118 protein-coding genes (2 of these 118 cut by a window edge) are annotated in these 112,436 nt (G+C 69.2%); 87 read left to right on the top strand and 31 right to left on the bottom strand.

The features are described from left to right. The 34 genes from rplC to truA all read left to right on the top strand — a co-directional run. Positions 1 to 152, top strand: partial view of a 50S ribosomal protein L3 gene (gene rplC, locus SD37_RS37880; RefSeq protein ID WP_020633317.1) — the 3' portion only. Its footprint begins 499 nt before the window's first position; 152 of the gene's 651 nt are visible here — the last part of the coding sequence; its start codon lies beyond the left edge, outside the window; its stop codon occupies positions 150 to 152. 2 nt (positions 153 to 154) lie between these two features. Then, positions 155 to 841, top strand: coding sequence for a 50S ribosomal protein L4 (gene rplD / locus SD37_RS37875; protein ID WP_037314655.1), 687 nt, complete (start codon positions 155 to 157; stop codon positions 839 to 841). After that, positions 838 to 1,149: a 50S ribosomal protein L23 gene (rplW, locus tag SD37_RS37870; protein WP_005166778.1), complete on the top strand. Its 312-nt coding sequence runs from the start codon at positions 838 to 840 to the stop codon at positions 1,147 to 1,149. The genes rplD and rplW overlap by 4 nt, the downstream gene beginning before the upstream one ends. Positions 1,150 to 1,163: 14 nt before the next feature. Next, positions 1,164 to 1,997: a 50S ribosomal protein L2 gene (rplB, locus tag SD37_RS37865; protein WP_005166779.1), complete on the top strand. Its 834-nt coding sequence runs from the start codon at positions 1,164 to 1,166 to the stop codon at positions 1,995 to 1,997. An 18-nt stretch (positions 1,998 to 2,015) separates the two neighbouring features. Then, positions 2,016 to 2,297 carry a 30S ribosomal protein S19 gene (gene rpsS / locus SD37_RS37860; RefSeq protein ID WP_026468892.1) on the top strand — a complete coding sequence of 94 codons (282 nt, stop codon included), beginning with the start codon at positions 2,016 to 2,018 and terminating at the stop codon, positions 2,295 to 2,297. Positions 2,298 to 2,326: 29 nt separating this feature from the next. Then, entirely contained in the window at positions 2,327 to 2,743 is a 417-nt protein-coding gene (rplV, locus tag SD37_RS37855; RefSeq protein ID WP_007031038.1) for a 50S ribosomal protein L22, read from the top strand. After that, on the top strand, positions 2,743 to 3,594 hold the full coding sequence (gene rpsC, locus SD37_RS37850; RefSeq protein ID WP_037314663.1) for a 30S ribosomal protein S3: 852 nt from the start codon (positions 2,743 to 2,745) through the stop codon (positions 3,592 to 3,594). Before rplV ends, rpsC begins: the two co-directional genes overlap by 1 nt. A 3-nt stretch (positions 3,595 to 3,597) precedes the next feature. Beyond that, a complete protein-coding gene (gene rplP, locus SD37_RS37845) occupies positions 3,598 to 4,017 on the top strand; it encodes a 50S ribosomal protein L16 (RefSeq protein ID WP_005166782.1) in 420 nt (139 codons plus the stop codon). Continuing rightward, a complete protein-coding gene (gene rpmC / locus SD37_RS37840) occupies positions 4,017 to 4,265 on the top strand; it encodes a 50S ribosomal protein L29 (protein WP_007031040.1) in 249 nt (82 codons plus the stop codon). The genes rplP and rpmC overlap by 1 nt, the downstream gene beginning before the upstream one ends. Then, positions 4,262 to 4,543, top strand: coding sequence for a 30S ribosomal protein S17 (gene rpsQ, locus SD37_RS37835; protein WP_007031041.1), 282 nt, complete (start codon positions 4,262 to 4,264; stop codon positions 4,541 to 4,543). The genes rpmC and rpsQ overlap by 4 nt, the downstream gene beginning before the upstream one ends. Before the next feature lie 77 nt (positions 4,544 to 4,620). Next, positions 4,621 to 4,989: a 50S ribosomal protein L14 gene (rplN, locus tag SD37_RS37830; protein WP_005166785.1), complete on the top strand. Its 369-nt coding sequence runs from the start codon at positions 4,621 to 4,623 to the stop codon at positions 4,987 to 4,989. Positions 4,990 to 4,992: 3 nt separating this feature from the next. Next, positions 4,993 to 5,307 (top strand): 50S ribosomal protein L24, encoded by a 315-nt coding sequence (rplX, locus tag SD37_RS37825; protein WP_037314671.1) that lies wholly within the window; start codon positions 4,993 to 4,995, stop codon positions 5,305 to 5,307. A 2-nt stretch (positions 5,308 to 5,309) separates the two neighbouring features. Then, entirely contained in the window at positions 5,310 to 5,873 is a 564-nt protein-coding gene (rplE, locus tag SD37_RS37820; RefSeq protein ID WP_037314673.1) for a 50S ribosomal protein L5, read from the top strand. A gap of 4 nt (positions 5,874 to 5,877) precedes the next feature. Continuing rightward, a complete protein-coding gene (locus tag SD37_RS37815) occupies positions 5,878 to 6,063 on the top strand; it encodes a type Z 30S ribosomal protein S14 (RefSeq protein WP_005166789.1) in 186 nt (61 codons plus the stop codon). A gap of 79 nt (positions 6,064 to 6,142) precedes the next feature. Further along, positions 6,143 to 6,541 (top strand): 30S ribosomal protein S8, encoded by a 399-nt coding sequence (gene rpsH / locus SD37_RS37810; RefSeq protein WP_005166791.1) that lies wholly within the window; start codon positions 6,143 to 6,145, stop codon positions 6,539 to 6,541. Positions 6,542 to 6,557: 16 nt separating this feature from the next. Next, positions 6,558 to 7,097 carry a 50S ribosomal protein L6 gene (gene rplF / locus SD37_RS37805; protein WP_065913053.1) on the top strand — a complete coding sequence of 180 codons (540 nt, stop codon included), beginning with the start codon at positions 6,558 to 6,560 and terminating at the stop codon, positions 7,095 to 7,097. 2 nt (positions 7,098 to 7,099) lie between these two features. Continuing rightward, a complete protein-coding gene (rplR, locus tag SD37_RS37800) occupies positions 7,100 to 7,498 on the top strand; it encodes a 50S ribosomal protein L18 (RefSeq protein WP_037314970.1) in 399 nt (132 codons plus the stop codon). A gap of 31 nt (positions 7,499 to 7,529) precedes the next feature. Beyond that, a complete protein-coding gene (rpsE, locus tag SD37_RS37795) occupies positions 7,530 to 8,174 on the top strand; it encodes a 30S ribosomal protein S5 (protein WP_005166795.1) in 645 nt (214 codons plus the stop codon). 1 nt (position 8,175) lies between these two features. Beyond that, the gene (rpmD, locus tag SD37_RS37790; RefSeq protein WP_005166796.1) at positions 8,176 to 8,361 is read left to right on the top strand and encodes a 50S ribosomal protein L30; all 186 of its coding nucleotides are present in this window, start codon (positions 8,176 to 8,178) and stop codon (positions 8,359 to 8,361) included. Next, positions 8,358 to 8,804, top strand: a complete 447-nt coding sequence (gene rplO / locus SD37_RS37785; protein ID WP_037314680.1) for a 50S ribosomal protein L15 — start codon at positions 8,358 to 8,360, stop codon at positions 8,802 to 8,804. Before rpmD ends, rplO begins: the two co-directional genes overlap by 4 nt. Positions 8,805 to 9,320: 516 nt before the next feature. Further along, entirely contained in the window at positions 9,321 to 9,926 is a 606-nt protein-coding gene (locus tag SD37_RS37780; RefSeq protein ID WP_236725208.1) for a hypothetical protein, read from the top strand. A gap of 50 nt (positions 9,927 to 9,976) precedes the next feature. After that, positions 9,977 to 10,609, top strand: a complete 633-nt coding sequence (locus tag SD37_RS37775; RefSeq protein WP_044855729.1) for a LysE family translocator — start codon at positions 9,977 to 9,979, stop codon at positions 10,607 to 10,609. A 321-nt stretch (positions 10,610 to 10,930) separates the two neighbouring features. Continuing rightward, positions 10,931 to 12,238, top strand: a complete 1,308-nt coding sequence (gene secY / locus SD37_RS37770) for a preprotein translocase subunit SecY (protein ID WP_044855728.1) — start codon at positions 10,931 to 10,933, stop codon at positions 12,236 to 12,238. After that, positions 12,235 to 12,789, top strand: coding sequence for an adenylate kinase (locus SD37_RS37765; RefSeq protein ID WP_044855727.1), 555 nt, complete (start codon positions 12,235 to 12,237; stop codon positions 12,787 to 12,789). The genes secY and SD37_RS37765 overlap by 4 nt, the downstream gene beginning before the upstream one ends. Before the next feature lie 44 nt (positions 12,790 to 12,833). Next, the gene (map, locus tag SD37_RS37760) at positions 12,834 to 13,610 is read left to right on the top strand and encodes a type I methionyl aminopeptidase (RefSeq protein ID WP_044855726.1); all 777 of its coding nucleotides are present in this window, start codon (positions 12,834 to 12,836) and stop codon (positions 13,608 to 13,610) included. Positions 13,611 to 14,143: 533 nt separating this feature from the next. Further along, positions 14,144 to 14,365: a translation initiation factor IF-1 gene (gene infA / locus SD37_RS37755; RefSeq protein WP_005166804.1), complete on the top strand. Its 222-nt coding sequence runs from the start codon at positions 14,144 to 14,146 to the stop codon at positions 14,363 to 14,365. A 36-nt stretch (positions 14,366 to 14,401) separates the two neighbouring features. After that, positions 14,402 to 14,515, top strand: coding sequence for a 50S ribosomal protein L36 (rpmJ, locus tag SD37_RS37750; RefSeq protein WP_004558882.1), 114 nt, complete (start codon positions 14,402 to 14,404; stop codon positions 14,513 to 14,515). A gap of 205 nt (positions 14,516 to 14,720) precedes the next feature. Beyond that, complete coding sequence (rpsM, locus tag SD37_RS37745) at positions 14,721 to 15,101, top strand: 30S ribosomal protein S13 (protein WP_005166805.1); 381 nt, start codon at positions 14,721 to 14,723, stop codon at positions 15,099 to 15,101. Further along, positions 15,098 to 15,283, top strand: coding sequence for a hypothetical protein (locus tag SD37_RS37740; protein ID WP_004558884.1), 186 nt, complete (start codon positions 15,098 to 15,100; stop codon positions 15,281 to 15,283). Before rpsM ends, SD37_RS37740 begins: the two co-directional genes overlap by 4 nt. An 18-nt stretch (positions 15,284 to 15,301) precedes the next feature. After that, positions 15,302 to 15,709 carry a 30S ribosomal protein S11 gene (gene rpsK / locus SD37_RS37735; RefSeq protein ID WP_004558885.1) on the top strand — a complete coding sequence of 136 codons (408 nt, stop codon included), beginning with the start codon at positions 15,302 to 15,304 and terminating at the stop codon, positions 15,707 to 15,709. A gap of 23 nt (positions 15,710 to 15,732) precedes the next feature. After that, the gene (rpsD, locus tag SD37_RS37730) at positions 15,733 to 16,338 is read left to right on the top strand and encodes a 30S ribosomal protein S4 (protein WP_037314696.1); all 606 of its coding nucleotides are present in this window, start codon (positions 15,733 to 15,735) and stop codon (positions 16,336 to 16,338) included. Between the two features lie 127 nt (positions 16,339 to 16,465). Next, positions 16,466 to 17,539 (top strand): DNA-directed RNA polymerase subunit alpha, encoded by a 1,074-nt coding sequence (locus SD37_RS37725; RefSeq protein WP_005166811.1) that lies wholly within the window; start codon positions 16,466 to 16,468, stop codon positions 17,537 to 17,539. A 77-nt stretch (positions 17,540 to 17,616) separates the two neighbouring features. Beyond that, positions 17,617 to 18,180 carry a 50S ribosomal protein L17 gene (gene rplQ / locus SD37_RS37720; protein ID WP_044855725.1) on the top strand — a complete coding sequence of 188 codons (564 nt, stop codon included), beginning with the start codon at positions 17,617 to 17,619 and terminating at the stop codon, positions 18,178 to 18,180. Positions 18,181 to 18,253: 73 nt separating this feature from the next. Next, the gene (gene truA, locus SD37_RS37715; protein WP_083255352.1) at positions 18,254 to 19,087 is read left to right on the top strand and encodes a tRNA pseudouridine(38-40) synthase TruA; all 834 of its coding nucleotides are present in this window, start codon (positions 18,254 to 18,256) and stop codon (positions 19,085 to 19,087) included. On the opposite strand, the gene SD37_RS37710 is transcribed toward truA, so the two are convergent. The 3 genes from SD37_RS37710 to eccE form a co-directional block, all read right to left on the bottom strand. Next, entirely contained in the window at positions 19,057 to 20,016 is a 960-nt protein-coding gene (locus SD37_RS37710) for a hypothetical protein (protein ID WP_044855723.1), read from the bottom strand. The genes truA and SD37_RS37710 overlap by 31 nt on opposite strands. Before the next feature lie 244 nt (positions 20,017 to 20,260). Beyond that, positions 20,261 to 20,983: a hypothetical protein gene (locus SD37_RS37705; RefSeq protein ID WP_037314709.1), complete on the bottom strand. Its 723-nt coding sequence runs from the start codon at positions 20,981 to 20,983 to the stop codon at positions 20,261 to 20,263. Next, positions 20,980 to 22,161 carry a type VII secretion protein EccE gene (gene eccE / locus SD37_RS37700; protein WP_044855722.1) on the bottom strand — a complete coding sequence of 394 codons (1,182 nt, stop codon included), beginning with the start codon at positions 22,159 to 22,161 and terminating at the stop codon, positions 20,980 to 20,982. Before eccE ends, SD37_RS37705 begins: the two co-directional genes overlap by 4 nt. 537 nt (positions 22,162 to 22,698) lie before the next feature. Between eccE and eccB the strand changes: the two genes are divergently transcribed. Genes eccB through SD37_RS37685 form a run of 3 tightly spaced genes read left to right on the top strand, consistent with a single transcriptional unit; the run spans position 22,699 to position 25,870 of the window. Next, a complete protein-coding gene (gene eccB, locus SD37_RS37695) occupies positions 22,699 to 24,324 on the top strand; it encodes a type VII secretion protein EccB (RefSeq protein WP_083255189.1) in 1,626 nt (541 codons plus the stop codon). 56 nt (positions 24,325 to 24,380) lie between these two features. After that, entirely contained in the window at positions 24,381 to 24,707 is a 327-nt protein-coding gene (locus SD37_RS37690; protein ID WP_235783667.1) for a hypothetical protein, read from the top strand. Positions 24,708 to 24,712: 5 nt separating this feature from the next. After that, positions 24,713 to 25,870 (top strand): WXG100 family type VII secretion target, encoded by a 1,158-nt coding sequence (locus tag SD37_RS37685; RefSeq protein ID WP_044855720.1) that lies wholly within the window; start codon positions 24,713 to 24,715, stop codon positions 25,868 to 25,870. Positions 25,871 to 26,002: 132 nt separating this feature from the next. Here the strand turns inward: SD37_RS37685 and SD37_RS37680 are convergent, their stop codons facing one another. Both SD37_RS37680 and eccD read right to left on the bottom strand, forming a co-directional pair. Next, entirely contained in the window at positions 26,003 to 27,664 is a 1,662-nt protein-coding gene (locus tag SD37_RS37680) for a S8 family serine peptidase (RefSeq protein ID WP_044855719.1), read from the bottom strand. Between the two features lie 23 nt (positions 27,665 to 27,687). Then, positions 27,688 to 29,052: a type VII secretion integral membrane protein EccD gene (gene eccD / locus SD37_RS37675; protein ID WP_083255188.1), complete on the bottom strand. Its 1,365-nt coding sequence runs from the start codon at positions 29,050 to 29,052 to the stop codon at positions 27,688 to 27,690. 462 nt (positions 29,053 to 29,514) lie between these two features. On the opposite strand from eccD, the gene SD37_RS37670 reads away from it, so the two are divergent. From SD37_RS37670 to SD37_RS37650, 4 genes are all read left to right on the top strand, one after another. Further along, positions 29,515 to 33,522 carry a type VII secretion protein EccC gene (locus SD37_RS37670; RefSeq protein WP_044855717.1) on the top strand — a complete coding sequence of 1,336 codons (4,008 nt, stop codon included), beginning with the start codon at positions 29,515 to 29,517 and terminating at the stop codon, positions 33,520 to 33,522. Positions 33,523 to 33,590: 68 nt separating this feature from the next. After that, positions 33,591 to 35,534: a type VII secretion-associated protein gene (locus SD37_RS37665; protein ID WP_044855716.1), complete on the top strand. Its 1,944-nt coding sequence runs from the start codon at positions 33,591 to 33,593 to the stop codon at positions 35,532 to 35,534. A gap of 611 nt (positions 35,535 to 36,145) precedes the next feature. Next, on the top strand, positions 36,146 to 36,466 hold the full coding sequence (locus SD37_RS37655) for a WXG100 family type VII secretion target (RefSeq protein ID WP_044855714.1): 321 nt from the start codon (positions 36,146 to 36,148) through the stop codon (positions 36,464 to 36,466). A 53-nt stretch (positions 36,467 to 36,519) separates the two neighbouring features. Further along, complete coding sequence (locus tag SD37_RS37650; RefSeq protein ID WP_044855713.1) at positions 36,520 to 36,804, top strand: WXG100 family type VII secretion target; 285 nt, start codon at positions 36,520 to 36,522, stop codon at positions 36,802 to 36,804. 126 nt (positions 36,805 to 36,930) lie between these two features. Here SD37_RS37650 and SD37_RS37645 read toward each other — a convergent pair whose 3' ends face one another. Both SD37_RS37645 and SD37_RS37640 read right to left on the bottom strand, forming a co-directional pair. Next, positions 36,931 to 37,665, bottom strand: coding sequence for a DUF4333 domain-containing protein (locus tag SD37_RS37645; protein ID WP_044855712.1), 735 nt, complete (start codon positions 37,663 to 37,665; stop codon positions 36,931 to 36,933). Positions 37,666 to 37,727: 62 nt separating this feature from the next. Beyond that, positions 37,728 to 38,618, bottom strand: coding sequence for a hypothetical protein (locus SD37_RS37640; protein WP_044855711.1), 891 nt, complete (start codon positions 38,616 to 38,618; stop codon positions 37,728 to 37,730). 276 nt (positions 38,619 to 38,894) lie between these two features. On the opposite strand from SD37_RS37640, the gene rplM reads away from it, so the two are divergent. The 6 genes from rplM to SD37_RS37610 all read left to right on the top strand — a co-directional run bounded on the left by rplM (position 38,895) and on the right by SD37_RS37610 (position 44,816). Beyond that, a complete protein-coding gene (rplM, locus tag SD37_RS37635) occupies positions 38,895 to 39,347 on the top strand; it encodes a 50S ribosomal protein L13 (protein WP_037314750.1) in 453 nt (150 codons plus the stop codon). Between the two features lie 14 nt (positions 39,348 to 39,361). Beyond that, positions 39,362 to 39,874, top strand: a complete 513-nt coding sequence (gene rpsI, locus SD37_RS37630) for a 30S ribosomal protein S9 (RefSeq protein ID WP_037314753.1) — start codon at positions 39,362 to 39,364, stop codon at positions 39,872 to 39,874. Positions 39,875 to 40,124: 250 nt separating this feature from the next. Further along, entirely contained in the window at positions 40,125 to 41,459 is a 1,335-nt protein-coding gene (gene glmM / locus SD37_RS37625; RefSeq protein WP_037314756.1) for a phosphoglucosamine mutase, read from the top strand. Between the two features lie 84 nt (positions 41,460 to 41,543). After that, on the top strand, positions 41,544 to 41,852 hold the full coding sequence (locus SD37_RS37620) for a type VII secretion target (RefSeq protein ID WP_044855710.1): 309 nt from the start codon (positions 41,544 to 41,546) through the stop codon (positions 41,850 to 41,852). Continuing rightward, positions 41,852 to 44,317 (top strand): hypothetical protein, encoded by a 2,466-nt coding sequence (locus SD37_RS37615; RefSeq protein WP_044855709.1) that lies wholly within the window; start codon positions 41,852 to 41,854, stop codon positions 44,315 to 44,317. Before SD37_RS37620 ends, SD37_RS37615 begins: the two co-directional genes overlap by 1 nt. Before the next feature lie 19 nt (positions 44,318 to 44,336). Continuing rightward, the gene (locus tag SD37_RS37610) at positions 44,337 to 44,816 is read left to right on the top strand and encodes a hypothetical protein (RefSeq protein WP_044855708.1); all 480 of its coding nucleotides are present in this window, start codon (positions 44,337 to 44,339) and stop codon (positions 44,814 to 44,816) included. A 4-nt stretch (positions 44,817 to 44,820) separates the two neighbouring features. On the opposite strand, the gene SD37_RS37605 is transcribed toward SD37_RS37610, so the two are convergent. Continuing rightward, positions 44,821 to 45,753 (bottom strand): cytochrome P450 family protein, encoded by a 933-nt coding sequence (locus SD37_RS37605; protein WP_044855707.1) that lies wholly within the window; start codon positions 45,751 to 45,753, stop codon positions 44,821 to 44,823. Positions 45,754 to 45,768: 15 nt separating this feature from the next. Here SD37_RS37605 and SD37_RS37600 point away from each other — a divergent pair, with 15 nt between their 5' ends. The 5 genes from SD37_RS37600 to SD37_RS37580 all read left to right on the top strand — a co-directional run bounded on the left by SD37_RS37600 (position 45,769) and on the right by SD37_RS37580 (position 51,188). Next, complete coding sequence (locus tag SD37_RS37600) at positions 45,769 to 47,478, top strand: fatty acyl-AMP ligase (protein ID WP_044855820.1); 1,710 nt, start codon at positions 45,769 to 45,771, stop codon at positions 47,476 to 47,478. Further along, entirely contained in the window at positions 47,468 to 47,773 is a 306-nt protein-coding gene (locus SD37_RS37595; RefSeq protein ID WP_020633351.1) for an acyl carrier protein, read from the top strand. Before SD37_RS37600 ends, SD37_RS37595 begins: the two co-directional genes overlap by 11 nt. A 139-nt stretch (positions 47,774 to 47,912) precedes the next feature. Beyond that, positions 47,913 to 48,227 carry a hypothetical protein gene (locus SD37_RS37590; protein WP_044855706.1) on the top strand — a complete coding sequence of 105 codons (315 nt, stop codon included), beginning with the start codon at positions 47,913 to 47,915 and terminating at the stop codon, positions 48,225 to 48,227. After that, positions 48,227 to 50,602: a WXG100 family type VII secretion target gene (locus SD37_RS44030; protein WP_044855705.1), complete on the top strand. Its 2,376-nt coding sequence runs from the start codon at positions 48,227 to 48,229 to the stop codon at positions 50,600 to 50,602. The genes SD37_RS37590 and SD37_RS44030 overlap by 1 nt, the downstream gene beginning before the upstream one ends. A 28-nt stretch (positions 50,603 to 50,630) precedes the next feature. After that, entirely contained in the window at positions 50,631 to 51,188 is a 558-nt protein-coding gene (locus tag SD37_RS37580; RefSeq protein WP_044855704.1) for a hypothetical protein, read from the top strand. A gap of 239 nt (positions 51,189 to 51,427) precedes the next feature. Here SD37_RS37580 and SD37_RS37575 read toward each other — a convergent pair whose 3' ends face one another. After that, entirely contained in the window at positions 51,428 to 52,255 is an 828-nt protein-coding gene (locus SD37_RS37575; protein ID WP_044855703.1) for a dienelactone hydrolase family protein, read from the bottom strand. 171 nt (positions 52,256 to 52,426) lie between these two features. Between SD37_RS37575 and glmS the strand changes: the two genes are divergently transcribed. From glmS to tsaE, 8 genes are all read left to right on the top strand, one after another. Beyond that, positions 52,427 to 54,289: a glutamine--fructose-6-phosphate transaminase (isomerizing) gene (glmS, locus tag SD37_RS37570; RefSeq protein ID WP_044855819.1), complete on the top strand. Its 1,863-nt coding sequence runs from the start codon at positions 52,427 to 52,429 to the stop codon at positions 54,287 to 54,289. A 14-nt stretch (positions 54,290 to 54,303) separates the two neighbouring features. Further along, positions 54,304 to 55,749 (top strand): bifunctional ADP-dependent NAD(P)H-hydrate dehydratase/NAD(P)H-hydrate epimerase, encoded by a 1,446-nt coding sequence (locus tag SD37_RS37565; protein WP_044855702.1) that lies wholly within the window; start codon positions 54,304 to 54,306, stop codon positions 55,747 to 55,749. 234 nt (positions 55,750 to 55,983) lie between these two features. Next, the gene (locus SD37_RS37560) at positions 55,984 to 56,799 is read left to right on the top strand and encodes a DeoR/GlpR family DNA-binding transcription regulator (protein WP_044855701.1); all 816 of its coding nucleotides are present in this window, start codon (positions 55,984 to 55,986) and stop codon (positions 56,797 to 56,799) included. After that, on the top strand, positions 56,789 to 58,225 hold the full coding sequence (gene xylB, locus SD37_RS37555) for a xylulokinase (protein ID WP_044855700.1): 1,437 nt from the start codon (positions 56,789 to 56,791) through the stop codon (positions 58,223 to 58,225). The genes SD37_RS37560 and xylB overlap by 11 nt, the downstream gene beginning before the upstream one ends. 4 nt (positions 58,226 to 58,229) lie before the next feature. After that, positions 58,230 to 59,321 carry an ABC transporter ATP-binding protein gene (locus SD37_RS37550; RefSeq protein ID WP_044855699.1) on the top strand — a complete coding sequence of 364 codons (1,092 nt, stop codon included), beginning with the start codon at positions 58,230 to 58,232 and terminating at the stop codon, positions 59,319 to 59,321. A 29-nt stretch (positions 59,322 to 59,350) separates the two neighbouring features. Beyond that, positions 59,351 to 60,490, top strand: a complete 1,140-nt coding sequence (alr, locus tag SD37_RS37545; RefSeq protein WP_044855698.1) for an alanine racemase — start codon at positions 59,351 to 59,353, stop codon at positions 60,488 to 60,490. Continuing rightward, positions 60,487 to 61,584 carry an alpha/beta fold hydrolase gene (locus tag SD37_RS37540; protein ID WP_044855697.1) on the top strand — a complete coding sequence of 366 codons (1,098 nt, stop codon included), beginning with the start codon at positions 60,487 to 60,489 and terminating at the stop codon, positions 61,582 to 61,584. Before alr ends, SD37_RS37540 begins: the two co-directional genes overlap by 4 nt. Then, positions 61,584 to 62,048: a tRNA (adenosine(37)-N6)-threonylcarbamoyltransferase complex ATPase subunit type 1 TsaE gene (gene tsaE, locus SD37_RS37535; RefSeq protein ID WP_044855818.1), complete on the top strand. Its 465-nt coding sequence runs from the start codon at positions 61,584 to 61,586 to the stop codon at positions 62,046 to 62,048. The genes SD37_RS37540 and tsaE overlap by 1 nt, the downstream gene beginning before the upstream one ends. A 153-nt stretch (positions 62,049 to 62,201) precedes the next feature. Here the strand turns inward: tsaE and SD37_RS37530 are convergent, their stop codons facing one another. Beyond that, positions 62,202 to 63,533 carry a carboxyl transferase domain-containing protein gene (locus SD37_RS37530; protein ID WP_044855696.1) on the bottom strand — a complete coding sequence of 444 codons (1,332 nt, stop codon included), beginning with the start codon at positions 63,531 to 63,533 and terminating at the stop codon, positions 62,202 to 62,204. Continuing rightward, complete coding sequence (locus SD37_RS37525) at positions 63,530 to 64,954, bottom strand: acyl-CoA synthetase (RefSeq protein ID WP_044855695.1); 1,425 nt, start codon at positions 64,952 to 64,954, stop codon at positions 63,530 to 63,532. Before SD37_RS37525 ends, SD37_RS37530 begins: the two co-directional genes overlap by 4 nt. 275 nt (positions 64,955 to 65,229) lie before the next feature. Here SD37_RS37525 and tsaB point away from each other — a divergent pair, with 275 nt between their 5' ends. From tsaB to tsaD, 3 genes are read left to right on the top strand one after another with little or no spacing between them, the layout of a single operon-like run. After that, positions 65,230 to 65,889, top strand: coding sequence for a tRNA (adenosine(37)-N6)-threonylcarbamoyltransferase complex dimerization subunit type 1 TsaB (gene tsaB / locus SD37_RS37520; protein WP_044855694.1), 660 nt, complete (start codon positions 65,230 to 65,232; stop codon positions 65,887 to 65,889). Then, complete coding sequence (gene rimI / locus SD37_RS37515) at positions 65,886 to 66,365, top strand: ribosomal protein S18-alanine N-acetyltransferase (RefSeq protein WP_044855693.1); 480 nt, start codon at positions 65,886 to 65,888, stop codon at positions 66,363 to 66,365. The genes tsaB and rimI overlap by 4 nt, the downstream gene beginning before the upstream one ends. Beyond that, a complete protein-coding gene (gene tsaD / locus SD37_RS37510) occupies positions 66,365 to 67,411 on the top strand; it encodes a tRNA (adenosine(37)-N6)-threonylcarbamoyltransferase complex transferase subunit TsaD (protein WP_044855692.1) in 1,047 nt (348 codons plus the stop codon). The genes rimI and tsaD overlap by 1 nt, the downstream gene beginning before the upstream one ends. Here the strand turns inward: tsaD and wecB are convergent. The 3 genes from wecB to SD37_RS37495 all read right to left on the bottom strand — a co-directional run bounded on the left by wecB (position 67,408) and on the right by SD37_RS37495 (position 69,644). Then, the gene (wecB, locus tag SD37_RS37505; RefSeq protein WP_044855817.1) at positions 67,408 to 68,559 is read right to left on the bottom strand and encodes a non-hydrolyzing UDP-N-acetylglucosamine 2-epimerase; all 1,152 of its coding nucleotides are present in this window, start codon (positions 68,557 to 68,559) and stop codon (positions 67,408 to 67,410) included. The two genes, tsaD and wecB, sit on opposite strands and share 4 nt — an antisense overlap. Positions 68,560 to 68,666: 107 nt before the next feature. Beyond that, positions 68,667 to 68,846: an LPXTG cell wall anchor domain-containing protein gene (locus SD37_RS37500; RefSeq protein ID WP_044855691.1), complete on the bottom strand. Its 180-nt coding sequence runs from the start codon at positions 68,844 to 68,846 to the stop codon at positions 68,667 to 68,669. 21 nt (positions 68,847 to 68,867) lie between these two features. Beyond that, complete coding sequence (locus SD37_RS37495) at positions 68,868 to 69,644, bottom strand: choice-of-anchor P family protein (protein WP_044855690.1); 777 nt, start codon at positions 69,642 to 69,644, stop codon at positions 68,868 to 68,870. Positions 69,645 to 70,071: 427 nt separating this feature from the next. Here SD37_RS37495 and xrtP point away from each other — a divergent pair, with 427 nt between their 5' ends. Both xrtP and SD37_RS37485 read left to right on the top strand, forming a co-directional pair. Continuing rightward, complete coding sequence (gene xrtP / locus SD37_RS37490) at positions 70,072 to 70,575, top strand: exosortase P (protein WP_044855689.1); 504 nt, start codon at positions 70,072 to 70,074, stop codon at positions 70,573 to 70,575. Next, on the top strand, positions 70,575 to 71,963 hold the full coding sequence (locus SD37_RS37485) for a glycosyltransferase family 2 protein (protein WP_044855688.1): 1,389 nt from the start codon (positions 70,575 to 70,577) through the stop codon (positions 71,961 to 71,963). The genes xrtP and SD37_RS37485 overlap by 1 nt, the downstream gene beginning before the upstream one ends. 64 nt (positions 71,964 to 72,027) lie before the next feature. Here SD37_RS37485 and SD37_RS37480 read toward each other — a convergent pair whose 3' ends face one another. After that, entirely contained in the window at positions 72,028 to 73,929 is a 1,902-nt protein-coding gene (locus SD37_RS37480; protein ID WP_044855687.1) for an N-acetylmuramoyl-L-alanine amidase, read from the bottom strand. Between the two features lie 603 nt (positions 73,930 to 74,532). On the opposite strand from SD37_RS37480, the gene groES reads away from it, so the two are divergent. Both groES and groL read left to right on the top strand, forming a co-directional pair. Further along, a complete protein-coding gene (gene groES, locus SD37_RS37475) occupies positions 74,533 to 74,826 on the top strand; it encodes a co-chaperone GroES (protein WP_009072407.1) in 294 nt (97 codons plus the stop codon). 100 nt (positions 74,827 to 74,926) lie between these two features. After that, positions 74,927 to 76,540 (top strand): chaperonin GroEL, encoded by a 1,614-nt coding sequence (gene groL / locus SD37_RS37470; protein WP_037314820.1) that lies wholly within the window; start codon positions 74,927 to 74,929, stop codon positions 76,538 to 76,540. Positions 76,541 to 76,867: 327 nt separating this feature from the next. Here the strand turns inward: groL and SD37_RS37465 are convergent, their stop codons facing one another. Next, positions 76,868 to 77,188 carry a WhiB family transcriptional regulator gene (locus SD37_RS37465; RefSeq protein WP_081736491.1) on the bottom strand — a complete coding sequence of 107 codons (321 nt, stop codon included), beginning with the start codon at positions 77,186 to 77,188 and terminating at the stop codon, positions 76,868 to 76,870. A gap of 230 nt (positions 77,189 to 77,418) precedes the next feature. Here SD37_RS37465 and SD37_RS37460 point away from each other — a divergent pair, with 230 nt between their 5' ends. The 5 genes from SD37_RS37460 to SD37_RS37440 all read left to right on the top strand — a co-directional run bounded on the left by SD37_RS37460 (position 77,419) and on the right by SD37_RS37440 (position 81,822). Continuing rightward, complete coding sequence (locus SD37_RS37460) at positions 77,419 to 78,333, top strand: MerR family transcriptional regulator (protein ID WP_174567932.1); 915 nt, start codon at positions 77,419 to 77,421, stop codon at positions 78,331 to 78,333. A gap of 9 nt (positions 78,334 to 78,342) precedes the next feature. Next, complete coding sequence (locus SD37_RS37455) at positions 78,343 to 79,191, top strand: hypothetical protein (protein ID WP_044855685.1); 849 nt, start codon at positions 78,343 to 78,345, stop codon at positions 79,189 to 79,191. Between the two features lie 130 nt (positions 79,192 to 79,321). Next, positions 79,322 to 79,918, top strand: coding sequence for a response regulator transcription factor (locus SD37_RS37450; protein WP_003073605.1), 597 nt, complete (start codon positions 79,322 to 79,324; stop codon positions 79,916 to 79,918). Positions 79,919 to 80,304: 386 nt separating this feature from the next. Beyond that, the gene (locus SD37_RS37445) at positions 80,305 to 80,877 is read left to right on the top strand and encodes a sigma-70 family RNA polymerase sigma factor (RefSeq protein WP_037314832.1); all 573 of its coding nucleotides are present in this window, start codon (positions 80,305 to 80,307) and stop codon (positions 80,875 to 80,877) included. After that, positions 80,878 to 81,822 carry an anti-sigma-D factor RsdA gene (locus SD37_RS37440; protein ID WP_044855684.1) on the top strand — a complete coding sequence of 315 codons (945 nt, stop codon included), beginning with the start codon at positions 80,878 to 80,880 and terminating at the stop codon, positions 81,820 to 81,822. A gap of 114 nt (positions 81,823 to 81,936) precedes the next feature. Here SD37_RS37440 and SD37_RS37435 read toward each other — a convergent pair whose 3' ends face one another. Beyond that, positions 81,937 to 82,323, bottom strand: coding sequence for a DUF5319 domain-containing protein (locus SD37_RS37435; RefSeq protein WP_044855683.1), 387 nt, complete (start codon positions 82,321 to 82,323; stop codon positions 81,937 to 81,939). Positions 82,324 to 82,458: 135 nt separating this feature from the next. Between SD37_RS37435 and guaB the strand changes: the two genes are divergently transcribed. The 5 genes from guaB (at position 82,459) to SD37_RS37410 (ending at position 88,594) form a co-directional block, all read left to right on the top strand. Further along, entirely contained in the window at positions 82,459 to 83,970 is a 1,512-nt protein-coding gene (gene guaB, locus SD37_RS37430) for an IMP dehydrogenase (protein ID WP_037314842.1), read from the top strand. 81 nt (positions 83,971 to 84,051) lie between these two features. Then, positions 84,052 to 84,510 (top strand): DUF3574 domain-containing protein, encoded by a 459-nt coding sequence (locus tag SD37_RS37425; protein ID WP_044855682.1) that lies wholly within the window; start codon positions 84,052 to 84,054, stop codon positions 84,508 to 84,510. Positions 84,511 to 84,682: 172 nt separating this feature from the next. Beyond that, on the top strand, positions 84,683 to 85,816 hold the full coding sequence (locus SD37_RS37420) for a GuaB3 family IMP dehydrogenase-related protein (protein WP_037314848.1): 1,134 nt from the start codon (positions 84,683 to 84,685) through the stop codon (positions 85,814 to 85,816). Positions 85,817 to 86,155: 339 nt separating this feature from the next. After that, the gene (locus SD37_RS37415; protein ID WP_044855681.1) at positions 86,156 to 87,862 is read left to right on the top strand and encodes a GMC oxidoreductase; all 1,707 of its coding nucleotides are present in this window, start codon (positions 86,156 to 86,158) and stop codon (positions 87,860 to 87,862) included. Positions 87,863 to 87,871: 9 nt separating this feature from the next. After that, entirely contained in the window at positions 87,872 to 88,594 is a 723-nt protein-coding gene (locus SD37_RS37410; protein WP_044855680.1) for a maleylpyruvate isomerase N-terminal domain-containing protein, read from the top strand. A gap of 24 nt (positions 88,595 to 88,618) precedes the next feature. Here SD37_RS37410 and SD37_RS37405 read toward each other — a convergent pair whose 3' ends face one another. Next, on the bottom strand, positions 88,619 to 89,602 hold the full coding sequence (locus SD37_RS37405) for an ABC transporter substrate-binding protein (protein ID WP_174567887.1): 984 nt from the start codon (positions 89,600 to 89,602) through the stop codon (positions 88,619 to 88,621). 53 nt (positions 89,603 to 89,655) lie between these two features. Here SD37_RS37405 and SD37_RS37400 point away from each other — a divergent pair, with 53 nt between their 5' ends. Genes SD37_RS37400 through SD37_RS37385 form a run of 4 tightly spaced genes read left to right on the top strand, consistent with a single transcriptional unit; the run spans position 89,656 to position 94,001 of the window. After that, positions 89,656 to 90,663 (top strand): FecCD family ABC transporter permease, encoded by a 1,008-nt coding sequence (locus SD37_RS37400; protein ID WP_044855679.1) that lies wholly within the window; start codon positions 89,656 to 89,658, stop codon positions 90,661 to 90,663. Further along, positions 90,660 to 91,718, top strand: a complete 1,059-nt coding sequence (locus SD37_RS37395; RefSeq protein WP_044855678.1) for a FecCD family ABC transporter permease — start codon at positions 90,660 to 90,662, stop codon at positions 91,716 to 91,718. The genes SD37_RS37400 and SD37_RS37395 overlap by 4 nt, the downstream gene beginning before the upstream one ends. Further along, positions 91,715 to 92,509, top strand: a complete 795-nt coding sequence (locus tag SD37_RS37390; protein ID WP_044855677.1) for an ABC transporter ATP-binding protein — start codon at positions 91,715 to 91,717, stop codon at positions 92,507 to 92,509. The genes SD37_RS37395 and SD37_RS37390 overlap by 4 nt, the downstream gene beginning before the upstream one ends. Positions 92,510 to 92,546: 37 nt before the next feature. Continuing rightward, a complete protein-coding gene (locus SD37_RS37385) occupies positions 92,547 to 94,001 on the top strand; it encodes an FAD-binding oxidoreductase (RefSeq protein ID WP_044855676.1) in 1,455 nt (484 codons plus the stop codon). On the opposite strand, the gene SD37_RS37380 is transcribed toward SD37_RS37385, so the two are convergent. The 3 genes from SD37_RS37380 to SD37_RS37370 all read right to left on the bottom strand — a co-directional run bounded on the left by SD37_RS37380 (position 93,998) and on the right by SD37_RS37370 (position 97,192). Then, complete coding sequence (locus tag SD37_RS37380) at positions 93,998 to 95,443, bottom strand: aldehyde dehydrogenase family protein (RefSeq protein ID WP_044855675.1); 1,446 nt, start codon at positions 95,441 to 95,443, stop codon at positions 93,998 to 94,000. The genes SD37_RS37385 and SD37_RS37380 overlap by 4 nt on opposite strands. A 19-nt stretch (positions 95,444 to 95,462) precedes the next feature. Then, positions 95,463 to 96,497: a zinc-dependent alcohol dehydrogenase family protein gene (locus SD37_RS37375; protein ID WP_044855674.1), complete on the bottom strand. Its 1,035-nt coding sequence runs from the start codon at positions 96,495 to 96,497 to the stop codon at positions 95,463 to 95,465. Positions 96,498 to 96,616: 119 nt separating this feature from the next. After that, on the bottom strand, positions 96,617 to 97,192 hold the full coding sequence (locus SD37_RS37370) for a DinB family protein (protein ID WP_044855673.1): 576 nt from the start codon (positions 97,190 to 97,192) through the stop codon (positions 96,617 to 96,619). A gap of 127 nt (positions 97,193 to 97,319) precedes the next feature. On the opposite strand from SD37_RS37370, the gene guaA reads away from it, so the two are divergent. Further along, positions 97,320 to 98,876, top strand: a complete 1,557-nt coding sequence (guaA, locus tag SD37_RS37365) for a glutamine-hydrolyzing GMP synthase (protein ID WP_044855672.1) — start codon at positions 97,320 to 97,322, stop codon at positions 98,874 to 98,876. Positions 98,877 to 99,156: 280 nt separating this feature from the next. Here guaA and SD37_RS37360 read toward each other — a convergent pair whose 3' ends face one another. Together SD37_RS37360 and SD37_RS37355 are read right to left on the bottom strand one after the other, a co-directional pair. After that, positions 99,157 to 99,399, bottom strand: coding sequence for a hypothetical protein (locus SD37_RS37360; protein WP_044855671.1), 243 nt, complete (start codon positions 99,397 to 99,399; stop codon positions 99,157 to 99,159). Further along, positions 99,392 to 100,681, bottom strand: coding sequence for a PspC domain-containing protein (locus SD37_RS37355; RefSeq protein WP_044855670.1), 1,290 nt, complete (start codon positions 100,679 to 100,681; stop codon positions 99,392 to 99,394). The genes SD37_RS37360 and SD37_RS37355 overlap by 8 nt, the downstream gene beginning before the upstream one ends. A 109-nt stretch (positions 100,682 to 100,790) precedes the next feature. Between SD37_RS37355 and SD37_RS37350 the strand changes: the two genes are divergently transcribed. The 3 genes from SD37_RS37350 to SD37_RS37340 are packed head-to-tail and all read left to right on the top strand — an operon-like array spanning position 100,791 to position 103,236. Further along, positions 100,791 to 102,152, top strand: coding sequence for an ATP-binding protein (locus SD37_RS37350; protein WP_083255187.1), 1,362 nt, complete (start codon positions 100,791 to 100,793; stop codon positions 102,150 to 102,152). 7 nt (positions 102,153 to 102,159) lie between these two features. Continuing rightward, positions 102,160 to 102,867, top strand: a complete 708-nt coding sequence (locus tag SD37_RS37345; protein ID WP_145926822.1) for a response regulator — start codon at positions 102,160 to 102,162, stop codon at positions 102,865 to 102,867. Then, positions 102,868 to 103,236, top strand: coding sequence for a DUF4345 family protein (locus tag SD37_RS37340; RefSeq protein WP_044855668.1), 369 nt, complete (start codon positions 102,868 to 102,870; stop codon positions 103,234 to 103,236). 77 nt (positions 103,237 to 103,313) lie between these two features. On the opposite strand, the gene SD37_RS37335 is transcribed toward SD37_RS37340, so the two are convergent. Both SD37_RS37335 and SD37_RS37330 read right to left on the bottom strand, forming a co-directional pair. After that, the gene (locus SD37_RS37335) at positions 103,314 to 103,670 is read right to left on the bottom strand and encodes a hypothetical protein (RefSeq protein ID WP_044855667.1); all 357 of its coding nucleotides are present in this window, start codon (positions 103,668 to 103,670) and stop codon (positions 103,314 to 103,316) included. Beyond that, positions 103,667 to 104,608, bottom strand: coding sequence for a DMT family transporter (locus SD37_RS37330; protein ID WP_044855666.1), 942 nt, complete (start codon positions 104,606 to 104,608; stop codon positions 103,667 to 103,669). The genes SD37_RS37335 and SD37_RS37330 overlap by 4 nt, the downstream gene beginning before the upstream one ends. Positions 104,609 to 104,709: 101 nt before the next feature. Between SD37_RS37330 and SD37_RS37325 the strand changes: the two genes are divergently transcribed. After that, complete coding sequence (locus tag SD37_RS37325; protein WP_044855665.1) at positions 104,710 to 105,648, top strand: LysR family transcriptional regulator; 939 nt, start codon at positions 104,710 to 104,712, stop codon at positions 105,646 to 105,648. Positions 105,649 to 105,720: 72 nt separating this feature from the next. Next, complete coding sequence (locus SD37_RS37320) at positions 105,721 to 106,389, top strand: alpha/beta hydrolase (protein ID WP_044855664.1); 669 nt, start codon at positions 105,721 to 105,723, stop codon at positions 106,387 to 106,389. Here SD37_RS37320 and SD37_RS37315 read toward each other — a convergent pair whose 3' ends face one another. The 6 genes from SD37_RS37315 to SD37_RS37290 form a co-directional block, all read right to left on the bottom strand. Then, positions 106,390 to 107,436 carry a serine/threonine-protein kinase gene (locus tag SD37_RS37315; RefSeq protein ID WP_044855663.1) on the bottom strand — a complete coding sequence of 349 codons (1,047 nt, stop codon included), beginning with the start codon at positions 107,434 to 107,436 and terminating at the stop codon, positions 106,390 to 106,392. 13 nt (positions 107,437 to 107,449) lie between these two features. Further along, positions 107,450 to 109,057 carry a serine/threonine-protein kinase gene (locus SD37_RS37310; RefSeq protein ID WP_044855662.1) on the bottom strand — a complete coding sequence of 536 codons (1,608 nt, stop codon included), beginning with the start codon at positions 109,055 to 109,057 and terminating at the stop codon, positions 107,450 to 107,452. Between the two features lie 219 nt (positions 109,058 to 109,276). After that, on the bottom strand, positions 109,277 to 110,119 hold the full coding sequence (locus tag SD37_RS37305) for a hypothetical protein (protein ID WP_044855661.1): 843 nt from the start codon (positions 110,117 to 110,119) through the stop codon (positions 109,277 to 109,279). Between the two features lie 255 nt (positions 110,120 to 110,374). Continuing rightward, the gene (locus SD37_RS37300) at positions 110,375 to 111,610 is read right to left on the bottom strand and encodes a hypothetical protein (protein ID WP_236725207.1); all 1,236 of its coding nucleotides are present in this window, start codon (positions 111,608 to 111,610) and stop codon (positions 110,375 to 110,377) included. Between the two features lie 338 nt (positions 111,611 to 111,948). Continuing rightward, positions 111,949 to 112,254 carry a hypothetical protein gene (locus SD37_RS37295; RefSeq protein ID WP_037314903.1) on the bottom strand — a complete coding sequence of 102 codons (306 nt, stop codon included), beginning with the start codon at positions 112,252 to 112,254 and terminating at the stop codon, positions 111,949 to 111,951. 173 nt (positions 112,255 to 112,427) lie between these two features. After that, a protein-coding gene (locus SD37_RS37290; RefSeq protein ID WP_037314906.1) for a chorismate mutase crosses the window boundary here: on the bottom strand, positions 112,428 to 112,436 show its final stretch. It continues 279 nt past the right edge of the window; 9 of the gene's 288 nt are visible here — the last part of the coding sequence; the start codon falls outside the window, past its right edge; the stop codon is at positions 112,428 to 112,430.

The raw sequence follows: 112,436 nt of genomic DNA, 5'->3' as shown, positions 1-112,436 counted from the left end.
CGGGCCGGATGGGCAACGACCGGGTCACCACGCAGAACCTGACCGTGCACGCGGTGCGTGCCGAGGACGGCCTGCTGCTGATCAAGGGCGCCGTGCCCGGTCCCAAGGGCGGCCTGCTGTTCGTTCGCAGCGCCGCGAAGGGTGGTAACTGAACATGACCAGCGTCGAGCTGAAGACCCCGGCCGGTAAAGCCGACGGCACGGTCGAGCTCCCCTCGGAGATCTTCGACGTGCAGGCCAACGTGCCCCTCATGCACCAGGTCGTGGTGGCCCAGCTGGCCGCCGCCCGCCAGGGCACGCATGACACCAAGACCCGCGGTGAAGTCCGCGGTGGTGGCAAGAAGCCGTACCGCCAGAAGGGCACCGGCCGCGCCCGCCAGGGTTCGACCCGTGCGCCGCAGTTCACCGGTGGTGGCGTCGTCCACGGCCCCACGCCGCGTGACTACACCCAGCGGACCCCGAAGAAGATGAAGGCCGCCGCCCTCCGTGGCGCCCTCTCCGACCGGGCCCGTGCCGGACAGCTGCACGTCGTCACCGAACTGGTGACCGGCGAGAAGCCGTCCACCAAAGCCGCCAAGGCCGCCATCGCCGCGGTGACCCAGGCCAAGCGCGTTCTCGTGGTGCTGCACCGCGACGACGAGCTGAGCTGGAACTCCGTGCGGAACCTGGCCGAGGTCCACATCATCACGCCCGACCAGCTCAACACCTACGACGTGTTGGTCAACGACGACGTGGTGTTCACCAAGGCCGCTTACGACGTGTTCGTCGCCGGTCCCGTCAGGGGCAAGGGCGCGAAGGCTTCGGCTCGGTCGAGCGAGGTTGAAGGGAGTGACGAGCAGTGAGTGCGATCGCCATCCCCGATCCCCGCGACATCTTGCTCGCGCCGGTGATCTCCGAGAAGTCCTACGGGCTGCTCGAGGACCACAAGTACACGTTCATCGTCCGCCCGGACGCCAACAAGACCCAGATCAAGATCGCGGTCGAGAAGGTGTTCGGCGTCAAGGTGGTCAGCGTCAACACGGCCAACCGCCAGGGCAAGCGTAAGCGGACTCGCGCCGGCTTCGGCAAGCGCAAGGACACCAAGCGCGCCATCGTGACTCTTTCGGCTGAAAGCAAGCCGATCGAGATCTTCGGCGGACCCACCGCGTAAAGGACTGAGCTGACATGGGCATCCGCAAGTACAAGCCGACGACCCCGGGTCGTCGCGGTTCCAGCGTCTCCGACTTCGCCGAGATCACTCGGTCGACCCCGGAGAAGTCGCTGCTGCGTCCGCTGAGCAAGTCCGGCGGCCGTAACTCCAGCGGCAAGATCACCACCCGGCACAAGGGCGGTGGCCACAAGCGTGCGTACCGGCTGATCGACTTCCGCCGGAACGACAAGGACGGCGTTCCCGCCAAGGTCGCGCACATCGAGTACGACCCCAACCGGTCCGCTCGTATCGCGCTCCTGCACTACGCCGACGGCGAGAAGCGCTACATCATCGCCCCGGAGAAGCTCAAGCAGGGTGACACGGTCGAGAACGGCCCCCGCGCCGACATCAAGCCGGGTAACAACCTGCCGCTGCGCAACATCCCGGTCGGCACCGTGATCCACGCGATCGAGCTCCGCCCCGGTGGCGGCGCGAAGATGGCGCGGTCCGCCGGTGCCAAGGTGCAGCTGGTGGCGAAGGACGGGCCTTACGCCCAGCTTCGTCTCCCGTCGGGCGAGATCCGCAACGTCGACGTGCGCAACCGCGCCACCATCGGCGAGGTCGGCAACTCGGAGCACTCCAACATCAACTGGGGCAAGGCGGGCCGTAACCGCTGGCGCGGCAAGCGCCCCACCGTCCGTGGTGTCGTCATGAACCCGGTCGACCACCCGCACGGTGGTGGTGAGGGTAAGACCTCCGGTGGTCGCCACCCGGTGAACCCGAACGGTAAGCCCGAAGGCCGCACCCGCCGCCGCAAGGCTTCCGACGCCATGATCGTCCGCCGCCGGCGTACCGGCAAGAAGCGCTGAGCAGGGAGGTAGAAGAACATGCCACGTAGCCTCAAAAAGGGCCCCTTCGTGGACGACCACCTGCTCAAGAAGGTGGACGTTCTCAACGAGTCGGGCAAGAAGACCGTCATCAAGACCTGGTCGCGACGCTCCACGATCATCCCGGACTTCCTGGGCCACACGATCGCGGTGCACGACGGTCGCAAGCACGTCCCGGTGTTCGTCACCGAGGCGATGGTGGGTCACAAGTTGGGCGAATTCGCGCCGACTCGGACCTTCAAGGGCCACATCAAGGACGACCGCAAGTCGCGCCGCCGCTGAGCGGGCACGAGAGAACAAGGAAGCTAGCGATGAACGCCCAGAACGACGTGGCCGAGGCTCTGCCGACGGCTTACGCGCGGGCTCGCTTCGTCCGGGACTCGCCTACCAAGGTGCGCCGGGTGATCGAGCTGATCAAGGGACGTAGCGCCGCCGACGCCTTGGCCGTGCTCCAGTTCGCCCCGCAGGCGGCAAGCGAGCCGGTCGCGAAGGTGCTCGCCAGCGCCATGGCCAACGCCGAGAACAACCTCGATCTCGACCCGGACACCCTCTGGGTCAAGAACGCCTACGCCGACGAGGGCCCGACCCTCAAGCGCATCCGTCCGCGGGCCCAGGGCCGCGCGTACCGGATCCGCAAGCGGACCAGCCACATCACCGTCGAGGTGGAGTCGCGTCCGAAGGCCGAGGCCAAGAAGGCACAGGGCAAGAAGAAGGCAGGTGGCCGGTAGTGGGCCAGAAGATCAACCCGCACGGCTTCCGCCTGGGTATCACCACGGACTGGAAGTCGCGTTGGTACGCCGACAAGCAGTACGCGGAGTACGTGGCCGAGGACGTCAAGATCCGGAAGCTGCTGTCCACGGGCATGGAGCGCGCCGGGATCTCCAAGGTCGAGATCGAGCGCACCCGTGACCGGGTCCGCGTCGACATCCACACCGCCCGGCCGGGCATCGTCATCGGCCGTCGTGGTGCGGAGGCCGACCGCATCCGCGGCGCGCTGGAGAAGCTGACCGCCAAGCAGGTCCAGCTGAACATCCTCGAGGTCAAGAACCCCGAGGCCGACGCCCAGCTCGTCGCCCAGGGTGTCGCGGAGCAGCTGAGCAACCGTGTGGCGTTCCGCCGCGCGATGCGCAAGGCGATCCAGACCTCCATGCGTTCGCCGCAGGTCAAGGGCATCCGCGTGCAGTGCGGCGGTCGTCTCGGCGGTGCCGAGATGTCCCGCTCCGAGCACTACCGCGATGGCCGTGTCCCGCTGCACACGCTGCGCGCCGACATCGACTACGGCTTCTTCGAGGCCAAGACGACGTTCGGTCGCATCGGCGTGAAGGTGTGGATCTACAAGGGCGAGCTCGTGGGTGGTCTCAAGGCCAAGGAGGCGCGTGACGCCGCCGCGGCCGCCGAGCGTGCCCCGCGCCGTGACCGTGGTGACCGTCCGTCCCGCCCGCGCCGTTCCGGTGCGTCGGGCACGACGCCGACCTCGACCGAAGCCGGCCGGGCTGCTGCCGCCGCCAAGAGCGACGACACCGCCCCCGCGGCCACCGAGGCCCCGGCTGCTGAGACTGCAGAAAAGACGGAGGGCTGACACGTGCTCATCCCGCGCAGGGTCAAGCACCGGAAGCAGCACTCCCCGAAGCGCCACGGTGCCGCCAAGGGCGGTACGAAGGTGAACTTCGGCGAGTACGGCATCCAGGCGCTTGAGCACAGCTACGTGACCAACCGGCAGATCGAGTCCGCTCGTATCGCCATGACGCGTCACATCAAGCGTGGTGGCAAGGTGTGGACGACCATCTACCCGGACCGCCCGCTGACCAAGAAGCCGGCGGAAACCCGCATGGGTTCCGGTAAGGGTTCGCCCGAGTGGTGGATCGCCAACGTGAAGCCGGGCCGCGTGATGTTCGAGATCTCGTTCCCGAACGAGGAGACCGCCCGTGAGGCGCTCCGTCGCGCGATCCACAAGCTGCCCATGAAGTGCCGCATCGTAACCCGTGAAGGTGGTGAGTTCTGATGGCGAAGGCAGGTGCTGCCCAGGCATCGGAGCTGCGTGAGCTCACCGCGGAAGAGCTCGTTCTGCGTCTGAAGGAATACAAGGAGGAGCTCTTCAACCTCCGTTTCCAGATGGCGACCGGACAGCTCGACAACAACCGCCGTCTGCGCACCGTCCGTACGGACATCGCGCGGATCTACACGGTCATGCGCGAGCGTGAACTCGGCCTGTCCGTTTCCCCTGACGCCGAGAGTGAAGGTGCCGCATGAGCGAGCAGCCCAACGCTGAGGCGGCCCCCCGCAACGACCGCAAGGTCCGTGAGGGTTACGTCGTCTCGGACAAGATGAACAAGACGATCGTGGTCGAGCTCGAAGACCGCAAGAAGCACCGTCGTTACGCCAAGGTTCTCCGCAGCACCAGCAAGGTCAAGGTGCACGACGAGAACAACGAGGCGGGCGTGGGGGACCGGGTCACCCTGATGGAGACCCGCCCGCTGTCGGCGACCAAGCGCTGGCGTCTGGTGCAGATCGTGGAGAAGGCCAAGTAAGTAGGGCTCTTTGAGTCCCTTAGTTCCGCAAGGCTCGCGTCTCAACGCGAGAACCAGCGCGACATACAGGAGTTGACGTGATCCAGCAGGAGTCGCGGCTACGGGTTGCCGACAACACGGGCGCGAAGGAAATCCTTTGCATCCGCGTTCTCGGTGGTTCGGGGCGGCGCTACGCGGGCATCGGCGACATCATCGTCGCCACCGTGAAGGACGCCATGCCGGCCGCCGGCGTGAAGAAGGGTGACGTCGTCAAGGCCGTCATCGTTCGCACGCGCAAGGAGCGCCGTCGTCCGGACGGTTCTTACATCCGCTTCGACGAGAACGCTGCTGTGCTCATCAAGAACGACAATGAGCCCCGCGGCACCCGCATCTTCGGCCCGGTGGGCCGCGAGCTGCGCGACCGAAAGTTCATGAAGATCATTTCGCTCGCGCCGGAGGTGTTGTAGAGCATGAAGGTGAAGAAGGGCGACACGGTCGTCGTCATCGCCGGCAAGGACAAGGGTGCCAAGGGCAAGGTCATCCAGGCCTACCCCGAGCGCGAGCGCGTTCTGGTCGAGGGCGTGAACCGGATCAAGAAGCACACCCGGATCTCCCAGACCCAGCGCGGTGCGCAGTCCGGCGGCATCGTCACCCAGGAGGCGCCCATCCACGTCTCGAACGTGATGGTCGTCGACTCCGACGGCAAGCCGACTCGCATCGGCTACCGCATCGGCGAGGACGGCAAGAAGGTCCGGGTCTCGCGCCGGAACGGTAAGGACATCTGATCATGACCACCGCAGAGAAGATCGCCCCGCGCCTCAAGGTGCGGTACCGCGAGGAGATCAAGGGACAGCTCCAGGAGGAGTTCTCCTTCGAGAACGTCCACCAGATCCCGGGCGTCGTCAAGGTCGTCGTGAACATGGGTGTCGGTGACGCCGCCCGTGACAGCAAGCTGATCGAAGGCGCCATCCGCGACCTGGCCGCGATCACCGGGCAGAAGCCCGAGGTTCGCAAGGCTCGCAAGTCCATCGCGCAGTTCAAGCTGCGTGAGGGCCAGCCGATCGGCGCGCGCGTCACGCTGCGCGGCGACCGGATGTGGGAGTTCCTCGACCGGCTGCTGACCATCGCGCTGCCGCGTATCCGTGACTTCCGCGGGCTTTCGCCGAAGCAGTTCGACGGCAACGGCAACTACACGTTCGGTCTCAACGAGCAGTCGATGTTCCACGAGATCGACCCGGACGCCATCGACCGCCCGCGCGGTATGGACGTCACTGTCGTCACCACCGCCAACAGCGACGACGAGGGCCGCGCACTGCTTCGCAAGCTCGGCTTCCCGTTCAAGGAGAACTGAGTCGATGGCCAAGAAAGCACTGGTCCACAAGGCCGCGAAGACGCCGAAGTTCAAGGTTCGCGGTTACACGCGCTGCCAGCGGTGCGGTCGCCCGCACTCGGTGTTCCGCAAGTTCGGGCTCTGCCGGATCTGCCTTCGCGAGATGGCACACGCGGGCGAGCTGCCCGGCGTCCGCAAGTCCAGCTGGTAAGAGTCTTTTTTAACTCCCACTTCGCCACAGGCCCCGCAGTGATGCAGGGAACCAGGGCGAGAAAGGTTGACAGGTCACCATGACGATGACCGACCCCATCGCAGACTTCTTGACCCGTCTGCGTAACGCGAACTCGGCTTACCACGACGAGGTCGTGCTTCCCCACTCGAAGATCAAGGCGAACATCGCCGAGATCCTCAAGCGCGAGGGCTACATCTCGGGCTACCGCGACGAGCCGGGCGAGAAGCACAAGAACCTCATCGTGGAGCTGAAGTACGGCCCCAACCGTGAGCGCAGCATCGCCGGCCTCCGCCGCGTGTCCAAGCCCGGCCTGCGGGTCTACGCAAAATCGACCGAACTGCCGTCGGTTCTCGGTGGCCTCGGCGTCGCGATCATCTCGACGTCGTCCGGCCTCCAGACCGACCGTCAGGCCAAGCGAAACAGCGTGGGCGGCGAAGTCCTCGCCTACGTCTGGTAAGGAAGGGGGCACAGACATGTCACGCATTGGAAAGCTGCCGGTCGCCGTCCCCTCCGGGGTCGAGGTGACCATCGATGGTCAGCACATTCAGGTCAAGGGGCCCAAGGGCACCCTTGAGCACACCATCGCCGAGCCGATCACCGTGGAGCGCGCCGAGGACGGCACGCTGCAGGTGAAGCGGCCCGACGAGGAGCGCCCCAGCCGTGCCCTGCACGGTCTCACCCGGACGCTGGTCAACAACCTCGTCGTCGGTGTGACCGAGGGTTACGAGAAGAAGCTTGAGATCCACGGTGTCGGTTACCGCGTGCAGGCCAAGGGCTCGGACCTCGAGTTCGCCCTCGGCTACAGCCACCCGGTGAAGATCGAGGCCCCGGAAGGCATCACCTTCAAGGTCGAGACCCCCACCCGGTTCTCGGTCTCGGGCATCGACAAGCAGAAGGTCGGCCAGATCGCCGCGGTCATCCGCAAGCTGCGCCGCCCGGACCCGTACAAGGGCAAGGGCCTGCGCTACGAGGGTGAGAAGATCCGCCGCAAGGTCGGAAAGACGGGTAAGTGATCATGAGCGACACGACTACGAAGCGCAAGCCGGTCGGCAAGGACATCTCGACCCGCCGCCGCGTCGCGAAGGCCCGTCGGCACTTCCGGCTCCGCAAGAAGATCAACGGCACGGACCAGCGTCCGCGTCTGGTCGTCAAGCGTTCGTCGCGGCACATCGCCGTGCAGCTGATCGACGACCTCGCCGGCAAGACCCTGGCGTCGGCGTCCACCCTCGAGGCGGACGTGCGCGCGCTGGACGGCGACAAGAAGGCCAAGGCCGCCAAGGTCGGGGAGCTCGTCGCCAACCGCGCCAAGAACGCCGGTGTCTCGACCGTGGTGTTCGACCGGGGCGGCAACGCCTACCACGGTCGCATCGCGGCGCTCGCCGACGCTGCCCGTGAGGCGGGGTTGGAGTTCTGATGCAGATGCTCGTGAATGGAAGGACAGCCTGATGCCGGGACGTACACGGCAATTCGGCGGCGGCCAGGGTGGACCCGGCGGACAGGGCGGCAACGACCGCAATGACCGTCGCGACCGCCGGGACCGGCGCGACAGCGGCCGTGGCGGGGCCGGCCAGGAAAAGACCCCGCACCTCGAGAAGGTCGTGACGATCAACCGCGTCGCCAAGGTCGTCAAGGGTGGTCGTCGCTTCAGCTTCACCGCCCTGGTGGTCGTCGGTGACGGCGACGGTCAGGTCGGCGTCGGCTACGGCAAGGCCAAGGAAGTTCCCGCGGCCATCGCCAAGGGCGTCGAGGAAGCGAAGAAGAACTTCTTCCGCGTTCCCCGCGTCGGCGGCACCATTCCCCACCCGATCCAGGGTGAGGAAGCGGCCGGTGTCGTGCTGCTGCGTCCGGCTTCCGCCGGTACCGGTGTCATCGCCGGTGGCCCGGTCCGCGCGGTCCTGGAGTGCGCGGGTGTCCACGACGTGCTGTCGAAGTCGCTCGGCTCCGACAACGCGATCAACATCGTGCACGCCACCGTGGCGGCCCTGAAGGGTCTGCAGCGTCCGGAGGAGGTCGCGGCTCGTCGCGGCCTGCCGCTCGAGGACGTCGCGCCTGCTCGGATGCTGCGTCAGCGTGCGGGTCAGGGGGTCTGACATGACTCAGCTCAAGGTGACCCAGGTCAAGAGCAAGATCGGCACGAAGCACGCTCACCGCGAGTCGCTGCGCACCCTCGGGCTGCGCAAGATCCGCCAGAGCGTCGTGCGTGAAGACACTCCCCAGGTTCGCGGCCTCATCCACACGGTCCGCCACCTGGTGGAGGTCGAGGAGGTCAAGGCATGACTGCCATCAAGATCCACCACCTTCGCCCGGCTCCGGGCGCGAAGCGCGACAAGATCCGCGTCGGCCGTGGTGAGGGCTCGAAGGGCAAGACCGCCGGTCGCGGTACCAAGGGCACCAAGGCCCGGAAGAACGTGCCCGCCGGTTTCGAGGGTGGGCAGATGCCCATCCACATGCGGCTCCCGAAGCTTCGCGGCTTCAAGAACCGCTTCCGTACCGAGTACCAGCCGGTGAACCTGGGCGACATCGCCCGCGTTTTCCCGGAGGGTGGCAAGGTCGGCAACGAGGAGCTCGTCGCGAAGGGCCTTGTTCGCAAGAACAAGCTCGTGAAGGTGCTCGGCAACGGTGACCTGAACGGCGTCAAGCTGGACGTCACCGCCGATGCCTTCTCCGGCTCCGCCAAGGAGAAGCTCTCCGCCGCCGGTGGCTCCGCCACCACGCTCTGAGCTCTCTTCGCTCGCTTCACCGAAAGGCCCGCCTGGCTCCGCCACGGCGGGCCTTTCGCTTGCGCTCGCTGCGCTCTCCCGCCTTCGCTCCGCTCGGCTCCACCGTGTCGACTTTCGCGGGCTAACTGTCATCCGGTCGCGTGCCCCGGTCGACTTGCGTTTCGCCCCCTGATCGCGATCTCGGGGCGGGGAGCCTCACCGGAGGCGGATCACGATTAGGGGGCTAAACGCAAGTCCGCCGGTCGCCCAGGTGCCCGCCGCCCGGATGACAGTTAGCCCGCGAAAGTCGACCAGCCGACCAGGGCAGCGAGCATGGCGCACGGGCATTTGGGCTGGAAGGATCGGGAGGTGGCCACACCTCCCGGGCAGGATCCGCAGCCCTTTCAGCAGCAGCCGGATGCCCCGCCGATGGTCGTATCGATTTCAGGTCCCACGGATCCCGCAGAGGAGCAGGCGCGACCCGGCCGACCGGAGCCCCGCAGACTCGTAGCGGCGGGGCTGGCCACCCTGGCCCTCGTGTTGACCCTCATGGGCTGCTTCTTCCCGATCTTCAGTACTGAGCATCGGCTGGGCTTCGAGGGCAGCGACGCGTTCATGATCGTGGTCGTCCAAGGCGCGTGGGACACGAAGGTCGTTCAGCCCAACGAGCCATCAACGACCATGTCGGCGTCGCCCGTCGGCATCCCGCTCCTGGTCGCCGCGGCGATCTTCCTGGCGGCCGTGATCGTCAGTGCCCGCGCCTCCCGGCTGCGGCAGCCGGGTGTCCTGGACCGATGGCTCACCACCATCGCGGCTGTGTTTCTGGCAGGGGCCGTCTCCACCACCGCGATGGCGGGATTCGGACGTCCGCTCGGGGAACCCACCAAAGCGACAGTGACCTTCGAAGCGGGAATGTGGGCTCTCTTCGCCGCGCTCGTCGCCGCAGCCGGCGCGGCGGTCCTGAGTCACCGTGTCGCCGAGGCTGAGGTCCCGCCGGCCGGGGATCCGAGTCTCGCGGACATGCCCACCCCGAAGGACGGCATTTCCATCACGGTCCTCCCGCCGGAGCCACAGCCCGCGCCGCCGCCGGACTACTCGGCCTTCGCGCCGCCACCGGATCCCGGCCCCAAGGAGCGCGGTTAGCCCGCTAAACGCGCTCGCGCCGGTCGATACGGTGGGGGAGGAGGTGGCCGATGACTTGGGTGGTGGTCTTTTTCGGTGCGGCGGTGCTCGTGGCTTTTACGCCAGGGGCGAACAACCTGCTTGGTCTGCACCACGGCATGACACAGGGCGTCTGGAAGGGGCTTGCCGGCCTGTTAGGCCGATTGGCCGCGTTCACCGTGCTGATCGCCGCTGTCGCCGGAGGGCTGGGACAGCTCCTCGCAGCCTCCGAATTTGCACTCACGGTGATCAAGTGGGCCGGTGTCGCCTATCTGGTCTGGCTCGGCGGCCGGCTGTTGTGGTCGACCTTCCGCGGCGAACGGACGACGCTGGTACCGGGATCGCGAGGCGCCGGGTCCATACCGGCACTGCGGATCGCGAGGAAGGAGTTCGTCGTCGCGATCACCAACCCGAAGGCGATCCTCATCTTCACCGCGTTCGTCCCCCAGTTCATCGACGCAGCTCACGGCTCTTTTCCCGCCCAGATCGCGATTCTCGGCGCCGTCTATCTGGTCGCCGAATTCGTCGCGGGCGCCACGTACATCGGTGTCGGCACGCTCGTGAAGTCGCTCCGGCTGTCCCGTCGCGCCACCCGCAACGTCGACCGCGGCACCGGCGTCGTGCTCCTCGGCATGGCCGGTGCCATCGCCGCGTCGAACTCCTGAACCCCGCGCCTGATCACAGTGCGTTCAGCGGGCTAATCGTGCTCCGCGCGGTCCGGAAAGCGGGGAACGACAGCGTGTTCTGTCAAGGTTCCGGAGCGAGAAGCGGAAGTCGATCAACCTGACGGACCAACCTTCGTTCGGAAAACCCACACGCACTGCGAACACGCCCTGTGAAGCTGTTAGAGTCGGCGACACGCTTCGGGACGAGTGTGCCCCGAAGCGTTCCTGGCTTGTGCCAGAAAGCTGTGTGTTCCTGCCGGTCTCAGGCCGGCCAAGCCGATCGTCGGTAAGACAGCCGACGACGCCGAGGAGGTCCCCCGCGTGCTCAGCGCCTTCCGCTCGGCTCTCGCGACGCCGGATCTACGTAAAAAGATCCTGTTCACGCTAGCCATCGTCGCGGTCTACCGAATCGGTGCCACCATCCCGGCCCCGGGCATCTCTTACTCAGCCGTGCAGCAATGCACGGAGACGGGGTCGCAGGAGGGCGTCTATCAGCTGCTGAACTTGTTCAGCGGTGGTGCGCTGCTGCAGCTGTCGCTGTTCTCGACCGGCATCATGCCGTACATCACGGCGAGCATCATCGTCCAGCTTCTCACCGTGGTCATCCCGCGGTTCGAGGAGCTGAAGAAGGAAGGCCAGGCCGGCCAGGGCAAGCTGACCCAGTACACCCGGTACCTGACGATCGCTCTCGCGGTCCTGCAGGCGACCGGTGTGGTGGCACTCGCCGACCGCAAGCAGCTCTTCCCGCAGTGCGACACCGCGATCATCCCGGACAACAGCGTCTACACGCTGGCCATCATCGTCGTCACGATGACCGCCGGTACCGCCGTCATGATGTGGCTGGGTGAGCTGATCACCGAGCGCGGTGTCGGCAACGGCATGTCCGTCCTGATCTTCCTGAACATCGCGGCCCGCATCCCGATCGAGGGTGGCAACATCCTCAGCAGCGCCGGCCCGGTGGTCTTCACCCTGATCTGTGTGTTCGGCCTGGTGATCATCGCCAGCGTCATCTTCGTCGAGCAGGGCCAGCGCCGGATCCCGGTGCAGTACGCCAAGCGCATGATCGGCCGCCGCATGTACGGCGGAACCTCGACCTATCTGCCGATCAAGGTGAACCAGGCCGGTGTCATCCCGGTCATCTTCGCCTCGTCGCTGCTCTACCTGCCGGACCTGATCGCCCGCCTTGTCGGGGACCCCAACAGCAACGCCGGGTGGCAGGTCTTCATCCAGAACTACATCGTCAACCAGTCCAGCTGGGCGCACGTCCTGCTGTACTTCGCGTTGATCATCTTCTTCACGTACTTCTACATCACGATCACGTTCAACGTGGACGAGCGTGCGGAAGAAATGAAGAAGTTCGGTGGCTTCATCCCGGGTATTCGCCCGGGCCGTCCCACCGCGGAGTACCTCAGCTACGTCCTCGGCCGGATCACCCTGCCGGGCTCGCTGTACCTGGGCATCATCGCGATCCTTCCGAACTTCTTCCTGTCCGTCACCGGCAGCGGGAACAACCAGAACTTCCCGTTCGGTGGCACGGCTGTGCTGATCATGGTCGGCGTCGGGCTCGACACCGTGAAGCAGATCGAAAGCCAGCTGATGCAACGTAACTACGAAGGGTTCTTGAAGTGACGCGCCTGGTTCTCGTTGGCCCTCCTGGCGCGGGCAAAGGTACTCAGGCGGTAGCACTGTCGGAGAAGCTCCGGATCCCGCACATCTCGACCGGCGATCTGTTCCGCGCCCACGTGGGCGAGCAGACGCCGCTGGGCCAGGAGGCCAAGCGCTACCTGGATTCCGGCGAACTCGTGCCCGACTCGGTCACGAACGAGATGGTGCGCGAACGTCTGGCCGAGCCGGATGCCAAGGCCGGCTTCCTGCTGGACGGTTTCCCGCGCAACACGAAGCAGGCCGAGGTCCTCGGCGAGATCCTCGGCGAGGCAGACGCCTCGCTCAACGCGGTCATCCAGCTCCAGGTTTCGGAAGACGTCGTCGTCGAGCGGCTGCTTTCGCGCGGCCGCTCGGACGACACCGAAGAGGTCATCCGTCGTCGCCAGCAGATCTACGTGTCCGAGACGGCTCCGCTGCTCGAGTACTACGCGGACATCCTGGTCACGGTCGACGGCGTCGGCACGGTCGACGAGATCTCCGCTCGCGTGCTGGAAGCGCTGCGCGACCGCACGTGAATCTCGGAGGACTGCGTGTACTGCAACGACTTCGTCGTGGGCGCATGATCGAGCTCAAGACCCCCGGTGAGCTCCAGGCGATGCGGGCCGCCGGACTGGTCGTCTGGCGCACCCTCACCGCGGTGCGCGAGATCGCCAAGCCTGGGGCGACCACGGCCGATCTGGACGAGCTCGCCGAGCAGACGATCCGCGACGCTGGCGCGGTGCCCTCGTTCAAGGGGTACCACGGCTTCCCGGCGTCGATCTGTGCCTCGGTGAACGAGCAGATCGTCCACGGCATCCCGTCGAAGACGCAGGTACTGAACGAGGGCGACATCATCTCCGTCGACTGCGGCGCGATCCTCGACGGCTGGCATGGCGACTCCGCCGTCACTCTCGCGATCGGAGAGGTGTCGAAGGCCGATTTGGCGCTTTCGGCGGCCACCGAGGCGGCGATGTGGGCGGGGATCGCCGCGGTGTCGGCAGGCGGGCGGCTTACGGACATCTCGCACGCCGTGCAGACCGCGGCCGAGAAGGCGGGCCGGGAAGACGGCATCGAGTACGGGATGATCGTCGAATACGGCGGTCACGGTATCGGCCGTCAGATGCACATGGACCCGTTCCTGCCGAACCTGGGCAAACCGGGCAAGGGCCCGCGGCTCAAGACCGGCATGGCGCTCGCGATCGAGCCCATGCTGACCGGTGGCGGGGGCGAGACCGTCGAGCTCGACGACGGGTGGACCGTCGTGACCGCGGACGGCTCGCGGGCCGCGCACTGGGAGCACACCGTCGCCATCACGGACGACGGCCCCTGGGTCCTGACAGCCCCCGAAGACGCCTGACCCCTCCTTGCCCCTCCAGATCGCCTTTAGCCTGCTGATCGCAAGTGCCCCGACGTGCGTTTAGCCCCCTAATCGCGCTCCGGGGAGCGCGATTAGGGGGCTAAAGTCGAGGCCGTGGGCGCCGGAGCGCAGTCAGGCCGCTAAACGCGGGGCGCCCAGCGCGGCGCTCAAGGCCGCCGACGAAGCGTTCGAGCCTTGCTCATCGGGTGGCACCTCGCCCGCCCCGCGCGCCAGGTCGCGGCCCCGCCGGAGCACGGTTAGCCCGCGAAACGCAGGTCGGCGCAGGCGTACGATGGAGGCGGCTGCCATCGACGGGCTCAGGGGTCATCTAACACAGTTACCCCCCGTTTGGGGCTCACGACACGGGTTGCGTACACTGTCAAGTCGGTGTACTCATCGCGCCCGGATCCAGCGTGCTCGTGATTTCTCGCGAACGGACATTGGACTCGGGGAGGAGTGTGCCGATGCACCACCCAGCCAAGCACTCAAGGCTCAATTGATCACACTGCGTAGCGACAGGAAATGCGGAGGACATGGGCAAGAAAGACGGGGCCATCGAGGTCGAAGGCCGCGTAGTCGAGCCGCTCCCCAACGCGATGTTCCGCGTCGAGTTGGAGAACGGCCACAAGGTCCTTGCACACATCAGCGGCAAGATGCGGCAGCACTACATCCGCATCCTGCCCGAGGACAGGGTTGTCGTGGAGCTCTCGCCCTACGACTTGTCTCGTGGTCGCATCGTCTACCGCTACAAGTGATCACGACGAGTTAGCACAAGCAGGAGAGCAGGAGACGTGAAGGTCCAGCCGAGCGTCAAGAAGATCTGCGACAAGTGCAAGGTGATCCGCCGCCACGGCCGGATCATGGTGATCTGCGAGAACCTGCGGCACAAGCAGCGGCAGGGCTGATCACTCGCACTCGTTCAGAGTGGATTGACGGCTACACAATCTCCCCGCACCTGCCGGGCCGTGCGAACGGCCCGGTTCACCCCCGGACTTCAGGCCGGGGCCGGGACACCCGAAGCGCAAGCCAAGGGCACGACAGGCGAGTCGGTCCCGGGACCGGACGGGGAGCAGACCTGAAGATGAATTCTATGAAGGAGCATCAACGCCAATGGCACGACTCGCTGGCGTAGACCTCCCCCGCGAAAAGCGGTTGGAGATCGCGCTGACCTACATCTACGGCATCGGCCGTACCCGCTCGAAGCAGCTCATCGCGGCTGCCGAGCTCAACGCGGACACCCGCGTCAAGGATCTGAGCGATGACGACCTCGCCAAGCTGCGGGTCTACATCGAGGAGAACTTCAAGGTCGAGGGTGACCTTCGCCGTGAGGTGAACGCCGACATCCGTCGGAAGATCGAGATCGGGTGCTACGAGGGCCTTCGCTGGCGTCGCGGACTTCCCGTCCGTGGTCAGCGCACCAAGACCAACGCCCGCACCCGTAAGGGTCCGAAGAAGACGGTCGCTGGCAAGAAGAAGGCTGGCAAGAAGTGAGCGTCCAGGGCAAGAAGGTCGTGCAGATGGGCGGCGTTCACCGCCGCGGCTCGGCATGTGTCTCGCCCAAGGCGCTCTACGCCCGCCCGATGGCGCTCCGCAACCTGTACACCGACGCCGGTTCGATCATCCGGCGCGGCCAGGCCGAAGCGGTCGCCGCTCACCAAGAGAACGCGCGCTAACAGGAGAACCCTCAGAACATGCCACCGAAGTCTCGTACTGCGGCGGGGGCCAAGAAGGTCCGCCGCAAGGAAAAGAAGAATGTCGCGCACGGCCACGCGCACATCAAGAGCACCTTCAACAACACCATCGTCTCGATCACGGACCCGACCGGTGCCGTGATCGCGTGGGCGTCGAGTGGTCACGTGGGCTTCAAGGGCTCGCGTAAGTCCACCCCGTTCGCCGCGCAGATGGCCGCCGAGAACGCCGCCCGCAAGGCTGCCGAGCACGGCATGAAGAAGGTCGACGTTTTCGTGAAGGGCCCGGGTTCGGGCCGCGAGACGGCGATCCGCTCGCTGCAGGCGGCCGGCCTCGAGGTCGGCACCATCCAGGACGTGACCCCGCAGCCTCACAACGGCTGCCGCCCGCCCAAGCGGCGCCGGGTCTGAGGAACGGGGAGGAGTAAGAAGAAATGGCTCGTTACACCGGCCCCGCGACGCGTATTTCGCGTCGCCTCAAGGTTGACCTCATCGGCGGCGACCAGGCTTTCGAGCGTCGCCCCTATCCGCCCGGCCAGCACGGCCGTGGCCGGATCAAGGAGTCCGAGTACCTCCTGCAGTCGCAGGAGAAGCAGAAGGCTCGTTACACCTACGGCGTTCTCGAGCGTCAGTTCGTCCGGTACTACAAGGAAGCCGTCCGGCGTCCCGGTAAGACCGGTGAGAACCTGCTGCAGATCCTCGAGTCCCGTCTCGACAACGTGATTTACCGCGCCGGCATCGCCCGCACCCGCCGTCAGGCGCGTCAGCTGGTGAGCCACGGCCACTTCGTGGTCAACGGCGTCAAGGTCAACGTGCCCTCGTACCAGGTCAGCAAGTGGGACATCATCGACGTGCGGCCGAAGTCGTTCGCGATGCTGCCCTTCGTCGCTGCCAAGGAGTCGTTCGGCGAGCGTCCCGTTCCCGCGTGGCTCCAGGTTGTTCCGTCCAACCTCCGTGTGCTGGTCCACCAGCTCCCGGAGCGCGCTCAGATCGACGTTCCGGTTCAGGAACAGCTGATCGTCGAGCTCTACTCGAAGTGATCCATCACCGGGCCGGGGAAACCCCGGCCCGGTGTGGGCACGGGCGGCGGCGCCCGGAGTGCGCCGCCGTTTCGCCATCCCTTTCGGTGTCATATGGCGGGCGCCGTTTGGAAAGGAATTAGGAAAGATGCTGATTTCCCAGCGGCCGGCTCTCGGCGAAGAGACGGTCAACGAGACCCGCTCCCGGTTCACCATCGAACCGCTGGAGCCCGGCTTCGGCTACACGCTCGGCAACTCGCTGCGGCGCACGCTGCTGTCGTCCATTCCGGGCGCGGCCGTGACGAGCATCCGCATCGACGGCGTGCTGCACGAGTTCACCACCGTTCCCGGGGTGAAGGAAGACGTCACCGACATCATCCTGAACCTCAAGGAGCTCGTGGTCTCCTCGGAAGAGGACGAGCCGGTCACCATGTACCTGCGCAAGCAGGGCCCCGGTGAGGTCACGGCCGCCGACATCGTGCCCCCGGCCGGTGTCACCGTGCACAACCCGGATCTGCACATCGCGTCGCTGAACGGCAAGGGCAAGCTCGAGATCGAGCTCGTCGTCGAGCGCGGCCGCGGTTACGTTCCGGCCCTGCAGAACAAGCAGGCGGGCGCGGAGATCGGCCGGATCCCGGTCGACTCCATCTACTCCCCGGTGCTGAAGGTGACCTACAAGGTCGAGGCGACCCGTGTCGAGCAGCGCACCGACTTCGACAAGCTGATCCTGGACGTGGAGACGAAGCCGTCGATCACGCCGCGGGACGCCGTCGCGTCGGCCGGTAAGACGCTGGTGGAGCTGTTCGGTCTCGCGCGCGAGCTGAACGTCGACGCCGAGGGCATCGAGATCGGCCCGTCGCCGCAGGAGGCGGACACCATCGCCGCCTACGCGATGCCGATCGAGGACCTGGACCTCACCGTCCGGTCGTACAACTGCCTCAAGCGCGAGGGCATCCACACCGTCGGCGAACTGGTCTCGCGCAGCGAGGCCGACCTGCTGGACATCCGCAACTTCGGCGCGAAGTCGATCGACGAGGTCAAGCTCAAGCTCGTCGGTCTCGGCCTCGCGCTGAAGGACAGCCCGCCCGGGTTCGACCCGACCGCGGCCGCGGCCAGCTACGACGGTGAAGGCTGGTCCGAGGGCGTCGACAGCATCACGGACGGAATTTCGGACAATGGCCACGACGATGGCCAGGACTACGCAGAGACGGAGCAGCTGTAAGGCCAGCTACGGCTCCCTCACACCAGTAGGGGTGGGGGAGCGACGGCCTCCAGCTGTGAGCTGAACGAGGAGAACCGATGCCCACCCCCACAAAGGGACCCCGTCTCGGCGGGTCGCCCGCGCACGAGCGGCTGATTCTGGCCAACCTGGCCACCCAGCTGTTCGAGCACGGCAAGATCACGACGACCGAGGCGAAGGCCCGGCGGGTGCGCCCGCTGGCCGAGAAGCTGATCACGAAGGCGAAGCGGGGCGACCTGCACAACCGTCGTCAGATCCAGCGCATCGTGCGCGACAAGGATGTCGTGCACAAGCTGATCGCCGAGATCGGCCCGTTCTTCGCGGAGCGTCCGGGTGGCTACACCCGGATCACCAAGACGATGGCGCGCAAGGGCGATAACGCCCCCATGGCGGTCATCGAACTGGTGGCCGAGAAGACCGTCACCGCCGAGGCCGAGGCCGCGCGCAAGACGAAGTTCGCCAAGGACGAGCCGAAGGCTGCCGCCCCGGCCGCCGAGGAGACCACCGACGCCCCTGAGGCTGCCGACACGGCCGCCACCGAGGCTCCGGAGACCACCGAGGCTCCCGCCGCCGACGAGGCCGCTGAGGCCCCCGCCGCGGACGCGGACAGCAAGAAGGACTGACGTCCTGACAGCACCGAACACCCCGGACGAGCCCGCCACTCCCACCACGGAGGGCGGGCTCGTTCGTCTGCGTCTGGATGTCTCCTACGACGGGACCGATTTCTCCGGTTGGGCGCGACAGCCCGGGCGGCGCACGGTTCAGGGTGTCCTCGAAGAGGCCCTCGCGAAGCAGCCTCCAGGAGCCTCGGTCGCTAAGTCCGTCGTCGTCGCCGGCCGCACCGATGCCGGTGTGCACGCGGCCGGCCAGGTGGTCCACGTCGACGTGTCGCCTTTAGCGGGCGAAACGCGATCCGGTCGCCTGGAGGTCGACGCGCAGGGCATTCCTGACCTGCGCCGGATGTGCCATCGATGGAACCGGTACCTGCCGGGTGACGTGCGGGTGCTGAGCGCCAAGGTGGCCGCCCCCGGGTTCGACGCGCGGTTCTCCGCCGTGCGGCGGCACTATCGCTACCGCGTCTCCGACGCGCCATGGGGCGTGGATCCGTTGAGGCGCCACGACACCCTGGCCTGGGGAAGGCCGCTCTCGGTCGACGCGATGAACGAGGCGTCGGCTTCTCTTTTGGGACTGCAGGACTTCGCGGCCTTCTGCAAACAGCGCGAAGGCGGGACGACCATCCGAGAGCTGCAGCGGCTCGTCTGGCGGCGGACCGGACCGCACGCGGTCGAGGTCGACGTTTCCGCCGACGCTTTCTGCCACTCGATGGTGCGCAGCCTGGTCGGGGCGCTGCTTCTGGTCGGCGATGGCCGCCGCTCGCAGGATTGGCCCGGCGACGTCCTGGAGAGCCGCACGCGCGATAGCGCTGTCGCTCCCGCACACGGCCTCACGCTGATGGCCGTCGACTACCCTCCGGACACGGAACTCGCCGCCCGTGCCGATCAAACGCGCGCCATGCGCACCCCCTCCTGACCCGGGCGCGGGAGAGTCACCGGGCTGATGGCGCCGCGTCGAGCGCGCAAGACGGCCTCGACGATGCCTTCGAAGTCGGTCGCCAGGTCTTCCGCGGTGACGATGACGAAGCGCCAGCCCTCGGCCTCCACCCGTCTTCGGCGTTCGCGGTCAAGGGCGCGTTGCTTCCGGGTGTTGTGCCATCGGCCGTCGTATTCGATCGCGACCTGGGCCTCGTCGTCCGCGAGGTCCAGGCGAGCGAGGAATTCACCTGTCCGGGAGTAGACCTCGACCTGAGGCGTCGTCTTGATGCCCCCGGCTGCCAGCACGATCCGGACTTCCGATTCCCGGGGTGACTCCGCACGGGGATCGGAGAGTCGCAAAGCATGCCTGGCCAGGCGGATTCCCCGATTGCGGCGGCCGTAGAACTCCCTGTTGAGATGCAGATCGGTCAGCTTCTCGGCCCTCATGAACTGGTCCAGATCCGGGACGCCGATGCGAAGCCTTCGCACCCAACCGGATTTGCGGGGTGAAAGCCGGAGAAGCAGGTCGACCGCGATCCGGCTTTTCCGCGCGATGCGGATACCGTTCCACGGCTTTGATTCCTCGGGCTTGATCTCGGTGCGACGAACCTTGATACCGACTATCGGGCCGAAACGGTGCTTCTCCGGCACGACCATCTCGACAGGATCGTTGGGCTGGGCCAGATCGACGCCGTGAACGGTCGCGGCCGACCGGCCGGTCAGCACGGCTTCCGGTGGAGCCAGCAACGCGGCGCCCCGGCAGCGCAGCTCGTGCGTGACCTCCACGTCAGCGCGTGTGTAGACGTCCTGAAACAGCCTCCGGACGCTGGGACCGCGCAGGCGGCTCGCCGTGATGAGGCCCGCTTTGCGTGCCTCGGAACCGCGGAAGACGTCGGGGAGATGGGATGAATCGAAGGGTTTGGTCATGCCTCCACGGTGATCGACAAGACCGACAAGGAATCGTCCTTACCACCTCAGAAGGCCGATTCATCCACAACCCCCCGCTTATCCACAGCCGGGACAATTGCCCCTTGACGTCCCCTTTTCCTGCCCCAGGTCGACTTTCGCGGGCTAACCGCGATCCGGGCCGGGACGCAAAACGGGGGCACCGTCCGATATGGACAGTGCCCCCGCAGAGCACGGTTAGCCCGCGGAAGTCGACGTGCCGGGGTTAGTCGCCGCGCCGGACCGGGCCCAGGATCTGCTGTTCTTTGGCGGTGGTGACCAGGCGAAGGGGACGCCAAAGGTTGCGTCCCAGCGCGACGACCTGGTCGTCCTTCAGCGTCGTGAGCTGCTTCATCATCTGCGGCGGGAGCCGCCAGATCCGCGCGGCCAGTTCGGCCTGACCCGGCGGGAGCCGCTGCATCAGCACCAGGTCGGCCGCGTTCGCGGTCGCCCCGGCCTGCGGGTGCAGGTACGGCAGCACGTAGACCGTCGTCTGCCACGGCGACCGCGGCGGGAACAGGTCCTGCGGCGTCGGGCCGCCGTCGGTCACTACCAGCAGCGGCGCGTCCTCCGACGGGCGCGGCAGGTCCACCGGCGACAGCCGCCGGATCTGGACCAGCGGCGACGGCCTGCCATTGGGCTGGTTACCCGCCGCCTGGGGGAGAACCTGCCACGCGGCCGGCCGTCCGGTCGCCACGACGACCCACGCTCCGACGGCCATCGCCCGCAGCGCCACCTGGCGGGCCAGGTACAGGCCGCCGACCAGCACGATCCGGGTCGGCGTCGAGCGCAGCGCGGAGATCGTCAGCGGCTCGCCCTTGAGCCCGGACCCGAGGACGATGCCGCCCCGGTCGCCGGACGGGCTGATCGCGTCGAGCATCGCCGGGTCGACGGTGAATTCCGGGGCGACACCGGCGTTCTGGCCGGCGTCACGCATACGGGTACTCATGCCGTGCCTCCGATCGGCAGCGTCGCGGAGAACCCGGAGATCTGCAGGCCGCGCAGCGGCGTCAGCGCCACACCGAGCCGGTCCGAGATGCCCTGCAGCCGCTGGTCCGCCGCGTCCAGTTCACGCGGGTTCCGCGCGCTCAAGCGCACGATGCCCCGCAGGCCGATCTTGCCTTCGTCAGCGGACGGCGAGATCGACATCGCCACCGTCGCCGACAGCGCGCGAACACTGGTCAGCGCGTTCAGGCTGCCGCTGATCTTGCCCTTCGGCCAGCTGGTGATCGCGTAGCTCGCGTGTCCGATGCCCGCCGCGGTGACGCCGGTCCAGCGCTCCTGCAGACCGACTTTCGCGGGCGAACCGGCGACCGCGGTCAGTTCCGCGGCCGAGATGCTGGACCGCAGCAGCTCGTCGGGGTCGAGCGGCCGGGTGGGCACGCCCTGCGATTCCAAGGCGTTGCGCACCCGCGACAGCGCACCGATCAGCGCGCGATGGGCACCGACGACGCCGCCGCCGCGTTCGCGGATGGCGGCCGGGCACCGGCGCGGGTCGAGCCGGATGGCCACCCACGTCGTCCGCCGCGCCGCCGCGGGCAGCGGGCCGAGCACCTCCATATAGGAGCTGAGCGCCGGCGAATCCGACGGAAGAGCCGCGCTGCCCGGGTAGCAGTGCCAGATCATCTGGATCGAGTCGAGGACCACGCCGCGGTCTTCGAGACACGGCGCGAGCGCGGACAGCGGCAGGCTCGGCGCGCCACCGGCCTGGGTGATCAGCGCGGGGGCGGGCTCGACGAGCAGGACCGCGGTCCACGTCCCGTCGTGCCACGCGAGGCCGACCTGCTGGCGTTCGTGGTCGACGCCGTGCGCGACGACGAGATCGGGTACGGCGAGGCGGAGCAGGTTCACCCGCGCGTCGTCGGGACCGGTGACGGCGTCCTCTTCGGCGGCGAGCGTCTCGATGCTGCTCGGCGGAAGCGGGTTCGCCACGCGATCATGCGAACGGAACATGTACCGCAGGGTGAGTCCAGCCCATTGGGTGAACCATCGGCCGCCCCAGCGCAGGAACGCGATGATGATCGCGACCCCGAGCACGCCGATCGCGACGTACTTCAGCTTCATGTCGATCGCGAGCAGGACGAGGCCGACCGCGAGCCCGAGTTCGAGGACGACCAGGTTCGCCACGGGCAGCGGACCGAGGTTGATCCCGCCGGTCCGGCGTCGCGCGGGCGCGGAGATCCGTACCGCCGGGGTGGGCGGAGGGCCGGACTGCGGGCTGGGGCCGCCAGGCGGAGGACCGCCCGGGCCGCCGGGCCCACCAGGGCCTCCCGGACCACCAGGTCCACCGGGCCCACCAGGGCCTCCGGGACCGGGGCCACCGGGACCCTGCGGTCCGCCAGGGCCTCCCGGGCCACCGGGTCCGCGAGGAACACCGGGGCCTCCTGGGCCCCCGGCCGGGCCGCCCGGACCACCCGGCCTGCCGGGCCTTGGCGGCGGCCCCGGGGGGCGGCCTGGAGGTTGAGACCCCGGGGGGCCAGGCGGACGTGGAGGAGTGGTGACGGACATCCGCGCTTTCTCTTCCCCTCGTGCGTGCTGCGTACCCGGAAAGCCGGTCCCGAGCGACTCGACCCTAGCTGGAGTTGGTAGAAACCCCACACCAGACGGTCCCCGTACGGCTATCCTGCGGAACCGTACCGCGACGGGGAGGACTGTAGGTCGAGAATGCCATCAACGCCGACTACTAAGTCTCAAGTTCAGGCTTATCAGTTCGTTCTGCGCCGGATGCAATCCGCGCTGGTCCGTCGCGACGCCGTCATGCTCCACGACCCGATGCGCACCCACACGCGCGCCACCATCGTGGGCGTCGTGCTGGCCGCGCTGGGCGTCCTCGTCTTCGTGATCTGGGGCCTCCTGAGCCCGAAGCCCTCCGTGCCGGACGCGGGCAACATCGTCATCGGGGAACAGTCCGGAACGGTGTACGTCGTGGCGGGGAACCCGAAGAAACTGATTCCGACCTTCAATCTCGCTTCCGCGCGGCTGCTGATCATCGCGCAGTCGAAGCAAGGGGCACAGCAGGCGGGGAACAAACCTTCCGGGCCCACGCAGGCTTCCGAAGTGAAGAACCCCACAGTCGTTTCCGACGAACAGCTGAAGAACATTCCCCGCGGTCAGCTCATGGGCATTCCCAACGGCCCGCAGCTGATGCCGACGGAAGGCCAGCGCGTCGCCCCGGACTGGGGCGTGTGCGACGAGGTCATGTACGACCCGACAGTGCCCCGGCCGGATCTCACGAAAACGGAGACGACCGTCTACGCCGGTGTGAAGCAGCTGGGGAACCGTGAGCTGGGCCAGAACGAGGCCTTGCTGGCGAAGGGCGCCAACGGCAGGACCTACCTGATCTACCGGCTGGCGTCGAATCCCAACCTCCCGAACGCGAACGCCGTCAAGGCCGAGATCAAGCCCGACGCCAGTGCCGTGCTGTCCGCGTTGAAGCTGCCGGATCAGCCTCGCGGTATGTCCCAGGGCCTTTTGGATGCGATCCCCGAGGTTCCCGAGCTGAAGCTGCCGGACGTCGCAGGCAAGGGCGAAACCCCCAACTTCGACATCGACGGCCTCAAGGTCGGGGACGTCTTCTCCACCGAGCAGGCCGGCGGGCAGCTGGACTTCCACCTCATCACGCGGGAAGGCATCCAGGCCGTTTCCCCGGCCGTCGCGGACATCGTGCAGACCGGGAAGAACGACGGCAGCACTTCGGTCATGTCCGTGGCGCTGGGCAAGATCCGCAACGTCACGCGGGTGGCCAAGGGGCAGCCGGGCTTCGTCGAGGTCGACGCCTACCCCCAGAGCGTGCCGACGGTGCTCAACGCGACCCAGGGCTCCCGGGTCTCCTGCCTCAGCTGGTCCATCGTCGGTGAAGGCAGCAACCGGGACGGCCACACCGCGGTGTTCGTCGACGACAAGCTGCCGAAGGGCAGGAACGCCGACGGTTCCGCGCCCGGGGTCAAGATCGGTACTCCCGGCCCGGTCGGCGCGCCGATCAACAGCTTCTTCATGGAGCCCGGTTTCGCCGCCGTCGTCCAGTCCGCGACCGGCAAGGAGACCTTCGACAAGGGACCGATCCAGCTGATCTCCGATCGCGGGATCCGCTACGGCGTGCCCGACGCGGTCACGGCGGACTCGATCGGGCTCAACAAGCGGGTGCCCGCCCCGGAGTCGATCGTCAGGATCCTGCCGGTCGGCGCGTCGCTGAACACGCAGGACGTACTCCGCACCTTCGACACGGTGCCGATCGACGACAGGGCGGGTTCGGTCGCGACCCAGTCGCAGCAGGCCCCGGCGGGGAACTGAACGCGGGAACCCCTGGGCAGGCGCGCGCGTCTCAACGCCCAAGCACGATCGGGTGAGTGGAGGGTGCAGTGGCCGGCCTGAAGATCGACGGCGCCGCCGTCGGTGACTATGCGAAGCGGGTGGACGCGGCCGCCGGAGAACTCGAGCTGGCGGCCGCCGAGGTGACCGGGGACGGCGTCACCGTCGAGTCCTACGGCACGCTCGGAGAGGAACTCGGGCTCGGCACGTCTTACGGAAGCGCGGCCGAGGCCATCCGGCGTCAGCTGGTGGAGGGCGCGGCCGCGCTGCGTTCGGCGTCGGAGGCCCTGCACACGGTGACCGCGCGGCACGCCGGGCACGACGACGAGGCCGCCCAGATGATCAAGCGCGCCGTGGAGCTCTGAGCAGCATGATCGCCGAGTCGGAACACCCGACCGATTCCATCCCGCACCCGATGGCGTCGGCGCGCCCTGCCGTTCCCGAGGCGGTCCCGAGTGCGTTTAGCCCCCTAAACGCGACCGGCGCGGGCGAGGATGACCTGGTCGCGGCCGCGGCGCCGCATCTCGCGTTCCTCACCGAGTTGTCCGGCCATCTGGGGCTGATCGATCCGGTCGAGGCCTACCTGACCCCGCTCGCGGGGCGCTGGGAGGACTTGAAGGACGAGGCGGACAGGCTTCGGAAAGCGGCGAAGGCCGCGGGCACCGTTTCGAAGGAACTGGCCGAGGACCTCGGCCGCCTCGACGCCGGATGGTCGGGCAAGGACGCCGATGCGTTCGTCGCGTACATCGGCGACATAAAGGTCGCAGGTTCTGACGTCGAGGACGCCCTCACCGCGTTGGCGGGTTCACTCGACGAGCTGGTGCTGTCGATCCGGCGCATCCTGACCGACCTCGTCGAGGTTCTGGTCGATACGGCCGAGCTGACGTCCGAGACCGCGATGCTGCCGGTCGGCGGTGTCCGGCGGGCGCGGACCCAGCTGGAGGAGGCGCAGGAGTCGGCCAAGGCGCTCTACGAGGCGGCCCGCGACGTGCTTGAGGGCTTCGTGAGGCTTTGCGACGGCGTCGACGATCCTGATGCGGCTTCGCGAAGCATCGAGATCACTCACCGATTCCCGCAGGACGAGTTCAAACTGCACGACAATTCCGCGGTGGCCGGGGCGCCGGTGCCGGAGAAGAACGCCGGTGGCGGAGCGGAAACCGCTGAGCCTGATTCCGAGGAGCAGTCGACGTCGCCGTCCGCGGCCGATCCCGCCGACGGCCGGAAGACCGGATCGCAGGAACCGCTGATCGAGCAAGGGCAGGCGCCGATCCCGGAGGTCGCGCCCGTGCAGGCCTCGCCTTCCGCCGGCCACGCGGGCGCCGGGGCGGGGACCGCGATGATGCCGATGGGGATGGCGCCGATGGGGATGGGCATGGGCGGGGGAGGCGGGACGGCTCACCAGTCGAAGACGCGGCCCGCCTCGAAGCCCTCCGACGTGGTCGGTCAGCCCGGCCAGGTCGTCCCGCCCGTGATCGGCGAGGACGACGCCCCCGCGAAACCGAGCCCGAAGCCCAAGCCCGCCAAGTAGGTGCCCACGGCCGGAGCGACTTTCGCGGGCTAAGCGCGACCCGGCGCGGCAGAGCGACTTTCGCGGGCTAACCGCGATCCGGGGCGGGCAGGGGCGCGCCCCAGATCACGGTTAGCCCGCGAAACGCAAGTGCTACGGGGTCTTGCGGCCAGGTGAGGTGGCCGGCCGGTTGCGCCGGACCGAGTGCACCACGAACAGCGTGATGAGCAGCGCCACCAGGCCCCCGCCCGTTCCGGCGAGCGCGACGATCATCGGAGCGGAGTCGCGGTCGTTCGCGGGCGGCAGGTTCGCGGGCAGCTGGACCGGCTTGGCCTTGTCCGCTTCCGACGGCACGATCGCCGTCAGCGCCGCGATCGGGTCGATGACCCCGAATCCGACGAAGTTGTCGCGCCCGCCCGGCGCCGCGGGGTGTTGCGCCGTCGCCTTGATCCGGTTCATCACCTCGCGAGCCGTCAGCCCCGGGAACTTGGCGCGCACCAGAGCGGCCACGCCCGCGACGTACGGCGCGGCGAAACTGGTCCCTTGGATGGCGCCGGGTTCCCCGTTGCCCTCGATGGTCAGGTTGGCCAGGCTGCTCGACCCTTCAGCCGGGTCCAGCGAAATGATCTTGGTGCCCGGGGCGGCGACGCTGACCCACGGCCCGTTGACGCTGAATTCCGCGACACCGCCGGTGTCGTCGATCGCCGCGACGGACAGGACGTCGTCGGCGAACCACGGCGGCGTGACGATCATCTTGGGGGACTTGGGATCGGGCTGATCGTTCTGCGGGCACTTGTCACCGACGTTGCCCGCCGCCGCGACGACGACCACGTTGTGCTCGACGGCGTAGTTCACCGCGGCCTGCAGCTGCTGCTCGCCCTCGGTGATGCCGCCGTCCGCCCGACGGCAGTTGTCGACGGACATGTTGATCACTTGGGAGCCCTTGTCGACGGCGCGGACCACGGCCTGCGCGAGCGTCTTCAGCGTCCCGGCGGTCTTGCCCTGCTCCTGCTGCCGTCCGCCCTTGTTCTGGCCCGGCGCCGTGCCGTCCGCCGCACCGCCGACGGCGCTGTTTCCCTGCGAGGACGGCGGAAGCTGCGATCCCGGGTTGTTGGAAGAGGCCGGAGGTGCCGCGTTCGACGACGAGGGCGGCGGGGGCGGCGGCTCGGCCTTCTTCTCCGCCTCCTCGTAGTTCTGACTCGACTGCCGGATCGAAAGGATGGTGGCGTCGGGTGCGACCCCGCGGAACCCGATACTCGCGTCGGGCGGGTTCGCGGCGATGATCCCCGCCACTTCGGTGCCGTGGCCGTCGCAGTCCTCGAGCCCCGGCTGCTTGCCGCCGTTGGGATTCGCGACGTAGTCGCCTCCCGATTGGACGCGGCCGTTGAAGTACGGGTGCTGGGTGACGCCGGTGTCGATCACGGCGACCTTGACGTCTTTACCGACCGAACCGGTGGCGCCGCGCATCAACTGGTGCACCTTTTCGATTTGCAGGTACTCCTGGCCCCACGGGCGGTTCTTGATGTCGACCTGATCGCCGCCGAGCTTGCTGCGCTGCACGCACTGCGTCTTCTGCTCGTAGTTCTTGTCCGGCTTGCCCTCGTCGTTCGGCCTCTTGGACTTGTCCACCGGAGGCGGCGTCGCGTAATAGCCACCCGCGTCCGGCGCGGTGCTGCTTTGCTGCGCCCACGCCGGAAGTGCCACCGACGCCGGCGAGAGAACACCGATACCGGCCGCGAGGAGCATCGTTCCGGTGCGCCCGGCGAGGCCGAGGTGGCGGACGCGCGTCCCCCTGGACTTCCGCGCTACGGCCATCAGAGCATCATCCGATCGGGTCGTCACTTGAAGTTGAGGTGGCGCAGCGTCGTGTAGAGATCCATGACGCCGAGCGCCAGCGGGAGCACCGTCGCGATGAAGACGGCCTCGAAGATCTCCACGGTCCGCCGCAGCGGCGGCGAGAAACGCTGGTTCGGGAAGATCACGCCGACCACGAGCGCGCCCGCGCCGATCAGCAGCAGCGCGCCGAACACGAACAGGACGCGGTTCAGCGGGCTCGCCGACCACATCCAGCCGAGCAGGATGCCGGCACCGGACACCATGCCGGTGGTCAGCAGCGCGATGGCCTGCGCGCCGTTCGCGTACGCCCGCGCACGCAGGAGCAAGACCAGCGTGGCGACCACCCCGAGGATCGGGCCGAAGATCGACGACGACGTCGAGGCGATGATCGCGAACAGCGCCGTGGCCGCGCCGCAGCCGGTCAGCAGGCCGGTCATGTACTCGTGGGCGACCGCGGTGCGGCGTTCGATGGCGCGGTAGTCCGGGAAGCCGGAGTCTTCCTTGAGTTCTTCGGCGCTGCCGGGAACGTGCGGCGTCGGCAGGGCGGCGAGTTTGATGGTTGCGCGCGGCAGGATCGAGATGCAGGCAAGCGCGAACGCGGTCGCGCCGGCGGCGATGCCGGGGATCGGGGTGTCGATGAGCGTCGCGGCCAGGAACGTCAGCGCGGAGATCGTGGCCGTCGTCGCGGCGGCGATGAAGGTGGTGATCCCGTGGCCGATGACGAGGATGCAGACCGCCGCCACGATGATCACCAGGGTGCTCGCGAGCAGCAGGTTCGCCCACAGGGACAGCCCCGGCACGATGTAGAACCCGCTGACGAAGGCCAGCGGCAGACCACCGGTCGCGGCGATCAGGACACCGGTCGCCTCGGCCTTGTAGGCCTTGGCGAGCGTCGCGCCGATCGCGACGCACGCGATCGCGCCGACGCCGCCGGCGATCGCGGCGGCGAGGGCGTTGCCGCCGTAGAACGAGCCACTGGTGAAGAGGGCGAGGGCCGCGAAGAACAGGGCCAGGCCGCCCGCGATGTGCCCGAAGCGGCGGGCAGTCTCCTTGGTCCAGGGGCGGAAGCTGTCGGGGGAGGACTCCGCGATCGCGTCGACGACGTCGTCGTACAGCGGCGGAGGCGGGTTCTCGTTGCGCTTGCGCAGCTGCAGCAGTTCGCCGTCGACGACGCCGAGGGACGCGAGGGTCCGGCTCGGGTCGAGCGGTGCGTCGCCCAGCTTCGCCAGCGCCCAGCCGCCATGGCGGGCGCCGCCGTCCGGCGTCGCCTCCTTCGCCATCTCCAACAGCATGGGCAGCAGGTCCGCCACCGCGACGTCAGCCGGCAAAGCCACGTCGATCCGGGTGCGTGGTGCGACCACCGTCACCCTGCTGAATACCGTCGTGCCCGTTGCCACTGCCTTCCCCCTGCCCTGAGAGTCTGCTCCCGGGGGAACTTATACCGAACCCGGGTGCCCACATCATCGACTGTCGGAAAAAGACCGGCAAAAGTAAGGGAGACGACCCGTGGGCCCCCCGCTGCCTTCGCGGCCGGCACGTCGACTTTCGCGGGCTAAAGGTGACGCTTAGCAGTCCTAAGCATCCTGGAGGGCCCGTGGCACCGGAGCACGGTTAGCCCGCGAAAGTCGACGTCGGCCGACCGGGGGCCTGCGGGTTCGTTGGGTCTTGTCGGTCCGGAGCCCTACACTCCCCGGCATGCGTATGGCCCCGGTCGGGGCCGTTCTCGGCGTTGTCCGGATTTTCCCCGGCCACGTTCGATAGGTTGTCTCGCGCACCAGTACGCGCACCAACGGTGGCCGCCATCGTCGAGTTTGAAGAGGGGTCCTTCGATGAGCACGCTGCAGTTCAAGAAGTCACCGCGGCTGGCGGCGCCGCGCCCGCCGGGTGGCGAGGTGCATCTCGAACCGCCACCGGAGGTGCCGCGCACCATCCCGGGCAACATCGTCATGAAGCTGCTTCCCGCGGTGATGATCGTCGCCTCCCTCGGGATGATGGTCTTCATGTTCACCACGGGTGGACGCAACCCCATGATGATGATGATGGGCGGCATGATGGTGCTGAGCACCGTCGGCATGATGGCCGGTGGTGCGGGCAAGGGCGGCGGCGCCAAAAAGGCCGAGATGGACGAGGACCGCAAGGACTACCTGCGCTACCTCGGCCAGATGCGTGACAGGGCCCGCGAGGCCATGGTCGACCAGCGTGCCGCGCTCGAATGGGTCCACCCCGACCCGCAGACGCTGTGGTCGCTGGCCGCGAGCCGCCGCATGTGGGAACGCCGCCAGAACGACCAGGACTTCCTCCACCTCCGTGTCGGCCGCAGTTCGCACCGCCTCGCGACGCGGCTCGTGCCGCCGCAGACCGGCCCGGTCGACGAGCTGGAGCCGATCGCGACGCTGGCCCTGCGCCGGTTCGTCCGCGCGCACTCGATCGTCCCGGACCTCCCGACCCAGATCACCCTCCGCGGGTTCGCCGCGGTCAGCATGCAGGGCGACCGCGGCCTGACCCGCGGCCTCACCCGCGCGATGCTGGCCCAGCTGGTCACCTTCCACAGCCCCGACGACGTCCTCATCGCGGTCGCGACGGCGGGCCGCGCCAAGGAGGAATGGGAATGGGCGAAGTGGCTGCCGCACGCCCAGCACCCCGCGCTCGCCGACGGCATCGGCCAGCTGCGGATGATGGCGGGCTCCCTCGCGCAGATCGAGCAGTGGCTCGACGAAGAACTCCGTGACCGCCAGCGGTTCTCCCGGAACGCGACGCCCGCTCCGGACCAGCCGCACGTCGTCATCGTCATCGACGACGCCGAGGTCACCCGCGAGGAACAGATCATCCTCGAAGAGGGTCTCGTCGGCGTCACCCTCATCGACCTTTCCGACTCCATCGGCAACCTCGCGGCCCGTCGTGGTCTGCGGCTGGTCGTCGAGGAAGACCGCCTCGGCGCGCGCAGCGCCGGCGGCGTCGAGTGGTTCGGCCGTCCGGACACGCTCAGCGTGGTCGAGGCCGAAGCGCTGGCTCGGCTCCTCGCGCCCTACCGCGTCGGCACGGCCGCGCAGGACGCCGCCGAAGAAGAGCCGCTGCTGTCGAACCCCGGTCTGCTCGAACTGCTGGGCATCCCCGGCGACCCGATGACCTTCGACGTCCAGCAGGCCTGGCGGCCGCGCCCGGTGCGGGACCGCTACCGCGTCCCGTTCGGCGTCGGCGAGTACGGCCAGCCGGTCGAGCTGGACATCAAGGAAGCCGCGATGGAGGGCATGGGCCCGCACGGCCTGTGCATCGGGGCGACCGGTTCCGGTAAGTCCGAGTTCCTCCGCACCCTGGTGCTGGGCATGCTGGCGACGCATTCGTCGAGCACGTTGAACTTCGTCCTCGTCGACTTCAAGGGTGGTGCGACGTTCCTCGGTCTGGACGCCGCGCCGCACGTTTCCGCGGTCATCACCAACCTCGCGGACGAGGTCACGCTGGTCGACCGGATGAAGGACGCGCTGGCCGGGGAGATGAACCGGCGCCAGGAGGCGCTGAAAAACGGCGGTAACTTCAAGAACGTCTGGGAGTACGAGAAGGCCCGCGAGAACGGCGCCGACCTCGACCCGCTGCCCGCGCTCTTCATCGTCTGTGACGAGTTCTCCGAGCTGCTGGCCGCGAAGCCGGACTTCATCGACCTGTTCGTCGCCATCGGACGGCTGGGCCGGTCGCTGCAGATGCACATGCTCCTCGCGTCGCAGCGGCTGGAAGAGGGCAAGCTGCGCGGTCTCGACTCGCACCTTTCCTACCGCATCGGTCTCAAGACCTTCTCCGCCGCGGAATCCCGTGCCGCGATCGGCGTGCCCGACGCGTTCGAACTGCCGTCCGTCCCCGGTGGCGGTTACCTGAAGTACGACACCTCGACGCTGGTCCGCTTCAAGGCTTCGTACGTCTCGGGCCCGTACCGGCCCGCCGGTATCAAGGCGGCGGGCCCGGTCGCGACCGTGGTCCGCGCCGACAAGCGCCCGCAGCTGTTCGTCCCGGACTTCGTCGAACTGCCGAAGGAGCCGGAGCCGCAGCAGATCGAGGCCGCGCCGGTGGAGCAGGCCAAGTCGGAAGAGGCCGTCGAACCCAGCGAACTCGACGTGATCGTGTCCCGGCTGATCGGCCAGGGCCCGCCGGCACACGAGGTCTGGCTGCCGCCGCTCAAGGAACCGAACTCGCTCGACACCCTGCTGCCGAACCTGAACCCCACCGACGACCGCGGTCTCTCCCCGGTCGGGTTCTTCGGGAACGGACGGCTTCAGGTGCCGCTCGGCATCGTCGACCGGCCCTACGAACAGCGCCGTGACCTGCTCTGGGCGGACTTCTCCGGTGGTGCCGGGCACGGTGTGATCGTCGGCGGCCCGCAGTCGGGCAAGTCGACCATGCTCCGGACGCTGATCATGTCGATGGCGCTGACCCACACCCCCGAAGAGGCGCAGTTCTACGCGCTCGACCTCGGTGGCGGTACCTTGGCCGGTCTCCAGGGCCTGCCGCATGTCGGTGGCGTCGCCGTCGCCCGGCGTGAGCCGGACAAGGCCCGCCGGATCGTCGCCGAGCTGACCACCCTGCTCACCGAGCGGGAAGGCAAGTTCGGCGCACTGGGCATCGACTCGATGAACGAGTTCCGCAACCGGAAACGGCGCGGCGAGATCAAACCCGAAGACGATGCCTTCGGCGACGCCTTCCTGATCGTCGACAACTGGAAGGCCCTGCGGGACGACTTCGACGAGCTGGAAACCTCGATCACCAAGCTCGCCACCCAGGGTCTTTCCTACGGCGTGCACGTCATCATCGCGGCGAACCGGTGGGCGGACATCCGCCCGGCCATCAAGGACATGATCGGTACCCGGTTCGAGCTCCGCCTCGGTGACCCGAGCGAGTCCGACATCGACCGCCGCGTCGCGGTCAACGTCCCGGCCGGTCGTCCCGGCCGTGGTCTGACCAGGGACAAGCTGCACCTGCTGACCGGTCTGCCGCGGATCGACGGATCGAGCAACCCCGACGACGTCGCCGCCGGTGTCGCCGACGCCGTGGCGAAGATCAAGGGCGCGTGGCGTGGCCGCCCGGCGCCGCAGGTCCGCCTGCTGCCCGAGATGGTCACCTACGACGAGGTCCTCAGCATCGACTCCAAGCGCAACACGAAGCTGGTGCCGATCGGTGTCAACGAGGAAGACCTCCAGCCGATCTACCTCGACTTCATGGCCGATTCGCACTTCTACGCGTTCGCGGACGGCGAGTCGGGCAAGACGAACCTGCTGCGGCAGATCACCCGGGGTATCACCGAGCGGTACACGACGCAGGACGCGGTCATCATCCTCGTCGACTACCGGCGCACGATGCTCGGCTTCATCGGCGGCGACCAGCTGCTCGGCTACGCGGTGTCCGCCGCGCAGCTGGAGAGCATGGTCAAGGACGTCCACGGGTCGATGACCCGGCGGCTCCCCGGTCCGGACGTGACGCAGGAACAGCTGAAGACCCGGTCCTGGTGGACCGGTCCGGAGCTGTTCATCATCGTCGACGACTACGACCTGGTCGCCACGCAGACGAGCAACCCGCTGAAGCCGCTCGCCGAGTTCCTCGCCCAGGCGAAGGACGTCGGCCTGCACATCGTCGTGGTGCGCCGGAGCGGTGGCGCGGCCCGGGCGATGTTCGATCCGATCCTCGGCAAGCTCAGGGAGATCGCGGCGCCCGGTATGGTCATGAACGGCTCGCGGGACGAGGGCAACCTCATCGCCAACGTGAAGCCGAGCCAGATGCCGCCGGGACGGGGAAACCTCGTCACGCGGAAGCACGGCAAGCAGCTCATGCAGGTCTCGTGGATCCAGCCGGACTGACCTCCCGCGGAACCAGGTGAGGTACCGGCCGGGCGTGGGGTGACGACGACGATCTGCGGGAGTGGCTTGTGACAGTGCGGGTAGCGGTGGACTTCGGGACATCGAGCACCTGCGTAGTCGCTTCGATCAACGGCCGCGAGCCGCAGGTCGTCGTGGTGGACGGGCAGCCCTTGATGTCGTCGGCGGTCTACGCCGCGCCGGACGGGACGCTGTTCGTCGGCCAGGAGGCCGAACGGCAGGCGGCGGTGGACCCGTCGCGGTACGAGCCGAACCCGAAGCGCCGGATCGACGAAGGCGACCTGCTGCTGGGCGACAACGTCCTCCGCGTGACGGACGTCGTGCACGCCGTGCTGAAGCGCGCGGTGACAGAGGCGCGCCGGCTCGCCGGTGACGCCGAGGTCGAGTTGCTGGTCCTGACCCACCCCGCCGATTGGGGCGCGACCCGGACCCGCCTGCTCCGGCAGGCAGCCGGACGGCTGGCGCGCCAGGTCGCCCTCGTCCCGGAGCCGGTCGCCGCGGCGGTCTATCACGCGGCGACGTTCGCCCCGGCCGAGCTGAACTCCGAGCGCACCGTCGAGTTCAGCGGCCGGCCCGGGGACGCCCTCGCGGTACTCGACCTCGGTGGCGGCACCGTCGACGTCTCCGTGGTCCAGCGGATGCCCGGCAGCCCGGCGGATCGCAGTTCGCCCGCTAAACGCGCCGGGTTCCAGGTGCTGGCCACCCGAGGGGACCCGAGCTTCGGCGGGGCGGACGTCGACCAGGCGCTCCTGGAGCACGTCGGCTCGCTGGTGTCGTCCGTGGATCCGCCGGAATGGCGGAAGCTGGTCGAGGGCCGCGAACTCACCGACCGGCGACGCCGCCGTGTACTGCGGCAGGACGTGCGCGGTGCGAAGGAAACGCTCTCGCGGCACGCGTACACCGACGTCCCGATGCCGCCGCCGTTCGCCGACGCCCATGTGACCCGGGAGGACCTCGAACGGCTCATCGCGGGCCCGCTGGGGCGCGCGGTCGAGCTGACGGTCGCCGCGATCGCCGACTCCGGGCTGCGGCCGAAGCAGCTGACGGCGATCTTCCTGGTGGGCGGGTCCAGCCGGATCCCGATGGTGTCGCGGCTCGTGCACGAGCGGACCGGTGTCGTGCCCACCACCCTCGACCAGCCGGAGACCGTGGTCGCACGGGGCGCCCTGCGCGCCGTGCTGATCGATCCGGACCGGACGGGCTCGCTGGCGGGCTCCGCGGTCTCCCGCGTCGGCGCCGCTCCCGCGCCGTCCCCCGCCGACCGCCGCCCCGAGGCCCCGCGCCCCCAGTTCCAGCCCGCCCCACCCCCGCAGGTCGCCTTTAGCCCGCTAAACGCGACGCGGCAGGGGCCGCCGTCCCCGCCGATGGGGCAACAGCAGCTGGGGATGGCGCCGCCGCCGTGGCGGCCGGGCGAGCCCTCCCGCGAGCCCAAAGCGGCCGAGCGACGCGGGAAGGGCAAAAAGACGCCCTGGATCATCGCCGCGGCCGTGGTCGCCGTGGCCGCTGTCGTCGGGGGCGTCCTCTTCGCGGTCAACAGTGGGGACGACGAACCGGCGGGCAGGCCGCTCGCCCAGTACGACTACCGCTTCATCGCGCCCATGGACTGGACCCAGACCGACGACAGGGTCGCCCAGCGCCAGGTGGTGATCCATCCGAGCGACTCCCTCACCGGGGACGACCTCGTGGTCGCCCAGGAGTACGTGATGAACTACGACGCGACGGCGGACAGACAGAAGCTCGTCGACGAACTCGGCGCGGAAGCGGCGGCCAAGCCGGAGCAATACAGCGGCTTCAACGGTTCCGCGGGGTACGCCGGGAAGACCGTCATCTACTACCGCGAGACCAAACCGAAGGCACGCGTCGACTGGTACGTCGTCGCTCAGGGAAAGATCCGCGTCCACATCGGCTGCCAGTACGGCACCGGCTCACCGCTCGTACAGCGGGTGAGCGCGGCCTGCGAGCAGGTCGTCAAAACGATGGCGGTCGTCAACTGAAGGGAGGTGGACGACTGATGCCACCCGAACCCGAGACAGCCGCCGAGCATTTCGCGCGCACAGGGCGCGACGCGGTCACTTACGCCCGTCAGGTCGCCCGCACGGCGAAGGCACGGTACGAACGCCTGCGGGGCGAGAACGCCGAACTGGCGAAGCAATTCGGCAGAGGACGGCTCGCGGGCGGGGAGACCGCCCCGACTCCCAGCGACGTCCGGAACGCCGCGAAACGGTTCCGCGCGGGCGCCGGTCTTCCGGTTCCCGCTTTGCCCTCGGCGGCAGAGTTGGTTCCCCTTCGGCCAGAATCGGCGTCCCGTCGGCCACGTGTGAGTGACGACGACGAAGACTTTTCGCAGTCGCGAATCATGATCCGCGGTGAATGATCGAACGCTGTGCACTTGCGAAATCCCGTGGTGAAAGGCCATTTCTTCACGCGATTCGCGCCAGGTGGACGCCTTGCCGCCGACCGGTTCCCCTGGCGAGCGTTCACGCAAGCAACTACTTGAAACCAAACGGCGACAAGGGGGAACCAGACATGGCAGGGTCTCCGTCGTAGGTCCGTACGAAACGAACACACCAAGTGCGGATAACCACGAACGAAGGGGGTTCTTCCCATGGCTGGCGGTTTTCAGGGAGATGTCGAGCAGTTCACCCAGGCCGAGAAGCGGGTGACCGAGGTCCGCGTTTCGATGGACCAGAACTTGGGCACGCTCCGCAGCAACATCGAAGCCACCCAGGCCGGCTGGACCGGCGACGCGGCGATCGCGTTCAACAACGTGATGAAGCGCTTCGACGAAGCGGGCCGGGGACTCAACCAGGCCCTCCAGAACATCGGCGAACTGCTCGAGCAGGCCGGTTCGAAGTACAACGCTTCCGAGCAGCAGCAGCAGGAACTCATCAAGTCGGTCAACGCCGGCTTCGGCGTCCTCGGCTGATCTCGGCTCACCCGCACCAACCCCGCAGACTTTCTTAACCACTGGAGGAAACCATGTCCGACATGAAGGTCGATTACCAGACGATCCACACCGCGGCCGACGACTGCAAGAAGACCGGTGGGGAGCTCGAGTCGCTGTTCGGTCAGCTGAAGAGCGACCTCGCTCCGCTGGTCAACACCTGGCAGGGTGACGCGCAGACCGCGTACCTGGCTGCGCAGCAGGAGTGGGACAACAAGTTCGAGGAGCTCAAGCAGCTCCTCGCGCAGGTCGCCGGCGTTCTGCCGCAGCTGGCCGACGGCTACCAGGCCACGGAGCAGGGCGTCACCGGCCTGTTCTGAGTCTCACGCTCGGAACGAGCAACGGCGGGCAGGCATCTTCGGATGCCGAGCCCGCCGTTTCGTTCTTGCGAAAGAAAAAGCCGCGACGGAGAACTCCATCGCGGCTTTCGGTGTATCGGGCGAAGATCAGTGCGGCGCGCCGACCTCGAATTCCGGCGTGGTGTTCAGCACCCGGACGGTGACCTTCTTCTGCTGCCCCGAAAGGTCGATCGAGCAGTCGAACGTGGTGCCGTTCTCCACCGGTTGGCCGGAAGGGCAGGCCACGTTCTTCACGTCCGGTTCCCCGTAATGCTCGTTGAGCACGCGGACGACACCGTCCTGGACCGACTTCTGATCGAGACTGTCGCCCGCGAACGCGCCGAGCAGCCAAGCGCCGACCCCGCCGGCGACCACGACGGCCGCGGCGATTCCGCCGATCAACAACGTTTTCTTCGAAACCTTCGGCTTCTTCTGCGACTCACCGAAGGCGCCGAGTCCGCCGTATTGCGACGACGACTGCGCGGGCTGGAACCCTCCGCCGTACTGCCCCTGCGGTGGAGTCTGTTGCGGCGCCTGCCAATTCTGCTGCGGCGCGGGCTGCTGCGGCGGTTGCTGCTGCCACGCCGCTCCCGGCGCCGGAGCGCTGCTTTGCTGCCACGGCCCGGAAAACGAGCCGGTGACGCCGGGCTGGCCGGGCTGCTGCCACTGCCCGGTATAGGAGCCGGTGGTCGCGGCATTCGCGTCGTTCTGCTGCCACTGCCCGGAATGCGGGCCGGTGGCCTGACCTTCCTGCTGCCAGCCCTGTTGCTGGTTCGCGGGATTCGCCGGTGGCTGCCACCACTGTTGCGGCTGTTGCGGCTGCTGTTCGGGCGGCTGGCTCATCGGTGGTCACCTCGGGGCGTCGAGAACTTCACAGCGTCGGGATGAAGGCGTTCGGTCATGCGTCAGACGCCTTTCAGCTCGGCGAACCGGCGATTGAAGTCGTCCTTCGCCGCCTTGTCCGGCAGCACGGTGATCTGCGACGCGTCCGGCAGCTTCGGCAGGTCCTGCGCGGTCGCCTTGCCGGTGAAGCGGAAGTCGTAGCGCAGTTCGATCTTGTGGCCGCCGCCTTCGATCTTGGCCTCCATCACGATCTGGTTCAGCGTCCCGTCCGCGTTGAGCGAGACCGTGGTCTGGACCGGCGCCTTCTTCATCTCGTCCGTGATGGCCCCGCTGATCGACGCGGGCAGGACCTCTACCCGCCGCTCGATGAACTTCCCGAACGGGACGTCGGCGGCCAGCTCGATCCGCTTCTCCGGAAGGCTTTTGGCGCCCTTCACGACCTTCCTGTCCGCGTTGTAGGCCACGGCGATGGCGTCGGCCATCTTGCAGGCGGTGATGATCCCGCTCCAAGCGCACGGAATGGTCAGCCCGGCCTCGGACTTCGGCATCGAGACCCAGGGTGTCGGGGCGAGACTCTTGTAGGCGGGGCCGAGGTACGCGTATTCGACGGCCCCTTCGGCCGGGGTGTACCAGTCGACGCTGTCGTCCGGGTTCTTCTGCGAGCGGTGACGGCTGACCCGGCCTTCCGGGGAACCGGTGCGCGCCGAGGAGATCGTGCTGCGGATGTACTTCTCGTCGAAGCGGAAGTAGGCGCCCGATTCGCTGGTGACGTCGCGCTGGTCGCCGATGGTTTCCTGCAGCTTGTTCATCGCCGTTTCGAACTTCGTGCCGACGTAGGTCGCCGCGTCGTCGCCCTTCGGCACGGCGGTGCCCGCACGTCCCTGGCCGCAGGCGGTGGTGAGCGCCAGCACGGCGCCCAGCACGCACAAGATGATCGTTGGCCGTTTGTTCATCGCCGTTCCCCTGAATCGAGTCCCCGCGCGCGGTGCGCGTCCGGATCGTCTCATCCTCTCCCGCCGAAGGTGATGCCGTGGGCGGTTCCGCCACACCGGCGGGGTACGATTGCCGGGCGCCCGCCGGGCGCCGGTCCTAGTATGGGACCCCGGACCGACCCCCGCTTCGCAGTAGGGTCGGGCGTGGGGGTATCTTCATATGTCGTTGTGCGCTGCGGCGCGTAAGCGCTAGGCCCGCACAGAACCCACACGCAATGTTGACGACGAGGTAGACCCTTGCCCACGTACAGCCCCAAGCCCGGCGACGTCACTCGTGCCTGGCACGTGATCGACGCCGAGGATGTCGTGCTCGGCCGGCTCGCGACCGAGGTCGCCACGCTGCTGCGCGGCAAGCACAAGCCGACCTACGCCCCGCACGTGGACACCGGTGACTTCGTCATCATCGTCAACGCCGAGAAGGTCGCGCTCACCGGTAACAAGCGCGAGCAGAAGTTCGCGTACCGGCACAGCGGTTACCCCGGTGGTCTGCGCAAGCGCTCCTTCGGCGAGCTGCTCGACACCAAGCCCGAGCACCTGCTCGAGAAGGTCGTCAAGGGCATGCTCCCGAAGAACAAGCTCGGCCGCGCCCAGGCGAAGAAGCTCAAGGTCTACGCCGGCCCCGGGCACCCGCACGCCGCGCAGCAGCCGCAGGCGCGCGAGATCACCAAGATCGCGCAGGTCGCGCAGTGAGTGAGGAACAGTCTGTGACCAGCACCGAGGAGACCGCGACCGAAGCCGTCGAGGCCGTCGCGACCACGGAGACCCCCGCTGTCGGCGACGCCGTCGCCACCAGCGAGACCCCGGCCGCCGCGCGCCCGTCGCGTGCCGCCGGTGGCAACGCCCAGACCGTCGGCCGCCGCAAGGAGGCCGTCGTCCGGGTGCGCGTCGTTCCCGGTACCGGTGAGTTCAAGCTCAACGGCCGCACGCTCGAGGAGTACTTCCCGAACAAGGTGCACCAGCAGCTCATCCGTGAGCCGCTGGTGACGGTCGACAAGCCCGACTCGTTCGACATCTTCGCCAACCTGCACGGTGGCGGGATCTCGGGCCAGGCCGGTGCGCTCCGTCTCGCGATCGCCCGTGCGCTCGTCGAGGTCGACGCCGACGACCGCCCGGCCCTGAAGAAGGCCGGCTTCCTGACCCGTGACGCCCGCGCCACGGAGCGGAAGAAGTACGGCCTCAAGAAGGCCCGTAAGGCTCCGCAGTACAGCAAGCGCTGATCGCGCCTCTGGCGCAACCCGCGGAAGCGCCCATCCGTCTCTCGGATGGGCGCTTCCGTGTTTCCAGGGTCCGTCGTACCCGCGGACCCCTTTGTCACAGCAGTCCCGCGTGCCCCACCCGTTCGCCTTTCGCGGGCTAACCGCGCTCCGCGCGTCGCGATTAGCCCGCGAAAGGCGACATCGGGGGTGCGGGGAGGCGGGGCTGGGCACTCGCTAGGTTGTCGTGGTGGTTTTTCAAGGAGGTCGACAGATGGCACGTCTATTCGGTACCGACGGCGTACGTGGCCTCGCCAACGAGGAGCTGACCCCGGAGCTGGCCCTTTCGCTCGCCGCCAGCGCGGCCCGCGTCCTCGCCGCGCACGACCGTTCGCACCGTCCGGTCGCGGTCGTCGGCCGTGACCCGCGTGCCAGCGGCGAGATGCTCGAGGCCGCCGTCGTGGCGGGTCTCACGTCCGCCGGTGCCGACGTGCTCCGCCTCGGCGTCCTCCCGACCCCCGCCGTCGCCTACCTGGTCGGCTCGCTCGAAGCGGACCTCGGCGTGATGATCTCCGCCTCCCACAACCCGATGCCCGACAACGGCATCAAGCTGTTCGCGGCAGGCGGCCACAAGCTTCCCGACGGGATCGAGGACGAGATCGAGGCCGGTCTCGCCGCTCCCGTCACCCGCCCGACCGGCATCGGCGTCGGCCGCGTCAAGGACGTCCCCGACGCGGGTGAGCGCTACATCCAGCACCTGCTCTCGGCCACCCCGCACCCCCTCGCGGGCCTGCGCGTCGTCGTCGACTGCGCCAACGGCGCATCGTCCTTCGCCGCCCCCGAGGTCTACCGCAAGGCCGGCGCCGAGGTCATCGCGATCCACGCCGACCCGGACGGCGTGAACATCAACGAGCACTGTGGTTCGAATCACCCGGACGCGCTGCGTGCGGCCGTCGTCGAGCACGGCGCCGACCTCGGGATCGCCCACGACGGTGACGCAGACCGCTGTGTCGCCGTCGACGCCGCGGGCGAGCTCATCGACGGCGACCAGATCATGGCCGTCCTCGCCCTCGCCCTCGCCGAGACCGGCGAGCTGACCAAGAACACCCTGGTCGCGACCGTGATGAGCAACCTCGGCCTGCACCTGGCCATGCGGGCGCACGACATCAACCTCGTCACCACCGCCGTCGGTGACCGCTACGTCCTCGAAGAGCTCCGCGCGAGCGGGTTCGCGCTCGGTGGCGAGCAGTCGGGCCACGTCGTCCTCCCGGCGTACGCGACCACCGGCGACGGCCTGCTCACCGCGCTGCGGGTGATGAGCCGCATGGCCTCCACCGGCAAGTCGCTCGCCGAGCTCGCCGGCGTCATGAACCGCCTGCCGCAGGTGCTGGTGAACGTCCCCGTGGCGGACAAGGCCGCGGTCGCCGTCTCGGAGGCCGTCCGTGACGCCGTCGGTGCCGTCGAGGCCGAACTCGGCGAAGAGGGCCGCGTCCTGCTGCGCCCGTCGGGCACCGAACAGCTGGTCCGCGTCATGGTCGAGGCCCCCGCGCACGACACCGCACAGGCGGCCGCCGACAGGCTCGCGGGCGTCGTCTCCTCGGCCTCGTAAGCCCCCTCACGATCTCCCCAAGTCGCTGCGCACGGGTTACCGGCCCGGTACATTCCGTGTGCGGATACCTAGGGGAGGGTGACGGTGGCGGGTAAAGGGCACAAGGTCGATCCGGCGCAGCTGAACGAGGCCGCCAAGGTGTTGCAGGACCTGCCCAAGCAGGCCTGTGAAGGACCGATCGCGGCGGTCGAGCAGATCAACCTGAGCGCGGCGAGTTTCGGGCCCGCGCACGGGGACTGCTTCAGTGGCTATTCCGCGAGCATCCAACGCATGGCCAAGTGCGCGCGCAGCTATCTCGCGGCGTCGGACGAGTTCGGCCGCAAGCTCGCGGCGTCCAAGGACCTTTACCAGTCCAATGAGGACGCCAACGCGGCCGAGATGAGGAAGCACTGATGGGCCTCGCGGACGTCGGTGGTGACACCGGGCACGACATTCCCAGCCGCGCCGAAGTCGAGAAGATCCTCAACGACCCGAACATCGATCGCGACACCAAACGCGAACTCGCCCTCAACTACATCGACTACATCGAGGACGAGTCCCCGGAAAGCTGCGGCTTCGCCAGCGAAGAGGAGCGGAACCGGTTCCGGGACCACATCAAGTCCATGAACGGTGACTGGATCACCGAGGGCGACATCAATTTCAACGACGGTTCGCTCGACGAAGTCCAAAAGGCATACAAGACCGCGCACGAGAAGTACGACGCGAACCAGGCCGCCGGTCGGCAGGGCGATCGTGACGCGCTGAACAAGGACGCGGCGAAAACGCAGGAGATCGCGGGACGCGCCACCGAGACCGACCCGGGCTGCGCGAATTCGAACGACATCATGGTCCCCGGCCTGTCGGGGTTCAAGGTCTACGAGATCTTCCACCCGCTCTACGTCCGGGCGCTGGGCCTCGCCGGTGGCGGGGCGGCCGTCTCCCTCGACGAACTCCGGCGGCTGTACCACGAACAGGACAACATCCCGTTCAACCTTTTCAAGGCGAGCGCGGACGAGCTGACCGCGGTCGGCACGGCCGTCGCCGGGTCGGCTCAGGACGTCTCCGGGAAGCTGGGGAACTCGCTCGGCACCTGGGAGGGCCCCGCGGCCGATCAGGCGCGCGCCTACCAGAAGGCCTACTCGGACAAGACCGGCAAGGTCGCCGAGGCCTTCAAGGCGGCCGGTGACGGGCTGCTGCGGACCAACGCCTCCGTGGGCAGGTTCTGCCGCGAGAAGGTCGAGTGGCTGCAGAAGTGGTACACCGACAACATCGACGGCGCCACGGCGCAGGACATCGAGCGGATCATTCGCATCGCCGACGGTTCCTGCAGCCAGAACGACATCATCCACTGCATCAAGTTCCTGAGCATCGAGGCCAAGGACGCCTTCAACGACGACGCGGGCGACATCGACCAGAGCACCATCGACGAGGTCCTCAAACCGCAGGCGGTGGCCTGGCTCAAGGGCGTCTTCCTCGGGTGGTTCGGCAAGCACATCGAGAACTTCCAGCTGGTGTGCAAGAACACGCGCGACGCGATCAACGGCGCGTGGAAGGCGTACTTCGATTCGCTCGGTCAGGTGGTCGAAAACCCGTTCGCGGATTTGGGCAAGACCCCGGAGACCGGTGGCGAAAAGCCCGTCGAAAAGGGCGGTGGCGGCAAGGACACCGGCGGTGGCGCCGGCCCCTCCACGGGCGGGGGCGGCGGGAAATCGAGTGGCGGCGGGCAGATGCCGCCGCCCAGCGCCGTCGAATACAAGCAGCCGGAGAAGCCCGAAGTTCCGGAAGTGCCGGGCCAGGAGAAGAACCCGGTCACGGACAAGCCGCTCGACGTCGACCCGGCGACCGGGGAGCCGTATCCGATCGATCCCCGCACGGGCGAGGCGATCAAGGACGGCACCCGGCCCGAGACGATGACGGTCGAGCAGGGCGATCGCAAGATCTCCCTGGCCGAGCCCGGCGCCGACGGCAAGATGGGCATCTCCGTCCAGGACGGCACCGGCCAGGCCAAGGACTACAACCTCGATTTCGGCGACGGCAAGGCCACGCCCGGCACCGGCGACGCGGCGGGCGGGGCCGTGCACCGGGACACCGCCGAGCGGCTGGACCAGCAGGCGGCCTCGCGTCCTGTCGCGAGTCCTGGGCAGGTCCATCAGCCGGGCCCCGACGGCAAGATCCACATCGAGGACGGTGGCCTCAAGATCACCGCGGAACGGCCCGGCGGACCCGGCGGGCCGACGCTGGTGACCGTCGACGACGGATCGGGGCATCCGGCGAAGTACACCCTGGGCGAGGACGAGCCCGCGGCCGGTCGGCACGCGAGCCCGGACCCCGCGTCCCAGGCGGCGAGCAGGCCTGTCGCGGAAGGCGCCGCGGCCCGGCCGGTCGAGGACGTCGCACGTCAGCAGGCCGAGCAGGGCGTTCGTCAGCACGACGTGACGTCCGGCGGTGTCGGTGGCGGAGCACCCGTGGCGACGCCCGAACACCAGGCCGAACCGGTGGCGGCGGCCGCGGACGGGAGTTCCGAATCGACGACCGCCCAGTCGTTGAGCAACCCGTTCGACGGGGACGACAACGGCCTCGGCGACACGTCGGATCCCGCCGGAACCGGTGGCGGCGCGTCCGCGCCCTCGGCGCCGGCGGGACTCGGTTCCGCCCCGGGCGGGGGAGCCCAGGACCCGGCCGCGGCCGGGGCGGGAATGATGGGCGGCATGGGCATGATGGGCGGCGGAGCGGCAGGCGGCGGGCAGGGGTCCGGCGAAGACCAGCAGCGCACATCCAGCGGATACCGCGTCGACGGCGGCCTGTTCGACACCGCGACGACGACGGGCAGCCGGATCAGCGGGTCGCTCGACGACGACGGCGTCATCGGCTTCCGCTAGCGGTCAGGGGAGGGGATCAGTGAATCCTGAGGAGGATCTCGCCAGACTCCGGCACAAGCTGGCCGGGCTGGAACGCGAGAACGGCGACCGGATGTACCTGGTCGACAACCGGGCGAGCAAAGCGCTGGAGGAGACCAAGGCGGCGGGCGACAAGCTCAAGCAGGAGACGAGCGCGGCGTTGTCCGCGCGGCTCGAGCAGAAGCGGCGCGCACAGGCTGCGGGCGGCTGGGCGACCGAGTCGACCCTCGGCGACAAGGTCGAAGACGACGGCGACTTCGGGTTCGAAGAGGACGAGACGGAGAACGAGCGCCGGGCCGGGTACCGGACGGCCGACGAGCCGCCGATCTCCTTCCGGCCGCCGGTGCCCGCGCCGCAGGCGCCCCCTCCTCCTCCGCCCCCGCCCCCGGTCGCCGAGGAACGCCCGGCCGGGCGGCATCGCCGGGCGGCCGCGCGGGGTGACGACGACGATTTCGCCAACACCGACTGGCTGGCGACCTGAGCCGTCAGGTTCGCAGCGTCACGATGGCCCACTCGACGCCGTGGAAGACGGCGTGCGTCTTGTATCGCACGTCTTCCACGACGTGGTCGGGAGTCAGGATCTCGGCGAGGGCGTGCAACGCCACTTCACCCTCGGCGACCGCGACTCGCGAGCCGGGGCAGGTGTGCCGGCCGAGGCCGAACGCGAGTTCGGCGCCCGGGCCGAGGGGGATGGCGAGTTTGTCCCCGGTCGTGAAATCCTTGCCCGCCAAGGAAAAAGGCGCGATCACGCGGCGGGCGGCGAAGCGGGTCGGCGCGATCTCGTGGATCAGGCCGCGGACGTCGTCGAGGGCGTCCGGGCGGCGTAGGAGTTCGAGGCCGGCGAGGGCGAGGAAGTTCATGGAGTTCTCGTACGCCGCGTGGGCGAGCATCACCGGCGTGATCATCAGTTCGTCTTCGGTGATCCGGCCCGCTTCGTGCGCTTCGCGGAGCAGCGCCAGCCCGCCGCCTTCGACGGCTGTCGCCTTGAGGAAGAACATCGCGACCCTGAGCGCCGCGGTGTCGGCTCCGGCCGGGCCGCCCGACCAGACGTCCAGGTTCGCGGCAGTCTCGGACAGGTTCGTCAGCAGCTTCTCGCCGAGCGGCTCGACCGTGCCGAGTACCGCCTCGGTCACCCTGGCCGCCGCCGGCCTGGCGAAATCGGCCACCAGGTCGAACCGGCCGCGCGACTTTAGCCCCCTAATCGTGACGCGGAGGTCGGTGAGCACCTCGTCCGGCAGGGGCTCCACCAGGGCGATGACCTCCTTGACGACCGCGCGCAGCCGACGGTGGTCCGCGCCGTCCATCAGCAGGAGGTTCGGGGTCTCGGCGGCGGCCCCACCGGGGTTCGAGCTGAGCTCGCGGTCGCGCAGGGCCTTGACGCGGTCCGCCGGATCGTCCAGCACGAAGAAGTCGTCCACGTTCGTATGATGCCCATGCCGCGGCTGGAGAAGGTGCCAGTGTCCACAAAAGAAGTGCCCGAGGAAGTGCTGCGGACCCCGCTCGTTCGGCGTCTGCTCGAACGCGCCGACGTCGAGCGCCCGGCCTACACGCACCTCGACTGCTCGAACCGGCACGAGCTCGTCGAAGACACGCTGACCTGGGCCGAACTCCTCGTCCACGTCCGCGCGGTCGCGGCGAAGCTGCGCGAGCTGATCCGGCCTGGAGACCGTGTCGCGATCACCGCGCGGCAGGATCTCTCGTACATCGTCGCGTTCTTCGGCGCGCTGTACGCCGGAGCCGTCGCGGTGCCGTTGTCCGCACCGGACGTCCGCGCGCACCGCGAACGGCTCGTCGGGGTCCTCAACGATTGCGACGCCGACATCTGGCTCACCTCGGAAGCGCTGGTCGAGCGGCTCGGGGAGTTCGTCGCGGCCGAGGCGGTTCCGGCGCCGCGCGAGATCGTCGCCGTCGACACCCTGCCGCTGGATCCCGCGGACCGCTCCCAGCCCGCGCCGGTTTCGCCCGAAGACCCCGCCTACCTGCAGTACACGTCCGGTACGACGCGCTCACCGGCCGGTGTGATCATCACGCATCGGGCCCTTTCGGCGTCGTGCTGGCAGATCTGCGACGCCTACGACGTCGGCGAGCACACCACGTGCGTCGGCTGGATCCCGTTCTTCCACGACATGGGGCTGGCGCAGCTGATCGCGGGGACGATGCACTCCGGCGGCCGGACGGTGTTCATCGCGCCGCTGGAGTTCATCCGGCGCCCGGAGCGCTGGCTGCTGCTGATGTCGGCGTATCCGAACACGCTCACGGCAGCCCCGAACTTCGCGTACGACCTGGTGACCGAGGCCGTGCCCGAGCCGGTGCGCGCCGAGTACGACCTCTCGACGGTGTCGATCGCGCTCAGCGGCAGCGAACCGGTGCGGGCGGCGACCGTCCGGGGCTTCCTCGCCGCCTACGAACCCCACGGCTTCCCGCGGGGCGCGTTCCGGCCGTCCTACGGTCTGGCCGAGGCGACGGTCTACGTCGCCAGCGGCGATTCCGGCGGCCCGGTGGTGACCGAGGTGGACGGCCGGGAGGTCGTCGAGATCGGCTGGCCACGGGGGCAGCGGGTCCGCGTCGTCGCCCCGTCGGATCACGGTTTGCCCGCTAAAGTCGACCTGGGCGGGACGGGCGAGATCTGGGTCAAGGGGCCCAACGTGGGGGCCGGGTACTGGCGGCGCCCGGAGCTGACCGCCGAGGTCTTCGACGCCGAACTCGACGGGGAACGCGGCTGGCTCCGCACCGGCGACCTGGGGACGATCCGGGACGGCAGGCTCTCCGTGACCGGGCGCCTGAAGGATCTGATCATCATCGACGGCCGGAACCACAGCCCGCACGACATCGAAGAGACCGTCGCCGCCGCTCACCCCCTTCTCGGGCCCGAGCGGGTCGCCGCGTTTTCGGTCGACCTGGACGACGGCGAGGGTGTCGTCGTGGTCGCCGAGCGTGCGCGGAAGGCGCCCGACTTCGATGAAAGCGAGATCGCGCGGGCGGCCACCCGTGCGGTCGCTGAACGGCACGACGTCCGGCTCAAGGCCTTCTTCCTGGTGAAACCCGGCGGGTTGCCACGGACTTCCAGCGGCAAGGTCGCCCGTTCCGCGGCCAGAACGCGGTATTGGTCCGCGGATGGGACAGAATCCCCCCATGGCAGCTGACGGGAGCGAGTACGTCGACGAGATCAAGGCCCTCGTCTGCGAGACCTTCGACGTCGATCCGGACACCATCGACGAGAACACACCCTTCGCCGAGATGGGCGTCGACTCCCGGCGCCGGGTCCGGCTCCTGGCGACGGTCGAGGTGGAGTTCGGGATCGACATCGACCTCGACGAGCTGGACCGCCTGGTCGACATCCGGGGCGCGGCGACCGTTCTCGCCGAGGCCGTCGAAGCGGGCGCTAAACCACGAAAACGCGGTCTACCAGGCTTCTTGCGCCGAAATCGTTTGAGTTAGCAAAGGTGTGAATGTCCCTGCGGCCGGGATGACCGGTGGGTACATTCTTGTGTGCATATGCGATGGCACCTGATGCCGCCGGCGTGCGTCGTAGGTAGGACAACGAGGCGGATACAGCGGGACGAAGGGGGCACCGGTCATGCCGGACGGGGGCTACAAAGCCGATTCAGAGGCGATGCTCACGGCATCGACGTCGTTGGATCGCGCGGCCGAGAACACGACGTCCGAGGCGGGGAAAGTAGGGCCGACCCAGGTACAGCCCGCTGACTTCGGCCGGGTGCACAAGGACTACCAAAAGGGCTACGCCACCGGGATCCTCGCCATCTCCGACGCGATGAAGGGCTACGCGGGACAGCTCACCCAGCTCGCCGGCGGGGTCAGTACCGCGTCGACCCGCTACACCTCATCCGACCAGGCGAACGCCGCCGCCGCCAACAAGGCAGGTACCCAGTAATGGCACGGCCCACGCCGCAGCAGATCGCGGAGCTGCAGAAGGATCCGTACATCACCCAGGGGACCAAGGACGCCCTCTGGTTCGGCGGGGAAGAGGCATACAAGAAGGCCATCGCCGAACGCGACGCGAACGCGGCCGGGGACAAGAAGCAGAAGGCCGCCGCCGAAAAGGCGGACAAGGACCTCGACTCGATGGCCCGGCCCGCCGCGGGCGGCTCCACCACCAAATCCGACCAGGTGCTCGACCTCGGGAACCCGGCGCTGGACTTCTTCTCCGAGTGGGCGGATCAAGTCTGGAACAAGATGCCGGACAAGCCGTCCGACATCAATTACAAGACCGACATCTGGGACCGGTTCCACGAGAACCGGGAGATCAATTTCCAGAAAATGTTCGACGAGGTCGAAGATCTCGCTGATGCCAAGAAGGCCGTCGAGCAGACCCGGACCGACGCGACTTCGGCGCTGACCACCCTCTTCCACGACTGGAAGGGGGAGGGCGCGACGGCCGCGAAGGTCAAGTACGAGCAGCGGATCCAGCCTGACGCGCAGGAACTCATCGCGCAGATGGACGGTGTCGTCAAGCTGGTGCCGTCGACCATCGACAAGATCTACAGCGCGCTGAAGCTGAAGGTCGACGAAACGCTGAAACTGCGTGTCGACAAGGTCGCCACCGCTCCGCTGTACATCGCGAAGCAGGTCGTCGACATCGCGAACGGCAAGGTCGGTTCCAAAGAAAAGCTCATGGACGTCGCGTACTGGCTCGATTCCGCGTGTCCTGGCAACAACCTCGCCGAACGGCTGCGTCACGACGACTGCAAGCTGAACGACGAGAACAAGGAATACGCGATCGGCGCCGCGAAGCAGTGGCTGAAGGGTTCTTTCGCCACCGAGTTCGGTGAGCGGTACGAGAACTTCAAAAAGCTCTGCAAGAACGCCACCGACACGATCAACACGCAGTACCACGAACTTTCGCGGTTCATGGAGGACTACACGAACCCGTTCCCGGCCCCGGGCGCGGCGAAGCCGCCGGCTGAGAAGCCGCCCGGCGAGAAGACGCCAGGCGGGAACCAAACCCCGCCCGGTGGCGGGGGCGGGACGCCGCCCGGTGGCGGCGGTGGCACTCCGCCCGGCGGAGGTGGCGGTACACCGCCGGCGGCGGAAGTCCCGAAGCCCGAGGACAAGCCAGCCGAAGGCACGAACCCGGTCACCGGGAAGCCGCTCGAGCTCGACCCTGAGACCGGCAAGCCGTACCCGATCGACCCGGCGACGGGTGAAGCGATCAAGGACGGCCTGGACGGTCAGGACACCATGACCGTCCAAAAGGGCGACAACAAGATCGAGATGACCGAGCCGGATAAAGACGGCAAAATGGACATCAAGGTCGACGACGGCAAGGGCCACGAGAAGGACTACAAGCTCGACTTCGACGACCCGAAGGGCGAGGGCGGCAAGCCCGGCGAAGAGGGCAAGGACGGCAAGGACGGCGACTTCGGCCCGAAAGGCGCGGTCAAGGAAGGCGAGCCCGGGGCCGACGGGGTCTACCGGCCCGGCCCGGACGGCAAGATCCATATCCAGGACGGCAACCTCAAGATCACCGCCGAGCAGCCGCAGGGCCCGAACGGCCCGACCGTGGTGACGGTCGACGACGGCAAGGGCGAGCCGACCACCTACACCCTCGACGAAAAGGGTGAGAAGAAGGAGCTCAAGCCCGGCGACGTCCTCGACAAGGACGACCTGAAGAACGGTCTCGACGACCGGAATCCCGGCAACCCGCAGCCAGGGCGGATGGACGACGTCCGGCCGATGCCCGCACCGGCCGAGGGCGGGGGCTTCAGCGCTCCCGGCGGTGTCGATGCCGGAGTGGCCGTGGGTGGTGGCTCTGAAGGAACCGCCGTGCCCGCGGGGGCCGAGGCATCCGGCGGCGCCGCGTCGGGCGCCAGTGGCGAGGGCACCGTGCCGACCGCGAGTGGCGGCGGAGGAGGCAGCTTCGAAGGCGCGCTCGGCGGGCTCGGTGACGGTGCTTCGGCGGGGTCGCTGAACGAAGCCGGTTCGCTGGAGGCCGGCGTGCAGTCCGGCGGTGGCGCGCAGCCCGCCGGGGCCGAAGGTGGTCTCGGGATGGCGCCCGGCGGTATGGACCCCGCGCCCGCGGGCGCCGGTGCCGGTGCTGGAGGGGCGTCCGCCGGAATGGGCGGCATGATGGGTGGAATGGGTGCCATGGGTGGCGCCGGCGGTGGTGGTGGCGGGGGCGACACGCAACGCGGGTCGAGCCAGTACCGCGTCGAGGGCGGCATTTTCGAGACCAGTGGCGCGGGCGGCCGGATCAGCGGGTCGCTCGACGACGAGGGCGGCGACCGTTCGATCAGTTACGAGCGATGATCGGTAGCCGGGGAACGAGGGAGGACCGATGAGCGCTGTTGACCGGTTGGCGGCCGCCATGTCCAGGCAGGACGCCGCCATCACGGAGCAGTTGGAGCAGCGCGGGCTGCGGGAGCGGCATCTCGCCGACGCCAAGGCCCAGGCGGTGGAGACCATGCAGAAGGACGCCGCCATCCACGACAAGTACGCCGCCCACATGCAGGAGCTGGGGAAGCGGAGCAAGGAGGCGGGCGGCTGGCTGACCGGCAAGACGACCGCCGACCGCAACCACACGATCGGTTTCGACATCGAGGACGACGACAAGCCGGACGCGCGGTTCGCCGAGTTCGGCGCCCGGCCCGCTCCCGACACGTCGCGTGCGGCGCCTCCGCTTCCGCCGCCGCCTCCTCCGGTCGCTCCGGGGGTGCCCGGAATGCCGGCGACGGTGGACGTGCCGTCTGCGGTGCCTCCGGCCGTCCCGGGTGCCGGGGCGCTCGACGCGGCTGGTGCGCCTGGTGCGCCGGCTCGTCGTCGAGGTCGTCATGCCCGTGACGACAAGGGTTTCGACGACGACGACTTCTCGAACAACTCGTGGATGGTCGACTGATCCACTTCGGCAGACTTGGGGCCCGGTTCACCAGAACCGGGCCCTTCTCTTTACCCACTTCCCTGCCCCGCGCACGTCGACTTTCGCGGGCTAACCGTGCTCCGGTGCCGCAGGCGCTCGCTCGGCCCGCGTCGACTTTCGCCCCCTAATCGCGACGCGTAGGCATGCTAAGTAGCCAGGGGGCGGGTGTGGGTCGGATCGCGGTTAGCCCGCTAAACGCAAGTCGGTGGCGAAGCGGGTCAGGCGGCGGGTTCGTCCTGGAGCTCGATCGGGGCGCGCTTGACGTCGGCGTCCAGCAGCGGCTGGTACTTGGTCGTCCCGGTCAGGTGAGTGAGGAAGAAAGCGGTGAACAGCGCCCTCGTCAGCTGCTGCGTCCCGCGGTGCGGCTTCCCGTGCAGCAGGAGCTGGCTCCAGTGCCTGCCCTCGGTGACGCCGAGGTGCGACGACTTCCCGAGCGTCCGCAGCTGCACCGGCCCGCCCCACGCGTCCGCGATGGCCTCCGCGTGCCCCACTGGCGGGGCGACCAGGTCCTCGCCCGCCGCGAGATGCAGGCCGGGCACGGTCACCGACCGGGCGGACACCGTCGCCGGCGGCAACGTCTGTGCGGGAGTGATGGTCGCGACAGCCTGGACCCGCGGCCGGTCGGAGCCTTCCTCCGCCGCCTGCGCGGCGGCGAGGACGGCCGAGCCGCCGCCGGTCGAGTGTCCGGCGAGGCCGAGCTTCGCGGGGTCGACGCTGATGCCGTCCGGCCCGAGGCGGACCGTCGTGATCAGGTCGAGCGTGGTGAGCAGGTCGCCGGCCAGCAGCCGGTGCGACGGCAGCGGTCCGCGTTGGGTGGCCGGGGCCGCCGCGACGATGCCCCAGCTCGCGAGATGCCTGAGCAGGTGCCGGTAGCTCCCGGTGGGCTGCAACCACCCGTGCCCGAACGCGATCGCGGGCAGACCGAGCCCCGAGCGGGGCGTGAACACGACACCGGGGAGCCCGACCAGGGCGAGGTTGCCGCGCAGAACCTCGTGCGGACCTGGGTGGGACAGCTCCGCGAGCAGCTGCTTGGGCTTGCTGGCCATGCTCGTGACCTTACTGCCCGCACCCTCGTCCGGCCCGCGCGCCGCCCCGCCGGTCGACTTTCGCGGGCTAACCGTGACGCCGAGCAGGCCGAAGCGTCGCGTTTAGCCCGCTAAACGCAGGTGCGGGCGCCCGGGCGAAGGGCCTGAAGTTCCCTCGTTAGGCTGGTGGCCGTGTGTGGAATCGTGGGATACGTCGGACACCGCCCGGCCCTGGACGTCGTCATCGGCGGACTGCGCAGGATGGAATACCGCGGCTATGACTCGGCGGGTGTCGCCGTCCTCGACGGCGCCGGCGCGCTGAACGTCGAGCGCAAGGCAGGCCGTCTGGCCAACCTGGAGACCCAGCTCGACACCGTCGGCAGGGAAGCCTTCACCGGCACGGCCGGGATGGGCCACACCCGCTGGGCCACCCACGGCGCCCCGGTCGACCGCAACTCGCACCCGCACCGCGACGCCTCCCAGCAGGTCGCCGTCGTGCACAACGGCATCATCGAGAACTTCGCCGCCCTGCGCGCCGAACTCGAGGCCGACGGCATCGAGATGGCGAGCGACACCGACTCCGAAACCGCCGCGCACCTGATCTCCCGCGCCTACACCGAGGGCGACACGAAGGGCGACTTCCCGGCCAGCGTCGCCGCGGTCTGCCGTCGTCTCGAAGGCGCGTTCACCCTGGTCGTGACCATCGCCGACCAGCCGGACACCATCGTCGCCGCCCGCCGTTCCTCGCCGCTGGTCGTCGGTGTCGGCGAGGGCGAGCACTTCGTCGCCTCCGACGTCGCCGCGTTCATCGAGCACACGCGTGAGGCGGTCGAGCTCGGTCAGGACCAGCTCGTCGTGATCACCCGAGAGGGTTACGAGGTCACCGACTTCCACGGCGACGCCGCCCAGGCCAAGCCGTTCACCGTCGACTGGGACCTCTCGGCCGCGGAAAAGGGCGGCCACGAGTACTTCATGCTCAAGGAGATCGAGGAGCAGCCCGAGGCGCTGGCGAACACGCTGCGCGGCCACTTCGACGGCGGCCGGATCATCCTCGACGAGCAGCGCATCTCCGACCAGGACCTGCGTGACGTCGACAAGGTCTTCGTCGTCGCCTGCGGTTCCGCGTACCACTCCGGCCTGGTCGCCAAGTACGCCATCGAGCACTGGTGCCGCCTCCCGGTCGAGGTCGAGCTGGCCAGCGAGTTCCGCTATCGCGACCCGGTACTGGACCGCGCGACCCTGGTCGTCGCCGTCTCCCAGTCGGGCGAGACCGCGGACACCCTCGAGGCCGTCCGTCACGCGCGCGAGCAGAAGGCCCGCGTCCTGGCGGTCTGCAACACCAACGGCGCCCAGATCCCGCGTGAGTCCGACGCCGTCCTTTACACGCACGCCGGTCCGGAGATCGGCGTCGCCTCGACCAAGGCGTTCCTCGCGCAGATCGCGGCCAACTATCTGGTCGGCCTGGCGCTGGCGCAGGCCCGCGGCACCAAGTACCCGGACGAGGTCGCCCGCGAATTCGCCGAGCTCGAAGCCATGCCCGCCGCGGTGCAGAAGGTTCTGTCCACTGTGGACCAGGTTCGCGACCTCGGCCGCCGGATCGCCGACTCGAAGGCGGTGCTGTTCCTCGGCCGTCACGTCGGTTTCCCGGTCGCCCTCGAGGGCGCGCTGAAGCTCAAGGAACTGGCGTACATGCACGCCGAGGGTTTCGCCGCCGGTGAGCTCAAGCACGGCCCGATCGCGCTGATCGAAGAAGGCCTGCCCGTCGTCGTGGTGATGCCGTCGCCAAAGGGCCGCGCCGTCCTGCACTCGAAGCTGGTGTCGAACATCAGCGAGATCCAGGCGCGTGGCGCCCGCACGATCGTGATCGCGGAAGAAGGCGACGAGACCGTTCGCCCCTTCGCCGACGAGCTGATCGAGATCCCGGCCGTGCCGACGCTGCTGCAGCCGCTGGTTTCGACGGTGCCGCTGCAGGTGCTGGCCGCGGAGATCGCCCGCACGCGCGGGTACGACGTCGACAAGCCGCGTAACCTGGCGAAGTCGGTCACCGTCGAGTAAGGACCGGAGGCGTCGTGCAGGGAATCTGGACCACGGAACGGATTCGCGCGGCGGAGGACAGGCTGCTCGCCGTCACTCCCGACGGCGAGCTCATGCGACGCGCGGCCTTCGGCCTGTCGGTGCACGCCGCCGAGATGCTCGCCGAGCACACGGGTTCGGTGTCCGGGCGGCGGGTGACGTTGCTGGTCGGTTCGGGAAACAACGGCGGTGACGCCTTGTGGGCTGGCGCTTTCCTGCGCCGTCGCAATGTGGCAGTCTCCGCGATCCTGCTGAAACCCGAACGTGCGCACGCCCAGGGTTTGGCCGCCCTGAAGCGATCCGGCGGCAAGATCGTGTCCGTTGAGGACGGTCCACAGTGGATCGGCCGGGCGGATCTCGTCGTCGACGGGATCGTCGGCATTTCGGCGCGAGGGCCCTTGCGGGCGGACGCCGCCGCGCTGCTGGAGCACGTGAGTTCGCCGATGCTGGCCGTCGATCTGCCGAGCGGGGTGGATCCGGACACCGGCGCCGTCGACGGTCCGGCCGTCGTCGCCGACCGCACGGTCACCTTCGGCGCCCTCAAGCCCGTGCACGCCCTCGCGCCCGCGTCGTGCGGCGAGGTCGCACTGGTGGACATCGGGCTGCGGCCGGAACTCGGCGAACCCGATCTGGAGCGGCTCGACACGGCCGATGTCGCCGCGGCGTGGCCGGTCCCCGGGCCTGGCGACGACAAGTACAGCCAAGGCGTGGCCGGGGTGGCCGCGGGATCCGCGACCTACCCGGGGGCGGCCGTACTCGCGGCCGGCGCCGCAGTGCGGGCGACGTCCGGGCTGGTGCGCTACGCCGGGCACGCCGCCGACGTGGTGCGCGGGCGGTGGCCCGAAGTGATCGCGACGGGCTCGGTGACGGACGCCGGCCGGGTGCAGGCGTGGGTCGTCGGGCCGGGGATCGGCACCGGCAACGAGGGCCGGGACGTGCTGCGGTTCGTGCTCGGCCGGGGTGTGCCGGTGTGCGCGGACGCCGACGCGACGACGATCATCGCGCACTCGCCCGACGTACTGGACGCGCGCGATCCGGACACGCCGCTCGTGCTGACGCCGCACGCGGGGGAGTTCGAGCGGTTGATGGGTTCGCCGCCGGGGGCGGACCGGGCCGCGGCGGCGCGGTCGGCCGCGCGGAAGTACGACGCCGTCGTGCTCCTGAAGGGGCACTGCACGGTGGTCGCGGCGCCGGACGGGCGCGCGCTGGTGAACACGCCTCGGGGGTCGTGGCTCGCGACAGCCGGTTCGGGCGACGTGCTCTCCGGTCTGGTCGGCTCGCTGCTCGCCGCCGGGCTCGATCCCTGGCTGGCGGCCGGGGCCGCCGCGCACGTCCATTCGCTCGCCGGCTCCCTCGCCGCCGACGGCGCTCCGACCTCGGCTTCCGGCATCCTCGACGCCGTCCCCGACGCCATCCGGGCCGTCCGCTCGCACACCCTCTGACCAGGGCCCCGTGTCGACTTTAGCCCCCTAAGTGTGCTCTGACGGCGCCCGCCCGCAGAGCACGATTAGGGGGCTAAACGCAAGTGCGTCAGCGCGGGCGGCAGGTGAGGAAAAGTGGGAGAGTTATCGAGTTACGTGTTAACTACGGGCGAATAATCTGGTAAGAAGCAGGTGTGAGCGCCGACACCTACCCCGCCGGGACCGCGATGTCCCAGGTCGTGAACGGTGTCGCCCATGTCTAAGACCAGGCCCTCGGACGCCGCCGTCGAGCACCGGCGCCAGGAGATCCTCGACCACGTCATCGCCACCGGCGAGGTCCGCATCGACGACCTCACCTCGCGCTTCGGCGTCAGCCTGATGACGATGCACCGCGACCTCGACGACCTCGCCGAGCGCGGCCTCCTCCGCAAACTGCGCGGCAAGGTCGAGGCCTACCCGGCCACGACCATGGAGTCGGCCGCCCGCTTCCGCGACACCTTCAACCAGGCCGCGAAGGACGCCCTGGGCGAGGCCGCCGCCGCCCACGTCCAGTCCGGCCAGACGGTCTTCGTCGACGACTCGACGACACTCTTCCCGCTCGTCCGCCGCCTCGGCGCGATCGAAGACCTGACCGTCATCACCAACTCGCTCGAAGCCGCCCGCATCCTCGGCCCGGCCAAGAGCGTCGAGGTCGTTCTCGCCGGCGGCCGCTACCACCACGAGTTCGACTCGTGCGCCGGGCCGGACGTCCTCGCGTTCCTCGAGCGCACCCACGCCGACATCGGGTTCGTCTCGGTCGCCGCGGTCGCGGTCGGCCGCCTGTTCCACCCCGTCCAGGACTACGCCGCGCTCAAGAAGGCCGCGCTGCGCACCGCCAGCCACAACGTCCTGGTCGTCGACAACTCCAAGTTCGGCCGCACCGCCACGTTCGCGCACGGCGACATCGGCGACTACGACCTCCTGATCACCGACGACCTGACACCGACCGAAGAGATCGAGGCCGCCCTGAACGCGGGAACGGCCATCGAGCAGGTCGAGTGCGACCCAGAGGGGCCGGAATATGAAATCTGACCTGGTCGCCGGAATCGACTCGTCGACCCAGTCGACGAAGGTCGTCGTCTGCGACGCGGCCACCGGCGAGATCGTCCGCACCGGCCGCGCTTCGCACCCCGACGGCACCGAAGTCGCCCCTTCGGCGTGGTGGGACGCGTTGCGCGAGGCCACCGACGGCCTGCTCGACGGGGTCGGCGCGATCGGCGTCGGGGGGCAGCAGCACGGCATGGTCACCCTCGACGAGGACGGCGAGGTCGTCAGGCCCGCGTTGCTGTGGAACGACACTCGGTCCGCGAAGGCGGCCGAAGACCTCGGAAGCGAACTCGGCGCCGAGAACTGGGCGAAGTCCGTCGGCTCGGTCCCGGTCGCCAGCTTCACCGTCACAAAACTGCGCTGGATGGCGGAGAACGAGCCCGAGCTGGCCGATCGTGTCGCCAGGGTCCTGCTCCCGCACGACTGGCTGACGTGGCGCCTGCTGGGCCAGGGCGCCGAGCCGGTCACCGACCGCGGCGACGCGTCCGGCACCGGCTACTTCTCGCCCGCCGGCGGCACCTACCGCCAAGACCTCCTCGCGCACGCCTTCGGCGGCCGCACCCCCTCGCTGCCCAAGATCCTCGGCCCCGCCGAGGCCGCGGGGCACACGCCGGACGGGATCCTGGTCTCGGCCGGAACCGGCGACAACATGGCCGCCGCGCTCGGCCTCGAACTCGTCCCCGGCGACGTCGTGGTCTCGCTGGGCACCAGCGGCACCGTCTTCGGCGTCTCCGAGACCGCGAGCGCCGACCCCACCGGCATCGTCGCCGGATTCGCCGACGCCACCGGCCGGTTCCTGCCGCTCGCCTGCACCCTCAACGCCGCCCGCGTGCTCACCGCCACGGCCGCGATGCTCGGCGTCGAACTCGCGGAGTTCGACAAGCTGGCGCTCGCCGCCGCTCCCGGCTCCGGTGGCCTCACCTTCCTGCCTTACCTCGATGGTGAGCGGACGCCGAACCTCCCGGACGCCAAGGGCACGCTCTTCGGCCTGACCCGCGCGAACATGACGTCGGAAAACCTCGCCCGCGCCGCCGTCGAAGGCATGCTGTGCGGCCTCGCCGCCGGTCTCGACGCCCTGCGTGAACAGGGACTCGAGGTCCGCCGCGTGCTCCTGATCGGTGGCGGCGCGCAGTCGGCCGCCGTCCGCGCGGTCGCGCCGGTCGTGTTCGGCGTGCCCGTCGTCATCCCCGAAGTCGCCGAGTACGTCGCGGTCGGCGCCGCGCGGCAGGCGGCCTGGGCCCTCGCTTCCAGCAAGGAACCTCCCCGCTGGCAGGAAGACCACGGCAAGACCCGGCTCGAGCTGGCCGAACCGACCGAGGCGGACCGCGCCGAGGGATACCGGATCCAGCAACGGCATCTCGAGGCCCGCGAACTCGGGCACGGCATCCCCGCGAAACCGAAAGAGGACTGAACCGATGGCCACGATCACCTACGATAAGGCGACCCGGCGCTACGCCGGTTCCGAGCGGCCCGCCGTGGACGCACTCGAACTCGAGATCGCCGACGGCGAATTCCTCGTGCTGGTCGGGCCTTCCGGCTGCGGCAAGTCCACCAGCCTGCGGATGCTCGCCGGCCTCGAGGACATCGACGAAGGCGCCGTCTGGATCGGCGACCGCGACGTCACGCAGCTGCCGCCGCGCGCCCGCGACATCGCGATGGTGTTCCAGAACTACGCGCTGTACCCGCACATGACCGTCGGCCAGAACATGGGCTTCGCGCTGAAGATCGCCGGCCGTCCGGCTTCGGAGATCAAGCAGAAGGTGCTCGACGCGGCCAAGCTGCTCGACATCGAGCAGTACCTCGACCGCAAGCCGAAGGCGCTCTCCGGTGGTCAGCGCCAGCGTGTCGCGATGGGCCGCGCCATCGTGCGTGAGCCGCAGGTCTTCCTGATGGACGAGCCGCTGTCGAACCTCGACGCCAAGCTGCGTGTTTCGACGCGTACGCAGATCGCCGCCCTGCAGCGCCGTCTCGGCGTCACCACCGTGTACGTCACGCACGACCAGGTCGAGGCCATGACGATGGGCGACCGGGTCGCTGTCCTCTCGGACGGTCTCCTGCAGCAGTGCGACACCCCGCGCGCGCTGTACGACCGGCCCGCCAACGCTTTCGTCGCAGGGTTCATCGGCTCGCCCGCGATGAACCTCGTCACCGCGAAGCTCACCGCTGACGGTGCCGAGCTCGGCGGTGCGCGGGTGCCGCTGTCCCGCGAGATCCTCGCCAAGGCCGACGGTGACACGGTGACTCTCGGCTTCCGGCCCGAGTCGCTCGAAGTGACCACCAGCGAGGACGGCACCGTGCCGGTCAAGGTCGACCTCGTCGAGGAACTCGGCTCGGACGCGTACGTCTACGGCAAGCTCGCCGAGACCGACGCCGAAGGCACGAAGTCGAACGTGGTCACCCGGGTCGACCCGCGCAAGCCGCCGGTCATGGGCGACACCCTGCACCTGCGGATCCGTCCCGACGAGCTGCACGTGTTCTCCGCCACTGACGGGGCGCGCCTGTCCTGAGCCCGGTTCGTGGGAAACTGGTGGTCGTTATGACCGCCAGTTTCCCGCGTGCCGAGGTCGTCATCGACCTGTCCGCCATCCGGCACAACGTCGCCCTGCTCGCTTCCCGCGGCCCTGGGGCCCAGACCATGGCGGTGGTCAAGGCCGACGGCTACGGGCATGGAGCGTTCGAGGTCGGGCGGGCCGCCATCGAAGGCGGGGCGACCTGGCTGGGAACCTGCTCTCTCGGTGAGGCGATCGCGCTGCGCCGCGCGGGGATCGGTGTCCGGCTCTTCAGCTGGCTCGACACTCCCGAAGCCGACTTCGCGGACGCCGTCGCCGAAGACATCGACGTCGCGGTCAGCTCCCTCGACGAGCTCGCTCGCGTGGCCGAGGGCGCGCGCCGGGCGCGCGACTTTAGCCCCCTAATCGCGACCGCGCGGGTGCACCTGAAGATCGACACCGGACTCTCCCGAAACGGCTGCCCACCTGCGGAATGGCCCGCGTTGGTCCAGGCTGCGGCGGCCGCGAAGCCGCTCGTCGAGGTCGTCGCGATCTGGTCGCACCTCGCCTGCGCCGACGAGCCGGGCCACCCCTCCATCGACGCGCAGGCGAAGCGGTTCGACGAGGCCTACGACATCGCCCGCGCGGCCGGGCTGGAGCCCGTGCGCCACCTCGCGAACTCCGCCGCCGTGCTGACCAGGCCCGATCTGCACTTCGACCTCGTACGCCCCGGGATCGCGATCTACGGGCTGAACCCGGTGCCCGCGGCCGAAGACCTGCGCCCGGCGATGACCTTCAAGTCGTCGGTCGTCCTCACGAAGCGGATCGCGGCCGGCGAGTCCGTCTCTTACGGCCACACCTGGACGGCCGAGCGCGACACCACCCTCGCCCTCGTGCCGGTCGGATACGCCGACGGCGTGCCGCGGTCGCTGTCCGGCCGGATGGACGTCTGGCTCGGCGGACGCCGCCGCCCGGTGGTCGGACGCGTCTGCATGGATCAGCTGATCGTCGATTGCGGAGATGACGAGCCCGCCGTCGGGAGCGAAGTGATCCTCTTCGGCCAGGGCACGTTTGGCGAGCCGACAGCCCGGGAATGGGCGGACAAGCTGGGGACTATCGACTACGAGATCGTGACTTCGATGTACCGCCCGCGTATCCACCGAACGTATCTGGAGGCCGGCTCGTGACACCTTCACGAAGACTGCTGGCCATCGTCGGCGGGGTCGGGGCGGTGGCCACCGGCACCGCCGCCGCGATCGCCGTCGCCGCACAGCAGCGGCGGCAGAGTGAGGATCCGCTCGTGGACGAGCCGTTGGGGGATCTTGAACCGGACCGGACCTCGACCGTGGCGGCCGAAGACGGCACGCCGCTCGCGGTCGAGGAGATCGATCCGGCGGATGGGGGCGAACCGGAGCTGACCGTCGTCGGCGTGCACGGGTTCGCGTTGTCGAAGCGCTGCTGGCACTTCCAGCGGCGAGACCTCGCGTCGCTGAAGTTGCCGCGGGTGCGTCAGATCTATTTCGACCACCGCGGGCACGGGCAATCCGGTGCCGCGACCGCCGAGAACAGCACCATCGAACAGCTGGCACGCGACCTCGACATGGTCGTGCGTTCGGTGGCGCCGGAGGGGCCCATCGTGCTGATGGGGCACTCGATGGGCGGCATGGTGATCATGGAGCTCGCCGCGGAGCATCCTGAGCTGTTCGACGACCGAGTGTGCGGTGTCGCGTTCATCGCGACGGCCGCGGGCGAGGTCGGCGCGCGGGGGCTGCCGAGGTCGCTGCTTTCGAAGTACAACCCGCTCACCCGGGGTGTCGGCGGGCTGGCGGGCTGGCAGCCGGGCCTGGTCGAGTTCGTGCGGGCGGCGGGCGGGCAGCTGACCCGGCAGGCCGTCCGACGGCTGGCTTTCGGCAGCCGGGACGTGTCGCCGCGGCTCGTCGACTTCATGCTGGAAATGCTCGAAGTGACGCCGGTGCGCGGGCTGGTGAACTTCGTCGACACCCTGGGCAGCCACAACCGGTATGCGGCGCTCGCCGGCTTGAAGCACGCGCACGTACTGGTCGTCGGCGGGGATTCCGACCGGTTCACGCCGATCGCGCACGCCGAGCGGATCGCGGCGGAGCTGCCGGACGCGGAGCTGGTGCGCGTGCGCGGCGCGGGACACATGGTGCAGCTGGAACAGCCCGAGCTGGTGAACAGCCACCTGATCGATTTGCTACAACGGTGCACGGGCACCGATGGTGAAACTTCCGACCGGCGAACCTGGTGGTGGCAGCGCTGATGAACTTCGCTTTCCCGACTCCCGAGTCGACCATGGACTTCGGGCGCGCACTGGGACGCTCGCTGCGCGCGGGCGACCTGGTGCTGCTCGCCGGGCCACTCGGGGCGGGCAAGACGACGCTGACCCGCGGCATCGCGGACGGTCTCGGGGTCGGCGGGCGGGTCAGCTCGCCGACGTTCGTGCTGGCGCGGGTGCATCCGGCGGGCGAGGCCGGGGTCGCCTTGGTGCACGTTGACGCGTATCGGCTCGGCGGGGATCTCTCGCAGCTCGACGATCTGGACCTCGACACCGAACTGGAGCGATCCGCCCTGGTCGTCGAGTGGGGTGAAGGAACTGCGGAGCGGCTCTCGGACGACTACCTCGTCGTGCGCCTGGAGCGTCGCGAGGACGACGTCCGTGAGGTCACCTTGGAGCCGCACGGCACCTGGGCGTCCCGCACCCCCGACCTGCGTTTAGCGGGCTAAACGCGATCTGTGCGGCAGGCGGGCCGACCTGCGTTTAGCGGGCTAAACGCGATCCGGCCCGCTCCCGCGCCCCACCCGCGCACGTCGACTTTCGCGGGCTAACCGTGACGCGTAGGCATGCTAAGCAACGGGACCCAGAGCGACTTTCGCGGGCTAACCGTGATCCGCGGGGCCGACCACGGAGCGCGCGATTCCCAGGTCGACCAGGTCTTGGGGGCGTAACCGCAGCCGATCCGCGAGGGCGGGGACCTCGTCGGCGGGCAACTTGAGGATCGCCGCCGCCGCCTCGGGCGAGGTGACCGAGAAGTACGCGTCGGGCGTCACCCAGGTCGAACCCGGCGCCGCGAACGCGAGCGCGCCGCCGGACCCGCCTTCCCCGATCACCAGAGTCGTGATCGGCACGGCAGCGCTCGCGACGGCTTCGAACAATTCCGCGATCGCGGCGCCGGCACCGGCCCGCTCGGCCGCCGCGTCGTTCGCCGCACCGGGAGTGTCGACGAGCGTGAGCACGGGGATCCCCAGCCGCGACGCGAGCCGCACCAGACGGGCCGCCGTCCGGAATCCCGCGGGCAGCGTCGGCGTCCCGCACTGGGCCGCGTACGCGATCGTCCGGCCGTCTCGCCGGCCGAAGCCGCAGAGGACACCGGCGTCGACACCGCCACACCTGTCGCCCGAGATGTCCTCGCGCCACTCGAAGTACCCATCGAGGTACTCGGCTGCCCTGGGACGATCAGCGGAGCGCGCCGCCTGCACCGCGGCCCAGCCGCTTTCGGGCAATTCCAGCGATCCGTATGCGCCGGGAGGCTCGGCGGCTTCGGACGACGGCGAAGTCAGCAAACGCAACCACCGTTCCAGCACGGCGGGAAGATCGGCGGGCGGCACGATCCGATCGACCTGGCCCCACGCGAGCTTCGCTTCCGCCGTGTACGCCTCCGCGGGTGCGTCGGCGGGCCGTACCCGGGAACCGGCGAAACCGACCTGTGCCTCGGGCAACGCGAGAACGACGTCGGCGCTCGCACCGAGCGTCGCCCAGCCGCCGCCCGTGGTGGGATCGCGCAGCACCGAGATCTGCGGCACCGACCGGGCTCCCGCCGCCGCTCGCGCGATGCGCTGCAACTGCGAAAGCGCGCGCATCCCGTGCTGCATGCGACTGCCGCCCGTCGCGATCAGCGACACCACCGGCAGCCGGGACGCCACCGCCCGCGCGAACGCCGCCTCGACGCGATCACCGGTCCGCTGACCGATCGACCCTCCCAGGAAGCCGAACTCGAAGGCGATCACGACCGCTTCGACCTCGCCGATCCTGGCTGTCCCGCAAAGGACGGACTCGTCCTCGCCCGATCGCTCCGCGGCGGCTTCGCGTGCCACGCGGTAGCCCGGCCAGTCGATCGGCCCGTCGTCCGGCTCCTCGGACCGCGGAACGTCCAGATCCACGAAACCGGTCGCGATTTCCTTGATGACGGACCGGGCGGAGGGCCTGCTCACCCGAGCGCCCGCTTCATGACCTTGCCCATGTCATTGCGCGGCAACGCCTCCAGATAGCGGACCACCCGGGGCCGCTTGTGCGGCGACAACAAGCGAGCCACGTGGTCGGCCAGCTCCGACTCCGTCGGGCGTTCCCCGTCGGGCACCACCCACGCCACGATGCGCTCACCGAGGTCGTCGTCGGGCTCGCCGGTGACCGCGACCTCCGCGACCCCGGGATGTTCCATGAGCGCGTTCTCGATTTCGCCCGCGCCGATCTTGTAACCGCCACTCTTGATCAGATCCGTCGCCTTCCGGCCGACGATCTTCACGTATCCGGCCGCGTCGCGCGTCGCCATGTCGCCCGTCCGGAACCAGCCGTCGTCGAAGGCGGCTTCTGTCGCGTCGGGACGGTTGAGGTATTCGGTGAACAGATTCGGCCCGCGAACCTGGATCTCACCGACGGTGTCGGTCTCTTCGACGGGCTTTCCGGCCTCGTCCACGAGACGCAGGTCGACGCCGCTCAGCGGTACCCCGACGGTGCCGGGGACACGCTCGCCGTCGGCGCGGACACTGGTGTTCATCAGCGTCTCGGTCATCCCGTAGCGCTCGATCACACGCTGGCCGGTCGCCGCGGTGATGCGTTCGTGGTCGTGGACGGGCAGCGCCGCCGACCCGGAGACGAGCAGCCGGGCACCCCTGAGCGCCTCGGCGAGCGATGGGTCGTCACCGACTTCGCCCGCGATGCGGTGGTACATGGTCGGGACGCCGAACAGCATGGTCGCCCCGGTCGCGAGCTCGCGTGCGACGCCTTCCGTGGAGAACCGGCCGAGATGCCGGACCGAGCCGCCGCGCCGCAGGGGCCCGAGGATGCCGAGGATCAGGCCGTGCACGTGGAAGAGCGGAAGGCCGTGCACCAGAACGTCTTCGGCGGTCCATTCCCAGGCGTCCTCGAGCACGTCGAGGGTGGCCGAGATCGCCCGGCGGGGGAGGACGACGCCCTTGGGCGGGCCGGTGGTGCCGGAGGTGTAGACGATCAGCGCCGGGGCTTCGGCGTCCGGTTCCGCGGGGAAATCGACGGGTGCGCCTTCGAGAGGGATGTCGCGGCGCGGCAAGCCGGCGAGACCGGCGGGCAGATCGGCGTCCGGTTCGGCGAGCACGAGGACGGGTTCGCTGTCGGCGACGATGTGCGCGAGTTCGCGTTCGCCGATCTTCGGATTGAGCGGGATGGCGGGGACGCCGGCGAGCAGTGCGGCGATCACGGCGACGCTGGTGTGGACCGTCGGCGTCGCCCAGACGGCGACGCGGCCGCTCGGCAGGTCGCGGGCGAGGGTGCCGGCGACGGCGGCGAGGTCGGCGTACGTCAGGGAGGTGTCGCCGAAGCGGAGGGCCTCTTTGCCGGAGCCGCCGTTCGCGAGTGTGGGGAACAACCGATCGGGCACCGCGTGACCTCCTGCTCGACTCCACCGGCCGGGGCACGTGAATCCGAGGGCCCCTCGCTGGACCGTACCGCGCGCCCCTCCGACCCCCCTGCGACCTGCTTCACACCGGCCCCGGATCGCGGTTAGCCCGCGAATGTCGCTCCGCCTGCCGCCGCCCCCGGGGAGCGACTTTCGCGGGCTAACTGTGCTCCGGTGGCAGGGGGAGCAGCTGCGGGACCGGGTCGCGTTCAGCCCCCTAAACGTGACGCGGGGCGCTGGTCGTAGGCTGGGTAACCGTGCTGGTACTGGCCATCGACACCTCGACCCCGGCGGTCACCGCGGGCCTCGTCGCCCTGGACGGCGACGCGCTCGAATCCCGAGGCGACCGCGTCACGGTCGACCCCCGCGCGCACGGCGAGCTGATCACGCCCCACGCCCTCGAAGCGGTCAAGGCCGCGGGCGTCACGCTTCGCGACCTCGACGCCATCGTCTGCGGCGTCGGCCCCGGCCCCTTCACCGGCCTTCGCGCCGGGATGGCCACCGCCGCCTCGCTCGCCCACGCCCTCGGCATCCCGGCCTACCCGGTCTGCAGTCTCGACGCGATCGCCGCCGAAGTCGCCCCCGGCGAAGCGCCCTTCCTCGTCCTCACCGACGCGAGGCGCCGCGAGGTCTACTGGGCCGCGTACGCCGCCGACGGCTCCCGCACCGACGGTCCACACGTCCAGCGCCCGGCCGACCTCGACACCACGGTCAAGGTCGCGGCGGGCGACGGCGCCCTCCTCTACGCCGACGCCCTCGGCGTCCAGCCGATGGAGCCGCGTTTCCCGTCACCCCTCGGACTGGTCAAGGCCGCGCGCGAGGACTTCGGAAGCGAGCCCGCTCCGCTCACCCCCCTCTACCTCCGCCGCCCGGACGCCGTCGAGCCGGCCGCGCGCAAGAAGGTGACCACGCCGTGAGGCTGGAACCCTTACGCCGCAAGGACATTCCCCGCTGTGTCGAGATAGAGAAGATCCTCTTCCCCGGGGATTCGCCGTGGAGCGCCTACGCCTTCCACGCGGAACTCGACGCCGGCGGCCACTATCTCGTCGCGCGCCCGGCCGAAAGCGACGAGGTCGTCGGGTACGCCGGCCTCGCCATCGTCGGCCGACGCGGCGACTACGAGACGAGCATCCACACGATCGGCGTCGACCCGGCATGGCAGCGCAACGGGGTCGGCACCGCGTTGCTGAAGGCGCTCCTCGACCGCGCGGACGAACTCGTCGCGCCGGTGTTCCTCGAGGTCCGCACAGACAACGAAGCGGCGATCGCGCTCTACGAGCGGCACGGTTTCGAACGCGTCGGCCTCCGGAAGCGCTACTACCAGCCTTCCGGCGCCGACGCCTACACGATGGCCCGCCCGCGGGCCCAGGTCCGAGACGAGGTGGCGGGCTGATGCCACGCATCATCATGGGCATCGAGAGTTCGTGCGACGAGACCGGCGTCGGCCTCGTCCGCCTGCACGACGACAACACGGTCGAACTCCTCGCCGACGAGGTCGCCTCCAGCGTCGACCAGCACGCCCGCTTCGGCGGCGTCGTCCCCGAGGTCGCCAGTCGCGCGCACCTGGAGGCGATGGTCCCGACCGTCGAGCGCGCCTTCGGCAAGGCCGGGCTGAAACTGTCCGATGTGGACGCCATCGCGGTGACCGCCGGACCCGGCCTGGCCGGCGCGCTCCTGGTCGGCGTCGCCGCGGCCAAGGCATACGCCGCCGCGCTCGACATCCCGCTCTATGGCGTCAACCATCTGGCCGGGCACATCGCGGTCGACACCCTGCAGCACGGGCCGTTGCCCGAACGCTGCCTTGCGCTGCTCGTCTCCGGCGGGCACACGCAATTGCTGCTGGTGGACGACATCGCGGCCAAGATCACCGAACTCGGGTCCACTGTGGACGACGCGGCGGGGGAGGCCTACGACAAGGTCGCCCGTGTCCTCGGCCTGCCCTACCCAGGCGGCCCACCCATCGACAAGGCCGCCAAGAACGGCGACGGCACGGCCATCGCGTTCCCCCGGGGAATGACCGGGCCGCGTGACGCCAAGTTCGACTTCTCCTTCTCCGGCTTGAAAACCGCCGTCGCGAGGTGGGTGGAAGGCGCCGAGCGCCGTGGCGAGGAGATCCCCGTCGACGACGTCGCGGCGTCGTTCCAGGAGGCCGTCGCCGACGTTCTCACCATGAAGGCGATCCGTGCGGCCAAGGAACACGGCGTGGACACGCTGGTGATTTCCGGTGGTGTGGCGGCGAATTCCCGGTTGTCCGAACTCGCCGCCGAGCGCTGCGCGGAGGCCGGGATCCAGCTGCGGGTCCCACGACCGCGACTGTGCACGGACAACGGCGCGATGATCGCCGCGCTCGGCGCGCATGTGGTCGCCGCCGGACGTCCGCGGACGGCGCTCGACTTCTCGGCCAACCCGGCGCTGCCGGTCCAGATCGTCTCGATCTAACGCGATTCGGCGACCGTGCGCGGCACCGGGGCCAGGTCGAGGAGTTCCTCCAGCGCCGCCACCGTCAACGCGGCGGCATTGCCGTCACCGTAAGGGTTTCCGGTACGCTTCGGGCGGAGATCGCCGCGCAGGATCCTCGCCGCGGTGTCGGCGATGAGCGCGGTGTCCGTCCCGACCAGCCAGGCGCAGCCAGCCTCGATGGCCTCGTGTCGCTCGGTGACATCACGGAGTACGAGGACAGGCGTGCCGAACGTCGGCGCTTCCTCTTGGATACCTCCGGAATCGGTCAGGACGAGTTCGGCCAGCCGCAGCGCGCGCACGAGATCGGGATACTCGAGCGGCTCGGTGATCGTCACCCGGGGCGTGCCGCCGAGCGCGGTCACGACCTGTTCCCGCACCGCCGGATTCGGATGCACCGGGAACAACACGTGGACGTCGGTGTGTTCCGCGACGATCAGTTCGATGGCCGCGAGCGTGCGGCTCAGCGGCTCGCCCCAGGACTCGCGCCGGTGCGATGTGACGAGGACGAGGCGTTCGTTCGCCTCGGCGATCTCCATCTCCAGCAACGCGAGCGCGGTGTCCCTGGCGGGCAGATCGCGTTCGGCGATCGCCATCACGGCGTCGACGACGGTGTTGCCGGTGACCGCAATACGTTGTCGCGCAACGCCTTCCGTGCGCAGCGCGGCCGCCGCACCCGGCGTCGGCGCGAGGTGCAGGGCGGTGATGCGCGAGATCATCTGCCGGGTTCCCTCTTCGGGGAACGGTGCCGCCAGGTCGTGGGTGCGCAGGCCCGCTTCGAGATGAACGACCGGGATTCCCAGCCAGAACGCGGCGAGCGCGCCCGCCAGTCCGGTGGTCGTGTCACCTTGGACGACGATCGCGGCGGGCGCGACCTGACGTAGCAAACGATCGAGCGCGGGAAGCAGCCCGGAAACCAGTTCCGCCTGCGTGCCCGTGGTTCGCGGCGGGGTGTCGAGCCAGGCGTCGACCGGCAGGCCGAACGGGATCAATGCCTGCTCGACCATACCCTGATGTTGTCCACTGTGGACGACAAAAGGCCGTAGGCGCGGGTGTTCCGCCAGCGCCAATGCCAGCGGCGCGAGCTTGACCGCCTCCGGCCGGGTCCCGGCCAGCAACATCACATCCACGCGTTCGCGCTCCTCATCCACGATTTCGAGTGTCCCGGAAATATCTCCGGTGACGGCCGCCGGCGCACGAGGGGCATACGCCGGCGGCCGTTCCGTTCAAGGGAGGGTCAGCTCCCCACCTTGCCGAGCCGTTTCGTGCGGCGGTAGCCGGCGATGACCGCGATGGTTCCGAGAACCAGCAGGATCACCCCGACGGCCAGCCACCAGCCGACATCGGCCCCGGTGGCGGCGAGGGCACCCACCCCGCCACCGGCGACGCCGACTCCGGCGCCAGGCAACTTGTACATCTCGACCTCACTTCACCCTGGTCAGGCGGTGGTCGCCGGACGCCGCTTGCGGGCGACGCGGATACCGACCGGAACGGCGATGGCACCGAGCAGGCCGAGACCGATCCACAGTCCGGTGCCGGAAGCCAGCGGCACGGGCAGGCCGGCCGGACCACAGGTGGCCGACGAGACGATCACGTCACCGGAGCCGAGCGGGTTGAGGGCGCCGCCCAGCAGCTTCACGTGGATCGCGTTGACGGTCAGGCTGCCGTCGCTGTTCTTGATCTGTTCGTTCAGGATGATCGTCGCGACGTTGATACCGCCGAGGCCGACCTTGATCTGGGTGTTGGGGGCTGGTGTCGCGTCGACGGCGCCCGCGCTGCCGAAGCTGGCGCCGACCAGGGTGGTGGCGCCCTGGACGCCCTTCTGGGTCGCCGTGCAGGTGGCCTCCACGGCCTTCGCGCCGACGTCGCCGAGAGCGGTCTTGAGCAGCGGCAGCCCGACGTCCGCGGTGCTCGCCTTGGCCGTCACGGCCCCGGAGTTGTCGTCGCGCTTGGCCTCGGTGTTGATCGCGCCCGCGGTGAGCACACCGGTCAGATTGACCTTCGCGAGGCTGTTGGTGGTCGGCCCTGAGGTCTTCGCCTCGGCGAGTGGCCCGGCCTTCACCGCGTCCAGGCCGAGGAGCTGCACGTCGACCTTGACGCCATACGCGGAGCCGTCGCCGGGGGCCGCCGAGGCGGGCGCCGCACCGGCGAGAGCCACGCTCGCCACCACAGCGGCGAGCAATCCGCCTCGTCGCAAGAGGTGCGTGTTCTTCAACTGGTCCTCCGAATTGATTCGTGGGGTGTTTCTCTCATCTGCGGTCGGCACATGGGCACAACCGTCGCGGACGAATCCTCAGCTGGCCTGACTCGGCTCGCGGATCGTCTATCGCCGAGTGTTTCCCAAATTGCACAGAAAATCGTGAGGATCACCGGATCAGGTGGTTTTGCGGACATTTCCCGCAGGTCGCCGAGGATGTCACCCTTTCGGCCTAGTCAGTTTCTTCACGATCGTGCCGAAAGGCTCCATGATCACTTTCAAAACGTGAACCCGGTCGGAAGGGCCGGTTCTCGCTGACTTACTCTCGTCGGCGAGGTCCCTGTCCGCTTCGTCGAATCCCGTCGTCTGCTGCGCCTTTCCTGAGAGGGTCACCGTGGCCGTTGCGAGCGCTCCCCTGTCGAGTCCCAGCCGGTTTCCGCTGCGTATGGCGGTACTGGCGGTGATCGCCGTCGCGGCGGGACTGGTGCTGGCCGAACGGCTGTACCGGGTCTTCGAAGTGCAGCTCGCGGGGCTGATACTGAGGGTTATCACCACATCGGGTGTCTTCGTCGCCGGTGAACGCGAAACCGTCTACTTTGGGTTGTCGGGCGATACTCCACTCGGGTTGAGAATGACGCCGGAATGCTCGTCGGCATTCATGTTGATACCGCTGTTGTTGGTGACCGCCGCCATGTTGTATTTCCGGCCGAGAAATGCGAAGAGGCTCTTCTCTTCGTTGGCGATCTCCGCGATCGTGGTCATTCTTGTCAATCAGATGAGGGTTTTGGCGATCGTCGGACTCGTGCAGATGCTGGGTGTCGACGAAGGTTATTACTGGGGTCACACTTTGCTGGGTTCGATGGTGAGCGTCCTCGGCGGCGCGATCGCCCTCGTGCTGTTCGTCTGGCTGGGCACCCGGAAGTCCCGGGCCGAGCGCGAGGCCGCCTGATGGGCGGCGGCTCGGTCAAGATCCTGCTCGCGATCACCCAGGCGTTCGCGCTCACCATGAGTGTCGCGTTCATCGTGTACGTGGTCGTGATCGTCGTGCCGTACCTGCGGCGCAAACCCGCGCCCGTCGGCGACGCCGCCGACTTCACCTGGCACTTCTTCGTCCCGTGCCGCGACGAGCAGACCGTCATCCGCGAGACGGTGCGGTACCTGCGCTCGACGTTCCGGCACGCGCATGTCTGGGTCGTCGACGACGACTCGGAGGACCGCACGGCCAGGGTGGTGCGCTCGATCTGGCGGCGTAACGGCGGTTTCGACCCGTACCTGCACCTCGTTCCCCGGCGCCGTCCGGAGGCGAGGACGGGCAAGGGGGACGCCCTCAACGCCGCCTACCAGGCGCTCAACGACTGGATGGGCCCGGACGCGAGCCGGGACGACGTGGTCGTCGTGGTCGTCGACGCGGACGGCCGTCCGGCGGAGAACTGCCTCGAGGTGTGCGCCGCGGACCATCTCTTCGGCGACGAGACGATCGGCGCGGTGCAACTCGACGTCTGGATGGGCAACGCCGACACCCGGCCGCCGGGGAAGAACTGGTTCTCGCGTGCCTTCGGGCTGAAGCTGGCTCAGATGCAGGATCTCGAGTTCCGTACGGCCATCGCGGCGATCCAGACCTCGCGCGGGTTCACCGGCACGATCTCCATGGGCGGCAACGGACAGTTCACGCGACTGTCCGCATTGGACTCGATCGCGGGCGACGACGAGCAGCCGTGGCGCGGTTCGCTGCTGGAGGATTTCGAACTCGGCGTACATCTGCTGACCGCGGGCTGGCGGACCGGGTACACGCCGGATTCCCACGTGAAGCAGGAAGGGCTCTACAGCCTGCGACGATTCCTGGTGCAGCGCACGCGCTGGGGCCAGGGCACGATGCAGTGTTCGCGCTATCTGCGGCGGATCTGGGATTCGCCGCATGTGAGCACGCTGGGCGCGGCGGAGATGATGTACTACCTCGCGCAGCCGTGGATGCAGTTGCTCGGCTCGCTGCTGTACCCGATCCCGTTCATCCTGCTGCTGTTCACCACGGCGGGGGATCCGGCGCAGGTGTGGACGTGGTTCGCCGACGACGGCGCGTGGATCCTGTTCGCGATCTACGGTTCGTTCGGGCTGCTGCCGTTCATCGTGTGGGGCCCGATCTATCAGTTCAAATGCCTGAAGAGCCGCAATCTCCTGCGCGGGCTCGGGATGGGCTTCGCCTACGCCCTGTACATCTACACGTTCTACATCACGTCGTGGCGGGCGCTGTTCCGCCTGGTGCGCGGGCGGAACGGCTGGTCGAAGACGCGGCGGAACACCGAGCACGCTCCCGGGGTCAAGGTCGCCCTGGACTCCTGACCCAGCCCCGCCACGGATCGCCTTTAGCGGGCTAAACGCGATCCGGGCGGGGCCGGGAGCAGGGTCAGAAGGCGGGCAGGATCTGGACGTCGTCCGCCTTCACGAAGGCGATCCGGTGTCCGAACTGGATCTGGACGTACCGCGTCTTGCCCTTGACGACCACGTGGTCCGCCGGGTCGAACGTCGTCGCCGAGTAGTACTCGGAACCGAGGAGGTTGCCGAGCGAGTACCGCTGCCCGGCCGAGAACGTGTACGGCAGCGGGACGACCTGCTGCACCGGCACGTTCGCCGGGTAGGCCTCCGCCTCGGGATACGCGCGCCCGAACACCGGCACGGTCGGCAGGCCGGGCTTCGGCGTGACGACCAGACCGAACGCCGGGCTCGTCGTGCGCTGGTCGCGGAACCAGCCCTTCTGCCCGAGGTACCAGATCGCCGTCCAGCCGTCACGCCGCTCGGCGACCACGTACCGCTGGCCGGTCTCCGCCCGGCTGCCGATGTCGGAAACGGCCATCGTGCTGGCCGAACCATCCGGGCGCAGACCGATGTCCTTCAGCAGCGGCGCCGACTCGTTCGGCTCGCTGCGCAACACCACAGATCCGGAACCCCTTGCCGGACAAGGCTTTCCGGCGGTCTCGCAGCCCGTGAACGCGGGCTGGTTGGTGGCGAAGTCCGGTGTGATGGTCACCAGCGGCGAACCCGGACGGCCGAAACCGGACAGCGGCGCGCCCATCAGGTCGAAGTAGTGCGCCCAGTCCCAGTACGGGCCCGGATCCCAGTGCATGCCCTTGATGGTCGAGGGGATCGTGCCCGGCACGTTGTCATGGCCGAGGATGTGCGCGCGGTCGAGCGGGATGTCGTACTTCCGCGCGAGGTAGCCGACGAGCTTCGCGGAGGTGCGGTACATCGCCTCCGTGTACCAAGTGCCCTTCGCGGCGAAGCCCTCATGCTCGATGCCGACGGACTTCGCGTTGACGTACCAGTTGCCCGCGTGCCAGGCGACGTCCTTGGTCGGGACGTGCTGCGCGATCTGACCGTCCGCCGAACGGATCGTGTAGTGCCAGCTCACGTACGTCGGGTCCTGGACCAGGTCCATCGCCGTGTCCCAGTAGCCCTCGGTGTCGTGGATGATGATGTATTCGACCTTCTGGCTCTTCGGCCGGTCCGCCTTGTCGTGGTTGCCGTAGTCGTTGTTCGGCAACTCCTGGTACGGCGCGGGGACCGAAAGGCACGAGACCTTCTTCGGGCATTCCGTCTTCGAGGTGTCGGCTTGCTCGCGGGCCGGGCTCACCGGCGTCGCGGCGAGAGTGACGGTCTGACCGTCGTCGGTCTTGCGGCTGACGCCCTTGGAGATGGTGTCGAAGACTTCGTCGGCGAAGGAGCGTGCTCCCGCCGTGTCCTTCGCGCCGCTGTAGCGCGCGACGGCGTCGTACCAGTCCTTGCCACCGGTTTCGCGTTGGTACTTCGCCAGCAGGGCGGCGCCACCGCGGATGTTCTGCGTGGTGTTCGTGCGCAGCGTCGCGACGTCCTGGCCGATGAGCGCGGACGCTTCGTCGATCGTCTGCAGACCCGGCGGGGGAGGCTTCGGCGCCGGTGTCGCCGGGAGTTTCGCCCGGCGGGCGTCGTCGCCGCGCGGATCCTCCTCGCCTTCGTCGTGATGCGTGCCGGTTCCCGCGTCGCGCAGATCGGTCAGGTGCATCGGGCCGTAGCCGGCGGACGTGCTCGGCGTACCGGCGTTGAAGTCCCAGCGTGACTCCAGGAAGGAGACGCCGAGCAGGACGCTCTCGGGGACGCCGAACTCCTGCGCGGCGGCCGCGAAGTCCCGCTGACGCTGCTGATCCGCGGGGGCGGCTTCGGCGGGAACGGCGGCGAGGAGTCCGGCGGCGAGGGCGAGGACCGCGAGTCCGGCGGTCCGTCTGGACCGGCGCCGGAGTGGTGCGAGGGCAACAGGATGGAAGGGACGCGGCATGGGCGTAAACCCCCAGTGACTAGGTCTGCTGTACAGGACCGACCCCAATGGTCGGAACCTAACCAGAAACGCGTCTCTTCCGTAAGGTCCCTCCAGATCGCGATTAGGGGGCTAAACGCAAGTCGGTGGCATGGCGCTTCCGCGAGCGATCCGTTCGGCGTCCTCGATGCCGCCGTGAGCGCTCTCGGCACCTCGCCCGCCCGATGCCCTGGTCGGCTCCCGCGCGCACTTGCGTTTCGCGGGCTAACCGCGATCTGGGTGCCCAGGCCGCCCACTTGCGTTTCGCGGGCTAATCGTGATCCGGCGGCAGGTACCCGGTGGCGGGAAGGCCATCGGGATCGACCATCCCGACGCCGCGCCGCTCAGCAGCGGCATCGTCCCTCCCCGACCGCGGCGCGGAACCCTGTGGGAACAAAACGGCCGGTCAGGCGCTCGGGAAGATCATTTTCGCGGCGTGAGCGGACCCTCCTTGCGAAGCTGGCACTCACATGGCTAGAGTGCTAATTGCACGGCCCGAACACGCCCCGGCACCCGCGACGGCGGGGGTGGTAGGAGCCGTAATACATCCTGCCAACGCTTTCGACGACCGTGGAGGTCAACCCGGTGAGCGTGAACATCAAGCCGCTCGAGGACAAGATCGTTGTCCAGACGAGTGAGGCCGAGGAGACGACCGCTTCCGGCCTCGTCATCCCCGACACCGCCAAGGAGAAGCCCCAGGAGGGCAAGGTTCTGGCCGTGGGCCCGGGCCGCATCGACGACAAGGGCAACCGCGTTCCGCTGGACGTGGCTGTCGGCGACGTCGTCATCTACTCCAAGTACGGCGGCACCGAAGTGAAGTACAACGGTGAGGACTACTTGATCCTCTCCGCCCGCGACGTGCTGGCCGTCATCAACTGACGTCCGCTCTCAGCGCATGACGCCCCGGGCCCCGCATTGCCGGGGAACGGGGCGTTCGTGTTTTCCGAGCTTTAGAACTGGAAGGTAAGCGGAACACGCCATGCCCAAGCAGATCAGTTTCGACGAGGACGCTCGTCGCGCGCTCGAGCGCGGGGTGAACAAGCTCGCCGACGCGGTCAAGGTCACCCTCGGCCCGCGCGGTCGCCACGTCGTGCTCGACAAGAAGTTCGGTGGCCCGACCATCACCCTCGACGGTGTCACCGTCGCTCGTGAGATCGAGCTCGACGACCCGTTCGAGAACCTGGGCGCGCAGCTCGCCAAGAGCGTCGCCACCAAGACCAACGACGTCGCCGGTGACGGCACCACGACGGCGACCGTGCTCGCCCAGTCGCTGGTGAAGGTCGGCCTGCGCAACGTCGCCGCCGGTGCCAACCCGACGGCCATCGGCCGCGGCATCGAGGCCGCTGCGGAGAAGGTCATCGCGGTCCTCAAGGAGAAGGCGACCCCGGTCAAGGGCCGCGACAACATCGCCCAGGTCGGCACCGTCACCTCGCGTGACGCGGCCATCGGCGCCCTGCTCGGCGAGGCCGTCGAGCGCGTCGGCGAAGACGGCGTCATCACGATCGAGGAGTCGTCCACCCTGGCGACCGAGCTCGTGATCACCGAGGGTGTGCAGTTCGACAAGGGTTTCCTGTCGGCGCACTTCGCGACCAACCCGGAGGAGCAGAAGGCGATCCTCGAGGACGCCTACATCCTCCTGGTCCGCGAGAAGATCTCGGCGCTCGCCGACCTGCTCCCGGTGCTGGAGAAGGTCGTCGAGGCCAAGAAGCCGCTGCTGATCATCGCCGAGGACGTCGACGGCGAGGCGCTGTCGACCCTCGTGGTGAACTCGCTGCGCAAGACGATCACCGCCGTCGCGGTCAAGGCGCCGTTCTTCGGTGACCGCCGCAAGGCGTTCCTGGACGACCTCGCGGTCATCACGGGCGGTGAGGTCATCTCGGCCGAGATCGGGCACAAGCTGTCCGAGACCACGCTCGCCCAGCTGGGCAACGCCCGCCGGATCGTCGTCACCAAGGACGACACCACGCTCGTCGACGGTGCCGGCACCAAGGACGACATCGCCGGGCGCATTTCGCAGATCCGCAAGGAGATCGAGAACACCGACTCCGACTGGGACCGCGAGAAGCTGCAGGAGCGGCTGGCGAAGCTCGGCGGCGGTGTCGCGGTGATCAAGGTCGGCGCGGCCACCGAGACCGAGCTGAACGAGCGCAAGCACCGCATCGAGGACGCCGTGGCTTCGACCAAGGCGGCCGTCGAGGAGGGCATTCTGCCCGGCGGTGGCTCGGCTCTGGTCCACGCCGTCAAGGAGCTCGAGGGTGGCCTCGGCCTTGAGGGCGACGAAGCGACCGGTGTCCGCATCGTCCGCGACGCGCTGTCCGCCCCGCTGTTCTGGATCGCGACCAACGCGGGCCACGAGGGTGCGGTCATCGTGAACAAGGTCCAGGAGCAGAGCTGGGGGCACGGTTTCAACGCCGCCACCGGCGAGCTGACCGACCTGCTGGCCGCCGGCATCGTCGACCCGGTCAAGGTGACCCGGTCCGCGGTGGCGAACGCCGCCTCCATCGCCCGGCTCGTGCTCACGACGGAGAGCTCCATCGTCGAGAAGCCGGCCGACGAGGAGCCCGCTGCGGCCGGTCACGGCCACGCGCACTAGCTCCACCGTTCCACTAGAAGCGGGGCGGTACTCCACTCGGAGTACCGCCCCGCTTTCTTGTGCCTGGCCCCCTCCAGGTCGCGTTTCGCGGGCTAACCGCGGTCCGGGCCCCGGGCCGAGGGGAGCGACTTTCGCGGGCTAAGCGGGATCCGCGTGGCGGGGTCCGGGGGAGCGACTTTCGCGGGCTAAGTGTGATCCGGTCCCGGGGAGCGTGGGCAGCGGCGGGAGCGACATTCGCGGGCTAACCGCGACGCGCACGGGCCCGGACACGCGGAAGGGCGGCACCCCACCCGGATGCCGCCCTTCCGCGTCGCCGACCCGGCCGGATCAGCCGTTCGACATGCTCAATGTGCGTTTGTCCGCCTTGATGATGTGCTCGCGTTCCGACTCCGACAGCCCGCCCCAGATCCCGTACGGCTCGTGCACGGCGAGCGCGTGGGTCCGGCACATGGCCAACACCGGGCAAGCCAGGCACACGGCTTTGGCCCTCGCCTCGCGACGGGCTCTCGCCGGCCCGCGCTCGCCGTCAGGGTGAAAGAAGGACGCGCTGTCCATGCCTCGGCACGACCCTTCGAGCTGCCAATCCCATACATCGGCGTTGGGCCCCGGGAGCCTGCGTGTGTCCGCCATCCTGACCGCCTCCGTCATCCGGTCGAAGCGTTTACCTGCTCTGCTGCGCTGCGGATACTCCATTCGGTGCAACGGCCGTAACGTTAGAAGCGCGCCAATACTTGTTCAAGAGATTCAAGACGATTCAGCCGTTAGGCATCCCCCGGATGTGTGAGCGGCACTTTCCGTTCCGGTTGCCCCGGCCCCGCCCTGCCTGGATATTGGGTCGAGTGGGATCTCGGATCAGCAGTGAAGAACCCACCCTGCCGGTGGCCTCGGTCGCCCGCCGGCTCGGGGTCGCACCGTCCACCCTGCGAACCTGGGACCGCAGATACGGCGTGGGACCGAGCCGGCACACCAACGGCCGCCACCGCCGCTACGGCAGCTCCGACATCGGCCGCCTCGAACTGATGCAGCGCGCGTTGCTTCGCGGCGCCTCGACGGCCGAAGCGGCGAAGTACGCGCTTGAGCAGATGCCCCGCGCAGCGCCGGAGACCCCGGAAACCCCCTTGGTCCCGGTGGAGGAACAGGCCAGCGCGCAGCCCGCGGAGGATCACGACGTCCCGTCCCGGCTCGCCAGGCGCTTGAGCACGGCCGCGCTCGCGATGGACTTCGGCGCGGTCCAGCGGATGCTCGCCGACACGATCCGCGAACTCGGCGTCCTGCCCGCCTGGACAGGCGTCCTGTCGCCGGTCCTGACGGCCCTCGGCGCACGTTGGCGCGGGGTCAGCGCCGGCGCCGAGGTCGAGTACCTGCTCGCCGAATGCGTGTACGCCGCCCTCATCCGCGCCACGCCGGTCCTCCGCGAACCGCGTAACCAGCGGCCGGTCCTGCTGGCCTGCGTCCCGGACGAACGCGACAACCTGCCGATGTACGCGCTCGCCGCCGCGCTCGCGGGCCGCCGGATCGGGGCCCAGCTGTTCGGCACCTCCCTGCCTGCCGAGGTGCTGGCGGTGACGGTCCGCCGCAGCGTCCCGGCCGCGGTGGTGCTGTGGTCGGGGCGGAACGCGACAGCGGATCCGCGCCTGTTCGCCAGGGTGTCCCGCGGCCGCCAGCGCAGCAGGCTCTTCGCCTGCGGCCCCGGCTGGGATCCGGCGGTGCTCCCGGACAAGATCGAACTACTCGGCGAGCTGACGACGGCCGCCGACCGGATCGAGCACGTTCTTGTCGGTGCGAGGCGCTAGAAAGGACGGATGGAAGCGTCCTTGCGGTCCGCCGCGTTCGGCGACGGCGTGCTGCCACCGTCGTCCTTCGGGGTGCCCGCGTCACCTCGCGGACGGTTGCTCGCCGCGATCGGGCTCGGCGCCCGCGGCCGGTACGCGTCGGCGGCCACCCTGTTGACCGGTTTGCGGGCGAGCAAGGAGCCGGTGCTCGCGTCGCTGGCGTCGAGCACGCTGGCGTCGCATCGACGCCAGCTGGGCGGGCACGCGACGGCGCTCGTCCTCGACGGTGAGGCGCTCGCGCTGGCGATCGCGGAGCCGCGAGGTGAATCCGACCCCGACGGCCTGGACGCGGAGGGGGCCCGTGCGGACGCGCTGCTCGGTCTGGCGGCCGACAACCTCGGGCGGGGCAGGCTGGGCGCCGCCCGGCGGCTGGTGGCCCGCGCGGAGGCGCACACCGGCAACTGGCGGAGCCGGACCAGGGCCGGTTGGGTGGCCGCGGAAATCGAACTGGCGAGTAACATTTCCGAGGCGGCCATCACACCTGCGGAAATGGCGCTCGAAACGGCGCGGGCTCAGGGCGCTTGCCGACATGTCGTCAAATCACAGCTCGTACTCGGTGTGACGTTGGCGAATGGGAGTTCCACTGAGCGGGAGCGCGCGAAGACGCTGGTCAGGAGTGCCCGGGAAACCGCCGAGAAATACGAAATCAATTCACTTTTATGGGTGGCATGCCTGGTCGAGGCCGACTTGGGGGCGGGACACGCCGATGAGTATCGATTCAGAAGTGCCGAACTGTTGCACGCAGTGTTACGGCGCGCAGATCCTTGCGGGAGGCGGCTCGCCCGGGAATCTCCGTGGGTTCCCACCGGGGGCGTCTAGCCTGTTGGAGGGCCCATTCCGGCAACCGGGCTAAGAACTTTCAAAAAAAGCCACCGGATCGTGTCAAGGTTCGGGCTAAAGCGTCCGATAGGGGAAGTGGAATGTCACCCGGCTGCAGGAAGGAAACCCCGTGACGACGGTCTTGATCTGCGACGACCGACGCAGTGTCCGCGAAGGGCTCACTCGAGTGATGTCCGCGGTCCCAGGGGTCAGTCGCATCGACTGCGTAGCGCACGGTGACGAGCTGCTGGCCCGGTACTCCCGTCAGCCGGTCGACGTCGTGCTGGTCGGTACCCAGCGCGCTGTCCCGACTGGCGTCGAAGCCACCAGGCGGCTCGTCTCGGCGAACCCCCAAGCGAACGTGATCGTGTTCGGCGCCCCGGACGACGCCGGCAGCATCGCCGCCGCCATCGCCGGCGGAGCGCGCGGCTACCTGCGCTGGGACGCCTCGCGTCCCGAGCTGGTCGCCGCACTGGCGCATACGCTCGCCAGCACTTCGGTGCCGGCGCCGCGCCAGCCGTCCGACCCCGGCGTCCAGCTCACCGAGCGCGAGCTTCAGGTGCTCCGTGGGATGAGCCAGGGCAAGAGCAATGGACAGATCGGCCGTGAGCTGTACCTGTCCGAAGACACCGTGAAGACCCACGCGCGGCGCTTGTTCCGCAAGCTCGGCGTGCGGGATCGCGCTCAGGCTGTCGCCCACGGATTCCGCCGTGGACTCGTTTCCTGACAACGCTTTCCTGATTTCGCTGGTGTGACAGCGGCAACGGGTGACAACGGGCCGGGGGCAAGCCCCTGGCCCGTACCTGTGTTCCCTGTCACGCTTCGCACTTTTGTCTTCACTGCTCGGGCACTCTGGCCCGAGCGCGTCCGCCTCCGGGTGGACCGTCGTACCCCACTGTGTTCCGGCTCGTTGAAGGTTCGACTACGAGCGAGGGGAACCAGGAAGTAGACCCCGGTTTTAGCGCGCTCGCCGGATGGGCGGCGCGCCGGTGGCGGCCGTCAGCGAAGGCGGCGGGCCCGGGGCGGTACGGTAGCTGTCACCGGTAGTGGTCTCCGAAGTCACACGCCGGACTCTTTGCACGCCTATACGTAACACTGGGACTGTTGTCTGCGATGGCCAATGTGGGGGACGGACTGGATGAGCCGGTCGCCGCTGCTGTTGAGGGTGATCCTCAAGCGGTCGAGCGGTTGCTGGCGGCCATCCGTCCTTTGGTAGTGCGGTACTGCCGCGCTCGGGTTGGCAGGCAGGAGCGTTCGTTCGCTTCCGCAGACGACGTTGCTCAGGAGGTGTGTCTCGCGGTGCTCACGGCATTGCCTTCGTACCGTGATCAGGGCCGCCCGTTCCTGGCCTTCGTCTACGGGATCGCCCAGCACAAGGTGGCCGACGCGCATCGCGCCGCGGCCCGCAACCGTGCCGAACCGGTCGCCGAAGTCCCCGACGAGATCGAGGGCGGCGTCGGTCCCGAACAGCGCGCCCTCCAAGGCGAGTTGAACGAGCGCATGTCGCAACTGCTGCGCGTCCTTCCCGATAAACAGCGTGAGATCGTGGTTCTGCGTGTCGTAGTGGGATTGTCCGCCGAAGAGACGGCCGAAGCCGTGGGGTCCACCCCCGGCGCCGTCCGGGTGGCCCAGCATCGCGCCCTCGCGCGCCTACGTAAGGTTCTGGCCGCTGAGGAGGTGATCTGAGTGACCGATCGCGACCATCGGTTCTCCCCTGAGACCGATCGTGAACTGACGGCCTTCGAAAGAGGGCTGACGTCCTCCGAGGCCGAGTTCGCCGCTGATCTGTCGGCTGTGCAGGCCGACGACGCGCTGCTCGACGCTCTCGGTGGCTCGGACCCGAAAATGGCCGACGACCTCGGCGATCAGGAGCTCAACGCGCTGTTGCTGGCATGGCGGCGCGACATAGACAGTGAGCCGCTCGCGGAACTGGTGGACGTCGATACCGCCGTCACCACCGTGAAGACAGCCGCGCTCGCCCGTAAACACGGGGGAAGACGCCGGCTGCTGGTCCCGGTGGCCGCCGCCGCGGCCGTCCTGGCCATCGCCTTCGCCGGTACCGGTCTCGCCGCGAAGGACGCGCAGCCTGGTGACACGCTCTGGGGCCTGACCAAGGTGCTTTACGCCGACCACGCCCGGTCGGTCGAGGCCGCCGCCGCGGCCAAACTCGATCTGGAAAAGGCCAACCTCGCGCTCGCCGGTGGGCGCCTCGACGACGCGCGTAAGGCGCTCGACGAGGCACAGGCCGCGCTGAGCCAGGTGACCGACGAAGAGAACCGCGACCAGTTGCTCGAGCAGCACCGTCAGCTGAGCGCGCAGCTGCAGAACCCCACGCAGCCGACGTTGCCTTCGGATCAGCAGTCTCCTTCGCAGACTCCGGTGGCGACCACTCCGCCGCCCACTCCTCAGCCGACCGGTTCGCCGACGTCGCTGCCTGGAGGCGGCAGCCCCGGCACGAGCCTGCCGGGCACCACGACACCCACACCCACTCCGCCGACCTCGTCGAGTGAGCCACCGCCGCCCACCACGTCGACGACGCAGCCGGCCTCAGGTAACGATCCCGGCGGCTCGCGCAACGAGCCGACCCCGGGTGCCGGAGCGCAGGCGCCCGGCGTCGTAGAGACGACGTAGCACCCCGAGAACGCCGAAAGGGCCTGGTGAGAACACTCTCACCAGGCCCTTTCGCGTTGGGCTCAAATCGCCTTTAGCGGGCTAAACGCGACGTGTTTAGCCCGCTAAAGGCGATCAGTAGGCGCTTTCGTTGGCCGTGACACCGTCCGCGAAACCGCGGCAGTAGTCCCAGCTCACGTAGTCACCGGGGTTCGGATCGAACGCGGGCTCGTGCGGCCGCATCCGGCCGTCGGAGAGCAGCTGCTCGAGACTGGCGCGCAGCAGATGCCAGTCGTGGTAGTGCGGTTCATCGCATTCTCCGCAGTCGACCACGATCCCGCGTACTCCGCGCGGTTCGAGAAGCGCCTGGTAGACGGCGAGATCGGAGAGGTCGGCCAGCAACTCGGTGCGTTCCTCGTCGCTGATCGGCTCGTCCAGCCGGTCGGCGTCGTCGATGAACGCGCGGGCCGGGTCCTCCGGGTCATCCGCGAACGGGTCTGGGGGCAACGCATCATGCGGCACGCCTGCACGCTACCGGGCGCCCACCCGGGCCGGGCGGCCGCCCGGCCCGGATATCATGAGGGGCAGGCCCTCGCCGTGATGCCACCAGCCACGGCGGCCCCCATTAGTCACCGCTAGGAAGGCCGTTCGCCTGCTATGACCAGCGACAGCGTCACCGCCCCCGTCCCGAGCAAGTTCGCCATGCTCGGGCTGACCTTCGACGACGTGCTGCTGCTGCCGGCCGAGTCCGACGTGGTGCCCAGTGCGGTCAGCACCCGCACCCGGCTCTCCCGCAACGTCACCCTCAACATCCCGCTGGTCTCCGCCGCCATGGACACGGTCACCGAAGGCCGGATGGCGATCGCGATGGCGCGCCAGGGCGGGATGGGCGTGCTGCAGCGCAACCTGCCGATCGACGACCAGGCGTCCGCCGTCGAGGTCGTGAAGCGCTCCGAGGCGGGCATGGTGACCGATCCGGTCACCTGTTCGCCGGAGGACACCCTCGCCGAGGTCGACGCGCTGTGCGCCCGGTTCCGGATCTCCGGCGTGCCGGTGACGGACGCCGCCGGCACGCTCGTGGGCATCATCACCAACCGCGACATGCGGTTCGAGGTGGACCACACCCGTGCGGTGCACGAGGTGATGACGAAGCTGCCGCTGGTCACCGCGCAGGTCGGGGTCACCGCGGAGGCCGCGCTGGGGCTGCTGCGCCGTCACAAGATCGAGAAGCTGCCGATCGTCGACGGCGCGGGCAAGCTGCGCGGCCTGATCACGGTCAAGGACTTCGTCAAGACCGAGCAGTACCCCAACGCCACCAAGGACACCAACGGCAGGCTGATCGTCGGTGCCGCCGTCGGCGTCGGGCCGGACGGGCACAAGCGCGCGATGGCGCTGGCCGACGCCGGGGTCGACGTGCTGATGGTCGACACCGCGCACGGGCATTCCCGCGCCGTCGTGGAAACGGTCGCGCTGCTGAAGAAGGAACTGGGCGACACCGTCGACATCGTGGGCGGCAACGTGGCGACGCGGGCCGGCGCGCAGGCGCTGGTGGAGGCGGGAGCCGACGGGATCAAGGTCGGCGTCGGCCCGGGCTCCATCTGCACCACCCGCATCGTCGCCGGGGTCGGCGTGCCCCAGATCTCCGCGATCTACGAGGCCGACCAGGCCGCCCGCCCGGCGGGCATCCCGGTGATCGGTGACGGCGGCATCCAGTACTCGGGTGACATCGCGAAGGCGCTCGCGGCGGGCGCGTCCACCGTGATGCTCGGCAGCCTGCTCGCGGGCACCGCCGAATCGCCCGGCGACCTGATCCTGGTCAACGGCAAGCAGTTCAAGACCTATCGCGGGATGGGCTCGCTGGGTGCCATGCAGTCGCGCGGACAGGCGAAGTCCTACTCGAAGGACCGCTACGCGCAGGACGACGTGCTGAGCGAGGACAAGCTGGTCCCGGAAGGCATCGAAGGGCGGATCCCGTTCCGTGGGCCGCTCGCGAACGTCGTCCACCAGCTGGTCGGCGGCCTGCGGTCGGGGATGGGCTACGCGGGCGCGTCGACGATCCCCGAGCTGCAGGAGGCGCAGCTGGTGCGGATCACGGCGGCCGGGCTCAAGGAGAGCCACCCGCACGACATCACGATGACCGTCGAGGCGCCGAACTACACCACTCGGTAGTCCGCCCTTTCGGACACTTACGCAGCCGGTTCCGTTCTCGGGAGACTTGGTCCGCTGATCAAGTCTCCCGGGAGGAATCGGATGTCTTCTTCGCTGACCGTTTCGCGGCGCACCGTGGTGGCCCTCTTCGCCGCCGCGGTCCTCGGGCTCGGTGGTGGGGTGGCGGCTTCGGCTGCGCCAGTTGAGAGCGCTGTCGACACCCAGGCTGCGCCGGGGGAGCCGTGGAAGCGCACCGAGCTGTACTTCGGCGCGACGAAGCCGGGTGGCGGCGAGGTGAGTGACGCGGAGTTCGCGGCGTTCTCGGACAAGGTCGTCACCCCGGCGTTCCCGGACGGGTTCACCGAGCTGGCCGGTCGCGGCCAGTGGCGCGGGTCGGATGGGGTGATCACGCGGGAGAAGTCCAGGGTGATCATCGTCGTGTACCCCTTCAGCGACCGCGACGCGAACCGCGAGATCGAGGAGATCCGGAGCGCCTACAAGAAGGCCTTCTCACAGGAATCCGTCCTCCGGACCGACTCCGTGGAGAAGGTCTCCTTCTGACCCTCCTGTCCCAGCCGCCCCACCGGAGCGACTTTAGCGGGCTAAACGTGAAACAGGTGGGGCACGTGGGGCTGGTGTGACTTCGGTGCCGCTTCGGGAGCCCCGTGCGCAGGTCACCCACGCGGCCTAGCGACAATGGGGTGTAACGGTCGTCGGTGAGAAGGGACTTGACGTGCGGGATCTGGTCGAGATCGGCATGGGCCGCACCGCGCGGCGGGCGTATGACCTCGATGACGTGGAGATCGTGCCGTCACGGCGCACCCGGTCGTCGTCGGTCGTGTCCACCGCCTGGCAGATCGACGCGTACCGCTTCGAGTTGCCGCTGGTCACGCACCCCACCGACGCGATCGTGTCGCCGGGCACCGCAGTGGCCGTGGGCGAGCTCGGCGGACTGGGTGTCCTCAACGCCGAAGGGCTCTGGGCGCGGCACCCGAACGTCGAGGACGCGATCTTCCGCCTCGTCCGGGCCGCGGAGGACACCGAAGACCCGACCGCGATCGTGCGGGAGCTGCAGGAGCTGCACTCCGCCCCGATCCGGCTCGACCTGTTGACCGAGGCGATCAAGACGGTCCGCGAATCCGGTGTCACCGTCGCGGCGCGGGTCAGCCCGCAGCACGCCGCCGAACTCACGCCGGACCTGCTGGCGGCGGGCGTCGAGATCCTGGTCGTACAGGGCACGATCATCTCCGCCGAGCACGTCCAGCGCGACGCCGAGCCGCTGGACCTGAAGGACTTCATCGGACGGCTCGACGTCCCGGTGATCGCGGGCGGCGTCAGCGACTACCGGACCGCGATGCACCTGATGCGCACCGGCGCGGCCGGCGTCATCGTCGGCCACGGGGCCAGCCGCGGCGTGACGAGCACCGACAGCGTGCTCGGGATCGGGACGCCGATGGCGACCGCGATCGTCGACGCCGCGGCCGCGCGCCGTGACTACCTCGACGAGACCGGTGGCCGGTACGTGCACGTGCTCGCCGACGGCGGGATGAGCGTGTCCGGCGACATCGCCAAGGCCATCGCCTGTGGTGCCGACGCGGTCATGCTCGGTGCGCCGCTGGCCGCCGCCTCCGAGGCGCCGGGGCAGGGCCTCTACTGGACGTCGGCCGCCGCGCACCCGTCGCTGCCGCGTTCGCGCGTCGCGCTGGGGCCGGACTACGCCGTCGACCTCAAGACGCTCCTCTTCGGACCGTCCTCGGACGCGGAAGGCGTCGTGAACCTCTTCGGCGCGCTTCGCCGCGCGATGGCGAAGACGGGCTACTCGGACCTGAAGGAGTTCCAGCGGGTCGGCCTGACCGTGCGCCGCTGACCTGCGACTTCGCCCGTCCCGGATCGCGTTTAGCCCGCTAAAGGCGATCCGGGGGCGTATTACTTCGGTGAAGTGAAGTGACCTGAGAGGGCTGGATGACCGTGATGGTCGTCCAGCCCTCTTCTTCGTGCGGCCGGATCGCGTTTAGCCCGCGAAACGCACCTCGGTCCCGCTCACGCCCCACGTGCCCCACCAGTCACACGAACCGCCAGTTTCACCTTTAGCCCGCTAAAGTCGCGCGGCTCGGGGGAGCGGGGGTGTTCGTGCGTCTGGGTGGAAGGTGACTGGCCGGTAACTTACCTCTGGTCAGGAAGGGTGGGCGGGGTTACAGTCCAGGGTGTGACTGCCAGTAACACCACCACTGAAGACGTCTTTGACTACGACGTGATCGTCGTCGGCTCCGGGTTCGGCGGCAGTGTCGCTGCCCTTCGCCTGACCGAGAAGGGCTACCGCGTAGCCGTCATCGAGGCGGGCCGTCGCTTCGCCGACGACGAGTTCGCGAAGACGTCCTGGGACCTTCGCCGCTACGTCTGGGCGCCCCAGGTCGGCTGCTTCGGCATCCAGCGCATCCACATGCTCAAGGACGTCATGGTGCTGGCCGGCGCGGGCGTCGGCGGCGGGTCGCTGGTGTACGCGAACACGCTGTACCGCCCGCTGAAGCCGTTCTACGTCGACCCGCAGTGGTCCCACATCACCGACTGGGAGTCCGAACTCGGCCCGCACTACGACCAGGCCAGCCGCATGCTGGGGGTCGTCACCAACCCCAGCGTCACGCCGTCGGACGTCGTCATGAAGGGCGTCGCCGAGGACATGGGCGTGCCTGAGTCGTATCACCCGACGCCTGTCGGCGTGTACTTCGGCAAGCCAGGGGAGCGCGCCGAGGACCCGTACTTCGGCGGCGCGGGCCCGGCGCGCACCGGCTGCACCGAATGCGGCGCCTGTATGACCGGCTGCCGCGTCGGCGCCAAGAACACGCTGGTCAAGAACTATCTCTACCTCGCGGAGAAGGACGGCGCGAAGGTCATCCCCCTCACGACCGTGAGCGCGATTAGCCCGCTAAACGCAGGTGGGTACGAGGTGAGCATCAAGAAGACCGGGACCACCTCGCGCAAGTTCCGGCACAAGCTGACGGCCGCGCAGGTGGTGCTCGCCGCCGGGACGTGGGGCACGCAGAACCTCCTCCACAGCATGCGCGACACCGCCAGGCTGCCGAAGCTCTCGCCACGCCTCGGCGAGCTGACCCGCACCAACTCCGAAGCCATCATCGGCGCCGCCCGCACCTCGGTCGACGAGGAGCGGAACTTCAGCCGCGGCGTTGCGATCACGTCGTCGATCCACCCCGACGAGAACACCCATATCGAGCCCGTCCGCTACGGCAAGGGCAGCAACGCGATGAGCCTGCTCCAGACCATCGCCACCGAAGGCGATTCGGCGGTCCCGCGCTGGCGCCAGGCCGTGAACTTCATGGTCAAGCACCCCGTCCAGACGGTCCGGCTGCTCAACGGCTACCGCTGGAGCGAGCGCACGGTGATCCTCCTGGTGATGCAGAGCCTCGACAACTCCATCACCACGTACACCAAACGCGGTCTCTTCGGCCGCCGCAAGTACACCTCGAAACAGGGACACGGCGAGCCGAACCCCAGTTTCATCCCCGCCGGCCACGAGGCCAACCTCCGCACCGCCGAACGCATCGGCGGCAAGGCGGGCGGCACCTGGGGCGAGATCTTCGACATCCCGCTCACCGCCCACTTCATCGGCGGAGCCCCGATCGGCACGGCACCGGACAACGGCGTGATCGACCCGTACCACCGAGTGTTCAACTATCCCGGTCTGTCCATTGTGGATGGTTCGGCGATCACCGCGAACCTCGGCGTGAACCCCTCGCTCACCATCACCGCGCAGGCCGAGCGGGCGTTCTCACTGTGGCCGAACAAGGGCGAACCGGACAGCAGGCCGCCGCAGGACTCGCCGTACGTGCGGCTCGAGCCGATCTCGCCGAAGAATCCCGCTGTTCCGGCGGACGCGCCGGCGGCACTTCGGCGCTAAATTGGGGAAATGACCGCCTCCGAACGCGCCCACATCCTGCTGAACCGAGTCCGCGCCCTGCACGACGAATGGGCGCGGGTGGTGCGCGGGCTCGACGAGGAGGCCGTGCACGCCCCCAGTGCACTGCCCGGCTGGACGCGGGCGCATCTGCTGTCCCACCTCGCGCGCAACGCCGACGGCCTGGCCAACCTGCTCACCTGGGCGAAGACGGGCGTCGAGACGCCGATGTACGCCGGTGAGGCGGCCAGGGACGACGACATCGAGAAGGGCGCGTACCGGTCCGCGGAGGAGATCGCCGAGGACGTCGTCGGCTCCGCCGCGCGGCTGGTCGAGGTCGCCGAGAGCCTGCCGGACGACGCGTGGTGGGTCCGGGTGCGTGCCCGGCAGGGGCGCGAGATCCCGGCGGAGTTCGTGCTCTGGCTCCGGCTGTCCGAGACCGCGATCCATCTGGCCGACCTCGACTTCGGCTACGACTTCGACCGCGTCGCCGATCTGCTCGGCGACGAGTTCGACACCGTCGTCGGCAATGCCATCGGAATGTACGCCGGCGAACTGCCCGCTGTGCTCCTGATCGCCGCCGAAGAGAACGGCTACCGGCACGAGTGGCGGATGAGCGAAGGGGAGCTGGAGCCGCTGACAGGTACCCGTGGCGAGGTTCTGGCGTGGATCACCGGCCGCAGCGATGGATCCACTTTGGACGGTGTCGCGCCGCCGCTCCCGAACTGGCTGTGACGACACCGTCCAAAGTGGATCAGGTCAGCCGCGGAACGAGTCCACGCCGAACAGCTTGGCGATGTCGTCCAGCATGGCGTTCGCACCCTGCAGGCTCACCGAGGTGAACCAGGTGGTGTCGTTGACGTCGATCACCTTTCCCTTGAGGGTTCCCCAAAGCGGGCTCGACTGGAACTTCGCCTTGGGGCTCTCGGCCTGCTTGCTTTCGTCGGCGTAGCTGGCGACGAAGATCGCTTCGGCGTCGAGCTTCCCGATCTCCTCCTGGCTCAGGTCGTTGGAGATCTTCGCCTTGTTGTCCGGCTGTCCGGCGGGCCGCTGGAGACCGGCATCGGCCATCACCGTCCCGGGGAACGACGCGCTGCTGTAGAGCCGCACCGTGGGTTCGCCTTCGACGAAGCGGACGACGGAGACGGCGGCGGGCTTGCCGAGCTTGGCCTTGATCGCGTCGCCGACCTTGTGCGCGCGGTCCTCGTAGGACTTGATCTTCTGCTCCGCCAAGGCTTCCTTGCCCAGGGCCTTGCCGAGCATCCGGATGTTGTCCTTCCAGGTGGCGCCGGTGGTCTGGCTGAACACCGTCGGCGCGACCTTGCTGAACTCACCGTAGAACTTCTCGTGACGCACCTTCGCCGACACGATCAGATCCGGCTTGATGTCGTACAGCTTCTCGATGTCCGGGCTTTCGAGCGCGCCGATCTCCTTGGCGCCCTCGGCGTACTTGCGGTCGTCGCCCAGGTAGTCGGGAAGCTTGTCGTAGTTGCGGTACTTGGTGTACGCCACGACCTTCGTTTCGAGCGCCAGCGTCGCGTCGACGTAGCTGGAGTCGAGCGCCGCGACGGTGGTCGGCTGCTTGTCGATCGTGGTCGACCCCATCACGTGCTCGAGGGTGCGCGGGAATCCACTTTGGCCGGTTCCGGTGGAGGCGGCTTCCTGTTCTCCGCCACCGCATGCGGAGAGGGCCAGGCAGGCGGTCACGGCGAGGGTGAGGACTGCGCGCCGGGGTGGGGTCATGGGTGACTCTTTCTGTGCGGTTAGGCTTTCCTAACCGGAGCATAGGATGGCGGATGTCCACAGTGGAAGTTCGTGTTGGGAAGGCGACAGCGGGAGCCCTGCTCGTCGCGCTTCTGGCTGTGATCTGCGTCGCCAGCATCGCCCTCGGTGCGCGATCGATTCCCCTGGGTGTCGTTTGGGACGCGCTTTTCCACCCCACGGCCGCGCCGGATCACCTGATCGTCCGTTCCTTGCGGGTCCCGCGCACGCTGCTCGGCGTGCTGGCCGGGCTCGCGCTCGGCGCCGCCGGAGCACTCATGCAGGGCCACACCCGCAATCCACTGGCCGACCCCGGCCTGCTCGGCGTCACCCAGGGCGCGGCGTTCGCGGTCGTGCTCGCCGTCGTCGTGTTCGGCATCGACGACCTGTACACGTTCATCTGGTTCGGCTTCGCCGGCGCCCTCGTCGCGAGCGCCGTGGTGTTCCTGCTCGGCGCGGTCGGCGGACGCGGCGCGACCCCGGTGACGCTCGCTCTGGCCGGGGCCGCGGTGAGCGCTCTGCTCAACGGTGTCATCTCCGCCATCGTGCTCGGCGACGACCGCGGGATGGAGACCTACCGCTTCTGGCATGTCGGCTCGATCGCCGGCCGCGACCCCGCGATGATCGGCCAGATCGCGCCGTTCGTGGCGGCGGGCCTGCTCCTCGCTGTCGTCAACACCCCCGGGATGAACACGCTGGCGCTCGGCGACGACGTCGCCGTCGCGCTCGGGCGGCGGGTCGGGCGAACGCGGCTGCTCGGGGTCGCCGCCATCACGCTGCTGACCGGTGCCGCCGTCGCCGCCTGCGGGCCGATCGCGTTCCTCGGCCTGCTGGTGCCGCATTTCGCGCGGGCGATCAGCGGCCCGGATTATCGCTGGCTGGTGCCGTTTTCGGCGGTGCTCGGGGCGATCCTGCTGCTGGCCGCGGATCTGCTCGGCCGCGTCGTCGCCTCGGACAGCCTGGAGGTCGGCATCATGCTCGCCGTCCTCGGCGTGCCGGTGTTCGTCCACTTGGTCCGCAAGAAGGGCTTGGCACGGATATGACGGCTCCCAAGGTGATCACGGCCGGCCGGGCGGCCTGGACGGTCCGGCCGAGGACACTCGCCGTCGTGACCCTCGCGGCGATCGCGCTGGTGCTGGTCGCCGCGCTGAACATCGGCATCGGTACCTCCCACATCGGCCTCGCCGACGTCCTGAAGACCTTGTTCGGCGGCGGCACGGCGCGGGAACGCGGGATCATCTTCGATCTCCGGATGCCGCGCACGCTGACCGGGATCGGCGTCGGCGCGGCACTCGGGTTGTCCGGCGCGCTGTTCCAGACCATCGCCAGGAACCCGCTGGCCAGCCCGGACATCCTCGGCATCACCTGGGGCGCGGGTGTCGGCGCGGTCGGCGTGATCGTCGCCGGTGGCGCGGGCGGCCAGGTCAGCGGCCTGGCGAGCACGCTGGGCGTACCGCTCGCCGGACTGGCGGGCGGCGTGATCGCGGGGATTTTGCTGTACGCCCTGTCCTGGCGGCGCGGGATCGACGGCTACCGGCTCGTCCTGATCGGCATCGCGCTGTCGGCCGTCGGCTACAACCTCGTGTACTGGCTCTTGACCGTCGGAGACGTCGACAACGCGGCGCGGGCGACGACGTGGATCGTGGGCAGCCTCGCCGACGTCGGCTGGGAGTCGGTCGGCCCGGTCCTGCTCACGCTGGCCGTGCTCGCGCCGGTCACGCTGATCGCCGGGCACACCATCGGCGGGCTGCAGTTCGGCGACGACACCGCGCGTGGCCTCGGCATCCGGGTCGACGCCGCCCGTGGGACCCTGCTGCTGCTCGCGGCGGCACTGGCCGCCGTCGCCACCGCGGCCGCCGGGCCGATCACCTTCGTCGCGCTGGCCACTCCGCAGATCGCGCTCCGGCTCGTCCGGTCGGCACAGCCGCCGCTGGTCGGCTCGATGATCCTCGGCGCGCTGCTGACCGTGGGCGCGGACTTCGTCGTCCGGGTGACGCCGGGCCTGTCCGGGCTCCCGGTTGGCGTGCTGACGGCGATCCTCGGCGCTCCCTACCTGATCTTCCTGTTCGTCCGCAGCCGTAAGGAGGAGCGCGCGTGAACGCGAGACTGCGTGCCCGGGAACTGGAACTCGGTTACGGCGAAACACCCGTCGTGACCGGGCTCGACCTCGACGTCCTCGACGGGACCGTCACCGCGATCATCGGGCCCAACGGCTGCGGCAAATCGACGCTGCTGCGCGCGCTGGCGAGGTTGCTCAAACCACGTCAGGGCGCTGTCCTGCTCGACGGGGAGCGGATCGACAAACTGCCGACCCGCGAGGTCGCCAAGATCATCGGCCTGCTGCCGCAAACGCCGTCCGCGCCCGAAGGGCTGACCGTCTCCGACCTGGTCCGGCGGGGACGGCATCCGCATCAGAGCTGGTACCGGCAGTGGTCCTCCTCCGACGACGAGGCGATCGAGCGGGCCCTGCGGCTGACCGGGATGGAGGAGCACGCCGGCCGGGTCGTCGACCAGCTTTCCGGTGGTCAGCGGCAGCGGGCGTGGATCTCGATGACGCTGGCCCAGGAGACCGGGCTGCTCCTGCTCGACGAACCCATCACCTACCTCGACCTCGCGCACCAGATCGACGTGCTGGATCTGGTGTACCGGCTGCACGAGGAGCGCGGGACCACGGTGGTGATGGTGCTGCACGACCTGAATCTCGCCGCCAGGTACGCGGACACGCTGGTCGCCATGCGCGACGGCCGGATCGTCGCGCAGGGCCCGCCCGCGGAGGTCCTCACCGAACCGCTCCTCGACGAGATCTTCGGCTTGTCGGCGAAGGTCATGGCGGATCCGGTGTCCGGTACGCCCCTGGTCGTGCCGGTGAGCGCCCACCTTCGGGGGTAGAACGGCAACCTGCCCGCCTCACGGGCGTCTTACGGGCATGAAGTTGGGGCGAAGGACCTTCCTCAAGCTCGCCGGTGCGACAGCGGCCGGGGCGGCCGCGACGGCGTGCTCGGCCGCGCCTCCCGCGTCGGTGCCCAGTTCGGCGCCGGGAACGTCCTTGCCGCCGAGCAGCAGCGTCCCACCGCCGTCCGGGCCGCCGGACTGGGCCGCGTTGCGGAAGAAGGTTTCCCTGCTCCTGCCGGGGGATTCCGGTTACGACAACGCCAAACGCGTGTTCAATCCGGCCTTCGACGGGCGCGAACCCGCCGCGATCGCCCTCTGCGCCAAGCCGGAAGACGTGCAGGCCGCCGTTTCCGCCGCGGCACGGCGGATCCCGATCGCCGCGCGCGGTGGCGGCCACAGCTACGGCGGCTACTCGGTTCCCGACGGTGGCTTGATGATCGACCTCGGTGGAATGTCCTCAGTGGACGTCCAAGGTGAACAGGTCGTGATCGGCGCGGGCGCGAAGCTGAAGGACGTCTACGCGAAGCTCGGCGGTGCGGGCCGGTGCCTGCCCGCGGGTTCCTGTCCCACTGTCGGGATCGCCGGGCTGACGCTCGGTGGCGGGATCGGTGTCCTCGCCCGCAAATACGGTCTCACCTGTGATCACCTGGTGTCCGCGCAGATCGTCACGGCGGACGGGAAGCTGCGGACCGCGTCGGCGGATTCCGAGCCCGACTTGTTCTGGGCGCTCAGGGGTGGAGGAGGCGGCAACTTCGGCGTCGTCACCTCGTTCACCTTTCGCACCGATCCGGCACCCTCGGCCGTTTCGGTGTTCTCGTTGCGTTTCCCGGCGGGCAGCGCGAACGACGTCCTCGCCCAGTGGCAGCGCTGGCTTCCCGAAGCGCCGCCGGAACTGTGGGCGAACGTCGTGCTGTCGGGCGGATCTCCGGTAGGGTGCCGGGTTTCCGGTTGCTATGTAGGGGATTCCGCTTCCCTGACCACGGAACTTTCGCGGCTGACCGACAAGAGCGGTGCCACGCAGACCATGAAGCAGCTCGACTATCTCGGCGCGATGAAGTACTTCTCCGGCAGCGAGAATCGACAGTCCTTTGTGGCCTCTTCGCGGATCCTCGGTGAACCGGCCGATCCGGCCAAGCTGACGTCCGCGCTTTCCGGGAGGCGCGGAATGGACGTCCTGATCGACGGTCTCGGCGGAGCCGTGGCCGAAATCGCCCCGGGGGACACCGCCTTCTGGCACCGCAAGGCGATCGGCAGTGTGCAGATCTACAGCCAGGCGGATCCCCGTAACCGTTCCGCGGCAACGGATTCCGTGGCCGAGGTGGTGACGGGGATCGGGCTGGGCGGGGGCTACGTCAACTACATCGACCCCGCCCTGCCCGACTGGATGACGGCCTACTACGGCGACAACGCCACCCGCCTCAAGCAGGTGGCGAAGACCTACGACCCGGACAAGGTGTTCGGGTTCGCGCAGGGCATCACTCCCGGCTAGAGGTCGATGCCGGTGAAGACGGTGACCCGTTCCTCGGTGAGGTCGTGCATCGCGGCGAGAACGCCTTCCCGGCCGACCCCCGAACCCTTGACGCCGCCGTACGGCATCTGGTCCGCGCGGTAGGAGGGGACGTCCCCGATGATCACGCCGCCGACCTCGAGTTCGGTCGACGCGTAGAAGGCCAGATGCACGTCGCGGGTGAACACCCCGGCCTGGAGGCCGTAGGCGGATTCGTTGACCGACGCGAAAGCCTCGTCGACACCATCCACAATGGACACGGCGAGCACTGGGCCGAAGATCTCCTCCGCCCAGGCCTTTGTGGACGGTGGCACGTCGGTGAGCACGGTCGGCTCCACTGTCGCGCCGTCCCGCTTGCCGCCGGTGAGGAGCTTCGCGCCCGCGGCGACGGCTTCGTCGATCCAGGCCACGATCCGCTCCGCGGCGGCCTCGTCGACGACCGGTCCCACGTCGGTGTTCTTGTCGTACGGGTCGCCGGTCCGCTGGGATTTCACGGCTTCCACCAGCGCGGGCACGAATTCGCCCGCGACCTCGCGTTCGACGATCACCCGCTGCACCGCGATGCACGACTGCCCGGCCTGGTAGTTGCCGAAGGTCGCGATGCGCTCCGCCGCGCCCTCGGGATCCGGCCAGTCGCGCAGCACGACGGCGGCCGCGTTGCCGCCGAGTTCGAGTACGACGTGCTTGCGCGGGGCGGCATCCGCCAGTGACCAGCCGACCGGACCCGAACCGGTGAACGACACGACCGGCAGCCGGGGATCCGCGACCAGCGCCGAAGTCTCCTCGTTTCCGAGCGGCAGCACCGAGAACGCGCCTTCCGGCAGCTCCGTCTCGGCCAGGATCTCGCCGAGGATCAGCGCGGCCAGCGGCGTGCGCGGCGCGGGTTTGACGATGATCGGCGCACCGACCGCGAGCGCCGGGGCGACCTTGTGCGCCACCAGGTTCAGCGGGAAGTTGAACGGCGCGATACCCAGGACGGGGCCGCGCGGGACGCGGCGGGTGAGCGCCAGCCTGCCTTCGCCCGCCGGGTCGGTGTCCAAGCGCTGCAGGTCACCGCTGAACCGGCGGGCCTCCTCGGCGGCGATCCGGAAGACCGACACCGCGCGCCGCACCTCGGCGTCGGCCCATTTGAGCGGTTTGCCGTTCTCGGCGGTGATGACCTCGGCGATCTCCTCGGCCCGGCCGGCGATGACCCGCGAAACGTGGTCGAGCGCCGCGGCGCGGCTGTGCGCCGACGAGCGCCGGAACTCCTTCGCGACACCCGCCGCCGCGCTCACCGCTCGTTCGACCTGCTCCGGACCGGGCACCGCGACGGTCGCGACTTCGCTTCCGTCGTAAGGATGGTGCACGGTGAGCGTCGAAGCGCCCTGCTCGGCGCGGCCGGCGATCCAGGCGGGGCGCGGCTCCGGGGTGATCATGTCCATGGATGACAAGGTATTCCAGTCAGGGCTTGACGAGCACCTTGAGCGCCTCCCGGTCGGCCATCGCGCGGTAGCCGTCGGGGACCTCTTCGAGCCCGATGGTCCGGTCGAACACCTTGCCCGGCTGATACCTGCCCTCGACGACGTCGTCGAGCAGTTCGGGGATGTAATGGCGGGCGGGGGCGACGCCGCCGGTGACGGTGATGTTGCGGCGGAACAGCGGCGGGCCGATCGGGCCCTCGTCGTACTGCGGCACGCCGACGCGGCTGATCGTGCCGCCCGGGCGGACCGCGCCGACACCCATCTCGAAGGCGGGCTTCGTGCCGACGCATTCGAGGACGGTGTGCGTGCCTTCGCCGCTCGTCAGCTCGCGGACCTTCTCGATGCCTTCGTCACCGCGTTCGGAGACGACGTCTGTCGCGCCGAACTCGCGGCCGAGGTCCGTGCGTGCCTGGTGGCGGCCCATCAGGATGATCCGCTCGGCGCCGAGACGCTTCGCGGCGAGGACGGCGGAGAGCCCGACGGCGCCGTCGCCGATGACGGTGACGGTGGTGCGCTCGTTCACGCCCGCCTTGACCGCGGCGTGGTGGCCGGTCGGGAAGACGTCGGAGAGGGTGAGGAGCGACGCGAGGAGGTCGTCGTCCTCGGTGTGCGGCAGTTTCACGAGGGTGCCGTCGGCCTGCGGGACGCGGACGGCCTCGCCCTGGCCGGCGTCGACGCCCTTCGCGCCCCAGAAGCCGCCGTGCAGACACGAGGTGTGGAGGCCTTCGCGGCAGAACTGGCACGTGTTGTCGGAGTACACGAAGGGCGCGACGACCAGGTCGCCCGTTTTGAGCGTGGTGACGTCGGAGCCGACGGCCTCGATGACGCCGAGGAATTCGTGACCGATCCGGACGCCGCGGTCGCGGGCGGGCATGCTGCCGTACGGCCAGAGGTCGCTGCCGCAGATGCACGAGCGGACGACGCGGAGGAGGGCGTCGGTCGGTTCGCTCAGTTTCGGGTCCGGGACGGTCTCGACGCGTACGTCGCCGGCGCCGTAGATGACAGTCGCTCGCAAGACGGGGTCCTTTCCTCGACTGGGCCCAGTATGGGCGCGTCGCGTTTAGCCCGCTAAACGCGACGCGGGCCGCGCGTCGCGATTAGGGGGCGGAAGGCGACCTGGGGGAGGGAGCGCGTTTAGCGGGCTAAAGGCGACGTGGCCTGCGTGTCGCGATTAGGGGGCGGAACGCGACGCGTGTGGAGGTCACGCAGGAGAAGGATCTCGGCGCCGTGGTGGATGGCCTCACGGTTGATGTGCAGGACGAGGGTCGCGAGCGGGTATTCGGAGTACGGGCCTTCGGCCGGGCCGCACGGCCTCGCGAGGTCTTCGATAGTCAGGCCGCGGACGCCGTCACGCCAGCGCGCGTAGGCGTCGTCGAGCTGCTCCAGCGCTTCTTTGGCCGAGCCCGCGTAGGGGAACGTCAGGTAGTCGGCGGGCGGGCCGTCGAAATGCGACGCGTTCCGCATCGCGAAGACGCCCACGATGATGTGGGCGAGGCGCCAGGCGATCGTCGTCACCGGCGGCGGTGACGGCTCCGGGTACGCCCAGTCGATGGTGAAGCGGCCTTCCTCACCCGGCCGCACCGACCAGCAGCCCTCGACGGGCTCCCAGAAGTATTCGCCGTCGGTGAGCGTGTCCAGCCGCGGCCTGAGGTGCCGTGTCCAGTGCCAGTCGAGCTGTTCGGACAGTTCCTTGCTCCAGTCGATGCCCATGCCTTCGGACGGTAGGCCGCCTAGCGGTCAGCGACTGTCCTGAATCGTGTGGGGGTTGGCGGCGGGGTGACCGGGCCCACCTGGGACGATGGTGGGGAAGCGTGCTGTTCTGATCAGGAGGTCTCAGGTGCCCAGTCCCACCGGTCCGGTACTCGTCGTGGACTTCGGGGCGCAGTACGCGCAACTGATCGCGCGCCGCGTGCGGGAGGCCCAGGTCTACTCCGAGGTCGTCCCGCATACGGCCACCGCCGAGGACATCCTCGCGAAAGACCCGGCCGCGATCATCCTTTCCGGCGGTCCTTCCAGCGTGTACGCGGAGAACGCCCCCGCGCTCGCCCCCGGGCTGGTCGAGGCGGGCGTGCCGATCCTCGGCATCTGCTACGGCCACCAGGTGCTCGCGCAGGCGCTCGGCGGCACGGTCGAGCCGACCGGGATCCGCGAGTTCGGCCGCACCGAGGTCCGCGTCGCCGGTGATGGCGGCGTCCTGCACGCCGGCCTCCCGAACCACCAGCCCGCCTGGATGAGCCACAACGACAGCGTCACCAAGGCCCCCGAGGGCGCCACCGTGACCGCGTCGAGCGATGGCGCCGCGGTCGCCGGGTTCGAAGACGTCGAGCGCCGCTTCGCCGGTGTCCAGTACCACCCTGAGGTGCACCACTCGCCGCACGGCCAGGAGGTGCTTCGCCGCTTCCTGCACGACATCGCCGGCATCCGGCCGCAGTGGACGACGTCGTCCATCGTCGACGACCAGGTCAAGCGGATCGCCGAGCAGGTCGGCGACGGCCGCGCGATCTGCGGGCTCTCCGGCGGTGTCGACTCCGCCGTGGCGGCGGCGCTGGTCCAGCGTGCCATCGGTGACCGGCTGACCTGCGTGTTCGTCGACCACGGCCTCCTGCGTTCGGGCGAGCGCACCCAGGTCGAGCGGGATTTCGTCGCCGCGACCGGGGTCAACCTCGTCACCGTCGACGCCCGTGAGCGGTTCCTCGACGCGCTGGCCGGGGTCACCGACCCCGAGGAGAAGCGCAAGATCATCGGCCGCGAGTTCATCCGCGTGTTCGAGCAGGCCGAGCGCGACCTCAAGGCCGAGGGCGACTACAAGTTCCTGGTCCAGGGGACGCTGTACCCGGACGTCGTCGAGTCCGGCGGCGGCGAGGGCGCGGCGAACATCAAGAGCCACCACAATGTCGGCGGACTGCCCGAGGACCTGCAGTTCGAGCTGGTCGAGCCGCTGCGCCTGCTGTTCAAGGACGAGGTGCGCCGCGTCGGGCTGGAGCTCGGGCTGCCGGAGACGATCGTGCAGCGGCAGCCGTTCCCCGGCCCGGGGCTCGGCATCCGGATCATCGGCGCCGTCGACGCCGAGCGGCTCGAGACGCTGCGCGCGGCGGACGCCATCGCGCGTGAGGAACTCACCGCGGCCGGGCTGGACAACGAGATCTGGCAGTGCCCGGTGGTGCTGCTGGCCGACGTCCGCAGTGTCGGCGTCCAGGGTGACGGGCGGACCTACGGCCACCCGATCGTGCTGCGGCCGGTGTCGTCCGAGGACGCGATGACCGCGGACTGGACGCGGCTGCCCTACGAAGTGCTGGAGCGGATCTCGACCCGCATCACCAACGAGGTCGCCGAGGTGAACCGCGTGGTCCTGGACGTCACGTCCAAGCCGCCGGGCACCATCGAGTGGGAGTGACCCGCTCCGCTCCGACTTGCGTTTAGCCCCCTAATCGCGATCCGGGGCCCCTGGGCGAGCGGAGCGACTTTAGCCCCCTAATCGCGATCTGGAGGGCCTCGGGCACCTGGGCGACCCAGGTCGACTTTCGCCCCCTAATCGCGATCCGGTCGCCTTGGCACCTGGGCGACCGGAGCACGATTAGGGGGCTAAAGTCGCTCCCGCCCGCAGGTGGGGGCAAAGGCGAAGGCCCCGGCGAGGGGCCGGGGCCTTCAGAGGGAGTGAGTCGTGAGCGGGGCCGCTACCGGCGGCTCTTGCGCAGCGAAGCGGCGAGCAGCAGGACGCCGACGAAGATCGCCCCGCCCGCCATGACCCACCGGAAGTCGAACTGCGGCAGCCACGAGGAGCCGTCCGAGAGGACGTAACCCGACACCAGCAGCGTCGCGATCCCGACGATCAGGGTGAAGACGTCCACCCCGCGTTTCGCAGGCTGAGCCGACTGGCTCTGCGAGCTGTCGTAATTGTCGTAGTCGTACTCAGCCACGACGCACCTCCACGTCTCCGACACCGTTCTTGACCTGCAGGACGATCTTCTGGCTACCGGTGCCCGGCGCTGTGAAGTCGACCGCGTCCACGCCGAGCCCCGAGCGGGACTGGCCGAGGCAGTCGACGTCACCCGCCCCGGTCTCGCAGGTGACCTTCACTTCGGCGTTCATCGGCACGAGCACCGTCGAGTTGCCCGCCCCAGTGGTGACCTTCGTGGTCACCGAGCTGTCCGCGGGCAGCTTGGTGAGATCGAGGTCGATGTTCCCGGCCGAGCGGTGATACTCCGGCTGTACGTCGGACACCTGGCTCGGTGTCGCGCTCAGATCGCCCATGCCGCCCTTCACGTCGAAGTTCTCGAACGGGATCGTGGTGAGCGCCATCCCGACGATCGCCAGCGGCACCGCCAGCCCGATCAGCCCGCGGCCGCCCCGCACGAACGCCCCGGCGACCAGCCCGATGCCGACCACGCCCAGGGTGAGCCCGACGACGTGCTGCATGGAGAACCACGGTTCGCCGTCGAGGCCCAGGACGGTGCCCACGCCGCCGACCAGCACGGCCACCCCGAAGGTCGCGACGCCGATCTTCGACTTCCGGCCGCGAGGCATCGGCGGCGCGGGAGGCGGCGGAGGAGACTGCGGCGGCAGACCGCCGGACGGCGAAGCGTTCGGCAGATCCCAGGCGGACGGGTCGGCCGCGAGCGGGTCCCAGCCGCCCTCGGTCGCCGTCGTCGTCGAGGAGGAGGCGGTCGATGCCGAGGTCGACGCCGACGCCATCGAGAACGCGGCGGTCGGATACTCCGGCGCGGGCATCGTCGGCCGGTTGAACTGTCCGCGGCTGCGGTGCAGCAGGTACAGCGCGACGGCCATCAGCGCGAAACCGATCAGCCCGGTGCCGTCGGTCATCCAGCCGCCGCTCAAGGTCCAGGTGAGCCCCGGGAACAGCAGGACCAGCAGCAGCACCGCGAACGCCGGCGAACTCGACGCGCGGCCCCGGCCGATCAGGCCTTCGAACGCGGAAACGCGGTCGCCTTCCTGCGGCAGGAACAGCCAGCCCAGCAGATAGACGAAGACACCGAACCCGCCGAACACGGTCCCGGCGACCAGCGCGACGCGGACGACGGTCGGGTCGATGCCGTACCGGTAGCCGATCCCCGCGGCGACCCCGGCGAACTTGCGGCCGTGCGCCGGGCGGACCGGCCTGCTCCGCCAGAAATCCTTGACGGTCTCTTCGAAGCCGGCCGCGGGGCCGCGCTTCGGCGTGTGTGTCTCACTCCCACTCATGCCACAAAGAATGCGCTCCGGCGGGGACGGCCACATCCGGGATCGTCCCTGAGGTTTCCCCAGCGGGAAGAGTCAGGGGTTTCCCCGATGGATCAGTGTCCCACTCCGTGTGACCATGGAGAACGTGCAGGAATCCGCCCCCAGCGACCTCGCCGGACAGGTGAAGCCGACGATCATCGAGCGCCCGCCGGTGCCCGTTCCCGGCAGTCTGTCCCCGGCGCCCTTCGAGCCGCCCAAGATGTACCGCCGCCGCTCCGGCCGCGCCATCGCGGGCGTCGCCGGTGGGCTCGCCGACCACCTCGGCGTCAAGGTGCTCTGGGTCCGGACGGCGTTCGCGTTGCTGGCCGCCATGAACGGCGCCGGCCTGCTCGCGTACGGCCTGCTCTGGGTCTTCGTCCAGCAGCAGTCCGGTGAGATCGCGCAAGAGCAGGAGAAGGCCGCCCCGAAGGAGAAGCAGCAGGCTTTCGGCCTGATGGCGCTCGGGGTCGGGCTGGCTGTCGCCAGCGGCACGTTGACCGGCCTGATCAGCGGCTGGCTCGCCATCCCGCTCGCGCTCGCCATGATCGGTGCGGCCGTCGTCTGGCGGGAGGCCGACGAGTCGCAGCGGAGGCGCTGGCGTCTCGGCGCCAAGGGCAGCGTCGCCGGGGCGTTCCTCGGCGGCGGTGGCTGGTCGGCCGCGATCCGCGTCGTCGCCGGTGTCGCGCTGGTGATGACCGGGATCGGCGTCGTTGTCCTGCAGAGCGGCAGTATCGACCAGGTCAAGTTCGCGCTGGTCGCGGTGATCGCGACGCTGTTCGGGGTCGCCGTGCTGACCGTCCCGTTCTGGCTGCGCCTGGTCCGCGACCTGTCCGACGAGCGCACCGCCCGCGTCCGCACCGACGAACGCGCCGAGATCGCCGCGCATCTGCACGACTCGGTCCTGCAGACCCTCGCGCTGATCCAGAAGCAGGCGGAATCGCCGCGCGAGGTCGCCAGGCTCGCGCGCGGTCAGGAACGTGAACTGCGCGGCTGGCTGTACGGGCCGACGGGGTACGGCAAGAGCCAGAAAACCGAACAGGAAGCGATCAGCGGGCAGTTGTCCGAGGTGCTCGCGGTCGCGTGCGGCGAGGTCGAGGACGCGTTCGCGATCTCGGTCCAGCAGGTCGTGGTGGGGGAGGCGACGCTGAACGAGCCGCTGACCGCGCTGGTCCAGGCGGCCCGCGAAGCGATCGTCAACGCCGCCAAACACGCGGGCGTCGACGAGGTCAGCGTGTACGCCGAGGTCGAGCCGACAGCGGTGACGGTCTTCGTGCGCGACCGCGGCAAGGGTTTCGACCCCGACGTCGTCCCGGCCGACCGGCACGGACTCGCGGACTCCATCCGGGGGCGGATGGAACGGCACGGGGGCAAGTGCAAGCTGCGTACCGCACCGGGTGAAGGAACCGAAGTCCAGCTGGAGATGCCGGTCAAGGCGGGGAAGGGCGCGGCGTGAGGTCGCTATGCTCACGGGACAGGGCGAACGAGGGAGCATCGTGACGGAGAACCAGCAGACGCGGGAGCCGGTCAAGGTCTTCCTCGTCGACGACCACGCCCTCTTCCGGGCGGGTGTGCGCACCGAACTGGACTCGATCACCGACGACGTCCGCGTGGTCGGCGAGGCGGGCTCGGTGGCCGAGGCGGTCGCGGGGATCGCCCGGACCAAGCCGCAGGTGGTGCTGCTCGACGTGCACATGCCGGACGGCGGCGGCGCCGAGGTGCTGCGCCGGGTCCGCCCGGACCTGCCGGACGTCGTGTTCCTCGCGCTGTCGGTCTCCGACGCCGCGGAGGACGTGATCGCCGTGATCCGTGCCGGGGCGCGCGGTTATGTCACGAAGACGATCTCGTCGAAGGAACTCGTGCGCGCGGTCGTGCGGGTCTCCGACGGGGACGCGGTGTTCTCGCCGCGGCTGGCCGGATTCGTGCTCGACGCGTTCGCCGACCGGCCGGGTTCCGCGCCGATCAGCGACCCGGACCTCGACCTGCTGACGCCGCGGGAGCGCGACGTGCTGCGCCTGCTGGCGCGCGGGTACGCCTACAAGGAGATCGCTTCCGAGCTGTTCATCTCGGTGAAGACCGTCGAGACGCATGTGTCGAGCGTGCTGCGGAAGACCCAGCTTTCGAACCGGTACGAGCTTTCGCGTTGGGCTTCCGACCGGCGCCTCGTCTAGATGGCGGCTGTGCTCATCGGCCTGGTGGCCGTGTTCTTCCTGGGAATGGGACTGCTCGGGCTCGTCGCGCCCGGTCGGCTGATCGCGCCGTTCGGGATCACCTTGGACTCCGCGACCGCGCGGACCGAGGTGCGCGCGGTCTATGGCGGCTTCGGGGTGGCGGTAGCCGTGCTGCTCGGTTTCGCGGCTTTCGACGTCGGCGGGATCCAGCGGGGCGTCGCGATCTCGGTCGCCGTCGCGCTGGTCGGGATGGCCTTCGGCCGGCTGGTGGCGCGGTTCGCGGAGCGGCCCGAGCGGTTCTATCCGAGCTGGCTCTACTTCTGGGTCGAGCTGGTCATGGCGGCCCTGCTCGTCGCCTCTGTGCTCTGACGCCGCGTCGCCTTTAGCGGGCTGAACGCGATGCGGTGAGCCCCCGGGCCCCACCGCACCGCGTCGCGTTCAGCCCGCTAAACGCGCTCAGGAGGGGGACGGAATTCGTGCGTGACCTTGATCTTCCCCACGATGTGCGCGTTGAACTCGGCGAGGTCCTCGGCCGGGACCCAGAGTTCGAGGATGGTCTTCCCGCCCGCCTGCTGGACGGGGTACCGCTTGACGAACTCGGTGTCGACCTCGAACCGCGTCACGAAGCCCGCGCCGTCGTAGCGCACGTTCCAGTCCCGCGCGATCTTGATGGCGTAGTCCTCGTTCAGCACCGGGTAGAAGATCGGCTGCTCCGGCAGGCGCGGCGGCCACTCCCGCCAGCCCGACTCGCGGACGAGGTCGAGCTCGGCCGGGCCGGTCGGTCGCCACAACGTCGTCGTCACGGCGTCGCCTCCCCGGCGGTGGCGAGGGGCCGCTCCGCCACCGGGGCGGTAGCAAAGGTCCCCCGCTCCTTCGGCCGGATCCGGGTCAGCGCGACCCCGCCCAGCACGACCACCATCCCGGCGATCACCCGGAAGTTCAGCGGCTCGGCCAGGAACACCGCCCCCAGCAGCACCGACACCACCGGCAGCAGATACCCGACGATCGAAGCCGCGACGGCGCCTTCGCTCGCGAGGAGCTGGTAATTCAGCGCGAACGCGATCCCGGTCGACCCGATCCCCAGGACCACCACCGCGACGATCGCGCCGGTGCTCAGGTGCACCGGTTCGAAGCCGCCCATCGGCATCGCCAGCAGCAGGAACCCGGTCGCGAGCAGCATCTGCCCGCCCGCCAGCGACATCGGCGAGTCGCCGGTGCCGGTCAGGTACTTGCCCTCGTAGACGAACGCGAACCCGTAGCTCGCCGCCGCCGCGAGGCACGCCAGCGCGCCCCAGCTGAGCAGGCCGGAGGCCTCCCACGGCGCGAAGATCAGCAGGATCCCGGCGAGCCCCGCGACGAGCCCGGCGACGCGGACCGCGGTCATCTTCGTCCGCGCGCCCAGCATCGGTGCGGCGAGCAGCACCCACAACGGCGTCGTCGCGTTGAGGACGCCGGTGATCCCGGAGTCGACGGTCAGCTCACCCCACGCGAACAGCAGGAACGGCAGCGCGTTGTGGAAGAACGCCGCGACGGCCAGATGTCCCCAGATCCGCCGTCCCGACGGCAGCCTGTCCCGTCCCAGGTAACAGAGCCCGATGAGCACGGCCGCCCCCAACGCCACCCGCGCCAGCACCAGCTGCACCGGGGAGAACGCCCCCAGCCCCAGTTTGATCCAGAAGAAACTCGATCCCCACATGAGCGCCAGCGCGCCGATCCGCAGCAGGGTCTTGGTCTCACCCACCCCAGTCCTCCTTCGTGCCTGGCCCAGCTTCGCCGCGCCGACGCGTAAGGACAAGCGAAAATAACTGCAGGAAGGCTTAAGAAGAACTGTAAGATCCGACCATGCTGGACGTCCGCCGCATGCAGGTCCTCCGTGCCGTGATCAGCAGTGGCTCGATCACCGCCGCCGCCCGGAACCTCGGCTACACACCTTCCGCGATCAGCCAGCAGTTGTCCACCCTGGAAAGGGAAGCGGGCGTCGAACTGCTCGAGCGCGTCGGCCGCGGCGTGCGGCCGACCCCGGCCGGTTCGCTGCTGTCCGAGCACGCGGAAACGCTGAGCACCCAGCTCGCCAAGGCCGAGGCCGCGCTCACCGAACTCAAGGAAGGCCGCACCGGCAGACTCGCGATCCGCTACTTCGCCACGGCCGGTGCCTCGCTGGTCCCGCTGGCCGTCGCCGCGCTGCGCCGGGACTTCCCGGGGGTGCGCCTCGATCTGAAGCTGGTCGAGCCCGACGATTCGATGCCCGAGATCGAGTCCGGCAAGGCCGACGTCGCGATGATCGTGCTCCCCACCAGCACTCCCCGCGTCAAGGGCGTCGAGTACGTGCATGTCCTCGACGACCCGTACCGCGCGATCCTGCCGAAGAACCACCGGCTCGCCCGTAAGCGCGTACTCGACCTCGGCGAACTCGCGGAAGACCCGTGGGTCGGCGTCGACGGTCTCCCCGGCGCCTGCCGCGACATCCTGCTCGAGGCCTGCGGCGCCGCCGGATTCGCCCCGAACCACGTCGTCGAAGCCGAGGATTACCAGACGGCACAAGGCTTTGTGGCCGCCGGGCTCGGGGTCGCGCTGATCCCGGAACTCGGCCTCGGCGCCCCGCATCCCGGCGTCGCCATCCGCAAGGTCCGCCGCCCCGATCCGGTGCGCTCCATCCACGCGGCCGTGGCCGCGCACGCCAGGGAACACCCGGCGGTGCGGCGATTCCTCAGCGCCATCCGGGAAGGGGCCCTGACCGGACAGGTAAGGGGGAGTGATCAGGTGGGCAGGAAAACCGGCTGAGCTTGAACAGCCGTATCGGCGGTCGACAGCCTGGCAGGGAACCCACGTTTTCCCGCCAGTGAAAGGATCTCCGTGCGTCCCTTGATCGTCCTGCACGGCTCTTGGCACCAGCCCGCCCATTTCGACGACGTCGTGGGGCGCCTGCGCCAGGTCGGCGTCGAGGTCACCGTCCCCGACCTCGGCGGCCTTCCGGTCGCCGAAACGACCCGCATCGTCCAGGATCTCGTCGACGAGGCGTCCGAACCCCCGGTGGTGCTCGCCCATTCCTACGGCGGACTGACCGCCAGCGGACTACAGGGGATCTCGCACCTGATCTACCTGGCCGCCATCGTCTCCGGACCCGGTGAGACCGCCCAGTACTGGATCGAACGGGCGACGGAGGAAACCGGCCGCGAACCCGAATCGGTGGCATTGACCGTCGACGAAGCGGGTTTGACCCACCTCGACCTCTCCACTGTCCGAGAGTCCCTGTACGCCGACTGCACGGACCCTGTCGCCGAGCGCGCCATGGCGCTGCTGCGCCCCGAGCCTGTCACGATCTTCGACGAATCGCCCGAGGGGACCGCGTGGAAGGACACGCCGACCACCTACATCGCCTGCACCGAGGACCGGGCGATCGTGCCCGACGTGTTCGCCCACTACGCCGCCCGCTGTGAGACGACGGTGACCTGGCGGTCCGGCCACAGCCCCTACCTCAGCCGGCCCGTGGAACTGGCGACACTGGTTCGCGAGCGGTTGTAGCTAAATCAGGAACAGCTCCGCGAACAGCACGCCGATGAGGATCGCCGCCACGACGGCACCGGCCGTGATCAGCCACTTCCGGGTGTCGGACGACTTCGTCGCGGCCGGCGCGGCGGGTGCCGGGGGGTACTGCTGTGTCGGCGGCGCGTACTGCTGCGGCGGCTGATACTGCGGTGGCTGCTGCTGGGCGAACTGCGGAACCGGCTGCTGCGGCGCCTGCTGCATCGGCATCGGCATGGAAGCCGGGACCGTGGGCATCGCGGGCGCTGTCGGCGGGATGAACGCCGTCTGCCGCCCCTCGGTGATGGCGCCCAGCGAACGGACCGTGTCAGCCATCGTCGGCCGCGCGTCCGGGTCGGCCCGCAGCATCTTGCGCAGCGCTCCGGCCAGCGGACCGGCGGTCTGCGGTGGCCGCTCCGACGATTCGCCGTCCTCGCCGAACGGTGGCACCCCTTCGACGGCGGTGTACAGCGTCGCGCCGAGCGAGAACACGTCGGACGCCGAGGTCGCCGGTTCGCCGCGCGCCACCTCGGGCGCCCGGTACGCCGGACTCGCGCCACCACCGGTGATGCCGATGTCGGTGAGCTTCACGCCGCCGTCGTCGGCCAGCAGGACCGTGCCCGGCTCGACGGTCCGGTGCACCACCCCGGCCTCGTGCATCGCGGCCAGCGCGCGGCCGAGCATGATGCCCAGCGCGGCGGCCTGTTCCGCGGTCAGCCTGCCGTGCTCGGCCAGGAAGGTCGACATCCCGCGTGACGGGATGTACTCCATCACCAGCCAGACGTCCGGCCCGTCGGGTAGGACGTCGTAGACCTTGATGGCGGTGGCGTGCTCGAACTTGGCCGCGTCCTTGCCCTCTTGGATGACGACGGCCTTGGCCTGCTCCGCCCGGTCCGGCGGCAGGCCGACGGGCAGGTACATGCGCTTCATCGCGACCGTGCGCAGCAGCCGGGTGTCGAACGCCAGCCACACGATGCCCGCCCGGCCGCGCCCGATGGGCTGATCCAGGCGGTACCGGCCGCCGACGATGGAACCTTCAGAACTCACTTGCTGCCTCGGATCACGTTCCGGCTGGTGTCGATGACGGTGGTGTTGGGGTGTCCGTCGGGGTGGGGGTCGGAGTCGGAGTCGGCGTCTTCGTCGGAGTCTTGGTGGGCGTCTTCGACGGCGTCGTCGGATCCGGCTCGTCCGTCTGACTCGCCTTGGTCGACGACTTCTTCGACGAGGACGGCGTCTCCTTGGGCGGCGCGGACGACTCGGTCTCGGTCGGTGTTTCCGTCGTGGCGGGAGCCGAAGACGTCGCCGACGGGGAAGGCTTTGTCGAGGAATTCCCGACCTGCGCGGGCGTCTCCGGGTTGTTCGGGCTCAGCAGCCAGAACCCCAGCGCGGCCAGCGCCACGACCACGACCCCGCCGATGATCGCGGGTTTCTTCCACGCGCCGGGTTTCTCGTCGTCGTCCTCGTCCACCGGGCTGGTCTGCGCCCGGGTGGGCGGCGGCGGAGGCGGCGGCTTGTCGTAGTCGTCGTCGTACGGATCGTCGTCGTAACCGCCCGCGGGCACCGGGACGGCGCGCGTGGGCGCCTGGCCGCGTTCGGACATCAGCGCGGTCTCGTCGTAGTTGTCGTACCCGTCGTAGTCGTCTTCCGGGTACCTCGACGCGGCCGGCTGGTCGTAGTCGTCCTCGTCGTCGTAGTACGGGCCCGCCGCGGCCTGTTCGTCGAGGAGCGAGCCCGAATGCCCGGCCGCCTCGCTGTCGAGGGCCTGGGTCACGCCGGCGCCCGCGAGGCCGCCGGCGATCGGGGCCGCGAGCATGGTCTCGTCGGCGGGGCCGCCCAGCGGCGTCTCACCCCGCGCGACGGCGGCCAGCAGCTCTTCGCATTCTTCGGCGGTGGGCCGGTGCCGGATCTCGGGGTGCAGCAGCACGGCCAGCACACTGGCGAGCGGGCCGGACTGGCGCGGCGGGATGATCTGCCCGGCCGCGACGGCGTGCAGCAGGCTCAGCGTGTTCTCGCTGAGGCCGAACGGGGGCTGGCCCTCGCAGGCCGCGTAGAGCGTCGAGCCGAGCGAGAAGACGTCGGACTCCGGGCCGGGGTCGCCGCCGATGGCCACCTCGGGCGCCAGGTAGGCGGGGGTCCCGGCGATCATCCCGGTCTTGGTGACCGTGACGTCGTCCTTGGCCCGCGAGATGCCGAAGTCGGTGATCTTCACGGTGCCGTTGGGGGCGAGCAGGATGTTGCCGGGCTTGATGTCCCGGTGCACGATGCCGACCGCGTGCGCCTCGGTCAGCGCGGCCGCGACCTGGGCGCCGATCCTGGCCACCTCGATCGGCGGCAGCGTCCGCTCCTCCTGCAGCACCTGGGCGAGGCTGGTGGAGTTCAGGTACTCCATGATCAGGCACGGCTGCCCGTTGTCGTCGGTGACGACGTCGAACACCGAGATGGCGTTCGGGTGGTGCAACCTGGCGGCGATCCGGCCTTCACGCATGGTGCGCTGGCGGGCGTCCTCGGCGCCTTGGGCCTCCAGGCCGGGCTGCAGCAGCAACTGCTTGATCGCCACCGTGCGGCCGAGTACCTCGTCGTGCGCTTGCCAGACAGCACCCATCGCGCCCGTGCCGATCCGCCCGACGATGCGATATCGACCGGCGACCAGGCGACCCTCGTCGCTCACGCGACCTCCCTTTGGGCTCCGTCTTCACGCCGCGGAGTGGTCCGCGCACGCGGTGCGGCCTTCAGCGCGCCACAGCCTTGGAGCGTATGCACATGTAGTGGTCTGTGTGCCGGCTTTTCCGAGACCGACTCGTGACAAGGCTAGGCGCTCACTCTGCGCACACACACGCGGCACGCTCTGATCGCCCTGGGTGGAGGGCGGTTTCACGCCGGGTATCCGTCACATGTGCTGCGCGGACAACAGCCGGGCGTCGGTGATCAGGCCGGTCGTCTGGTCGGCGAACGCCAGCACCTGCGTGACCCGCACCAGGCCACCGTTCGGATCGCGCATGGTCACCACGGCGAGGATCGTGCCGTCGGCCTGCTCCCGGATGTCCTGGATCTGGATGGCGTCCATGGCGCTCCACGCCTGGATCATCCTGCCCGCTTCGGACTCGGCCAGCACCGGCGCGAGCAGTGAGAGCGCGCCGCCGGGATCGGCGTCGACGGTCTGGTAGAACTTCCGGACCGCGTCGATCTTGGCCTCGGCCGTGGTGACCGCGGCCGGTTTGGCGACCGGCTGCGAACTGGGGCTGCTGGACGACGAACCCTGCCGCGGGACCGAACCCGAGCCGGTGCCCGAAGAGGGCTGGGCCGTCGTGCTGGTGCCCGCCGAGGCGGGTGCCTCGTGCTTGCGCAGCTGTTCGGTGGCGTCCGGGACGGCGAGCCCGCCGAGCGCGGCGGCTCCGCTCATCATCTCGGGCGCGGTGGCGCCCGCCACCGGGTTCTGCCGCTGGGTCCCGGCGAGCACGCCCGCGGTGACGACGGCTCCCGCGACCAGCAGCCCGGCGGCGACCAGACCGGCCAGCTTGGCCCGCCGGGCGCTGCGGCTTTCCGGCTCGTCTTCGGGCTCGGGGCGCGGCGACGGCTCTTCGCGGGTGCGGGCGGGGACGAACTTCTGCGGCTCGCGGAAGACCTGCTCGAGGTACTCGCGGTCGACGCGGGTGTCGTTCAGGATCTCTTCCGGGATGACGTCCTCGACACGTACGGCGTCCTCACGCCGTATGCGCTGTCGATCAAGCACGAAATTCCTCGCTCTGGTCCGGGGCAGGCGCTGGGCCGTTCGGCCGACGCCTCTGGTCCGCGCGGCCGTCTTCTGAACGGTGCGGACCCTGCTGTCGTCAGGTAACCCTGTGGAGACGGTCCGCGGCCAGGCCCTGTCGCCGGAATGCCGTCGCGATACGACGAACGGCAGCTTATGTCACCCACCCGGACCAGGGACAACCGCTCGCCGCACCGCACGTGCAGAGGAACGGGACACCTGCACGTGCGTGGCCACCTACATGCCGTCGTCGACGATCTTGTCGTCGTCACCGAAGGTCAGCGTGCGCTGTTCCATGGTCTTCGTCCCGTCTTTGTGGGTTACCTCGACGGTGTTGACCGTGACGCCGCGGCGCTGGTCGATGCTGACCTTCTTCACTTCGAAATAGGCGACGTCGGCGTAGCGCTCACGCAGGCCTTGCGCGCCTTCTTCGTGGAGACCGCCCGAGGTCACGTTGGAGGCCTGGTGCGGGTCGGTGGTGACGGTGTTGAGGAAGAGTTCGGTGTTGTCGCCCATCGCCTGCGCGTCCGGCTGCGACGCGTACCAGGGGGCGGGGGTGGTCGTGCGGTCGGCGGGCGTGACCGGGGGCTTCTGCGGCCGGTCGCTCGACGGCGCCGTGGGCCTGCCGGTCGTGACGGGGCCGCCCGAATCGGGCTGCGAACCGCCGTTGCCGGTGCTCTCGGGATCCGAGGACGTGCCGGAATTGGCGGAACTGCGGTCGTCGCGGGTGGGGGAGTCGGTCTCGACGCCGGACGGGTTGCCCGCCGCGCCGCCCTGCGGCGGTGTGGTCGGGTTGCCGGCGAGCCCTTCGCTGGTCAGCGGGCTGCCACCTCGGTATCCCGGCCAGCCGCCCTGGCTCTGCTGCTCCGGGAGCGGCTTGCCGACCAGGAAGGAACCGGCGAACAGCAGGCCCACGACGACCAGCGCGGACGCGGCGGCGGCGAACCAGGCGGCCTTGCGCCACGTCTTGGGCGGGGTCACCGAAGCGGGCACCGAACCGAGGTCGAAGGTGCTCAGGCCGTCGAGGGACGGGGCCAGGTAGACGCGGACGTCGTCGGTCTCCACCGGCTCGGGGCGCCGCGGGGCGGGCGCCGTCAGCGTCACCTTCGTGCGCTGGGCGGCCTTCGCGCGCCTTTCCTCCACGGAGGGCGGGGCGGGTTCGGTCAATGAGACCTCGACGCGGGCCGGGCGTTCCACGGGGACCTCGCGAGCGGGCTGGGGGAGCGGCAGCCTGCCGCTCGATGGGGCGTAGCCGGGGCTCGGCGCCCTCCTGTTCCGCGGTGGCGGCAGGGGGAGGGAACCGGTGGAGGGCGGGGCGAACTCGCCGTGTGCGCGATGCCCGTGCCCGGTCGGGCGCTGCCGCCTCGGCGGCACGGGTGGGGTCCAGCTCTCGGTGCCACCGGCCCGGTGGCGGCCCGCGTGCGTGGCGCCGTCCCGTCCGGTCCGTCCCTGGTGTTCCGCCCAGCCGTTCATGTCCGAGCGACCCCCTCACGGGCCGGCCCTGACGGCGATGTGACACCGGTTAAGCCGAACGGAGCAACGGTTTCACGGGATCCCTCCCGAGCAGACTCCCGGGCACTCTCGTGAGCAAATGCACGCGCATGCGACTGCGGGCGCGCGGGGCCATTGCCCCCGCGCGCCATACGGGCATCGCCCGACCCAGACGCAAGGGTCCTCACGGGACCCACACTAAAAGCTCGGCCCCCGCAAGTCTTCACCCACTCTGCAAGTTGCAGATGTTTCACTCGGTCGGGCGCGGCCGTACGGGCCTCGGCGACGTTACGCAGTGCGATCGGCGCTGGTGAAGCTGTTCAGTTGCCGCTGCGGTACTTCTGCTGGGTCGACTGCAGGGCCTTGGTGGCCGTCACACCGCTACCCGCTGCAAGCAAAATGGCGATGATGTCGAGGGTTGTTCCCCCACTAGTGAGCAACCAGGCGAACAACGAGGCCGCGGTGGTACCCGCTGCGATCGGCCAGCGTGTTTTGACGTACTGGGCGATGGGCGTGCCCCCGGCGCGCTTACCCGCCGCGTTGTTCAACAGGGCGAGATAGCCGAGATGGCCCAAGGCGGCGAGCACGCCGGCGATCGCGATCACGACGGCGATGAGGTTAATCATGGTGTCCAGTTTGCCTGGTCCCGAGCCGTCGTGGCTCGGGGAACACCCTGAGTTTCCCCTCACCGCACGCAATCGTGACGCGGATCGCCTTTAGCGGGCTAAACGCGATCCGGTGCCCCCAGGCTCCTGCGGCACCGAGTCGCGGTTAGCGGGCTAAACGCGATCCGGTGCGGTCAGCGCCC

Source organism: Amycolatopsis orientalis (genome assembly GCF_000943515.2).
In the GTDB taxonomy this organism is placed as follows: domain Bacteria; phylum Actinomycetota; class Actinomycetes; order Mycobacteriales; family Pseudonocardiaceae; genus Amycolatopsis; species Amycolatopsis orientalis.
Note: the sequence above shows the minus strand (reverse complement) of the source record. Positions and strands in the feature narration are given on the sequence as shown.

Excerpts from the sequence above, each read along its gene's own strand:
- rplD (WP_037314655.1), top strand. The coding sequence starts at position 155 with ATGACCAGCGTCGAGCTGAAGACCCCGGCCGGTAAAGCCGACGGCACG.
- rplB (WP_005166779.1), top strand. The coding sequence starts at position 1,164 with ATGGGCATCCGCAAGTACAAGCCGACGACCCCGGGTCGTCGCGGTTCC.
- rpsS (WP_026468892.1), top strand. The coding sequence starts at position 2,016 with ATGCCACGTAGCCTCAAAAAGGGCCCCTTCGTGGACGACCACCTGCTC.
- rplV (WP_007031038.1), top strand. The coding sequence starts at position 2,327 with ATGAACGCCCAGAACGACGTGGCCGAGGCTCTGCCGACGGCTTACGCG.
- rpmC (WP_007031040.1), top strand. The coding sequence starts at position 4,017 with ATGGCGAAGGCAGGTGCTGCCCAGGCATCGGAGCTGCGTGAGCTCACC.
- rpsQ (WP_007031041.1), top strand. The coding sequence starts at position 4,262 with ATGAGCGAGCAGCCCAACGCTGAGGCGGCCCCCCGCAACGACCGCAAG.
- rplX (WP_037314671.1), top strand. The coding sequence starts at position 4,993 with ATGAAGGTGAAGAAGGGCGACACGGTCGTCGTCATCGCCGGCAAGGAC.
- rplE (WP_037314673.1), top strand. The coding sequence starts at position 5,310 with ATGACCACCGCAGAGAAGATCGCCCCGCGCCTCAAGGTGCGGTACCGC.
- SD37_RS37815 (WP_005166789.1), top strand. The coding sequence starts at position 5,878 with ATGGCCAAGAAAGCACTGGTCCACAAGGCCGCGAAGACGCCGAAGTTC.
- rpsH (WP_005166791.1), top strand. The coding sequence starts at position 6,143 with ATGACGATGACCGACCCCATCGCAGACTTCTTGACCCGTCTGCGTAAC.
- rplF (WP_065913053.1), top strand. The coding sequence starts at position 6,558 with ATGTCACGCATTGGAAAGCTGCCGGTCGCCGTCCCCTCCGGGGTCGAG.
- rplR (WP_037314970.1), top strand. The coding sequence starts at position 7,100 with ATGAGCGACACGACTACGAAGCGCAAGCCGGTCGGCAAGGACATCTCG.
- rpsE (WP_005166795.1), top strand. The coding sequence starts at position 7,530 with ATGCCGGGACGTACACGGCAATTCGGCGGCGGCCAGGGTGGACCCGGC.
- rpmD (WP_005166796.1), top strand. The coding sequence starts at position 8,176 with ATGACTCAGCTCAAGGTGACCCAGGTCAAGAGCAAGATCGGCACGAAG.
- rplO (WP_037314680.1), top strand. The coding sequence starts at position 8,358 with ATGACTGCCATCAAGATCCACCACCTTCGCCCGGCTCCGGGCGCGAAG.
- SD37_RS37775 (WP_044855729.1), top strand. The coding sequence starts at position 9,977 with ATGACTTGGGTGGTGGTCTTTTTCGGTGCGGCGGTGCTCGTGGCTTTT.
- map (WP_044855726.1), top strand. The coding sequence starts at position 12,834 with ATGATCGAGCTCAAGACCCCCGGTGAGCTCCAGGCGATGCGGGCCGCC.
- infA (WP_005166804.1), top strand. The coding sequence starts at position 14,144 with ATGGGCAAGAAAGACGGGGCCATCGAGGTCGAAGGCCGCGTAGTCGAG.
- rpsM (WP_005166805.1), top strand. The coding sequence starts at position 14,721 with ATGGCACGACTCGCTGGCGTAGACCTCCCCCGCGAAAAGCGGTTGGAG.
- rpsK (WP_004558885.1), top strand. The coding sequence starts at position 15,302 with ATGCCACCGAAGTCTCGTACTGCGGCGGGGGCCAAGAAGGTCCGCCGC.
- rpsD (WP_037314696.1), top strand. The coding sequence starts at position 15,733 with ATGGCTCGTTACACCGGCCCCGCGACGCGTATTTCGCGTCGCCTCAAG.
- SD37_RS37725 (WP_005166811.1), top strand. The coding sequence starts at position 16,466 with ATGCTGATTTCCCAGCGGCCGGCTCTCGGCGAAGAGACGGTCAACGAG.
- rplQ (WP_044855725.1), top strand. The coding sequence starts at position 17,617 with ATGCCCACCCCCACAAAGGGACCCCGTCTCGGCGGGTCGCCCGCGCAC.
- SD37_RS37710 (WP_044855723.1), bottom strand. The coding sequence starts at position 20,016 with ATGACCAAACCCTTCGATTCATCCCATCTCCCCGACGTCTTCCGCGGT.
- SD37_RS37705 (WP_037314709.1), bottom strand. The coding sequence starts at position 20,983 with ATGAGTACCCGTATGCGTGACGCCGGCCAGAACGCCGGTGTCGCCCCG.
- eccB (WP_083255189.1), top strand. The coding sequence starts at position 22,699 with ATGCCATCAACGCCGACTACTAAGTCTCAAGTTCAGGCTTATCAGTTC.
- SD37_RS37685 (WP_044855720.1), top strand. The coding sequence starts at position 24,713 with ATGATCGCCGAGTCGGAACACCCGACCGATTCCATCCCGCACCCGATG.
- SD37_RS37680 (WP_044855719.1), bottom strand. The coding sequence starts at position 27,664 with ATGGCCGTAGCGCGGAAGTCCAGGGGGACGCGCGTCCGCCACCTCGGC.
- SD37_RS37670 (WP_044855717.1), top strand. The coding sequence starts at position 29,515 with ATGAGCACGCTGCAGTTCAAGAAGTCACCGCGGCTGGCGGCGCCGCGC.
- SD37_RS37655 (WP_044855714.1), top strand. The coding sequence starts at position 36,146 with ATGGCTGGCGGTTTTCAGGGAGATGTCGAGCAGTTCACCCAGGCCGAG.
- SD37_RS37650 (WP_044855713.1), top strand. The coding sequence starts at position 36,520 with ATGTCCGACATGAAGGTCGATTACCAGACGATCCACACCGCGGCCGAC.
- SD37_RS37645 (WP_044855712.1), bottom strand. The coding sequence starts at position 37,665 with ATGAGCCAGCCGCCCGAACAGCAGCCGCAACAGCCGCAACAGTGGTGG.
- SD37_RS37640 (WP_044855711.1), bottom strand. The coding sequence starts at position 38,618 with ATGAACAAACGGCCAACGATCATCTTGTGCGTGCTGGGCGCCGTGCTG.
- glmM (WP_037314756.1), top strand. The coding sequence starts at position 40,125 with ATGGCACGTCTATTCGGTACCGACGGCGTACGTGGCCTCGCCAACGAG.
- SD37_RS37615 (WP_044855709.1), top strand. The coding sequence starts at position 41,852 with ATGGGCCTCGCGGACGTCGGTGGTGACACCGGGCACGACATTCCCAGC.
- SD37_RS37600 (WP_044855820.1), top strand. The coding sequence starts at position 45,769 with ATGCCGCGGCTGGAGAAGGTGCCAGTGTCCACAAAAGAAGTGCCCGAG.
- SD37_RS37595 (WP_020633351.1), top strand. The coding sequence starts at position 47,468 with ATGGCAGCTGACGGGAGCGAGTACGTCGACGAGATCAAGGCCCTCGTC.
- SD37_RS37590 (WP_044855706.1), top strand. The coding sequence starts at position 47,913 with ATGCCGGACGGGGGCTACAAAGCCGATTCAGAGGCGATGCTCACGGCA.
- SD37_RS44030 (WP_044855705.1), top strand. The coding sequence starts at position 48,227 with ATGGCACGGCCCACGCCGCAGCAGATCGCGGAGCTGCAGAAGGATCCG.
- SD37_RS37580 (WP_044855704.1), top strand. The coding sequence starts at position 50,631 with ATGAGCGCTGTTGACCGGTTGGCGGCCGCCATGTCCAGGCAGGACGCC.
- SD37_RS37575 (WP_044855703.1), bottom strand. The coding sequence starts at position 52,255 with ATGGCCAGCAAGCCCAAGCAGCTGCTCGCGGAGCTGTCCCACCCAGGT.
- SD37_RS37560 (WP_044855701.1), top strand. The coding sequence starts at position 55,984 with ATGTCTAAGACCAGGCCCTCGGACGCCGCCGTCGAGCACCGGCGCCAG.
- xylB (WP_044855700.1), top strand. The coding sequence starts at position 56,789 with ATGAAATCTGACCTGGTCGCCGGAATCGACTCGTCGACCCAGTCGACG.
- SD37_RS37550 (WP_044855699.1), top strand. The coding sequence starts at position 58,230 with ATGGCCACGATCACCTACGATAAGGCGACCCGGCGCTACGCCGGTTCC.
- alr (WP_044855698.1), top strand. The coding sequence starts at position 59,351 with ATGACCGCCAGTTTCCCGCGTGCCGAGGTCGTCATCGACCTGTCCGCC.
- tsaE (WP_044855818.1), top strand. The coding sequence starts at position 61,584 with ATGAACTTCGCTTTCCCGACTCCCGAGTCGACCATGGACTTCGGGCGC.
- tsaD (WP_044855692.1), top strand. The coding sequence starts at position 66,365 with ATGCCACGCATCATCATGGGCATCGAGAGTTCGTGCGACGAGACCGGC.
- SD37_RS37500 (WP_044855691.1), bottom strand. The coding sequence starts at position 68,846 with ATGTACAAGTTGCCTGGCGCCGGAGTCGGCGTCGCCGGTGGCGGGGTG.
- xrtP (WP_044855689.1), top strand. The coding sequence starts at position 70,072 with ATGGCGGTACTGGCGGTGATCGCCGTCGCGGCGGGACTGGTGCTGGCC.
- SD37_RS37485 (WP_044855688.1), top strand. The coding sequence starts at position 70,575 with ATGGGCGGCGGCTCGGTCAAGATCCTGCTCGCGATCACCCAGGCGTTC.
- SD37_RS37480 (WP_044855687.1), bottom strand. The coding sequence starts at position 73,929 with ATGCCGCGTCCCTTCCATCCTGTTGCCCTCGCACCACTCCGGCGCCGG.
- groL (WP_037314820.1), top strand. The coding sequence starts at position 74,927 with ATGCCCAAGCAGATCAGTTTCGACGAGGACGCTCGTCGCGCGCTCGAG.
- SD37_RS37465 (WP_081736491.1), bottom strand. The coding sequence starts at position 77,188 with ATGACGGAGGCGGTCAGGATGGCGGACACACGCAGGCTCCCGGGGCCC.
- SD37_RS37455 (WP_044855685.1), top strand. The coding sequence starts at position 78,343 with ATGGAAGCGTCCTTGCGGTCCGCCGCGTTCGGCGACGGCGTGCTGCCA.
- SD37_RS37445 (WP_037314832.1), top strand. The coding sequence starts at position 80,305 with ATGGCCAATGTGGGGGACGGACTGGATGAGCCGGTCGCCGCTGCTGTT.
- guaB (WP_037314842.1), top strand. The coding sequence starts at position 82,459 with ATGACCAGCGACAGCGTCACCGCCCCCGTCCCGAGCAAGTTCGCCATG.
- SD37_RS37425 (WP_044855682.1), top strand. The coding sequence starts at position 84,052 with ATGTCTTCTTCGCTGACCGTTTCGCGGCGCACCGTGGTGGCCCTCTTC.
- SD37_RS37410 (WP_044855680.1), top strand. The coding sequence starts at position 87,872 with ATGACCGCCTCCGAACGCGCCCACATCCTGCTGAACCGAGTCCGCGCC.
- SD37_RS37405 (WP_174567887.1), bottom strand. The coding sequence starts at position 89,602 with ATGACCCCACCCCGGCGCGCAGTCCTCACCCTCGCCGTGACCGCCTGC.
- SD37_RS37400 (WP_044855679.1), top strand. The coding sequence starts at position 89,656 with ATGTCCACAGTGGAAGTTCGTGTTGGGAAGGCGACAGCGGGAGCCCTG.
- SD37_RS37395 (WP_044855678.1), top strand. The coding sequence starts at position 90,660 with ATGACGGCTCCCAAGGTGATCACGGCCGGCCGGGCGGCCTGGACGGTC.
- SD37_RS37385 (WP_044855676.1), top strand. The coding sequence starts at position 92,547 with ATGAAGTTGGGGCGAAGGACCTTCCTCAAGCTCGCCGGTGCGACAGCG.
- SD37_RS37380 (WP_044855675.1), bottom strand. The coding sequence starts at position 95,443 with ATGGACATGATCACCCCGGAGCCGCGCCCCGCCTGGATCGCCGGCCGC.
- SD37_RS37370 (WP_044855673.1), bottom strand. The coding sequence starts at position 97,192 with ATGGGCATCGACTGGAGCAAGGAACTGTCCGAACAGCTCGACTGGCAC.
- SD37_RS37355 (WP_044855670.1), bottom strand. The coding sequence starts at position 100,681 with ATGAGTGGGAGTGAGACACACACGCCGAAGCGCGGCCCCGCGGCCGGC.
- SD37_RS37345 (WP_145926822.1), top strand. The coding sequence starts at position 102,160 with ATGCTCACGGGACAGGGCGAACGAGGGAGCATCGTGACGGAGAACCAG.
- SD37_RS37340 (WP_044855668.1), top strand. The coding sequence starts at position 102,868 with ATGGCGGCTGTGCTCATCGGCCTGGTGGCCGTGTTCTTCCTGGGAATG.
- SD37_RS37325 (WP_044855665.1), top strand. The coding sequence starts at position 104,710 with ATGCTGGACGTCCGCCGCATGCAGGTCCTCCGTGCCGTGATCAGCAGT.
- SD37_RS37300 (WP_236725207.1), bottom strand. The coding sequence starts at position 111,610 with ATGAACGGCTGGGCGGAACACCAGGGACGGACCGGACGGGACGGCGCC.
- SD37_RS37295 (WP_037314903.1), bottom strand. The coding sequence starts at position 112,254 with ATGATTAACCTCATCGCCGTCGTGATCGCGATCGCCGGCGTGCTCGCC.